We start from the raw sequence: 114,223 nt of genomic DNA, 5'->3' as shown, positions 1-114,223 counted from the left end.
TGATGAGGAAGCGGTCGACAAGGCCCTGCCCGGCGCCAAGATCTTCTACATGGAAAGCCCGACCAGTTGGGTGATGGAAGCCCATGACGTCGGCGCTCTGGCGGCCCTTGCGAAGAAGCACGGTGCCGTCTCGATGATCGACAACAGCTGGGCAAGCCCGATCTTCCAGCAGCCGATCACACTCGGCGTCGACCTCGTCATCCATTCTGCCTCGAAATATCTCGGCGGTCACAGCGACGTCGTCGCCGGCATCGTTGCCGGTTCGAAGGACATGATCGCCCGCCTCAAGGCCGAGGCCTATCCCTATCTCGGCGCCAAGCTTTCGCCCTTCGACGCCTGGCTGCTGATCCGCGGCCTGCGCACCCTACCGATCCGCATGAAGGCGCATGAAGCCTCGGCGCTTGCCATCGCCCAGCGCCTGCAGGACCTCGACATCGTCGAGCAGGTCTGCCACCCCGGCTTGTCGAACCGCCTTCCTGCCGGCCTCCACGGCACGTCCGGCCTGTTTTCGCTGATCTTTCGCGAGGGCATCGATATCCGCGCCTTCAGCGACAATCTCAAGCTCTTCAGGCTCGGTGTGAGCTGGGGAGGCCATGAAAGCCTGGTCGTACCGGGCGAAGTCGTGCTGCAGCAAAAAGCGCAGCCAAATTCCGCGCAGGAATTCGGAATACACGCGCGGTCCGTACGCCTCCATGTGGGCCTCGAGGGAACCGAGGCTTTGTGGAGCGATCTCCAGGATGCGATCGCCGTCGCGTCCTGAACCAACAAAAAACTGGGAGAATAGCAATGAGGACATTGATCGCAACCGCGCTTCTGGCGTCGCTGATGGCGTCGAGTGCACTGGCAGATACGACACTCAAGCTGGTGGAAGTCATCACCAGCCCGGAACGCACGCAGACCCTGCAGTCGCTCGTCTCGAAATTCGAGGCGGCTAATCCCGGCACCAAGGTCGAGATCATCTCGCTGCCCTGGAACGAGGCCTTCCAGAAATTCGCCACCATGGTGTCGGCCGGCGATACGCCCGACGTCATGGAAATGCCCGATACCTGGCTGTCGCTCTACGCCAACAACGGCATGCTCGAGAGCCTCGAACCCTATCTGGCAAAATGGGAGAACACCAAGGAACTGACGCCCCGCGCGCTCGAACTCGGCCGCGACGTCAAGGACACGGCCTATATGCTGCCCTATGGCTTCTATCTGCGGGCGATGTTCTACAACAAGAAGCTGCTCTCAGAGGCCGGCGTCGCTGCGCCGCCAAAGACGATGGAGGAGTTCACCAAGGCCTCCGAAGCCGTTTCGAAACTTCCCGGCAAATACGGCTATTGCATGCGCGGCGGACCGGGTGGCCTGAACGGCTGGATGATCTTCGCCGCCTCGATGGCCGGCGACAACAAGTATTTCACGGAGGATGGCACCTCGACGATGAACACCCCGGGCTGGTCCAAGGGCATCGAGTGGATGGTCGATCTCTACAAGAAGGGCTACGCCCCGAAGGACAGCGTCAACTGGGGGTTCAACGAGGTCGTGGCCGGTTTCTACTCCGGCACCTGCGCCTTCCTCGACCAGGATCCGGATGCGCTCATCGCCGTTGCCGAACGCATGAAGAAGGAAGATTTTGGCGTTATCCCGCTGCCCAAGGGACCGGACGGCAAGTCCTATCCCACCATCGGCTATGCCGGCTGGTCCATGTTCGCCAAGAGCGAGAACAAGGATCTGTCCTGGAAGCTGATCGCCACCCTTCAGGGCCGCGAGGGCAATCTCGAATGGAACAAGAAGATCGGCGCCCTGCCCGCTTACACATCGGCTGAAAAGGACCCGTTCTATGCCGGCGACCAGTTCAAGGGCTGGTTCGAGGAACTGGCTGACCCCAACACGGTGCCGACGGTGATGCCGACCTATCTTCAGGAATTCGCCTTCTTCAAGGATTCGCTGGCCATCAAGTCGTCGCAGCAGGCGCTGCTCGGCGACATCTCGGCCGCCGACCTTGCCAACCAGTGGGCGGACTATCTCACCAAGGCGCAGCAGAAGCATCTGGCGAAGAAATAAGCCGCGCGCGGACCGGCAGCCCAGCGCTGCCGGTCCGTTTGACCGCGACGACGGCCATGATGCCGCCCACGGGGACTGTTCTGCCAATGACGACCGCAATCACTTCCAGCCATGGCCGCCGGGTGCAAAAACCCTTCCTGGCGCGGCTTGCCGATCATGCCGAACCCTATCTCTACAGCGCCCCGGCGCTGATCCTGATCATCACCGTCATGCTGGTGCCGCTGGTGCTCGGCATGTCCTACGCCTTTCGCGACATCCAGTTGCTCAATCCGTTTTCGGGCGGGTTCATCGGTCTCGTCCACTTTCGCGCGCTTGCGCAGGACAAGGCCTTTTTCGGCGCCCTGAAGAATACGCTGTGGTGGACCGGCGCCTCGGTGGTCCTGCAATTCACCTTTGGGCTGATCCTGGCGCTTCTGCTGGACAAGCCTTTCCACGGCCGCGGCATCGTGCAGGCGCTGGTCTTCCTGCCCTGGGCCGTGCCGTCCTTCCTCGCCGGCCTCAACTGGGCCTGGCTGTTCAACCCGGTCATCGGCCCTTTGCCCCACTGGCTGTTTGCGCTCGGGCTGATCGACCAGCCGGGCAATCTCCTGTCCGATCCGCATTACGCCATGTGGGGACCGATTATCGCCAATGTCTGGTGGGGCATTCCGTTCTTTGCGATCACGCTTTTGGCCGCCCTGCAGTCGATCCCGCGCGACCTCTATGAGGCCGCCTCCATCGACGGTGCCGGCTGGATGCAGCGTTTCCTGTCGATCACCCTGCCGTTTCTGGCACCGACCATCGCCATCACCGTGCTTCTGCGCACCGTCTGGGTCGCGAACTTCGCCGACCTGATCGTCGTCATGACCGGCGGCGGGCCGGCGGATCGCACCCAGATCGTTGCCAGCTACATCTTCACCCAGGCATTCAAGGCGCTCGACTTCGGTTACGCCTCGGCAATCGCGCTGGTGCTGCTGGTGCTGCTGCTCGCCTATTCGATGCTGATCATCCTGCTGCGGCAGACATTGTTGAACAAGGGGTGAGGCCATGAGACGCTCCATTCTTCCGGTCGTCGCGCACCGGCTGGCGATCCTCTGCTACATCGTCTTCGCGCTGTTTCCGCTGTTCTGGCTGTTGAAGGTGTCGCTGACGCCGAACGACCTTCTGTATTCCGAAGGCGTTCGGATGTGGCCAACACGCACGACATTCGAGCACTATGCCTTCGTGCTGCAGCACAGCGCCTTCCCGACATTCTTCAAGAACAGCCTGATCGTATCCGGCTCGACGGCGATCGTCGTCACGATCATCGCCTCCCTGTCCGGCTACGCGCTGTCGCGCTTCACCTTTCGCGCAAAATACTGGATCGTCGGGCTGATGCTTTTGACGCAGATGTTTCCGCTGGTCATGCTGGTGGCGCCGATCTTCAAGATCCTGACGCCGCTTGGCCTGACCAACAGCCTGACCGGCCTGGTCGTGGTCTACACAGCCTTCAATGTGCCGTTCGCCACCTTCCTGATGCAGTCCTTCTTCGACGGCATCCCGAAGGACCTGGAAGAGGCGGCGATGATCGACGGGGCGACCAAGTTCATCGCATTTCGCCAGATCATCCTGCCGCTGACGCTCCCCGGCATCGCCGCCACGCTCGGTTTCGTCTTCACGGCCGCCTGGAGCGAACTCCTGTTCGCGCTGATGCTGATCAACGGCAACAATGCCGCCACCTTCCCGGTCGGGCTTTTGACCTTCGTGTCGAAATTCTCGGTCGATTTCGGCCAGATGATGGCCGCCGGCGTCATGGCGCTGATCCCGGCAGCCCTCTTCTTCCTGCTCATCCAACGGTATCTCGTGCAGGGCCTGACGGCCGGCGCGGTCAAGGGGTAGTCACATGGCATCCATCACGATCGACAGCCTCGGAAAATCCTACGGCACCTACGGCGTCCTGCATGGCGTCGATCTCGAGATCAGGGACGGCGAGTTCATCGTGCTGGTCGGCCCCTCCGGCTGCGGCAAGTCCACCCTGCTGCGGATGATCGCCGGCCTGGAAGATGTCACCAGCGGCGAGATCCGCATCGACGGCAGCCGCGTCAACGAGCTGCATCCGAAGGATCGCGACATCGCCATGGTGTTCCAGTCCTACGCGCTCTACCCGCATATGAGCGTTGCCCGCAACATGAGCTACAGCATGCGGCTGCGGAAGGCGTCGAAGGAAAAGATCGAGGCGGCCGTCGCCGGTGCGGCCTCCAAGCTCGGGCTCGAGCCCTATCTGGAGCGTCGCCCCAAGGCACTGTCCGGCGGCCAGCGCCAGCGCGTCGCCATGGGTCGTGCCATCGTGCGCCAGCCCAGGGCCTTTTTGTTCGACGAGCCGCTGTCGAACCTCGATGCCCGGCTGCGCGAACAGATGCGCGCCGAGATCAAGAAAATGCATGGTGACCTCAAGGCCACCTCGATCTACGTCACCCATGACCAGATCGAGGCGATGACCCTGGCGGACCGGATCGTCGCCATGCATGGCGGGGTGGTGCAGCAGGTCGGCAGTCCGCTCGAACTGTACGACCGCCCCGCCAACCTGTTCGTCGCCGGCTTCATCGGCTCTCCGGGAATGAATTTTTTCGAAGGAACACGGGATCCGGACGGTGTGCGCCTGGCCGATGGGACGCTCTTGAAGATGCAGCTTCCGGCAGTGGCCAGCGACGAGAGCGGTATCACCATGGGCATCCGTCCCGAACATGTGGAACTGAGCGCCGATGGCCTTGCGGCGACGGTCGAACTGGTGGAGCCGACAGGCTTCGGCATCATCCTGCACCTGTCGCTGAACGGCCTGCCCTTCAAGGTCTTCACATCGGATCGCGCATTTCTGGCGCCGGGTCCGGACGTTTCGGTCCGCATGCCGTCGAAACATCTGCATTTCTTCGACGCCCAGGGTGACCGTATCCCCACCTGATCGTCTCGTCATGATGATGCCGTTCAGCCGGCCGGCGCCCAGTCCGGCCGGTTCTCGCCGACGCGGTTGAGCAGGATCGCGCGCATATCCGAGCGATACCGCAACCAGAGCCGCCCGAAAGCGATCTCAGTCCGCTTCGATCTCGAAGCTCAACCCGTCATAGGCCGGCTCGACATGCGCCGGTGTCTCGTCCATCAGCCGCTGGTAATCCAGCGGAATATGCATGTGCGTGAGGACGGCGCGCCGGGGTTTCAGCCGGTCGATCCAGCCAAGCGCCTGGTCCACCGAGAGATGGCTCGGATGCGTCGTGTATTGCAGCGCGTCTATGATCAGCGTGTCGAGACCCTGCAGCCGATCGACACTTTCCGGCGGGAAATCGCTGACATCGCTGCAATAGGCGACGTTGCCGATGCGGAAGCCGAGCGACATGATGTCGCCGTGCACCTGGGCATGCGCCGTGAACGACAGGCTTCCCCCCGGCCCGTTCACCGTGATCGGCCGGTCGAGGCTCTCGATCAGCAGCGGGTCGACGATCGGCGGATAATTGCCGCCGGGCGGCGTTTCGAGACAGTAACCGAAGCCCTGGCGGATCCTGTCCATGGTGAACGGGTCGGCAAAGATCGGGATCCGCCGACGCTGCGCATGGAAATAGCCGCGAATGTCGTCGATGCCGTGCAGGTGGTCCGCATGCGCGTGGGTGTAGAGCACGCCGTCGAGGCGACGCACGCCAGCCGATACCATCTGCTCGCGGAAATCCGGGCCGGTGTCGATGACGACGCTGGTGACAGCGCCGTCGGCGGCGATCTTCTGGACGAGCAGCGCGGCGCGACGCCGGCGGTTGCGCGGGTTCTCCGGATCGCAGGCGCCCCAGTCGCCATCGAGCTTCGGCACGCCGGGCGACGAGGCGCAGCCGAGGATGGTGAAGCGAAGCCGCTGACCGACCACCAGCCTAGACCCTCGTCATCTTCGAAAAGCAGCGGAAGGCGTTTTCCGTCGTGATGCGCGCCATCTCGTCCACGGAGACGCCTTTCACGTCGGCGAGCACCTCGGCCGTATTGACGACATAGGACGGCTCGTTGCGCTTGCCGCGCCAGCGCTTCGGCGCCAGGTAGGGAGCATCGGTCTCGACGAGCAGCCGGTCCATCGGCACGGTGGCGGCGATCGCCCGCAGTTCCTCGGATTTCGGAAAGGTCAGAATGCCGGAAAACGACACGTAGCCGCCAAGCTCGACGCCGGTATCGGCAAGCGCCTGGCCGGCGGAAAAGCAGTGCAGGATGAACGGGAAAGCGCCCTTCCCCGCCTCGTCGCGCAGGATCGCCATCATGTCGTCGTCGGCGCTACGGCTATGGATGACCAGCGGCAGCCGCGTGCGGCGGGCCGCCTCGATGTGCCGGCCAAGGCCGGTCTTCTGGTCTTGCGGCGTCTGCGTATCGTAGAAATAGTCGAGACCCGCCTCGCCGATCGCGACGATCTTGTCATGGCTTTCGGCAAGCCGCACCAGGTCGTCCGCCGACACGTCGAGTTCCTCGTTCGCATTGTTCGGATGCGTTCCGACGGAGCAGAACACCGAAGGATAGCGTTCGGTGAGCGCCACCAGCGTGTCGAGCTTCTTCACCCGCGTCGAGATCGTCACCATCTGGCTGACGCCGGCCGCATGGGCGCGCGCCACGAGGTCGTCGCGCTCGGCGTCGAACTCGGCAAAGTCGAGATGGCAATGCGTGTCGATCAGCATCGGGCCTACGCCTTGTCCACGTCGGGCGCGACGTAGCGCGGGAAGACCGGCGTCGGGGCTTCGAGAACGGTGCCGGGCGTCAGGCGACCGGATTCTCCGAGCTTGGCGAACACACGGTCGTCTTCGGCCACCGCCACCAGGTCGAGCAGCTTTGCCGCCGATGCCGGCATGATCGGCTGGAACAGGATGGCGATCTGGCGCACCACTTCGGCGGTGACATAGAGCACCGTCTCCATGCGCGGCACGTCGGTCTTGCGCAGCACCCAGGGTTCCTGGGCGGCGAAATAGCGGTCGGCCTCGTTGACGGTGCCGATGATCGCCGCCACCGCCTTGTGGATCTGCTGGCGGTTCATCTCCTCGCGGCAGGTGGCAAGCATCGCGTCGGCGGTCGAAAGCATCGCCCTGTCGGCATCGGTGAGCGGGCCGGGCGCCGGAATGCGGCCGTCGCAGTTCTTGACGATCATCGACAGCGAACGCGAGGCGAGGTTGCCGATGCCGTTGGCGAGGTCCGCGTTGATGCGGGTGGCGATCCCCTCTTCCGAATAGCTGCCGTCCTGGCCGAAGGAGACTTCGCGCAGGAAGAAATAGCGCACCTGGTCGAGGCCGAAATGGCCGACGAGATCGACCGGATCGACAACGTTGCCGACCGACTTCGACATCTTCTCGCCCTTGTTGAGCAGGAAGCCGTGGGCGTAGACGCGCTTGGGCAGCGGCAGGCCCGCCGACATCAGGAAGGCCGGCCAGTAGACGGCGTGGAAGCGGATGATGTCCTTGCCGATGATGTGCGCGTCGGCCGGCCAGTATTTGGCGCGCGGACCATTCTGGTCTTCCACATAGCCGGTGGCGGTGATGTAGTTGGTCAGCGCGTCGACCCACACATACATGACGTGCTTTGCGTCGTCGGGCACCGGAATGCCCCAATCGAACGTGGTGCGCGAAATCGACAGATCCTTGAGCCCCGACTTGACGAAGGACATCACTTCGTTGCGGCGCTCGTTGGGGCCGATGAAATCCGGCTCGTCCTCGTAGAGTTTCAGCAGCCGGTCTTCATAGGCCGAAAGCTTGAAGAAGTAGCTCTCCTCCTCGACCCACTCGACAGGCGTCCCCTGCGGGCCGTAGCGCACGCCGTCGGCGCGCAGCTCGGTTTCTTCTTCCTGGTAAAAAGCCTCGTCGCGCACCGAGTACCAGCCGGCGTAGCTATCCTTGTAGATGTCGCCGTTGGCCGCCATCCGCCGCCAGACTTCCTGCACGGTCGCATGGTGCCGGGCCTCCGTGGTGCGGATGAAATCATCGTTCGATGCATTCAAAAGTCGGCCCATCTCACGGAATTCATTGGAATTCCGTTCGGCGAGTTCCTCTGAAGTGATGCCTTGCGCCCGCGCCGTCTGCTGCATCTTCTGGCCGTGCTCGTCGGTCCCGGTGAGGAAGAAGACGTCCTTCCCGTCGAGCCGCTGGAAGCGGGCAAGCGCGTCCGTGGCGATCAGCTCGTAAGCGTGACCGATATGCGGCTTGCCGTTCGGATAGGAGATGGCAGTGGTGATGTAGTAGGGCGTCTTTGTCGACATTTCGGCCAGCATTACCGTTTCTGTTTCTTCTCTGGGCGCGTCTTAAACCAAGTTTCGCCGATGCGAAACAGCAAGTTTCCCGCTGCTCTGCCCGTCTCTCAGCGGGCAACGTCCTCCAGGAGCGAGATGATCGTCTGCTTGCGGTCGAGATTGTAGGCCTGCGACACGCTGATCCTGTCGGAGATCTCCGACGACAGCCGCGAAGCCCGGTCGGCTGCGGCGAGATCGCCGGCGACTGCGGCAGCCTTCGCCCGCTCGATCAGCCGGTCTCCCAGATAGTCGAGGAAGAAGCCGAAGATCACGTCGTTGTCCTTGCCCGACAGCACGTCCGCCAGCCGGTGCATTGCCTTGCGGGCTGTCGGACCGCTGGAGGCCATCAGTTCGTCGAAGGCGGTAATGATTTCGGTTCCGCCGTAGTTCAGCAGCTTCAGCGCCTGCGCAACGCTGCCATTGGCCATCGCCAGCACGTTTTCGGCATTCCGCCCGTCGTCCAGCGGCTGGCCGAGTGCCGACAGCGCGGCGGCGAGGTCGTGATCGCCGAGCGGCGACAGTTTCAGCGGCAGGCAGCGCGAGCGGATGGTCGGCAGCAGCTTGCCCGGCGCGTGGCTGAGCACCAGGAACAGCGATCGCTTCGGCGGCTCCTCGAGGATCTTCAGGATGGCGTTGGCGGCGTTGCGGTTGAGGTCGTCGGCCGGATCGATGATGACGATCCGCCAGTTGCCGGTGCCGGAGGTCTGGGCGAAGAAGTGCCCTGCCCGCCGCACTTCGTCCACGGTGATCGCCGTCTTTGCCCGTCCGGTCTTCTCGTCCACCGGCCGCGTCAGGTGCAGCAGGTTATGCGAGGCGCCGGAGGCGATCTGCCGGCTGACGGAGGCTTCCGGATCGGGGTCGGAAATCTGCTCCGGCGCCTGCTCCGGGTCGGGATGGCTGAGCACATGGTTGGCGAACCGGAAGGCCAGCGTTGCCTTGCCGATGCCTTCCGGCCCTTCGATCAGGATCGCGTGGTGGCTGCGGCCGGAACGATAAAAGCGCGCCAGGAAGGCCTCGGCTTCGTCGTGCCCGAACAGATGCGGATTGGTCTGCGGCGGCATGGCGCCATCGAGGACGCCGTAGGGCTGGTCGCTCATTCTGCGGCTTCCGGCGCATGCGAAGGAAGAAGCGTCTCCACCTGCGACAGGATATCGGCGGCCACCAGATCCTCGCTGCGGTCGGCATCGATCACCCGGCAGCGGGACGCATCCGCCGCGGCGATGTCGAGAAACGCCTGCCGGCGCTTCTCGTGAACCTCGATGCGCTCCTTCTCGAAGCGGTCAGGCTCGCTGGGCGCGGCACTGTCTTCGCTGCGGCGGCGCGCGCGCGCCAGTCCCTTGTCCGCCGGAAGGTCGAGGATCAGTGTCAGGTCGGGCCGCAGCCCGTCGATCGCGACCCGCTCAAGCGCGTCGACGAGCTCGCCCTCCAGATTGCCGGTAATGCCCTGGTAGACGCGCGAGGAATCGATGAACCGGTCGCAGAGCACGATCGAACGGCGCGACAGCGCCGGCCGGATGACCTCTTCGACATGGTCGTTGCGGGCAGCGGCAAACAGCAGCGCCTCCATGCGCACGCCATAGTCTTCCGCAGCACCCGACAGCAGCACATGGCGCACGGCTTCGGCGCCCGGCGATCCGCCGGGCTCGCGCGTCACCAGCACCGTATGGCCGCGCTCCTGCAGCGTTTCGGCCAGCCGGCGGATCTGCGTCGACTTGCCCGCTCCCTCGCCGCCCTCGAAGCTGATGAAAATGCCGGATGATGGTGCCCCGGATGAGTTGACCAAGGTGCTGCCGCTCTCTCGCTGTCTGTGATTTCCCTGTCTAGCGCATCGAAGGACGATGCGAAACCGCGAACGCTTGTCCGGCCACAGGCGAAGCTGGGACTACAGCCAGAACAGCATCAGTTCGAGCACCGCGTCGGTGGCCTTGGAGAACAGCGATCCGGCGGCGATGTCGTCGGCCGCGTGCAGCGGAACGACCTTCAATTGCCGGTCACCCTCGAAGATCTGCAGGCTGCCGACCGCCTGCCCTTTTGTGACCGGCGCTCGCAGCGGCCACTGGTAGACGATCCGGCCGCTCAGCCGTTCACCGTTGCGGCTCGGCACGTAGACGTCGACGGTCTCGCCGGCGAGCAGGTTCACGTGCGAGCGCGTGCCGCCATAGACCGCCGCCTCGCCGATTGTCGCTCCTGTCTCGAATACCGTCCGGGTCTCGAAGGACGACAGCGCCCATTCGAGGACGCGACGCGATTCCTCCTGCCGTTCCTTGTCGCTGGCAAGCCCTGCCATGGCGAGGAACAGCCGCGTGCCGTTGCGCTCGACAGACGAGACCGCAGCGAACCCCTGACCCTCGGCAAAGCCAGCACCCAGGCCGTCGATACCGATGCCGAGCGACAGCAGCGGGTTCTTGTTGCGCTGGAAAATCTTGTTCCAGGTATAATCCGGCTGCGCGTAGAGCGGATAATACTCGGGAAACTTCTGGTGGAGATGCTTGGCCAGCAGCACGAGGTCGTGGGCCGTGGTCGTGCTTGGCTGTTCGGGAAGACCGGTCGCGTTGCCGAAGCTTGAGCGCATCATGCCGAGATCGCGGGCCCTCGCCGTCATCCGCGCGGCAAACTCCGCTTCGGAGCCGGCCATCCCCTCGGCGATGATGATACAGGCGTCGTTGGCGTTCTGGACGATGACGCCACGGATCAGGTCGTCCATCGGCACTTCGGATTTGAGCGCCGCAAACATCGTCGTCGTGCCGGAGGGTGCGCCACCGGTACGCCAGGCGTTCTCCGAGACACGGTAGCTGGTGGTACCGGAGATTTCGCCGCGACGGATCGCCTCGAACACCAGGTCCATGGTCATCAGCTTGGCAAGCGATGCGGGCGCAAAGGCCTGGTTCTCGTTTTCGGCGAGCAGCACCGTGCCGGTCTTCGCCTCGACCAGATAGATCTGCTTGGCCTTGAGATCGGCAAGCCGCGTCTCGGCCGGTGCAGCCTTGAGGGACGCTGTCGCCGCGAGCACGGTGAGCGCGGCAAAACTGCAATGGAGGAGCCGGTGGCGCATCGAGACACTCGTCAAGCTGATGCGCCATTGCCTAGCAAGCGCCTCTGGAAGGCGCAACCGTGCAGCCTCACCGTCTGGCGGTTTTTTGCGTGCCGCCGGCCGGTGTCTGTTCCATCATGCCGTCGTCGCGCAGCACGACGTTGCCGAACATGACGACCGGTGCCTGTGCACGCGGCGCCGGCTGGGCATAGGCGGTCTGGGCCGAGGGTTGGGCGACCTGGATCGGCTGCGGCCGCTGCTGCGCAAGCTGCGGAGCCGGCGCGCTGCGGACCGTCGAGGCGCCGGGGCGCTTCTGCTGCTCGAAGGATGGCTGGACGGGTTTGGCAGAGGCCACGGCAACCGGCGCCGGCTGGCGAACCGGAGCGGCTGCGGGCAGTGCCCGCACCGCCTGCGTCGCGGACGGACGAGCCGCCGGCTGTGGCGCGGCCACGGGAGCCTTGCGGGTCGGAGCGGCAAGCTCTGCGGTCTGGGCTGCGGCGGCAAACGCCCGCGCCGTCGACGGCTTGTCGCTGCGACCGCTCGGCGTGCGGCCGGCATAGGCGGTCGGTGTCGGCACGCCGTCCCCATAGCTCTGCAACTGATCGCCGAACGACTGGTTGGAGGCAACCATCACGCCGCTTGCGATCTGTCCTTCCGGACGGATGCCCGGCATGCGATCGCCCTTGCGGACATAGGAGGCCATCAGGAACGGCATGTCGCGGCCGTCCATCTGCGCACGACCGACATACTGGACGTTGACGTGCGCCGTGCCGATGCGCTTGAAGTCGAGCAGTTCGGCGGCCTTGCTCGACACGTCGATGATGCGGCCTTCGTGGAACGGGCCGCGATCATTGACGCGCACGATGACCGAGGTTCCGGTATCGGTATTGGTGACCCGCGCATAGCTCGGCAGCGGGAAGGTCGGATGCGCGGCCGACAGGTGGTCGCTGTCGTAGACTTCGCCATTGGCGGTCACGCGGCCGTGGAAGGCCGAACCATACCAGGAGGCAAGGCCGGACTTGTTGTAACGGGGATCTTCCTTCGGGACGTAGGTCTTGCCTTTGACCTCGTAAGGGTTGCCGACCATGAAGCGGCCGCCGCCCTTGGGAACAGGACGGCCATCGGCGACAACCCGCGGGCTCGCCTTCACGCCGTATTCGCTCTCGGCGAAATATTCCTTGCTCTTCGACTTCGGCTTGCTGGTCGACGCCGTCTGCGTCGACGCGCAGGAGGCCATCCCGGCACACATGAAGGCTACGCCCAGCCACTTCGCCCCGATAACGAGCTTACCCTGTTCTGAACTCAAACTCTCTGTCCCACGCCGCTCTGACTGCACCGGAATGCGTCACGTCCCGTAACGCTGCTGCCCGGTCGATATGGTTAACCGGTTCGCCTGTGCTTATTTGCCTCCATCGTGGCCGAAATGCGATCCAAAATGGTGGATAAGTAAAATTAGTCCTTGTTATGGTTAGCGAATTGCTAACGCGAGCAGCGCGAGGGCCTTGCCACAAAGGCGCTTGATCGCTCGGATGAACCGCGGTCCTGGTCCATCTTCCCCCACCTCAGCGGCGCACCAGTTCGCGCACCAGCCGGCGCTGCGTCAGGCCGATCAGCAGCAGATAGACGACACCGCCGACCGCAGCGCCGACACCGAGCTGCAGGAGCGCGCCATCCACCGGCACCCATCGCTCGACAAGCACCAGGCGCACGGCAACTGCCATGGCGCCGGCGAGCCCAAGCGGCAGCAGCGTATCGCGAAGGCCCTGCCCGAGCGGCAGGCCGGCGATCTTCAGCACCACCGCCAGATAGGCGAACAGCACGCCGACATTGGCGATGCAAAGCCCGATGCAAAGTCCTTCGAGATCGCCCCAAGCGGCGCCGAGCACCATGGCGCCGATGGTGGTGATGGCTCGGCCGAGCCCGAACCACCAGAGGACGGAGGCGTGTCCGGTGGCCTTCAGATAGGGAATGAAGCTGCCGCAGGGCGACATGATGCCCTTGGCGACCGCCAGCAGGCCGAGCACCGGCGCCGCGAACGCCCACTTCTCGCCGAAGACGACGGTCATCGCCGGTTCCGACACCGCCCAGATGCCGAACAGCATGGGTGCCAGCAGCAGTGTCGTCGCCCGCGTCGTGCGCGACAGCACGTCCGCCTGCCGCGCGGTGTCTTCGTTCATCCGGCTGAACGAGGGAAACAGCACGCTCATCAGGCCGGTGAGAACGATCTGGTTGGGCAGGTCGGACAGCCGGTTGGTGAGGTTGAAGGTGCCGGCCTGCGGCAGGCCGAGCATGCGGGTGATGATGACGATCGGCGACTGGAAGGACAGGAAGCCGACGAAATCTGCGCCCACCAGCCGCACGCCGTAATGCATGTGGCGCTTCAACTCGTGGAGCGAAAAATGCCTGCCGGGCCGGTAGCCGGCAGCCAGAAACAGGCCGATGAAGCGCAGCACGGCGCTGACATAGAGTTGGGCGATCAGCGCCCAGATGCCGTAGCCGGCGAGCACCACCGCGATTGCCGCAAGCGCGCCGAGCGCCTCGGCAATGACGGTGACAAACGCCTCGCGGTCGAAAGCCATCCGCCGGGCGAGCTTCGAACTTGCGACGTCCGGCGCGAGATAGAGCACGAAGAGCGGCGAGAATACCTGCAGCAGCCAGCTTGCCTCCGGCGCCCCGAGCAGGGCCGCGAGCGGATCGGCGAACCCGTAGACGGCAAGCCCCAGCACGATCGACACGCCAAGATTGGTCCAGAACACCGTGTCGTCGCTGACCGGATCCTCGGTCGCGTCGCGGATCAGCCCGGCGGTCAGCCCGGCGCCGGCAAACATCAGCAGGAAGGTGATGACGATCATGCCGCTCGCCACCATGCCGAGCTCGGCCGGCTCCAGATAGCGGGCGAGGATCGGCACGCTGACGAATTTGAGGGTGAAGATGGCGATCTTCGAAGAAATGCTCCAGACGACGCTGGTGATCGTCTTACGCTGCTGCGCCATGCACGACACTCCGTTGCCGCTTTTCAATCGTCGGAAGGACACCCAAAGCGGCGGCCGGTTGCGCGGCAATCGAACCCGTCCACCATGGCCGATCTAGGGCAATCGTGCTGCAGTGCCAGATAAAATGCTGCAACCGCTCAGAAATCAGCGGCTTCCAGCCTTGCTACGGACCTAGGATCTGGCTCTAGAACGTCTGCCGAGTGTTGACGGGCACGGCGTTCCTGCTGTAACCCAGCCACACGCGGCGCATCGGCGTATCGCTGCCGGAAGAGTGTCCGAGTGGTTTAAGGAACCGGTCTTGAAAACCGGCGTGCGGGAGACCGTACCGTGGGTTCGAATCCCACCTCTTCCGCCATTTTCTTCTGTCCCTGTCTCATACAGCGGCATGGCGCATCACGGCGCAAAAACATGCGCGGTGCCGGTAATTGCCAGCCGCACCCGATCGCCGGCGCGCGGAAGATCAAGGCTCGATGTGCGGATGACGATCGGCTCGGCGTCGGTCTCATCCAGTTCGACAACGACAGTCGAGAAGGCACCACCGAATTCCACCTCGGTCACCCGCCCGCTTGCCTGGGTCTCAGCCCCTGCCCCCGAGGCATCATCGCCCAAGATCATGCGGATCTGCTCGGGCCTGAGGAGGATCTCGAGAACCTCTGTTCGCGCTCGACCTGCCAGGTTCTCGGCGTCGACCGGTATCCGCCCCAGCACGCACTGCGCCAAACCGCCCTCCATCCGTGCCGACAGCAGCACTGCGTCGCCGAGAAAAACCGCCGTTTCACGGTCGCAGGGCTGCCGGTAGAGCCGTTGCGGCGGGCCGGCCTGAACCAGCCGGCCCTGGCGCAGCACGGCGACCTGGTCGGCGAATGACAGTGCCTCGCTCTGGTCGTGGGTGACGAGGATGGCGGTGATGCCTGCCGTCTGCAGCACGCGCGCCACCGCCTTGCGCATGGTTTCGCGCAAGCCCGTATCGAGCGCCGAGAATGGTTCGTCGAGCAGCATCAGTTGCGGCTTGCGGGCCAGCGCCCGTGCCAGTGCGACCCGCTGCTGCTGGCCACCGGAAAGCTCGTGCGGACGGCGCGCCAGCATCGCCCGGTCCAGTTCCACCATGTCGAGAAGTTCGCCGATCAACTGTTCGCGCAGAACACCGCCACCGTCCCTACCCCGCTCGATGCCGAAGCCGATATTCTCGGCGACGCTCAGATGCGGAAACAACGCCCCATCCTGCGACACGATGCCGATGCCGCGTTTGTGTGCCGGCACCGCATCCGGTCCGTCTGCCAGCGTATCGCCATGAAGCGTGATCGTGCCGGCATCCGGCCGCTCGAACCCGGCGATCAGCCGCAGCAGCGTCGTCTTGCCTGATCCCGACGGCCCGACGATTGCCGTGCGGCTTCCCCGGGGCACACTCAACGAGATGCGGTCCACCGCCCTCACCGGCCCGTATTGCTTGACGAGATCCTGAAGCACGAGCAACGTCATTGGCCGGCGGTCCGTTTCGATTGGCTGTAGAGAATGAGCGTGAGCGGCAGCGACAGGACGATCATCATCACCGCGTAAGGGGCCGCGGCCACATAGTCGATCTCGCTGGTCAGCGACCAGAAGCGCGTCGCAAGCGTCTGCACGCCGTTCGGCGACAGCATCAGTGTCGCCGTCAGCTCGTTGGTAATGCCGAGTGCCACCAGCGCCACGCTTGCGGCAAAGCCTGGGGCCGCCAGCCGCATGGTCACTTGGCGGACCGCCTGGCCCGGCGTGCGGCCGAGCGCCATTGCCGCCCGTTCCAGCTCCACCGGCGCCTGGGCGATGCTGGCGCGCAGGCCGACCATGGCGCGCGGCAGGAACAGCAGCACATAGGCGACGGTCAGCGTCGCAAAGGTCTGGTAGAGCGGCAGCGCCAGGCGCACGGTGATGGTGACCAGCGCCAGCGCCACGACGACGCCCGGCAGCGAGCCGACATAGTAGTGGCAGGCTTCGAGGATGCGCTGCAGTCGCCCCGGCGCGCGGATCGACAGCCATGCCATCGGCACGGCGGCAAGCGTCGTCACCAGCCCTCCGGCAACCGCGAGCACCACCGTCTGGGCAAACGCCGTGCCAACGGCATCGAGCCGCCAGATCGCCGCCCCGCCGATCGTCAGCCAGCGACCGAGCGTCACCAGCGGTACGCCGAGCGTTAGCGCTGCGAGCAGGACCGGCAGCAGGATGGCGAGCGGAGCGAGCTTTCCCAGCCGGCGGCGGTCGACCGGTCGCGCCGATCCGGCGCCGACCCGTGCATAGCGCTCGCTGCCCCGCACAAGGATCTCGAAGCCGAGCAGGAACAGGCAGCAGCCGACCAGCACGCCGCCCAGCATGTTGGCGGCCGGGCTGTTATAGGCCGACTGGAACTGGTCGACGATGGCGGTGGCGAAGGTGTCGAAGCGGATCATCACGTAGAGACCGTATTCCGACAGAAGATGCAGGCCGATCAGCAGCGATCCGCCGCAGATCGCCAGGCGCAACTGCGGCAGTACCGCGCGCAGGAACACCTGAAAGGGATTGAGGCCGAGTGACGCGGCGGCATCCTCGATGGCCGGATCGAGACGCCGCAGCGCTGCGGCAACCGGCAGATAGAGGAAAGGATAGTAGGCAAGCACCGAGACGAAGACGCCGCTCTGCAGGCCGCGCATGCCGGGGATCAGGCTCACCCAGGCATAGCTGTGGACGAAGGCCGGTACGGCAAGCGGCGCCACCGCAAGCCACGACCAGAGACGCGCGCCGGGAATATCCGTCCGCTCTGTCAGCCAGGCGAGCGTTACCGCGAGTACGATGGACAGCGGAACCGTGAGAACCTCGAGCAGGACGGTGTTGACCAGCAGCTCTCCGACGCGCGGCCGGAAGACCAGGCTTTCCACCGTCTGCCAGCCGACATCCCAGGTGATCCAGGCGATGAAACCGAGCGGCACGAGGCTGATCAGGGCGACAAACGTGGCGAGCGCTGTCACCCCCGCATGCGGCATGCGAGGACGCGGAAACCTTGTACGGCCCGCGGTCGTCGATATGGGTCTGGCAAGTGGGCCGGTCACGGGAGATCTGTTGTCCTGCAGCAAGGCGGACGCCTTTTCATCGCGGAGAAGAACACGAAGCGCCGCGATGGGCGGCGCCTGTCTCCGTCATCCCCTAGGATTTTCCCGCAGACGGCGCAAGCGTCCCGAGGCGGCGAACCGCGTGCGTCCGCAAGCCGTCCCTCAGATCAAGCCGGCAGCGGTCATCAGCTCGACGACCTTCTTGCTGTTCAGCTGCGAAGCGTCGACTTTCGGTGCGTCGAGATCCTCGAGCGGTACGAGCTTCGGGTTGGAACCGCCATTCACCGCGTATTCGAAGGAGGTGCCGTTCTTCAGGATGTCCTGGCCACCCTTGCCGGCAATGAACTTCAGGAAGGCCTGCGCCTCCTTCATGTGCTGGGTCGCCTTCAGCACGCCGCCACCGGAAATGCTGACGAAGGCGCCTGGATCCTGGTTCCTGAAGTAGTGCAGGCCGACATTCTTGCTGTTCTCGCCGGTCTTCGCCTGATCGCCGAACCAGTAGTAGTGGTAGATGATCGCGCCTTCGATCTCGCCGGCATTGACCGCTTTCATGGCGATGCTGTTGCCCTTGTAGCCGGTGGCGTTGTCCTTCAGGCCCTTCAGCCAGCTGGCTGTCGCCTCCTCGCCCTTCAACTGCAGCAGGGCACTGACGATCGCCTGGAAATCGGCGCCGGCCGGTGCTGCACCCCAGCGGCCCTTCCAGGCCGGATCGGCAAGATCGACCATCGATTTCGGCAGCTTGTCTTCGGTCAGCTTGCGCTTGTCATAGGCAAACACCGTGGTGCGCGCCGCGATGCCGGTCCACATGCCGTCGGCCGGGCGGTATTCGGCGGGCACCAAATCAAGCGTCTCCTTGTCCACCGGCGCGAACAGGCCGGCGCGGTCGACGAGCGTCATGGCCGGCGAATTTTCGGTGAGGAAGACGTCAGCCGGAGAGGCTTCGGCTTCCTGGACGATCTGGTTTGCGAACTGCATGTCGCTGCCCTGGCGCAAGGTGACCTTGATGCCGGTCTCCTTGGTGAAAGCCTCGATCCATTCGCGCGTCAGGCTTTCATGCTGCGCATTATAGACGACGATGCCTTCGGCATCCTGCGCGCTGGCCGGACCGGCGAGTGTCGTGGCGGCAAGCAGCGATGCGGCAAGACCGAGCGTAACGCGGCGGGTGATCAGATTGGTCATCGGGAGCCCTCCTTGGCACGTCGCGCGCCTGTCCCGGCGGCTGACGGAGGAGACGCTAGCTTTTCCTGATGAACGTATTCAAGTTATTCGAAGCGTAGCGCGATCACAAACGCTTGAATGGGTCCCGGCGCTCCGCGCAAGACTCGTCAGGCGCGGCGAAGCGTCTGCCCGTCGCGTTCCGCCAGCCAATCCATCAGTGCCGGTGCCCGCATGGGTCGCGAAAGCCAGAAGCCCTGGATCTCGTCGCAGCCCTGCGCCTGCAGCAGATCCGCCATTTCCAGCGACTCGACCCCTTCCGCCACCACCCGGTAGCCGAGGCTGTGCGACAGGTTGATCATCGAGCGCACGAGGACCCGCTCCCGATCGCCGTTGACCATGTCGCTGATGAACGATCGGTCGATCTTCACCACGTCCGCCGGCAGCTTCTGCATGTAGGCAAGGCTGCTGTAGCCGGTGCCAAAATCGTCGATGGCAAGCCTTGTGCCTGTGCCGGTGATCTGCCGCAGCAAATCAAAACTGCGCTCGGTCTCCTTCATCACCGCCGTCTCCGTCAGCTCCAGCTCGATGTCGGTCGGGACGATCGCGTAGCGTTCGAACTTCGCCAACAGGCGCTCGAAAAAGTCTTTCTCCTGAAGGTTCAAGGCGGAAATGTTGATGGAGAGGTTGAGGTCGATGCCCCGCTTGCGCCAGGCGCTCAGGTGACGGAAAGACTCGCGCAGCACCCAGTCGGTCAATTGCCGGGCAAGGGTCGATGCCTCGACGATCGGGATGAATTCCGCCGGCGAGATCAATCCGAGCGTCGGATGCTGCCAGCGCAGCAGCACTTCGGCGACCCTGACCGCGCCCGTCTCGACCTCCATGCGCGGCTGGAAGACCAGGAACAGCTGGTCGTCGGCTTCCAGCGCCGCAGGCAGGTCCTGCAGGAGACGGAAATCGCGGCGGTGGCGAAGATCGGTGGTGGCGGAAAACAGCCCGATTCCGTTGTCGGCGTCACGGGCATCCTGGAGGGCGCTCTGCAGCGACCGCAGCACGTCCTCCCCCTGCATTGCGCGCGGATCGAACTCCATGACGCCGATCGACGGCGTCATGGTCATGTGGAAATCGTTGCGGTTCTCGATCTCGCGCAGACGCCGGTCGAGCTGTTTTGCATAGGTGTTAAGCGCCACCGGCTTGGGTGCCATGAACACGAACTGCGTCGGTCCGATATGGTAGGCCGCTCCGTCCGGTCCGACGTGTTTTGCCAGGATTCGGGTGACGCTGAGGATCGTCTCATCCATGTGGCTTGGGCCAAGCACGCGTGACAGACGGTCGAACTGTGCCGTTTGCGCCAGATCGAGCAGACTGATGATCTGCGGCGAACCGTCCGCGTGCTTCATCAGGTCGGCCAGGTCGTTGAGCAGCTGGAAGCGATTGGGCAGCCCACTCGACGCTTCGATGCGGCCCACCGCATGATGCAGCTCGATCTGGTCCATCACCATTGCCGCAAGGTCGACCAGCGCGTTCACCTCCTGATCGGAGATCTCGCGCGGCTCCTCACCGAGAATGCACAGAGCTCCCAGTCCAAAGCCGTCGCGCGTGACGAGCGGCGCGCCGGCATAGAAGCGAATGCCTGCTTCACCGAGGGGGCTGTCGCGGAAATGCGCGTCCTCTTGAAAATCGGGGATGACCAGCAGCTGGCCCGTTTCCGCCACCATGGCGCACGGCGCCTTGAAACGCGGTATCTCGTTGTGCTCGACGCCGACCTTCGACTTGAACCACTGGCGGTCCGCATCTGTCAGCGAGATTGCCGAGATCGGCAGCCCAAAGACCCGGGCCACCATGCGGGTTATCCGGTCGAAACTCTCACTCGGCATCGTGTCGAGAAGCTTCAGGTTCCGCAAGGCGGCAAGGCGCGCAACTTCGTCCTGCATGATCATGTGCATTGCTCCTGCCGCCGAGGATCCTGATCCGCGAACGCCGATGGTCGATAATGATAAAATTGTGGAGTGCAGCCCGACCCGTCCCAGTGGATGCGTCGATGCGGATGCAGTCCCGAGGCATCATGCCGTCGGCAAGCTTACAAATCCCTTATGGGGGTTAATATGCTGCCCCGCTTTGAAACGCCAAGGGTGGATTGACGCTCTTGCCAACGATCATCGCAGATAGGGTTAGGAACATGTGAAGCAAAACTACCGATGCGGGCAGCTTTCAGCCTTTCGGCGAAAATTGCGCACTATGGGCGAGAATTGCGCGTGGCGAGAGACAGCAGTGAAAGCGCCTCCCCCTGCGAAACAGGGAGAGGCGTCAGGCAAAACGTGGAAGACTTACGGCTGCGACGGGGTGGCCGTCGACGGCTGCGTCGTGCCGTTACCGGTCTGCGGCGCCATGTTGTTCTGAGGAGCCGCAGGGACTGCCGGCGTCGTGGTGTCGGTCGTCGAGGACGTCGTCGTCGGATCGGTCGGCGAGGTGCCGGCCTGCATCCAGACAAAACCACCGATCAGCAGGAGAGCAGCAAGACCAACCCAGAGTCCGGTTGAACGCGTGCGGCCTCGGGTCGGCGGGATGTCCGGACCACGATCATTGGGGCTGTAGCTCATGTTCATTCCTCCTTCTTGTCTAGACGGTTAATGCTGGTGTGATGGATTTGGTTCCGCATCGTGACTATCAGAGCGAGAATCAGCGCGCCATCCACACGCGAAGAGGCCCGGGTCTCGGAGCCACGCAGTAGTGCATCGACCTGAAACGGGTTCTGACGTCGAACGGCGTTACGCAAAGCGGGATGTCCCAGATCGGCGCATCCAGTACCGCCGTTAACCGTTCTTTAATCATCTTCTTGATCCACGAAAAACATGTGGCATGCTCACGTCTATTCGAGGAGCACAGGCTCATGGCGCAACGCTATATTGCAGCAGACGACGCAGCTGAACCCAGCATCCGCTGCCGCTTCAAGGTCGAGGCGGCAATGCTGGAAATGATCGAGGGCTTGCGGAGGCAGGGTCTCGGGTCGGCGGAAATCGCCCTGTCCCTGGCCGATGCCGCCGAGGACTATGTTCTTCGCCTGGCAAAGACCGAGGAAGACCAGCAGTTCGAGGACGTGCCGCACGGGCTCGGCCACTGACGCTTAGCTGCCGGTCGGCGCCAAAGGCCCGCGGCTTGGAAATTGAGGAACACTTTCCGTCTCTTGGTGGTTTGAATTGCGAGCCCGGGCCGTGTCAAGCGGACGCGATAGGGATGGAGAACATGGGCATTTTTCCGCTTTCTGCCCATGGCCGACGAATTGGCAGGCGAGCTTCCCACCTATCCGGCCCGGGGTCATCCCGAACCTTCCCCAGTCAAACGATGTCTATTCGGCAGCCTTCGGCGTCTCGAGATCAAGCTCGTAGGAATAGCCTTCAAGCATCGTATAGGCCTGCTCGATGATCTCGATCTCGGCCTCGGCCTTGCCGATGGCGTCGGCGATCGCATTGCAGCGTGCCGACAGCATCCGCCCCAGGACATCGCTGTCCGGACGTCTGCCCATACGGTCCATATGGTTGCGGATACGGCCGCGATGGCGCTCCAGCTCGAGAATGTGAAAGCGCGTGTTGACGACCTGGTCGGTCAGCTTGCGGCGCATCGCGGCGACCGGATCGAAACTGCCGGGCTGCCGCTCGTCGAGAATGATCTCGTTTACCAGCGCATCGAGCACCAGCATCCCTTCAAGATCCTTGGCGTCGGTCAGCTGCGGGTCATAGCCGGTGTCGTCGTAGATCTTGCGCCGAACGGGATCGAGCAGCAGCTCGTAGCAGGCTGTCAGCTTGGAGAACGCGTCGACGTCGCCGCCGGCATCGGGATGGGACGTCTTGGCACGTGTGCGGTAGGCCGACTTGATGGCGGCTCCATCCGCTTCACGCGCCACGCCCAGCGTCTTGTAGGGGTCGATCACGGTTCCACCTGGTTTCAAACTGTCCAAGGTCACCCTCTCGTAGTCTCTGATGCGGCAAGCCTCAACCCCTCGCCACTTCTTGTGGCGAAACCGGGGCCGAAACGTCGTTTTCCCCATTCGCCGCGGTCGCGTCGGCGACGTGCCGCGGCTGCCCGCCACGCGCCTTCGTTGCCATGAGAAACCGCGGAATGCGCCCCTGCGCAACAGGCGCCATGATGAAGCTCAGCCCGAGGAACGGCAAGAGGACCGCAAAGCTGATCGACAGGCTCGCATGCTCGGCAACGAAGCCGAGCAGCGGCGGAACGCCGATATTGGCAAGCAGCAGGGTCAGCGCCAGGGCGGCGAGATTGTCGGCGACCGACCCCTGCCCGCGCTCGATCGTCGTGGCGACCGCGAGCGGAAAGCCGAGCGCCACGCCGCAGCCGATGGCGAACAGAGCCAGCGCAGCGATGGCAAGATTGCCGGCGAGCAGCAGCAGGATGATCCCGAGAGCGACGCAGGCGGCGGAACCGCGCACCAGCGCAGCCGCGCTGAACATCTCGCGCAATCTGTCGCCAACCAGTCGCGTGGCGCCCATGCCGACAGTGAACCCGGCATAGAGGACGCCGGCGGTTGCCGCATCGGCCTGCAGCACCTCGCGCAGGTAGAAGATGCCCCAGTCGTAGATCGCCCCTTCGCTGATGCCGATGCCGAACACCATGAGGCAGATCAGGATGATCATTCGGTCCGGCATGACGAACACCTGGCGGCGGGTGCCCGCCTGATCCGCCGTCCGCGGCTCGACGGGCGCGATCCGGAGCACCACGAGGCAGGCGACGACGACCACCAGCGCCGCGCCCAACTGGTGCTGGAACGGTGATACGCCGCGCGCGGCCAGGAAACCGGAGACGAGCGAGCCGACCAGCAGGCCGATCGACCAGAAGCCGTGGCTGCGCGACAGCACCTTGCGGCCGGTGCGGCTCTCGATGCCGGTGGCGATCATGTTTGCCGAGACGTCGAGTATGGTGCGAAAGAAGCCGAACAGCAGGAAGCACAGGAAGAATGCCCAGGCCGGCACGATCGTCAGGATCGGCGTGATCAGCGCGGCGATCGCCAGCATCAGCGGAGCCGTAACCCGCGGCGTGAGTGCAGTCGTCACGCGGCCGGCGATCGGCAGTGCCAGAAAAGTGCCTGCAGGTGCGCCAAGCAGCGCAAGTCCCAGCATTGCCTTGTCGATGCCCATGCCGTCCTGGATGGCCGGCAGGCGGGTGAACAGCGAAACGAAAAGCAGCGCATTGCAGAAGAACAGCAACGCAGGCGGTGCGAGGATGGGCATCGGGATTGTCCGGGAACTGGTGCGCCTTCTCCTCGCATTGCACTGCAACAAGAACAAGGGCGCATGCCGCCGGTGCGCGGTGATCGGCATTCCGAAATCGCGCGTAGTGGCAGACAGGAAACACTCGAGGACCTGCCGTCTGCGGCCGCTCCGTTTCGAGGCCCTTCACCGGCGGCGGATATTCGCTATCCTGCCGCCTCAAAGAGGAGAATGCGAATGCCCGCCCGATTCGCCTTTGCCGCTCGCCGTCTGGCGGCTCATCTCTTGTTCGTCTTGTCAGGCATCATCTTCGTGATGCCGGCGCCCTTCGCACACGCCGAGGATCCGGTTGAGGACGCGCAGGCCATCATCACCCGGCAGATCGATGCGCTGCGCAGCGGCGACGCCGCGGCGGCCTACGGCTTTGCCTCGCCGGACATCCGCAGCCTGTTTCCCGATCAGACGACCTTTCTCGACATGGTGAAGAAGCGCTATGCGCCGTTGTCGCGTGCCGACCGCTATGCCTTTGGCCGGTCGAAGCTGGTCGGTGGCGGCGAGATCGTCCTGCAGGAGGTGACCGGCACCGGCAGCGACGCCAAGGACTGGACGGCGATCTACGACATGCGCCTGCAAAACGACGGAAGCTACAAGATCAACGGCGTGCGGATGCTCGCAAAGTCCGCCAGCACCGGCATCTGAACGCCTCGTCAAACATCCCTGGCTCGAAAATCAATCGTCGCCGCGCGCCCAAGCTTCCTGCGTCTCCGCCATGAAGTCCTCGTAGCGGCCCTCGGCAATCGCCGTTCGGATGCCCTGCATCAGGTCCTGGTAGTAAGAAATATTGTTCCAGGTCAGCAGCATACCGCCTAGCGCTTCGTTGGCGCGCACCAGATGGTGCAGGTAGGCGCGCGAATAGTCCCGCGCCGCCGGGCAGCTCGACTGGTCGTCGAGCGGCCGCTTGTCTTCGGCGTGCTTGGCGTTGCGGATGTTGACCTTGCCCTTGCGGGTAAAGGCGAGCCCGTGGCGACCAGCACGTGTCGGCATGACGCAGTCGAACATGTCGATGCCGCGCGCCACCGACTTGATGATGTCGTCCGGCGTGCCGACGCCCATCAGGTAGCGCGGCTTTTCAGTCGGCAGCACCGGTAGCGTAATGCCGAGCATCTCCAGCATTACCGCCTGCGGCTCGCCGACCGCAAGGCCCCCGACCGCATAGCCCTTGAGGTCGAGCTGGGTCAGGCCTTGCGCCGAACGCACGCGCAGATCCGGCTGGTCGCCCCCCTGGACGATGCCGAACATCGCCTTGCCCGGCTGCTCGCCGAAGGCGACCCGGCAGCGCTCCGCCCAGCGCAGCGACAGTTCCATCGCCCGCTCGATTTCCTTCGGCTCGGCCGGAAGCGCGACGCACTCGTCGAGCTGCATCTGGATATCGCTGTCCAGCAGGCCCTGGATCTCGATCGACCGCTCCGGCGACATGTGGTGCAGGCTGCCGTCGATATGGCTCTTGAAGGTGACGCCCTTCTCGTCGAGCTTGCGCAAGCCCGACAGCGACATCACCTGGAACCCGCCCGAATCGGTGAGGATCGGATAGGGCCAGCGGATCAGTTCGTGCAGCCCGCCCAGGCGCGCCACGCGTTCGGCGCCCGGTCGCAGCATCAGGTGGTAGGTGTTGCCGAGAATGATGTCGGCGCCGGTCTCGCGCACCTGGTCGAGATACATCGCCTTGACGGTTCCGACGGTGCCGACCGGCATGAAGGCCGGCGTGCGGATCGTCCCGCGCGGCATGGAGATCTCGCCGAGCCGGGCGTTTCCGTCCGTCGTCTTCAGGGTGAACTGGAAGTTTTCGGTCATGGTGCGGTGGTCCGGAACAACAGGCTGGAATCGCCGTAGGAATAGAAACGATAGCCGGTGGCGATCGCGTGGTCGTAGGCTGCGCGCATCGGTTCGATACCGGCGAACGCCGAGACGAGCATGAACAGCGTCGAGCGCGGCAGGTGGAAGTTGGTCATCAGCACGTCGACGGCGCGAAACCGGTAGCCGGGCGTGATGAAGATGTCTGTAGCGCCCGACCAGGCTTCGATCGTTCCGTCTTCGGCCGCGGCGCTCTCCAGCAGCCGCAGCGATGTCGTGCCGACGCAGACGATGCGCCCTCCCCGGGCGCGCACTGCATTCAGCCGCTCGGCCGTCTCGCGGCTGACATGGCCGATTTCGGAATGCATCTTGTGGTCGGCGGTGTCTTCCACCTTCACCGGCAGAAACGTGCCGGCACCCACATGCAGGGTGACGAAATGCCGTTCCACACCCGCCGCGTCGAGCGCCGCAAAGAGCTCCGGCGTAAAATGCAGGCCGGCGGTCGGCGCCGCCACGGCACCATCCTCGCGCGCATAGATGGTCTGGTAGTCCCTGCTGTCCTGAGCGTCTTCGGGACGCTTGGCAGCAATGTACGGCGGCAGCGGAATATGCCCGACCGCCATGATCGCCTCGTCGAGTGCCGGTCCGGACAGGTCGAAGCGCAGCGTCACTTCGCCACCCTCGCCTTTCGCCTCCAGAACCGCGTCCAGCTGGCCGATGGCGCAGCTTTCCCCGGAATGGCCAAAGCGGATGCGGTCACCGGTCTTCAGCCGTTTTCCGGGTCGGGCGAAGGCCTTCCAGCGATCGGCTGCCACACGCATATGCAGCGTCGCCGAGACGGCAAGATCGGGCGCGCCGTCGCGCGAGCGAACGCCCTCAAGCTGCGCCGGAATGACCTTGGTGTCGTTGAACACCAGAGCGTCACCGGCCCGCAGCAGCGACGGCAGGTCGCGAACGATCCGGTTTTCCAGCAGCAGCTCTTGCTCCGGGCGCACGACCAGCAGGCGCGCCGCATCCCGCGGGTTCGCCGGCCGCAGCGCGATGTTGTCGTCCGGGAGATCGAAGTCGAAGTCGTCTACACGCATGGGTTCGAACGGTCTGGCGCCTGGTGATGGATAAAGGGTTGCTCTCCTGCCCGCAGATAGCGACAGCAGACGCAAAAGAAAAGCGCCCCGGACGAGCCGGAGCGCTTGTCGTCACAAGCCTGCGGCCCGGATCAGGCGGCGATGTCGGCCGCGACCTTCATCGAGACGATCGAATCCGGCGTCTTCGGCGGTTCGCCCTTGGTGATCGAATCGACATTCTCCATGCCTTCTACGACCTGGCCCCAGACGGTGTACTGCTTGTCCAAGAAGGTGGCGTCGTCGAAGACGATGAAGAACTGCGAGTTGGCGGAGTTCGGATCGCTGGAGCGAGCCATGGAGCAGACGCCGCGCAGATGCTTGACGGCGGAGAATTCGGCCTTCAGGTTCGGCTTGTCGGAACCGCCCATGCCGGCGCGGTCGAGGCCGCCACCCTGCTTGCCGAACTTCACGTCGCCGGTCTGCGCCATGAAACCGGAAATGACGCGGTGGAAGACAACGCCGTCATAGGCGCCTTCGCGGGCCAGTTCCTTGATGCGCGCGACGTGGCCGGGAGCCAGATCAGGCATCAGGGCGATGACGACCTTGCCCTTGGTGGTTTCCATGACGATCGTGTTTTCCGGATCTTTGATCTCGGCCATGTTCTTCTCCTTGGATGTTGGGGCGTTGCCCCGTGACGCGGTGCATGAAGCCCGCCTGAATTTCTGGTGATATCCCGGGAGGATTACTTCCCGAGGGTAACCTTGATCATCCGGTCCGGATCGGCAACTTCACCGTTGCCGCCCTTGCCGCGCTTGATTTTGTCGACGTTCTCCATGCCGGAGACCACCTTGCCGATGACGGTATACTGGCCGTTGAGGAAGGAGCCCTGGTCGAACATGATGAAGAACTGCGAGTTCGCCGAGTTCGGATCCTGCGAGCGCGCCATGCCGACGGTGCCGCGTTCGAACGGAACCTTGGAAAATTCGGCCGGCAGGTTCGGCAGGTCCGAGGCGCCGGTGCCGGCGCGGCGGGCATCAAAGCCCTTCGTCGTATTGCCATACTGCACGTCGCCGGTCTGCGCCATGAAGCCCTGGATCACCCGGTGGAAGGCGACGTTGTCGTACTTGCCGTCGGCGACCAAATTCTTCACCTGCGCTACGTGCTTTGGTGCCACCTCCGGCATCAGCTGCACGACGACCGGACCGTCCTTCAGCTGGATCTTCAGGAAGTCGTCTGCAGCCGCATAGGCCTGCGCGGTGAACGAGGCGGCGGCGATGACGCCGGCGAGAGCGAGGGAAACGAGTTTCATCAAAAGGCTCCGTGTTGAAAGGCGTGTCAGCGTTTCGGCGTCGACTGCAGCTTCCGGCGAAGCGCATCGAGGACCGGAGGCGGCACGAAGGCTTCGACATTGCCGCCCATCATGGCGATCTGGCGAACCAATGTGGCGGTAATGGGCCGCGATGCGGTGCCGGCCGGCAGGAACACAGTCTGGATATCGGGCGCCATGGCACCGTTCATCCCGGCCATCTGCATCTCGTAATCGAGATCCGTTCCGTCGCGCAGTCCGCGGATGAGGATCCGTGCCCCATGCTTGCGCGCCGCTTCGACCACCAGTCCGTCGAACGAAGTCACCTCCACCGCATCGACCCGCTCCGGCAGAGCGGCTGACAGCGAGGCTCGGATCAGGTCGGCCCGCTCCTCGAAGGAAAACATCGGCACTTTGCCGGGATGGATGCCGATCGCCACCATTACCCGGTCGGCGACGTTCAGCGCCTGGATCAGGACGTCCAGGTGGCCGTTCGTCATCGGATCGAAGGATCCCGGATAGAAGGCGATCGTCATGGAACCTCGTCTGGCGATTTCCCGCCTTTTGTCATGGACCGGCGGGCTTCGCAAGCGGCAGCACCCGCTGAACGGCGGATGAACGCTTCATTCAAGGCCGTTTCAGGCATGGACTGCTCTAATCCACATCGTCGGTTGGTGATGCACAAGACGTGGCACGCAGCCGGCTCAAGGGAACCGACAATGCTCGTGGTGCTTATGCTTGGTGCAGCTCTCCTGTCTCTCATCATCGAGGTGGGCGTACAGCATGCGCGAGACGCCTATGCGCTCCATTCGAGCTCCCTTGAGCAAAGATTAACGAAACCTGAACGCCAGATGAACGGCGCCTTCAGCATGGCTTCACCGGCCGAAGGTTAAGTTTCTCTCATACTCGTGCGGAACTCGTGCGCACCCAGCGCGTTGGGCAAATGAAAAGGAAGTTGGAGATGTTCGCCAAGAGGAAAACGGTCATGCCTGATACGATTACGATGATCAATCTGGTATGGACCGCGGTGATTGCCGTGATGATGACGGCGACCTTCACGCTCTACGAAGGAAAGTCCAACACACCGAACTTCAACTATACACAGTTGACCGGTCAATACGTCGGACACCCCTACTACTAGGGGCGGTTCGAGGAAACCTCGAAAGGAAGACGCCATGTACGTAACGATGATTGTGCTCGCTGGATTGATCAGCACGATGTTCGTGGCGACGGTGGCGTCGACCATTACAGAACTGCGGCGCGAGCGGGAAAACCTTCGCGACTTCGCACGCCGCCACAGCGCATTCTGAGCGCCGCCTCCCGGGTTTTCTCACCCCCTCTTCGCCACCACAGACATGAAAAAAGCCGGGCATCGACCCGGCTTTTTCTATGCGTGACTTTAACGGGAAGGCGCGACCTATTCGGTCGCACCCTCTTCGCCGGATGTATCCTCTGCGGATCGCGGGGCTTCGCCGCCCTCTTCCGGTGCGGCAGCACCCAGGTCGCCGGTTTCCGAGACGATCTCGCCCGGAAGTGCGCCATCCTCGTCGTCGCCTTCCGGCTCGCTGATGCGCTCCACCGACACGACCTTTTCGTCCTTGGCGGTCGAGAAGATCGTCACGCCCTTGGTGGCGCGGCTGGCGATGCGGATACCATCGACCGGCACGCGGATGAGCTGCCCGCCGTTCGACACCAGCATCAGCTGATCCTTGTCCTCGCACGGGAAGGCCGCCACGAGTTCGCCGATCTCCGCCGTCTTCGACGTGTCGGTGGCACGGATACCCTTGCCGCCGCGTCCGGAAATCCGGAAGTCGTAGGACGAGGAGCGCTTTCCATATCCCTTCTGGGAGACGGTGAGCACGAACTGCTCGCGTTCCTTCATCATCTGGTAGACGTCTTCCGGCAGATCGCCCTCCTCGGTGACCTCCTCGCCGACCAGTGCGATATCCTCCTCGTCGACACCCATGGCACGACGTTCGACAGCCGAGCGCTTGAGATAGGCCGCACGCTGCCAAGGCTCGACATCCACGTGTCCGAGAATGGTCATCGAGATGATCCGGTCGCCTGCCGCCAGCGTGATGCCGCGCACACCGATCGAGTTGCGGCCGGCAAAGACGCGCACGTCATCGACCGGGAAGCGGATCGCCTGGCCGAGCGCCGTCGTCATCAGCACGTCGTCGCCCGGCAAGCCAAGCTCGTCATTCGGCGGCTGGCAGGTCTCGACCGAGAGGATTTCGTCACCCTCTTCCTCGAGCTTCATGGCGATCTTGCCGTTGCGGTTCACCTGGATGAAGTCCGAGAGCTTGTTGCGACGCACGGTTCCGCGCGTCGTGCAGAACATCACGTCGAGATTTTCCCAGCTCGTCTCGTCCTCGGGAAGCGGCATGATGGTCGTGATGCGTTCGCCGGGCTCCAGCGGCAGCATGTTGATCAGTGCCTTGCCGCGCGATTGCGGCGTGCCGATCGGCAGGCGCCAGACCTTTTCCTTGTAGACGATGCCGCGCGACGAGAAGAACAGCACCGGTGCATGGGTGCTGGCGACGAACAGCCGCGCGACGAAATCCTCGTCGCGGGTTGCCATGCCGGAGCGACCCTTGCCGCCGCGACGCTGCGCCCGGTAAGTGGTCAGCGGTACGCGCTTGATGTAACCGAGATGCGAAACGGTGACGACCATGTCCTCGCGGGCAATCAGGTCCTCGTCGTCCATGTCCGGGCCGCCGTCCATGATGACGCTGCGGCGCGGCGTGCCGAATTCGTCGCGAACCGCGATCAGCTCGTCCTTGACGATCGTCTGGATGCGCAGCCGCGACGAAAGGATGTCCAGATAGTCGCTGATCTCGGCGCCGATCTTGTTCAGCTCGTCGCCGATTTCGTCGCGTCCGAGCGCCGTCAGGCGGGCCAGACGCAGTTCGAGGATGGCGCGCGCCTGCTCTTCCGAGAGGTTGTAGGTGCCGTCCTCGTTGATGCGGTGACGCGGATCGTCGATCAGCCGGATCAGCGCTTCGACATCCATGGCCGGCCAGCGGCGTGTCATCAGCTGCTCGCGCGCCGTCTGCGGATCGGGCGCACGGCGGATGAGCGCGATTACTTCGTCGATATTGGCAACCGAGATGGCAAGGCCGACCAACACATGCGCGCGGTCGCGGGCCTTGCGCAGGAGGTACTTGGTGCGACGGCTGACGACTTCTTCGCGGAACGAGACGAATGCGCGCAGCATGTCGAGCAGCGTCAGCTGCTCCGGCTTGCCGCCGTTGAGTGCCACCATGTTGCAGCCGAACGAGGTCTGCAGCGGTGTGTAGCGGTACAGCTGGTTGAGGATCACGTCGGCATTCGCATCGCGCTTCAGCTCGATGACCACCCGGTAACCCTGGCGGTCGCTTTCGTCGCGCAGGTCGGAAATGCCTTCGACGCGCTTTTCACGCACGAGCTCGGCGATCTTTTCGATCATCGTCGCCTTGTTCACCTGGTAGGGAACTTCGTCGATGATGATCTGCTCGCGGTCGCCGCGCATCGGCTCGACGCGGGCACGACCGCGCATGATGACAGAACCGCGGCCGGTCTCGTAGGCCGAGCGGATGCCCGAGCGGCCGAGGATCAGCGCGCCGGTCGGAAAATCGGGACCCGGAATGATCTGCATCAATTCCGGCAGCTCGATCGCCGGATTGTCGATCAGCGCCACGCAACCGTCAATGACCTCGGCCAAGTTGTGGGGCGGGATGTTGGTCGCCATGCCGACAGCGATGCCGCCTGCGCCATTGACCAGCAGGTTGGGGAATTTTGCCGGAACGACGACGGGCTCCGACATGGTGCCGTCGTAGTTGTCGCGAAAATCGACGGTCTCCTTGTCGAGGTCGTCGAGCAGCGAATGCGCCACCTTCTGCAGCCGGCACTCGGTATAGCGCTGGGCTGCCGGCGGATCGCCGTCGATCGAACCGAAATTGCCCTGACCGTCGATCAGCGGCATGCGCAGCGACCAGTCCTGCGCCATGCGGGCAAGCGCGTCGTAGATCGCCGAGTCGCCGTGCGGATGGTACTTACCCATCACGTCACCGGTAACGCGGGCGCTCTTGACGTATTTCTTGTTCCAGTCCAGGCCGAGTTCGTTCATCCCGTAAAGGATGCGACGATGAACCGGCTTCAAACCATCGCGCACATCGGGCAGCGCGCGGCTCACGATTACGCTCATCGCGTAGTCGAGATAGGAGCGCTGCATCTCCTCCATGATGGAAATAGGTTCGATGCCGGGAGGCAGCTTTCCGCCGCCAGGTGTGCTCTGCTCAGTCAAATCGGGTACGATCTCTGTTCGGAATCAGTTGTTTCAGTATAGCGGAACAGCCGTTCGAACACCATTTTTGCGGCGGGTTTTGAACAGGCTTTTACGTCTTGCCGGGTGGCGAAATGAAACAAGCTGCCGTTTGGGAACTTTTCTCGGCCGCCGGTGTGTCCTAACAATGTTGCAGGGCCGCCGCAAGCGGAGACACTGGAAGGACAATCGGGCATGGCGACCGGCGAAATCATCATGAGCGCGTTCACCACGCTGCTGGTCACGCTCGACCCGCCGGGACTGGCGCCGATCTTCCTCGGACTGACCGCCGGTCTCGACCGGGCGACGCGCCGCCAGGTCGCATGGCGCGGCTCGCTGATCGCCTTCGGCATCCTCACCGCCTTCGCCCTGTTCGGCGCCGGCATCCTGTCGCTGCTCGGCATCTCGATGGGCGCCTTCCGCATTGCCGGTGGGCTGCTGCTATTCTGGATCGCCTTCGAGATGATCTTCGAGAAGCGCAACGACCGCAAGGAGGAGACGTCGAAGGCGGCCATCACCATCGACCACATCCAGAACATCGCCGTCTTCCCGCTGGCTCTGCCGCTGATCGCCGGGCCTGGCGCCATCTCGGCCACCGTGCTGCTCGCCGGTTCGTTCGCCGAACCCTTCGACCGTGCGCTGCTGATCGTCATGCTCGCCTGCGCCATGGCAACCGTTCTCGCGGCGCTGATGGTCGCCGACCGGCTGGACCGGTTTCTCGGCGTCACCGGCCGTGCGCTTCTGACGCGCCTGCTCGGCGTGCTGCTGGCAGCCCTCTCGGTCCAGTTCGTCATCGACGGCACGCGCTCGGCCTTCGGCCTCTAGCCCCAGTCCTTTATCCTCCCACCTCCTGCAACCTGCTTCCCGGACGCCTCATGCCCTCGCCCGACCGCCGCCCCGCCCCTGCCCGACTGCTGCAGAATCTCAGGCAGATCCTGCCGAACGCCATGCCGCTCAGCCTCCGCGAACGCATCCGCGCGCCGTCTGGTGCAGCGATTGGCATCCTGCTGACCGGGCTTGCCGGCCTGTTTCTGGCGGCACGCGCCGCCGACGCGCAGTTCATCGTGCCCGCCCTGATCGCACCGATGGGTGCCTCCGCCGTGCTGTTGTTTGCCGTGCCAGCCAGTCCACTGGCGCGTCCCTGGTCGATTGTCGGCGGCAATACCGTCTCCGCGCTCGTCGGCGTCATCGTCGCGTCGCTGGTAGCGGATCCGGTAACGGCTGCGGCCTTGGCGATCGGCTTTGCGATCGCCGCCATGTCGGCCTGCCGCTGCCTCCACCCACCCGGCGGCGCGATCGCCCTGACGGCGGTACTCGGCGGCCAGGCGATCCACGATATGGGCTTCTGGTTTGCGCTCTGGCCGGTGGCCGGCAACTCGGCCCTGCTGCTGGCGTCTGCCATCTGCTTCCACAGACTGATGCGTCACCCCTATCCCAAGGCAGTGACGCCGCCGGGACCCGAGCATCTGACGGCCGATCCGAAACCGCTGCAGCGGATCGGCTTCACCTCTGCCGATCTCGACGCGGTGCTGCGGGACTACGACATGCTGTTCGACATCGACCGGGAGGATCTGGAGACGATCCTGCGGCGCACCGAACTGCGCTCCTACCGGCGTCGTGCGGTGCATCTGGACTGCGCCAGCGTCATGTCGCGGGACGTGGTGGCCCTCACCCGCGGGACAAGCATTACCACGGCGAACGCGCTGATGCGCCATCACCGGTTCCATGCGATGCCGGTCACTGACGAGCAGGCGAAAGTCGTCGGCATTGTCACCCAGAGCGATCTGCTCGACCACCCGGACTGGATCGCCGCCACCCCGAAAACAGGCATGTTCGGGCGGCTTCAACGTGCTGGCACCGGCACCGGCGCTGCCGGCGGCACTGTGACCGACATCATGACGACGCAGGTGAGGACGGTGCGACCGGAGACGCCCCTCGGCGACGCGATCGTGGTCTTTGCCGAACAGGGACTGCACCATCTTCCTGTCGTCGATGCCGATGGCCGGCTGGCCGGCATCCTGTCTCAGTCGGATGCGCTCGTGGCGATGCTGGCCGACCGGCCGGAGACAGAGACCGCGCAGCCGGTGCTCGACGACGGCCCATGACCGCTTCGCTTCAGCCGTTCCTGACAGGAGCGCTCTGAGAGGCAACCTCTTCAAATGCAGACGGCCGGACGCAAAGCGCCCGGCCGTTCGAGATATCGTATGTTAAGCCGGGCTCAGAACGGGATGTCGTCGTCCAGGTCGCGCGAGAAACCGCCACCGGCATTGCCGCCGCCGGCCGGGCCAGCGCCGCCACGTCCCGATGCTGCCGGCGGACGATCGTAGTCGTCACCGTAGCCGCCGCCGAAATCGCCGCCGGATGAGGCACCGCCACGCGCGCCGCCGCCGAAGCCAGCACCGCCACCCTGGCCGTCGCCGCGTCCGCCGAGCATGGTCAGCGTCGAGTTGAAGCCCTGCAGCACCACTTCCGTGGAATAGCGATCATTGCCGGTCTGGTCCTGCCACTTGCGCGTCTGCAAGGCGCCCTCGATGTAAACCGTCGAGCCCTTCTTCAGGTACTGTTCGGCGACCTTGCACAGGCCTTCGTTAAAGATGACGACCGTGTGCCACTCGGTCTTTTCCTTGCGCTCGCCGCTGTTCTTGTCCCGCCAGCTTTCCGACGTTGCGATGCGAAGGTTGGCGATCGGCCGACCGTCCTGGGTGCGCCGGATTTCCGGATCTGCCCCGAGATTGCCGATCAGAATAACCTTGTTGACGCTTCCAGCCATTGTCTCACCTTGTCTGCCGCCGCACGCGGCGTCTGAAATTTCCGTGTCCCACCACAGTAAACCATTGGCGCCCCGCTCAGGTCGCGGAGCGTGAACAATCCACAGGCAAATTTGTTCTTTATTTGTTCTAGTGTTCGCCTATGATCCTGTCAACACCCCGGTGCGTGGTCGTGAGTCGGCTGCCGGACGAAGCCTCAAGCTTCGCCTCGACAGCGGCGGTCGAATGACTACATAAGGGGCTTGTCCTCCCGAAGAGCTTTTATCAGATGAGCGAACTCAAGACGATTTCCATTCGCGGCGCACGCGAGCATAATCTCAAAGGCATAGACCTCGACCTGCCCCGCAACAGCCTGATCGTCATGACCGGGCTGTCAGGGTCCGGAAAATCGTCGCTCGCCTTCGATACGATCTATGCGGAAGGCCAGCGCCGCTACGTGGAAAGCCTGTCGGCCTATGCCCGGCAGTTCCTGGAAATGATGCAGAAGCCGGACGTCGACCAGATCGACGGCCTGTCTCCGGCAATCTCGATCGAACAGAAGACGACCTCGAAGAACCCGCGCTCGACGGTCGGCACGGTCACCGAGATCTACGACTACATGCGCCTGCTGTTTGCCCGCGTCGGCGTTCCCTACTCTCCGGCCACCGGGCTTCCGATCGAGAGCCAGACGGTCAGCCAGATGGTCGACCGGGTGCTGGCGCTTGGCGAGGGTACCCGCCTCTACATCCTCGCGCCGATGGTGCGTGGCCGCAAGGGCGAGTACAAGAAGGAACTCGCCGACCTGATGAAGAAGGGCTTTCAGCGGGTCAAGGTCGACGGCCAGTTCTACGAGATCGCCGAGGTGCCGGCGCTCGACAAGAAGTACAAGCACGACATCGACGTGGTGGTCGACCGCGTCGTGGTGCGCGACGATATCGGCGCCCGGCTTGCCGACAGCCTGGAGACGTGCCTGAAGCTCGCCGACGGACTGGCGGTCGCCGAGTTCGCCGACAAGCCGCTTCCGGCGGAAGAAACCGCGGCCGGCGGTTCTGCCAACAAGTCGCTGAACGAGACCCACGAGCGGGTGCTGTTTTCCGAAAAGTTCGCCTGCCCCGTATCGGGCTTCACCATTCCGGAGATCGAGCCGCGCCTGTTCTCCTTCAACAACCCGTTTGGTGCCTGCCCGACCTGCGATGGTCTGGGCGCCCAGCAGAAGGTTGACCAGGCGCTGATCGTTCCCGAACCGGAGCGGACACTGAAGGACGGCGCGCTGGCGCCCTGGGCGAAATCCACCTCGCCCTACTACAACCAGACGCTCGACGGGCTCGGTAAGGTCTACGGCTTCAAGCTCACCGACCGCTGGTCAAAACTGTCCAAGGCGGCGCAGGACGCAATCCTGCATGGCACCGAGGACAAGATCGAGTTCCACTACGCCGACGGCGCGCGCTCCTACAAGACGACGAAGACCTTCGAAGGCATCGTCCCGAACCTCGAGCGTCGCTGGAAGGAAACCGACAGCGCCTGGGCGCGCGAGGAAATCGAGCGCTACATGTCGGCGGCGCCCTGCCCGGCCTGCAACGGCTATCGCCTGAAGCCGGAAGCCCTCGCCGTCAAGATCGACAAACTGCACATCGGCAACGTCACCGAGATGTCGATCAGGATGGCGCGCGACTGGTTCGAAAACCTGCCGGAGCGGCTGAACGCCAAGCAGAACGAGATCGCCGTGCGCATCCTGAAGGAGATCCGCGACCGGCTGCGGTTCCTCAACGATGTCGGGCTCGACTATCTCAGCCTGTCGCGCAGCTCCGGCACGCTGTCCGGCGGCGAGAGCCAGCGCATCCGGCTGGCCTCGCAGATCGGCTCGGGCCTGACGGGCGTGCTCTACGTGCTCGACGAGCCGTCGATCGGCCTCCACCAGCGCGACAATGCCCGCCTGCTCGATACGCTGAAGCATCTGCGCGACATCGGCAACACGGTGCTGGTCGTCGAGCATGACGAGGATGCCATCCTGACGGCCGACTATGTCGTCGACATCGGGCCGGCAGCCGGCATCCACGGCGGTGAAGTGATCGCCGAAGGCACGCCGCAGCAGGTCATGGCCAACCCGAAATCTCTGACCGGCAAGTATCTCTCCGGCGAGCTGGGCGTTGCCGTTCCGGCGGAGCGGCGCAAGCCCCAGAAGGGCAAGGAGATCAAGGTCGTCGGTGCCCGCGGCAACAATCTGCGGAACGTCACGGCGGCCGTACCGCTCGGCGTCTTCACGGCCGTCACCGGCGTCTCCGGCGGCGGCAAGTCGACCTTCCTCATCGAAACGCTCTACAAGGCGGCCGCCCGGCGCGTCATGGGTGCGCGCGAGATCCCCGCCCCGCACGATCGCATCGACGGCTTCGAGTTCATCGACAAGGTCATCGACATCGACCAGTCGCCGATCGGCCGCACGCCGCGCTCCAACCCGGCGACCTATACCGGCGCCTTCACCCCGATCCGCGACTGGTTTTCCGGACTGCCGGAAGCCAAGGCGCGCGGCTACCAGCCGGGCCGCTTCTCGTTCAACGTCAAGGGCGGCCGTTGCGAGGCCTGCCAGGGCGACGGCGTGATCAAGATCGAGATGCACTTCCTGCCGGACGTCTACGTGACCTGTGACGTCTGCCACGGCAAGCGCTACAACCGCGAGACGCTCGACGTTACCTTCAAGGGCAAGTCGATCGCCGACGTGCTGGACATGACGGTCGAGGAAGGTGTCGAGTTCTTCTCGGCGGTTCCGGCCGTGCGCGACAAGCTGCAGGCGCTGTTCGAGGTCGGCCTCGGCTACATCAAGGTCGGCCAGCAGGCCAACACGCTGTCGGGCGGCGAGGCGCAGCGTGTCAAGCTGGCCAAGGAACTGTCGAAACGTTCGACGGGCCGGACGCTCTACATCCTCGACGAGCCGACCACCGGCCTGCACTTCCACGACGTCGCCAAACTGTTGGAAATGCTGCACGAACTGGTCAGCCAGGGCAATTCGGTGGTGGTCATCGAGCACAATCTCGAAGTCATCAAGACCGCCGACTACATCATCGACATCGGTCCCGAGGGCGGCACCGGCGGCGGCGAGATCGTCGCGGCCGGAACGCCGGAGCAGGTGGTCAAGGAAAAGCGGTCCTATACCGGGCAGTTTCTCAAGGAACTGCTGGAGCGGCGGCCGCTGAAGAAGGTTCAGGCGGCGGAGTAATCCGCCGTCACCAGACGACAGTGACATCAAAGCCCTGGAAAGCCGCGTCTGTGGTGACGAGGGTCATACCTTCGAGTCGGCTCTGTGCTGCGATGATCCGGTCAAAAGGGTCCTTGTGGCTCAGCGGAAACCGCCCGGCGAGGAGCGCGTGCGCATGATCCACCGGGAGGATACGAAAATCTTCTGCAGCGACCAAAGCCGCAAAGTCGCTCGCAATGGCCTCGACTTCGGGCCATTTGCCGATCCGGTGTTTGGTAGCGATCTCGAAGGCGGAGATCGTGCTGACCGCAACCTCGTTGCTTCGGTCACCGATCAGCTCGCGGCTTCGCGAGCCGAGGCGTCGATCGTTGAAAAGCCACCATACCAGGGCGTGCGTGTCGAGCAGCAGCTTCATTCGCCGTTGTCGCCGGGGAATGAATACTTGCCCTCCCAGGCATCAAGCTCGTCTTGCGACATCGGCTCGAGAAAAAGGTTGGCGGGAAGTTTGTCCCGCAGATGCGCCAGAGCACCGGGGCGTCGTACGTCGCGCGGTGTCGCCTGTTCGGTTTCGACCGGCACCAGTCTGGCAACCGGCGCATCGCCGCGCACAAGCACGATCTCCTCGCCGGCTTCCACCCGGTCGAGAAGCTTGGACAGTTCGGTATCGGCTTCGGGAATGCGGATCACGGTCATCGGCGGCGCTCCGGCTCTGCTGATCACTCTACAGATTTCATCGGTTCATCTCAACGGGAGGCTTTCATGATCAAATCCGGCACCATCCGCACCGGCATCGGCGGCTGGACGTTCGATGCCTGGGAGGGCTCGTTCTATCCCGACAAGCTGCCGAAGCGGCACCAGCTGGAATTTGCCAGCCGCGAACTGACGGCAATCGAGGTCAACGGCACCTATTATTCAAGCCAGAAGCCGGCGACCTTCGCCAAGTGGGCCGCCGAGGTGCCGGAGGATTTCGTCTTTTCGCTGAAGGCCAGCCGCTACTGCACCAATCGCAAGATCCTCGCCGAAGCCGGGCCGTCGATCGACAAGTTTCTCGACCAGGGCATTGCCGAACTGGGGCCGCATCTCGGACCGATCCTCTGGCAGTTCATGGGCACCAAGAAATTCGAGCCCGATGATTTCGAGGCCTTTCTCGACCTGTTGCCGACGACGCTGAACGGCCAGCCGCTCCGCCACGTGGTGGAGCCGCGCCACGAGAGCTTCTGCACACCGGATTTCGTCGAGATGCTGGCCAAGCGCGGCATCGCCGCCGTCTGCGCCGATCACCCGGATTATCCGATGTTCGCCGACGTCACGTCGGATTTCGTCTACGCGCGGCTGCAGAAGGGGGCGGACGACACGCCGACCTGCTATCCGGAAGCCGACATCGAGGCCTGGTCGAAGCGCTTCGAGACCTATGCGGCCGGCGGTGCGCCGAAGGACCTGCCGCTCCTTGCGCCGGACCGCAAGGTCGAGGCAAAGCCGCGCGATGTGTTCGCCTTCTTCATTCACGGCGGCAAGGTCAATGCACCGAACGGCGCGCGGCTGTTGAAGGCAAAGCTGGACGGCTAGAGAGCCGTCGGCGGCGCGATGTGCCTCACGAGATCCTCCGCCGTCATGCCGAGCCCTGCCCGGCCGGCCGCAGCACCATGCAGATAGACCCCTGCGGCGGCGGCCTCGAAGGCCGGCACGCCCTGCGCCAGCAACGCGCCGATGATGCCGGCCAGCACGTCGCCCGACCCGGCGGTCGCAAGCCAGGGCGGCGCGTTCTCGTTGATCAGCACCCGTCCGTCCGGCGCCGAGATCACCGTATCTGCCCCCTTGTATACGACCGCCGCATGGGCGCGTTTCGCCGCGGCCGCAGCCTTCTCCACCTTGCCCAGCGTCTCGTCTCCGGCAAGGTCCGGGAACAGGCGCCCGAACTCGCCTTCGTGCGGCGTGAGCACCAGCCGCGTCGGGCCTTGCGTGAATAGTCCAAACAACGCCTCGGGCGCCTCAGAAAATGAGGTGATCGCATCGGCATCGACGACGACCGGCTTGACGGCCACCGCCTCCACATAGCGCCGCGCCTTCTCGCCGATGCCAAAGCCCGGGCCGATAACGAAAGCCGAGAGCTTGCCGGCGCTCATCCAGTCGACAAGTTGGTCTGCGTCGTCCACCTGCCGCAGCATCACTGCGGTCAGGGCTGCCGCCTGCACCGGCATGGCATCGGCGGGCGCTGCAACGGTCACCAGACCGGCCCCGGCACTGAGCCCGGCTGCCGCCGACAGTCGCGCCGCACCGGTGTGCGAGGCGCTGCCGCTGAACACGACGAGATGTCCGCGCCGGAACTTGTGGGTTTCGCTGCCGAGAACCGGCAGCGCCGGCTGCCAGATGGCCGGGTCGTTCACCCGGATATCTCCGGCTGCGGCCGTCAGGATGCGCGCCGGTATGCCGATGTCGAAGACCTCTACATCTCCGGCAAGCGTCCGCCCCGGCATTAGCAGGTGACCGGGCTTGCGGGCCATGAAGGTAATCGTCCGGCTGGCCTGGAACGCGGCCCCGAGAACCTGCCCACGACGTCCGCAGACGCCGGATGGCAGGTCGATCGCCAGCACCGGCAGGCCGGCCTTGGCAACCGCGTCGATCACCTCCGCCACCACCGGCGGCACGGACCGCGACAGCCCGGCGCCGAACAGCCCGTCGATGACCAGATCTCCCGGTTGCGGCTGGTAGTCTCCGATAGGCTGGACGGTGACCGGGCAAAGATCGAACGCCTGCCGCGCATCGTCCTTCAGCGCCGCCGGATCGCCGAGCGTAAAGACGGCAACCGTTGCTCCGGCATCGGCAAGCGCCCGGGCGGCCACGTAGCCGTCGCCGCCATTGTTTCCCGGGCCGCAGAGCACCGCATAGCGGATGGCCCCGGGCCAGTGGGCAAGGGCGCTGGCCGCCACTGCCTGACCGGCCTGCAGCATCAGTCCGAACGACGAAAGGCCGGAGGCTGCGGCAGCCTTGTCGGCGGCAGCCATCTCGTCCGGAGTGAGCAGAATTGTCGCATTTGCTGGCATGGAATTCATTCACCCTTCACAGCCGCCGTCCACTTGAAGAAACAGAACGACATCAATGCCTAAGCATATGGCATCTGCTCAAATAAAGTGCCCATCACGAACCGCTCACAAAAATGCGGAGGAGCTTCCGCCACCCCTGTCCTTTTGCTTGCCACCCGGCTGCGGAAACCATAGCCTGCAATCCGGGGCGAGGATCAAGTCCGAAGACGGTCGGCGCGCTGAAATGTTGATGGCCGGACCGTTTCCGGGTCTGGCACGATACCTGCATAATGACGGCCAGCGGGCGGAACGCCTGCTGCCAAGGGAGAAGCGGAGAAATATTTTCTCATGAAAAAGATCGAAGCGATCATCAAGCCTTTCAAGCTGGACGAAGTGAAGGAAGCGCTTCAAGAGGTCGGACTGCAGGGTATCACGGTCACCGAAGCCAAGGGTTTCGGTCGCCAGAAGGGTCACACTGAACTCTATCGCGGCGCCGAATACGTCGTCGATTTCCTACCGAAGGTGAAGGTCGAAGTCGTCCTCGCCGACGAGAACGTCGATGCCGTCATCGACGCGATCCGCAATGCCGCCCAGACTGGACGCATCGGAGACGGCAAGATATTCGTATCGAACGTCGAGGAAGTCGTCCGCATCCGGACCGGCGAGACGGGCGTAGACGCCGTCTGACCAACTAAGCCCGGCTGCATAGAACCGGGCGCCAAACCTCAGTTTCAATACCAAGGGAGAACCCATGACGACCGCAAGCGACATCATGAAACAGATCAAGGAGAACGACGTAAAGTTCGTCGATCTGCGCTTCACCGACCCCAAGGGCAAGCTCCAGCACGTCACCATGGACGTCGTGGCTGTCGATGAAGACATGTTCGCCGACGGCGTCATGTTCGACGGCTCGTCGATCGGTGGCTGGAAGGCCATCAACGAGTCCGACATGGTGCTGATGCCGGATCCGGCAACAGTTCACATGGACCCGTTCTTTGCCCAGTCGACCATGGTCGTCATGTGCGACATCCTCGACCCGATCTCCGGCGAGGCCTACAACCGCGATCCGCGCGGCACCGCCAAGAAGGCCGAAGCCTATCTGAAGGCATCCGGTATCGGCGACACCGTGTTCGTCGGCCCCGAGCCGGAATTCTTCGTCTTCGACGACGTCAAGTACAAGGCCGATCCCTACAACACCGGCTTCAAGCTGGATTCGTCCGAGCTGCCGTCGAACGACGACACCGATTACGAAACCGGCAATCTCGGCCACCGTCCGCGCGTCAAGGGCGGCTATTTCCCGGTTCCGCCGGTCGACAGCCTGCAGGACATGCGCTCGGAAATGCTGACCGTGCTCACCGAAATGGGCGTCGTCGTCGAAAAGCATCACCACGAGGTGGCCTCGGCCCAGCATGAGCTCGGCGTCAAGTTCGATACGCTGGTGCGCAACGCCGACAAGATCCAGATCTACAAATACGTCGTCCACCAGGTCGCCAACGCCTACGGCAAGACGGCGACCTTCATGCCGAAGCCGATCTATGGCGACAACGGCTCGGGCATGCATGTCCACCAGTCGATCTGGAAGGACGGCAAGCCGACCTTTGCCGGCGACGAATATGCCGGTCTGTCGGAAAGCTGCCTCTACTATATCGGCGGCATCATCAAGCACGCCAAGGCGATCAACGCCTTCACCAACCCGACGACCAATTCCTACAAGCGCCTCGTCCCGGGCTACGAAGCACCCGTGCTGCTCGCCTATTCGGCCCGCAACCGGTCTGCCTCCTGCCGTATCCCGTTCGGCACCGGCCCGAAGTCGAAGCGCGTCGAAGTCCGTTTCCCGGATCCGACGGCCAATCCCTACCTCGCCTTCGCCGCCATGCTGATGGCCGGCCTCGACGGCATCAAGAACAAGATCCATCCCGGCAAGGCCATGGACAAGGATCTCTACGACCTGCCGCCGAAGGAGCTGAAGAAGATCCCGACCGTCTGCGGCTCGCTGCGCGAGGCGCTGGAAAATCTGGATCGCGACCGGAAGTTCCTGACCGCCGGCGGCGTGTTCGACGACGACCAGATCGACGCCTACATCGAACTGAAGATGCAGGAAGTCATGCGCTACGAGATGACCCCGCATCCGGTCGAGTTCGACATGTACTACTCGACCTGATCAGGTCCGCAGCACAGCAATCACTTCGCACCGGCAGGCTCGTCCTGCCGGTGTTTTCGTTCCGGGCTCGCGTCCACCATGGCCGCAGCTCAAGCGTTCGCCTCCACCTGCCGCATCCGCGGCCGGTCGCACAGTTGGTTCCTTGCATGACAGACAAATCCGGTGCTCCGCGTCCGCTCGACTGGCTGCTTTTCCTCGGCGCGCCGGTGTTCTTCTCCTCCAACCTCGTCTTCGGCCGCGGCATCACCGGCGATATCGGCCCTTTCATCACGGCGTTTCTGCGCTGGGCCGGCGCGACGCTGATCATCCTGCCGTTCATCTGGGGTGATCGCCGCGCCTGCTATGCCTTTGTGCGCCATCACCCGGTCCTCTGGCTGTCGCTCGGCATCCTCGGCATGGGCATCTGCGGCGGCTTCGTCTACTGGGCCCTGACGCTCACCACCGCGTCGAACGCCACGCTGATCTACACCACGTCGTCGCTGTTCATCATCCTCTTCCAGTGGCTGTTCCAGGGGCGGTCGCTGGTCATGCGGGAAATCCTCGGCATGCTCGTCGCGTTCGCCGGTGTCACGGCGATCGTCCTGAAGGGCGACCCGGACGCGTTGCGTCACCTCACCTTCAGCATCGGCGATTTCGGCATCCTCATCGCCGCCATTGCCTTCGCTCTCTATTCCATGCTGCTGCGCAATCCGGCTGCCCGGGATCTGGCGCCCCTGTCGCTGTTCGGACTGCTGGCCGCCTCCGGCGCCATCGTCCTGTTTCCACCGGCCGTCATCGAGTTCTTCGCCGGTGCACCGCTGCCCGACAGCACCAGCGACTGGATGAAGCTTGCCGGTATCATCGTCTTTGCCTCGCTGGCGGCGTTCTACTGCTTCCAGCACGCGGTGCGCGTCTTCGGGCCGGCCAAGGCCGGCGTCACCCTCTATCTCATGCCGCCCGTGTCGATCGTCCTTGCCGTCGTCTTCCTCGGCGAGACATTCGAGCCCTATCACGCTGCCGGCATCCTGCTGGTCACCGGCGGGGTGGTGCTCGCCACCGCGCCGGTCCGTCGGCCGGCAAAGACGGCCTGAAGCGGCGCTCCGGCCGCGGGCCCGACCGGACGCAACCACTGCCTCTTGATGTCGGTTTGATGAATTCCCACATGGAAATGCGAAAGGAAGTTCGCTCCATGAAACAACGAAACGCAAAATTCACGATCGGCGAAGTCGTCCGCCACAAGGTCTTTCCGTTCCGGGGAATCGTGTTCGACGTGGACCCCGAGTTCGCCAATACCGAGGAATGGTGGAACGCGATCCCGGCCGAAATCCGCCCCAGCAAGGATCAGCCCTTCTACCACCTGCTGGCCGAGAACGACGACACCTCCTATGTCGCCTACGTCTCGGAGCAGAACCTCGTGCATGACGAAAGCGGCGAGCCGCTGAAGAGCCCGCACGTCTTCCAGATCTTCGACAAGCAGCCTTCGGGCCAGCTGAAGCCGAAGGCAATCCTCGCCCACTGAGGCGTCATGCCGCCAGTGTCTTCGTAAGATCCACCGCCGAATCAAAAAGGACGCCGTCGCCGGCGTCCTTTTCTTATGAGTTCCGTCGAAAGAGACGAAGCGATTACGGATTGGCCTTGGCGGCGTTCTGCGCGTCTTCGAGCTTCTTGCGTGCCTCTTCAGCCTTCTTCTGCATGCTTTCCTGCAGGCTGCGCTGGCTTTCCGCGAGCTGCGACTGCGAGATCGGCTGGCCGTCGAAGACGCCGGTGAAGCCGTTCAGCGAAACCTTGATCGGGTTCGGCGCGCGGCGGAAGTTGACGGAGGTGAAGATCACCTCGCCACCCTTCTTGAGGCTGGCGATCATCGGGTCGGTGAGCGGCAGTTCAGCCGTGCAGCGATCCGGAATGCAGAGCACGTAGTCGAGCTTCTGGCCCTTGCCGCCGTCGATCTGCATCATGATGCCCGGCGGGATCAGGCGTGCGGAAGGCACGGAAACCTGCATGATCTTGCGGTTGACCTTGCCCTCGACGGTGATCAGGCCGACGGCCGTGATCAGCTGGCCGTTCTGCGACAGAAGCACGTTCTGGACAGCACAGACGTCGCTTTCGTCCTGCTTGTCGCAGGTCTTGAACCAGCCGAGCGGCGGTGCGCCAGGCGTTGCGCCGGCACCCTGCGGCGGCTGCTGCTGCTGCTGTGCCAGAGCGGCCACAGGCGCTGCGCCGATCGAGAGTGCGAGGGCGGACAGGGCCGTCCGCAGAACCTTGTTTGCCGTAAGCATCATACCGAAAATCCGTCTCCTGAAAGCGGTGGGAAGAAGCGGTATCTACCGCTCCGTACCGGGGGTCGTGTCGAACCACCTGTCGTTCAAATGAGGCAATTGAATGACCCGCCCGTCCGGCCAACCTGTTACATCGCGGTGTCCGCGATAGCCAGCACTAGTTTGGCATTTTCGGCGCTGCGGCTCAAGTTTCGTTCGACTATATTGGTCTTGGCCGGCCCTATGCGTTAGGTTCGGCCGAATCATGAAGCGTTCCAAGACGAGGTGACGATGCGCCGCCTGACCGCCCTATCGCTGGTCTTTCTGTCGTGGATGGGCGTGGCCGCGGCTGCGCCGGTCAACGGCATTGCCATGCATGGCGCGCCTGCCCTACCCGCCGATTTTGCGCATCTTCCCTATGCCGATCCGGCTGCCAGAAAAGGCGGCCGCATCGCCTATGGCGTCGTCGGCACCTTCGATAGCCTCAACCCCTTCAACCTGAAGAGCATCCGCACCACGGCGCGCGGCGTCTGGGACAACATCTTCGGCAACATGATCTACGAGACGCTGATGGTGCGCTCGTCCGACGAGCCGTTCACGCTCTATGGCCTGCTCGCCGAAAGCGTCGAGACGGACGACGACCGCAGCTTCATCCAGTTCAACCTCAATCCGAAGGCCCGGTGGTCGGACGGCGTGCCGGTCACCCCGGAAGACGTGATGTTCTCCTTCGAGGTGCTGCGCGACAAGGGCCGAACGCCGTTCAACAACCGCCTGAAACCGGTCGAGAAGATGGAAAAGGTCGGCGATCACAGCGTCCGCTTCACCTTCAATAGCCAGGCCGATCGTGAATTCCCGCTGATTCTCGCCGTCTCGACGCCGATTCTGCCGAAGCATGCGATAGACGCCAAGACATTCGACCAGTCGACCCTGCAGGTTCCGGTCGGTTCCGGCCCCTACCGCATCCAGTCCGTCAGCCCCGGCCAGAAGATCGTCTACCGCCGCAACCCGGACTACTGGGGCAAGGACATCCCGACCAAGATCGGCTTCGACAATTACGACGAGATCTCCATCGAGTATTTCCTACAGGAGAATACCCTGTTCGAAGCCTTCAAGAAGGGTGTCATCGACATATACCTCGAAGGCAATCCCACTCACTGGGCGCGCGGCTACAATTTTCCTGCGGTCACCGATGGCAGTGTCATCAAGGATGTCTTCAAGCCCAAGCTGCCGACCGGCATGCTCGGCTTCGTCTTTAATCTGCGCCGGCAAACATTCCAGAACACCGAGGTCCGCGAGGCGCTGGTGCGCGCTTTCGACTTCGAGTGGGCAAACCGCAACCTGTTCGACGGCGCCTATACCCGCACCGAAAGCTACTGGCAGAACTCCGACCTGTCGTCGCTCGGACATCCGGCGGACGCAGCCGAACTGGCGCTGCTCGGCGCCGCGAAGGATCGCATCCCGCAGGACATCCTTGCCGGAAAGTCGACGATCGTCCCGTCCGATGGCTCAGGCGCCGATCGCAAGGTGCTGCGCGATGTCGTCGACATCCTCAAACGTGGCGGCTACACGATCCGCAACGGTCGGATGACGAACGCCTCCGGCCGCCCGCTCGCCTTCGAGATCATGACCCAGAACGCCGACCAGGAGAAGGTGGCGATCGCCTACCAGCGGACGCTGCGGATGATCGGCGTCGAGGTTGGCATCCGCACCGTCGATGATGCACAGTACCAGAGCCGGTCCGGCAGCTTCGACTACGACGTGATCATGAAGTCCTACCCCTCGTCGCTGTCGCCCGGCATCGAGCAGGTCGGGCGCTGGGGGAGCGATTCGCGCGATCGTCCCGGCAGCTTCAACTTCGCCGGCCTCGGTGACCCGGATGTCGACCGGATCATCCAGGCGATGCTGGCCGCGCGCAGCCGCGAGGAATTCACGACGGCGGTTAGGGCCTACGACCGGCTGCTGATGGCCGGCCACTATGTCGTGCCGCTCTACCATATTCCGGATCAGTGGATTGCGCGCTGGAAGCATATCGTTCATCCGGACGCGGTGCCGCTCTACGGCTATCAGCTGCCAACCTGGTGGGATGCGCGGGTCCAGTGACCCCGCCCGCCGAAGCAAAGGACAAGATGTGATGCAAAGACTGACGATCGACCTCGTCTCGGATGTGGTCTGCCCCTGGTGCTATCTCGGCAAGGCGCGCCTGGAACTGGCGATCGCCGAGGTGCAGGACGAGGTCGGCATCGACATCAACTGGCGCCCCTACCGGCTCAACCCGGATTACCCGGCGGAAGGCGTCGATCAGCGCCAGGCGCTGGAGGCCAAGCTCGGCGGCGCAGAGGCCGTCGCCCGCGGCCACGAAATGCTGACCGGCCTTGGTCGCGAAGTCGGCATCGCCTTCGATTTCGATGCCATCCGCATCGGCCCGAATACGCTGGACGCGCACCGGCTGATCCACTGGGCGGTGACCGAGAGTCGCGAGATCCAGGACCGGGTGGTGACGCTGCTGTTCAAGGCGAATTTCGAAGAAGGTCGGAATGTCGGCGATCACGCCGTGCTGCTCGACATCGCCGAACAGGCCGGGCTCGACCGCGCGGTCATCGGCGCCTTGCTTGCCTCGGATGCCGACAAGGACACGATGCTCGCCGAGATCGACGCGGCGCAGAACATGGGCGTCAACGGCGTGCCGTTCTTCATCATCGACCAGCAATATGCGCTGAGCGGTGCCCAGACTCCGGACGTGCTGGCGAACGCCTTTCGCGATATCGCCCGGATGAAGGCCGAAGCGATGGCTGGGCTGAACTGACCAGGGCAGCGGGAGCCTGCGAACTTCCGAATTGACGGATGCCCGGTCGGGATCTATCCCGGACGGATCATCCCTCCCGTCGGGACAGCTCGCGTGAACGCCTCAGACAACACCTTGAAGGGCGCTTTCCTCGCCTTTCTCTGCTTTGCCGCCTACTCCTTCAGCGACGCCTCGGTGAAACTGGTCGAGGGTCGCGTGCCGCCATTCGAGGCGGGCTTCATCGGCACGCTGGTCGGCATCTTCGCCATCCCCTTCCTGATCAAGCCCGGCGACCGCTGGACCGACATGGTGCGCACGCGAAACCGGCCGCTCTGGCTGCTGCGCTTCGTCTGTGCCGCCGTCAGCACCGTCTGCAGCATCATCGCCTTCACCGAATTGTCGATGGCCGAAGCCTTCTGCCTGATCTTCCTGCTGCCATCGTTCGCCACCATCATGTCGGTGATCTTCCTCAAGGAGCAGGTCGGCCTGAAACGCTGGACGGCGGTTGGAGTCGGATTTCTGGGCGTGCTGGTGGTGCTGCGGCCCGGTTTCCGCGAGCTCTCCTACGGCCATCTGGCGGCATTGACGGCCGGTTTCACAGGTGCCGTTTCCGTCATCATCTACCGGGCGCTCGGGCCGAGCGAGAAGAATATCTCGATGTACGGCGCCGGTCTTCTCGGCAGCCTGTCGATCTGCTCGCTGGCGATGCTGCCCAACCTCGTGCTGCCGTCGGTATCCGACCTGCTGCTGCTGGCCTCCTTCGGCCTGCTGGCGGCCGCCGGCACCGTGCTGCTGATGATCGCCACCTTCTATGCGCCCGCCGCCATCGTCACGCCGATCCAGTATACCCAGATGCTGTGGGCGATCCTGCTCGGCTACCTGCTGTTCGGCGACGGCGTCGACGGCTGGATGCTGGTCGGCATCGCGCTCATCGTCGGCTCGGGTCTGCTGACGCTGATCCGCGAGCGCAAGCGCCAGACGCCGCTGCCGCCACCGGTCGCCGGTGCCAGCGATACGGCGATCGCGGTAAAGCCCGAGAACGGCAGCTGACGCTTACGCCTGCTTGGCGAGATCGGCCATCTGCACCATCACCTGGGCCGCCGCCGACAGACGCTTCTCGGGCGTCGGCAGGTCGCGGGTCAGGAAGATGCTGTGGTCCGGGCGGATCTTCGCCATCGAACCCTGCTTGGCGATGTAGCCGACCAGGGCCGCCGGGTTGGGGAACTGCCGATCGCGGAACTGCAGCACGATACCCTTCGGGCCCGCATCGACCTTTTCGACATTCGCCGTGCGGCAGAGCGACTTGATGAACACCACCTTCAAGAGGTTCTGCACCTCGACCGGCATCGGGCCGAAGCGGTCGATCATCTCGGCGCCGAAGCCGTCGATCTCCGACAGATCGGTCAGTTCGCCAAGCCGGCGGTAGAGCCCCATGCGCAGGTGCAGGTCGGGCACGTATGTTTCCGGGATCATCACGGTGATGCCGACGGAGATCTGCGGCGACCAGCCGGTGTCCAGAACCTGGTCGTCGCCCTTCACCTCGGCCACCGCCTCCTCCAGCATCTGCTGGTAGAGCTCGAAGCCGACCTCCTTGATGTGGCCCGACTGCTCCTCTCCGAGCAGGTTGCCGGCGCCGCGGATGTCGAGGTCGTGGCTGGCCAGCTGGAAGCCGGCACCCAGCGTATCGAGCGACTGCAGCACCTTGAGGCGGCGTTCGGCAGTCGTCGTTAGCGTCTTGTTGACCGGCAGCGTAAACAGCGCGAACGCCCGCACCTTCGAACGACCGACGCGGCCGCGCAGCTGGTAGAGCTGCGCCAGGCCGAACATGTCGGCGCGGTGCACGATCAGCGTGTTGGCGGTCGGCACGTCCAGCCCCGATTCGACGATCGTCGTCGACAACAGCACGTCGTACTTGCCGTCGTAGAAGGCATTCATGATGTCTTCCAGCTCGCTCGCCGGCATCTGCCCGTGCGCCACCGCCACCCGCAGCTCCGGCACGTCGGATTGCAGGAAGGCCTGGATCTCCGGCAGGTCGGCCAGCCGCGGACAGACGAAGAAGCTCTGACCGCCGCGATATTGCTCGCGCATCAGCGTCTCGCGGATTACCAGCGGATCGAAGGGCGAGATGAAGGTGCGCACCGCCATGCGGTCGACCGGCGGCGTGGTAATGAGCGACAGCTCGCGCACCCCGGTCATCGCCAGCTGCAGCGTGCGCGGGATCGGCGTCGCAGACAGCGTCAGCACGTGCACGTCGCTCTTCAGCTCCTTCAGCTTCTCCTTGTGCTTGACCCCGAAGTGCTGCTCCTCGTCGATGATCAGCAGTCCGAGATTGGCAAACGTGATGCTGGAACCGAGTAGTGCATGCGTGCCGACGACGATGTCGACCTTGCCTTCGGCAAGATCTTTCTTTGTCTGGTTCAGCTCCCTGGCGGTGACCAGACGCGAGGCCTGCTCGACGCGGATCGGCAGCCCGCGGAAACGGTCGCGGAACGTCTTGAAGTGCTGGCGGGCAAGCAGCGTGGTCGGGACGACCACGGCCACCTGGGCGCCGTTCATGGCGGCGAAGAACGCAGCCCTCAGCGCCACCTCCGTCTTGCCGAAGCCGACGTCACCGCACACGAGCCGGTCCATGGGACGGCCGGCCGCCAGATCGTCGCGGACGGAATCGATGGCGTTCGCCTGGTCTTCCGTTTCGTCGTAGGGGAAGCGCGCGGCAAACTCGTCGTAAAGCCCTTCCGGCGTCTCAAGCACCGGCGCCCGGCGGGTGATGCGGGTCGCGGCAAGCTTGATCAGCCCGTCGGCCATGTCCAGCAGGCGCTTCTTCAGCTTGGCCTTGCGGGCCTGCCAGGCGCCGCCGCCGAGCTTGTCCAGATGGGCTTCAGCCGCATCCGAACCGTAGCGCGACAACAGGTCGATGTTTTCCACCGGCAGGAACAGCTTTGCCTCGTCGGCATAGTGCAGTTCCAGGCAGGCACGCGGCGCGCCGGCCGCCTCGATGGTCTTCAGGCCGACGAAGCGGCCGATGCCGTGCTCGGCATGCACGACCAGCGATCCCTCGTCGAGACCCGCCACTTCCGAGATGAAGTCGGCGCCCCGCTTGCGGCGCTTGGAGCGGCGGACCATGCGGTCGCCGAGAATGTCCTGCTCGCCGATGATGACAAGATCGCCCGTCTCGAACCCGCCCTCGAGGCTGAGGACGGCGGATGCCGCCTCGCCCTTGTCAAGCTTGCGGATGTCACCGAGGCTGTCGATCTGCTTGATACGTTTCAGGCCATGCTCGTCGAGCACCTGCAGCAGCCGGTCGAGCGAGCCGGCCGACCAGCCGGTGACCAGCACCTTGGCGCCGGCGGCACGCTTGTCGGCGATGTGTTTGACGACGAGGTCGAAGACGTTGACCCGCTCGTCGCGGTTCTGCTGCTCGGCGTCGGCTTGCGCCCGTGCCCAGCGCGGGCCGGAGCGGGCGTCGAGCGTCACGACGCGGCGCGCCTCGCCTTCATGCTCGTTGAACGGCGTCAGGCGCACCGCCGAGACCGCATCGAGCGCAGCGCCGAAAGCCTTGCCGCTGAGATAGAGGTCGTTCGGCGCCAGCGGCTTGTAGGGCGCGGCCTGCGCGGCTCCGACCTTTGACGTCGAGCCGGAATTCTTGCGTGCCTCGTAATAGTCGAGGATCAGCCGCGACCGTTCCTCGGCCGCCTCGCGGGCCGTGTGGTCGGTGACGATGCGGAAGCCCTTGAGGTAATCGAAAGCGGTGTCGAGACCCTCGTAGAACAGCGGCAGCCAGTGCTCCATGCCCGCATAGCGCCGTCCTTCCGAGACCGCCTGGTAGAGCGAATCGTCGCGGGTCGCCGCGCCGAAGGTCGAAAGGTAGGATCTGCGGAAGTGGCTGATCGTCTCCGGCGTCAGCGTCACCTCGCTCATCGGGCTGAGATCCAGCGACCGCGCCTGGCCGGTCGTCCGCTGGCTTGCCGGATCGAAGCTGCGGATGGTTTCCAACGTGTCGCCGAAGAAATCCAGCCGCACCGGCTCCTCGCTGCCGGGCACGAAGACGTCGAGAATGCCGCCGCGTACGGCGAATTCGCCGACTTCGCGCACGGTTGCGACGCGGTCGAAACCGTTGCGCTCCAGCCGCGCGGCGATGTCGTCCATGCGCACGATATTGCCGGGCTTGGCCGAGAACGCCAGGTTCTCGATGACGCCGGCCGGGGCGATCTTCTGCATCATCGCGTTGACCGTCACCAGCACGATGGCCGGATGCGGTTTCTTGGCATGGGCGATGAGACCGGCAAGCGCCGCGAGCCTACGGGCCGAGACATCGGTGCTAGGCGAGACGCGGTCGTAGGGAAGGCAGTCCCAGGCCGGCAGCGACAAGACGGGGATCTCAGGCGCGACGAAGGACAGCATCTGCTCTAGGTCGGCCATCCGGTGGCCGTCTGACATCACGAAGGCGACCGACTGGCCGGCCCGCGCCATCTCGGCCAAGATCAGCGGCTCGATGCCGGTCTGCACATTGGCAATGGTCAGTCCCGCCGCCGAGGCAGCGATCGTCTTCGCGTCGAAACCTGCGATCATTCGCCCTGTCCGTATTTTTCTGCGAGGCTGGCCTTCGTCACGATGTCGAAGTCGGGGCGGTAGGCTGCAATCCGCGCGAACATTTCAGTTTGCATGTGTTCGGGCAGCGGCTCGGCACCGGTGATCCAGCTGTTGAGGTCCTGATCCTCTTCCGCCATCACCGTCTCCAGCGCGTCGAGTTCCGCCTCGGACAGCAAAGCGATCTCGTTTTCAGCGAACTGGCCGAAGACCAGATCCATCTCGCGGATGCCACGATGCCAGCAGCGGTAGAGGATCCTCCGGCGGCGGGGGTCGAGATCGGCGCTGCTGCGCGACAGTCCTGTCATGGCGTAAACCTTCGTTGCGGGGCTGATATAGGACGAAATCTTCACCTTGTCAGCCTTGCCAAGCAGCCATTATCCGGCGCATTTTGCCGGCCATGCGTCCTGCCCTCCTAGACCCTCTCTTCGCCTCCGTCGCAAGCCTGCCAGGCATCGGCCCGAAACTCGCCGATCTGATCGCCCGCGTCACCAGCCGCGAGGATGCCGACGACTGCCGGGTGGTCGACGTCCTCTTCCACGCGCCGTCGTCGATCATCGATCGTCGCAACCGGCCGGGCATCGCACTTGCCCCGCAAGGCGCCATCGTCACCATCGAAGGTCGCGTCGACCGCCACCTGCCGCCGCCGCCCGGCAAGTCGAACATGCCCTACCGGGTGATCCTCCACGACGAGACAGGCGAACTGGCGCTGACCTTCTTCCGGGCCAAGGGCAACTGGCTGGAAAAGACCCTGCCGGTCGACGAACAGGTTCTGGTCAGCGGCAAGGTCGACTGGTTCAACGGCCGCGCCTCGATGGTGCACCCCGACCTGATGATGAAGGTTTCCGAAGCCAGCGACATGCCGCTGGTCGAGCCCGTCTATCCGATGACCGCAGGCCTCGTGCCGAAGGTCATCCGGCGGGCCGTCGAAGGCTCGCTTGCCCGACTGCCGGACCTGCCCGAATGGATGGACCTGCATTTCCAGCAGAAGCAGGGGCTGCCGTCGGTCGCCGATGCCTTCCGGGGCCTGCACGATCCGCGCGATGCGCAGGATCTCGACCCCCAGACGCCAGCCCGCCGCAGGCTGGCCTATGACGAATTCCTCGCCGGCCAGGTGTCGCTGGCGCTGGTGCGCCAACGGCTGCGCAAGGTCGCCGGCCGGCCGATCCGGGTCGATGGCCGGATCGGCGCCGAGATCGGTGCGTCGCTGCCGTTCTCGCTGACCGCCAGCCAGCAGGCGGCCATCGCCGATGTCCGCTCGGACATGGCCAAGGACGAGCGGATGCTGCGCCTGCTGCAGGGCGATGTCGGCGCCGGCAAGACGCTGGTGGCGCTGATGGCGATGGCCGATGCCGTGGAGGCCGGCGGCCAGGCGGTGCTGATGGCGCCGACCGAAATCCTCGCCCGCCAGCATTTTGCAACAATCAGCCGGTCCGCCGCTGCCGTCGGCCTGAAGGTGGAAGTGCTGACCGGCCGGGTGAAGGGCCGCGAGCGCGACGAGGTGCTGGCACGCATTGCGTCCGGCGAAGCGCAGATCATCATCGGCACCCACGCGCTGTTCCAGGATGCCATCGTCTACAAGGACCTGATGCTGGCCGTCGTTGACGAGCAGCACCGCTTCGGCGTCCACCAGCGGCTTCGGCTGACCGCCAAGGGCCTGTCGCCGCACATGCTGGTGATGACCGCGACGCCCATTCCGCGCACGCTGGTGCTTGCCGCCTTCGGCGACATGGATGTCTCGAAGCTCACCGAGAAACCGGCTGGCCGCAAGCCGATCCAGACCGTCACCGTCCCGACGGAGCGGGTCGACGAGATCGTCGCGCGGCTCCGGTCGGCGCTTGCCGAGGGCAAGAAGGCCTACTGGATCTGCCCGCTCGTCGAGGAGTCGGATGTCTCCGACCTGATGTCGGCGGAAGAGCGGCATGCCGGTCTGTCGAAAGCGCTGGGCCCCAAGGTCGGCCTCGTCCACGGCCGCATGACCGGGCCGGAAAAGGATGCCGTCATGGCCGCCTTCAAGTCCGGCGAGCTTCGCCTGCTGGTCGCCACCACCGTTGTCGAGGTCGGCGTCGACGTGCCGGACGCGACGATCATGGTCATCGAGCATGCCGAGCGGTTCGGCCTGGCGCAGTTGCACCAGTTGCGCGGCCGCGTCGGTCGCGGCGATGAGGCCTCCACCTGCATCCTCCTCTACAAGGGACCGCTCAGCGAGACCGGTCGGGCTCGGCTGTCGATCCTGCGCGACAGCGAGGACGGCTTCCTGATCGCCGAGGAGGACCTGAAACTGCGCGGCGAAGGCGAGCTGCTCGGCACCCGTCAGTCTGGCACGCCGGGGTTCCGGATCGCCAGTCTGGAGGCCCATGCCGACCTTCTGGAGACGGCCCGCAAGGATGCCGCCTATCTGCTGGAAAAGGATCCGGATCTGACCGGTGAGCGCGGTCAGGCGCTGCGCGTCCTTCTCTACCTGCACCGCCGCGACGAGGCGATCCGCTTCCTGCGCGCCGGCTGACGGAACGCTCGGTCCGGGCAACAGTCGATTGTTCAAAAGCGTACGTCGTTTTGCCAAGACATCGAAGGCCGGATGATCCAAGTGACAGATGTCAAGTTTTCCACATTCGGGGTATGACCTGACTCGACATTGACGGAGAACATCATGGCAGCCAAACGACCATCTGGGATCAAGGAATATGATGCGCCGGCCGGCGGATGGGGTGCCTTGCGCGCAGTCGCCAAGACGCTTGCGCAGCAGCAGATCGTCGCCCAGGGCAGCGCAACGCTGATGAAGGCCAACCAGCCGGACGGCTTCGATTGTCCCGGCTGCGCCTGGCCCGATCCGCGGCACGCCTCTTCCTTCGAGTTCTGCGAGAACGGCGCCAAGGCGATCACCTGGGAATCGACCGCCAAGCGCGTCGGCCCGGAATTCTTCCAGCTGCACTCGGTGAGCGAACTCTGGGGCTGGACGGATCACCAGCTGGAGGATCAGGGTCGCCTCACCCATCCGATGATCTACGATCGCGAGACCGACCGCTATCAGACGATTGGCTGGGACGAGGCGTTCGCGCTGATCGGTCAGGGTCTGAACGCGCTGGACAGCCCGCACGAGGCGGAGTTCTACACCTCCGGCCGGGCTTCCAACGAGGCTGCCTTCCTTTTCCAGCTGCTGGTGCGTGCCTATGGCACCAACAACTTTCCCGACTGCTCGAACATGTGCCACGAGGCAACCAGCGTCGGCCTGCCGAAATCGATCGGCGTCGGCAAGGGCACGGTGCTGCTTGAGGATTTCGACCATTGCGACGCGATCTTCAGCTTCGGCCACAATCCCGGCACCAACCATCCGCGGATGATGGCGACGCTGCATGACGCCGCCCGCCGTGGCGTGCCGATCATCGTCTTCAATCCGCTGAAGGAACGGGCGCTGCAGAAATTCGCCTCGCCGCAGAACCCGGTGGAGATGGCGACCATGTCGTCGACGCCGATCGCGTCCGCCTATCACCAGGTAAAGGCCGGCGGCGACCTGGCGGCCCTCAAGGGGCTGATGAAGGCGGTGTTCGAGCGCGACGACGAGAGCCTCGCCGCCGACGGCAAGGGCGTTCTCGACCGGGCCTTCATCGCCGAGCACACGCTGGGACTTGAAACGCTGCGCGAGGATATCGACGCAACCTCCTGGGAAACCATCATGACTGCGTCCGGGCTCACGCAGGCGGCACTGCGCAGCGCCGCCGATGTCTACATCAACGCCAAGAAGGTTATAGCCTGCTATGGCATGGGCATCACACAGCATGCGCATGGCACCGACAACGTCCAGCAGCTTGCCAACTTCCTGCTCCTGCGCGGCAATATGGGCCGCGAGGGCGCCGGCATCTGCCCGCTGCGCGGTCACTCGAACGTCCAGGGCGACCGCACGGTCGGCATCACCGAGATCCCGACGGACGCGCTGCTCGACGGCATGCAGCGCGCCTTCGGCTTCCGTCCGCCGGCGGAGAAGGGCCACAATGCCGTCGAGACCATCGAGGCGATGATGGACGGCCGCTCGAAGGCGCTCATCTGCCTCGGCGGCAATCTGCCGGTCGCCATGCCGGACACCGAGACCTGTTTCGCCGCCATGCGCAAGCTCGACCTCTCGGTCCACATCGCCACCAAGCTCAATCGCTCGCATCTGCTGACGGGAAAGACGACCATCGTCCTGCCCTGCTTCGGGCGCACCGACCTCGACGTGCAGGCCTCCGGCCCGCAATCGGTGACGGTCGAGGATTCCATGTCGATGGTGCACGCCTCGCGCGGCTTCCTCAACCCGCCCGGCGAGCAGCTTCGCTCCGAGCCGGCGATCGTCGTCGGCATGGCCAAGGCGACGCTCGGCGACCGCTACGGCATCGACTGGGACGGCATGCTTGCCGACTATGACCGCATCCGCGACAAGATCGAAATCGTGTTCCCCGACTTTGCCGATTACAACCGCCGGGTTCGCGTCAAGGGCGGCTTCCGCCTCACCGTCGGCGCATCGGACAGGATCTGGAACACGGCGACCGGCAAGGCGATGTTCCTCGTCGCCCGCGGCGTGGAAGAGGACGAGCGGCAGACCGCCGGCGATGCCCTGGTGCTGACGACACTGCGCGCCCACGACCAGTACAACACCACCATCTACGGCATGGACGACCGCTACCGTGGCGTCTTCGGCCGGCGCGACGTGATCTTCATGAACGCCGAGGATCTGGCCGCTCGCGGCCTTGCGGAAGGTGATCGGATCGACATCCAGTCGCTGTGGACGGGCGACGGGCGCCAGCGCGGCGTCGAGGGTTTCACCGCCATCGCCTACGACATCCCCAAGGGCACCATCGCCGGCTATTATCCAGAGATGAACGCGGTGATCGCGCTTGGCGACCACGATGTGCGCTCCGGCACCCCGGCCTACAAGGGCGTCCCCGTCCGGGTCGTCGGCTCTGCCGCGGCCTGATGACGACAAGCTGACATGAGAAAGGGCCCGGCGGAGTGATCCGCCGGGCCCTTTTGGTTGGAGACAGGTGGCTTACTTGGCGGCCATGCCCGGCAGCGTGACGCGGAACACCTGGAACATGGTGTCGACGTCGGCGCCGCCCTCGGCCTTGTAAGCCGCACCCACCTGGAAGCCGTCCTGCGTCAGGAAATCGTTGTCGTTGGCGACAAACAGGAAGTAGTCGTTCGGTGCTGCCGGATCGAGAACGCTGGCAATCGACATCGCCTCCCACTTTTCAGACAGGTTGTTGCGGTCGTTCGGCGCGCCGTTGTGCAGGCCGAAGCGAGAGAGCTCCTTGCTGTCGTTGAGGTCGATGAAGCTCTTCAGCGTCGCAGGCTTCACCGCGGCATCGACGACGCCCTTGGGCGCCAACGGCTTCATCGCATCGAAGTCGCCATTGGCGATATCCGTCGCGCCTGACAGGTCGACGAGTTCGATCTTCCGGTAGACGGAGGTGTCGCCCTTCAGTCCCTGACCGTTGTTGCTGTCGCGGGCGAGCATCAGGAACGCTTTGTCCGACAGCGCCAGGATCTCGCTCTGCGCAGCAACGGCCACCTTGCCCTTGTTGTCGAAGGTCGGCAGCGGCACGACATATTCGTGAACGAGCTTCAGCGCATCGATATCGGTCGCATCGTAGACGAGCGCCCGGGTGTTCATCCGGGTGGAACCCGAATCGCCGCCATCCTGGCGAGCCGCCGATTGCAGGACGGCGATGACGAACTTGCCGTCCGGCGTCATCGACATGCCTTCGAGGCCCTGGTTGTTCTGGCGCCCGGTTTCGGGATCCTTCGGCTCCGGCTTCTTTCCTTCGGCATCGACGTTGTTGGACGAGAAGTTGGTCTCGCCGTTGCGCATCGGCAGCAGTGCCTTCGGCGGCTGGGTCGCCGAGACAAGCCGGCCATTGGCCGTAAAGCGGTAGATGTAGGGACCGTACTCGTCGCTGATCAGGAACGAGCCGTCGGCGAGACGGACGATCGCTTCCGGGTCGAGCGCCACCTTGCCGGTGCGGGCCTGCGGCAGGACGGGCAGCTTGCCCGATGCCGGACGGGTGCCGGCTTCCGGATCGAGCCCGGTCATGTTCTTGCCCTCACCGTCGGTCAGCAGGATGGTCTCGGCGAGCTTCGCCTCGAGACCCTTTTGCTGCGCCTCGGTGGACAGGTCGCCGGCGGCCGGCGTCAGGCGCAGGTCGATGCGGTTCAGGCGGTCGTTGTAGTCGGTCGTTCCCTCGACATTGTAGCCGCGGTCGGGCAGCAGCCACAGCGAACCGGCATAGGCGTCGCCATCCTTCTTCCAGCTCGTCGGATCGATTGCCATCCCCGAACCGGAGCCGAAGGTTTCGCCGAATTTGTCGCGCTGGCTGGCGGGAATGCGGCCGACGGCGACGAGGCCCTTGTTGGCGATGGTGACGCTGCCCACCGATACCGTGGCATCGGCCATGGCTGCGAGCGGCGACAGGAAGACCGAAGCAGCCAGGGCTGCGGAAAGCGCAAATGTGCGGCGCGGGTGCGTCATGATGATTGTCCCTTGATCAAACCGAAAGGTCACCGCCAGCGCCTGACGCAACGTCTGCGAACGGACGTGGCGTGGCCGGCGGTGATTGTCCCTGGCGATGTCTCTAGGCGCCCAACATGACGGCTACATGAAGGTCGCAGGGCTCAGGCGACCGGCAGTCTCGGCTTCCAGTCGGGCGAGATCAGGCCGCCGGAGATCAGCAGCTTGGCGGCCTCCTCGGGCGTCATGTCGAGCATCATGATCTTGTCCTTCGGCACGAAGATCAGGAAGCCGGCGGTCGGCACCGGCGTCGGCGGCAGGAAGACGGCCATCATCTCCTGGCCAAGCTCGTTGAATCGGGCCGCAAGCTCGCCCTGCGCTTCGGTCGCGATGAACACCAGCGCCCAGGTGCCGGGACCGGGAAACTCGATCATGCCGACCTTCTTGAACGAGGTCGACTGGTCCTTCAGCACCGTCTCAAAGATCTGCTTGATGCTCCTGTAGAGCGTCCGCACCAGCGGCGTGCGGTGGACGATCGATTCGCCGAAGCCGACGACCGAGCGACCGATCAGGTTCTTGCCGAGAAAGCCGATGGCCGTGATGAACACGACGGCGATCACCAGGCCTGTGCCGGGAATGGCGATATCGAAGTAATACTGAGGATTGTAGCGCTGCGGAATATAGGGCGTCACCCAGCTGTCGGCCCAGTCGATGAAGGCGAAGGTCAGCCATACGGTGATGGCGATCGGTGCGCAGATGATCAGACCGGTCAGAAAATTGTTCCGCAACCGGCCGGCCACCGTTATTCGTTCCGGTTTATCCGTCATGCCCGTCCGTCATTCTCATGCTGCATTGCCGTCGAAGGCCGGTGAATGCGGACAATGCCGCAGGCCTTCCCGCCTCGCAAGTGCGCCAACGGGAAATTGTGAGACAGACCAGCGGCGCGCGATCGGCGTGCCGCAGGCCCCCGTCACTCTACCGTGACCGATTTCGCCAGGTTGCGCGGCTGGTCGACGTCGGTGCCCATGAACACGGCCGTATGGTAGGCCAAGAGCTGGATCGGCAGCGCGTAGATCATCGGCGAGATGACCTCGTCGACATTTGGCAGCACGATCGTCGCCATGGTCTCGAGCCTGGAGGCGGCCGCACCCTTTTCGTCGGTGATGAAGATGATCCTGCCGCCGCGGGCCGCCACTTCCTGCATGTTGGAGACCGTCTTTTCGAAGAACCGGTCATGCGGGGCGATGACGATCACCGGCATGTTCTCGTCGATCAGCGCGATCGGCCCGTGCTTCAGCTCGCCCGCCGCATAGCCTTCGGCGTGGATATAGGAGATTTCCTTGAGCTTCAGCGCGCCTTCCAGGGCCAACGGATAGCTGGTGCCACGGCCGAGATAAAGCACGTCCTTGAACCGCGACAGCTCGCGAGACAGGCTTTCCACCTGCGGCTGGACGAGGTTGAGCACGCTGCTCATGATACGCGGCATCTCGATGAGGTGGCGGACCATCTCCTTTTCCTGCTCGGCGCTCAAAGTCCCGCGCGCGCGCGCCGCCTGGATGGCGAGTGCCGCCAGCACCGCCAGCTGGCAGGTGAAGGCCTTGGTCGACGCGACGCCGATTTCCGGACCGGCAAGGATCGGAAACACCGCGTCAGCCTCGCGGGCAATCGTCGATTCGCGCACGTTGACGACGGCGCCGATCGGCAGGCCCTGCTCCTTGCAATAGCGCAGCGAGGCAAGCGTGTCGGCCGTCTCGCCGGACTGCGAGATGAACAGCGCTGCCTGGGTCTTCGACAGCGGCATTTCGCGGTAGCGGAATTCCGACGCCACATCGATTTCGACCGGCAGCCGCGCGTAACGCTCGAACCAGTATTTTCCGACGAGGCCGGAGAGATAGGCCGTGCCGCAGGCCGAGATCGCCAGGCTCGTGACCTTGGAAAAATCGATCGCCTCGCCCTGCACCTTCACCGTGCCTGTCGAAAAATCTACGTAGTGGCTGAGCGCATGCGAGATGATCTCCGGCTGCTCGTAGATCTCCTTCTCCATGAAGTGACGATGGTTGCCCTTGTCGACCATCAGCGCCGCCGCCTGCGAAATCTGCATCTGACGGGAGACAGGCTTCCCGGAAAAGTCGGTGATCTCCACGCCACGCGATGTCATCACCGCGCAGTCGCCGTCCACCAGATAGGTGATCCGGTTTGTGAAGGGTGCAAGCGCAATCGCGTCCGAACCCAGGAACATCTCTCCCTGGCCGTGACCGATCGCCAAAGGCGGGCCTGAGCGCGCGCACATCAGCGTGTCCGGATCGTTCTTGAACATCACCACCAGCGCATAGGCGCCGGTCACGCGGTTCAGCGTGGCAAGCATCGCCTGGTGGTTGTCCATGCCGTCGCGCAGATATTTCGCCAGCAGATGCGCGACCACCTCGGTATCCGTCTGGCTGACGAATAGCGCGCCTTCAGCGGACAGCACGTCGCGCAGCTCGGAAAAGTTCTCGATGATGCCGTTGTGGACAATGGCGACGCCGTCGACGAAATGCGGATGGGCGTTGGTCTCGTTCGGCACGCCATGCGTTGCCCAGCGCGTGTGGGCAATGCCGATCGTTCCCGGCAGCGGCTCGGCGGCCAGCACCCGTTCGAGGTTGAACAGCTTGCCCTCTGCCCGGCGACGCTCCATCAGCCCATCATGGATGGTGGCAACGCCGGCCGAATCATATCCGCGATATTCGAGCCGCCGCAGCGCATCGACCAGACGTTCCGCCACCGGCGCCTTGCCGACGATGCCAACGATACCGCACATAGGATCCTCTTTCTGTCGATTTCACCGCGCGCACTCGTAGCGCAGCGGGCGCGCCGTGCAACATCGGCGGCGGTCAATTTGAATGTCGCATCGTAATGCGGATGGGTTAATGACCGGCTTTCTTCGCAGCCTTCACCGCAAGCGCCCGCTCGCGGATCGCAGTGGCGCGCCCGGGCTTCACCTCCTGGCGCGCACGACCGAATGCCAGGGCATTCTCCGGCACGTCGGTGGTGATGACGCTGCCCGATGCCACATAGGCGCCGTCGCCGATGGAAACTGGCGCCACGAGCGAGGAGTTCGAGCCGATGAAGGCGTTTTCGCCGATCCGCGTCTCGTGCTTGTTCACCCCGTCGTAATTGCAGGTCACGGTGCCCGCGCCGATATTGGAACCGGCACCGACGACCGCATCGCCGATATAGGTGAGGTGGTTGACCTTGGCGCCAGCGCCGATCTCGGCCTTCTTCACCTCGCAGAAATTGCCGACCTTGGACCCCTCGCCGAGATTGGCGCCCGGACGCAGCCGCGCGAACGGACCGACGGTGGCGCCTGCCGCGACCTGCGCGCCTTCCAGATGCGAAAAGGCATGGATGACCGCGCCGCTTCGGACGGTGACGCCCGGTCCGAACACGACATTCGGTTCGACCAGCACATCCTGTTCGAGCACCGTGTCGTGGGCGAGGAACACGGTTTCCGGTGCGATCATCGAAACGCCGGAGAGCATCAGCGCATGCCGCTGGCGCTGTTGCCAGCTTGCCTCCAGCAGCGCCAGTTCGGCCCGCGTGTTGCAGCCGGCGAGTTCCGCTTCCGGCGCATCGACGGCGACCACCCTGCCGCCGGCCGCGCGAGCGATCTCGACGAGATCGGTCAGGTAGTACTCGCCCTTGGCGTTCTTGTTGTCGATCTTCTCCAGCCATTCCACGGCCCGCGCGCCGCTGATCGCCATCAGCCCGCTGTTGCACCAGGTGACCTTGCGCTCCTCGTCGCTGGCGTCCTTTTCCTCGCGGATCGCCACCAGCTCGCCGTTCTCGACCAGCAGCCGTCCATAGCCGGTGGGATGTGCGGTGCGAAAACCGATGACGACGATGTCGGCACCCTCGGCAAGCTTCGCCCGGGCAGCAAGGAAGGTCTCCGGCCTCACCAGCGGCACGTCGCCATAGGTCACCAGCAGGTCGTCGTAGCCGCGGGCAATCGCCTCGCGCGCCATCAGCACCGCATGGCCGGTGCCGCGCCGCTCGGTCTGCAGCACGGAGGAGACCGCCATGCCATCCACCGAACCCGCCTGCGTCACCCGCTCGGCGTCACGGCCGACCACCAGTACCGCATCGCTCATCTCGGCGCCGCGCACGGCCTGCATCACGTGCGCGATCATCGGCAGGCCGGCGATCGGGTGCAGCACTTTCGACATCGACGACTTCATCCGGGTGCTGTCGCCGGCGGCGAGGATCACGGCGAGGCAGGTGCGGGTCATGCGGTTCTCCATCCAGTCTTCGGCCGCTTCTTATCAGCAGTCCCGGGCCCGCGCCAAGCGCCCGTGACGGGTCTTCACCATTCGCATCGGCCACCGAACGAAAAAGGGCGCCACACGGGCGCCCTTCGCTTGATGGACAGACAGACCGGCTTACTGCGGCAGCTTGTCGTCGACGCCTTCTACGTAGAAGTTCATGCCGAGCAGCGTGCCGTCCTCGGCTTTTTCGCCGGCCTTCAGCCAGGCGGAACCGTCCTGCTTGTTGATCGGGCCGGTGAACGGATGCAGTTCGCCCGACTTGATCTTGGCTTCGGTTTCCTCGGCCATCGCCTTCACGTCGTCCGGCATGTTGGTATAGGGCGCCATCGTCAGGATGCCGTCCTTCAGTCCGTCCCAGATCTGCTCCGACTTCCAGGTGCCGTCGAGCAGCGCCTTGGTGCGCTTGACGTAGTAGGCGCCCCAGGTGTCGACGATCGCCGTCAGCTGTGTCTTCGGGCCGGCAGCGATCATGTCGGAGGCCTGGCCGAAGGCGAGGATGCCACGCTCGGCGGCAACCTGCATCGGGGCGGTCGTGTCGGTGTGCTGTGTCAGGATGTCGACGCCCTGGTCGATCAGCGCCTTGGCGGCATCAGCTTCCTTGCCCGGGTCGAACCAGGTGTTGGCCCAGACGACCTTCAGCTTGAATTCCGGGTTGATGGACTTCGCGCCGAGCTCGAATGCATTGATGCCCATCACCACTTCCGGGATCGGGAACGATGCGATGTAGCCGGCGATGCCCTTCTTCGACATCTTCGCGGCGATCTGGCCCTGGATGTAGCGGCCTTCGTAGAAGCGCGCATTGTAGGTGGAGAGGTTTTCGGCAGCCTTGAAGCCGGTCGCATGCTCGAACTTCACCTTCGGGAACTTTTCCGCCACCTTCACCGTCGCGTCCATGAAGCCGAACGAGGTGGTGTAGATCAGCGCGCAGCCGGAGCGGGCCATGCGCTCGATGGCGCGTTCGGCATCCGGACCTTCCGGAACGCTTTCGAGGAACGGCGTCTCGACCTTTTCGCCAAACGTCTTGTCGACCTGCTGGCGGCCGAGTTCGTGCGCCTGTGTCCAGCCGCCGTCGGTGCGTGTCCCGACATAGACGAAGCAGACCTTGGTCTTTTCCTGAGCCTGTGCGCTGCCCGAAAAGCCGCTGATGGCGGCAGCCGTGGCGGCAAGTGCGATGATCAGCTTCTTCATTGTGTACCCCTGTTTGGCATGAAGCTTGGTGATGGTGGATGCCGCATTAGCGGTCGGGCACGAACGGTTTCCCGAGCGCGGCCGGCGTGTTGATGAGCGTCGTGCGGCGATTATGCGAGATGATGATGAGAACGACAATAGTGACGGCGTAAGGCAGCATCGACAGGAACTGCGACGGGATGCCGATGCCGAAGGCCTGCGCATGCAGCTGCAGGATACCGACGGCGCCGAAGATGTAGCCGCCGGCCAGCACCCGCCACGGCCGCCAGGAGGCAAACACCACCAGCGCCAGCGCGATCCAGCCGCGGCCGGCGGACATGTTCTCCACCCATTGCGGCGTGTAGACGAGCGACAGCTGAGCTCCGGCAAGGCCTGCGCAGGCACCGCCGAACATCACCGCCAGATAGCGGGTGCGCACCACATGGATGCCCAGCGCATGGGCGGATGCGTGATTGTCGCCGATCGCCCGCATCTTCAGCCCGGTGCGGCTCTTGAACAGGAACCAGTTGACGCCGACGATCAGCGCGATCGACAGGTAGAAGGTGATGTCCTGACGAAACAGCAGTCGACCGACGAACGGGATGTCGGAGAGCAGCGGCACGACGATCGGCTGCAGCTTGACGCCCGGAATGCCGACAAAACTTTCGCCCAGCTGGCCGGAAAGGCCAAGCCCGAGGATGGTCAGCGCCAGCCCCGTCGCCACCTGGTTGGTCACCAGCGTCAGCGTCAGGAAGCCGAACAGCAGCGAAAACAGCGCGCCGCCGAGAATGCCGCAGGCAACGCCGATCAGCGGCACCCCGGTCAGGTAGGAGCCGGCAAAGGCGCAGACGGCGCCCATGATCATCATCCCCTCGACGCCGAGGTTGAGCACGCCGGCGCGCTCCGTCACCAGTTCGCCGATGGCGGCAATGACAAGCGGCGTGGCGGCGGTGATGATGGTCAGCAGGATGGCTTCCAGCATGGTCAGCTCCTCGCCTCGGCCGGCACGCGGCCACGGCCGGAAATGAAGCGCACGCGGTAGAGGATCAGCGTGTCGCAGGAGAGCACGAAGAACAGCAGCAGTCCCTGGAAGACGCGCGTGACCTTTTCCGAGACGCCGATCGACAGCTGTGCCGCCTCGCCGCCGAGATAGGTGAGCGCCAGCACGAAGCCCGAGGCGATGATGCCGAGCGGGTTCAGGCGTCCGAGGAAGGCGACGATGATCGCCGTGAAGCCGTAGCCCGGCGAGATGCTCGGCTGCAGATGGCCGATCGAGCCGGAGACTTCCGAGATGCCTGCAAGACCGGCAAGCGCGCCCGACAGCATCAGCGAGAACCACACCATCCGGCGCGCAGAAAAGCCCGCAAACCGCCCTGCCCGTTCCGAGCGGCCGAGCACCGAGACTTCGAAGCCCTTCAGCATGAAGCGCATCATGAACCAGACGCCGACGGCGGCAACGATGGCAAACACGATCGACCAGTGGGCACGGCCCGATTCCAGCAGTTCGGGCAGTACCGCCTCCGACGAAAAGCTGAGCGTGCGCGGAAAGTTGAAGCCCTTCGGATCGCGCCAGGGTCCACGCACCAGCCAGTCGAGGAAGAACTGAGCGATATAGACGAGCATCAGGCTGACGAGGATTTCATTGGTGTTGAAGCGCGTCTTCAGCAGCGCCGGGATGGCGGCAAACAGAGCCCCGCCGATCGCTCCCATCACCAGCATCAGCGGCAGCACCAGCGGCGAGTGCCATTGCGGCATCAGCACCGGCAGGATCGATCCGGTGATCGCACCGATGGTGAACTGCCCCTCGGCGCCGATATTCCAGTTGTTGGACCGGTAGCAGACGGAAAGCCCGACGGCGATCAGGATCAGCGGCCCGGCCTTGATCGCCAGTTCGTGCAGCGACCACACTTCCAGCAGCGGATCGATGAAGAAGCTGTAGAGGGCCGACAGCGGATCCTTGCCGAGCATCCAGAACATCAGCGCCCCGAAGGCGAGCGTCAGGAAAAGCGCCAGCAGCGGCGAGACGATCGAGAAAAGGCCGGAAGCGCTGGCGCGCCGCTCGAGCTCAATGCGCATGGGCGACCTCCGCCTGGCCGGTCGAATCGTGGATACCGCCCATCATCAGGCCGATCCGTTCCAGCGACAGGCTGCCGGCCGGATAAGGCTGCGACAGCAGCCCCTCCGAGATGACTGCGATCGTCGTTGCCACCTCGAAGATCTCGTCGAGATCCTGGCTGATGACAACAACCGCCGAGCCGGCGGCGGCAAGGTCGATGAGCGCCTGGCGGATGCGGCTGGCGGCGCCGGCATCGACACCCCAGGTCGGCTGGTTGACGACCAGCACCGACGGCTGGCGGTCGAGTTCGCGGCCGATGATGAATTTCTGCAGGTTGCCGCCGGAAAGCGAGCCGGCGGCAGGATCATCTCCGCTCTTGCGCACATCCATGACCGCGCAGATGCGCCGGGCGGCGCTGCGGATCGCCTCGTGGCGGATCACCGAGGCAAAGCCGCCCGACAGGAAGGCTCTGGCATCGGAGCGACAGCGCGACAGGAGAAGGTTGTCGGAAAGCGGCATGTCGGACACCGCCGCATGGCCGTGCCTTTCCTCCGGCACGAAGCCGGCGCCGAGCAGCCGGCGGCCGTTGATCCCGGCGCGGCCGACGGCCTTCCCGCGGATGCGGATCGCTGCGTCCTCGGCGACCGGATATTCACCGGACAGGGCATCGAAGAGTTCGCCCTGGCCGTTGCCGGCGACGCCCGCAATGGCGAGGATCTCGCCGGCCCGCACGTGCATGGAAATGTCGCGCAGGCTGATGGCAAATGGGGTGCGGGCCGGAACCGTGAGGCCGCTGACCTCGATCAGAGCCGCGCCGCCCTCAGCCAGCGTCGCCCGCGTCACGCCTGCGACGTCGGAACCGACCATCATCCGCGCCAGCGATGCCGGCGTCTCGCGCTTCGGATCGCAGGCGCCGGTCACCTTGCCGTGGCGCAACACCGTTGCCCGGTCGCAGATCCGCTGCACCTCTTCCAGCCGATGGCTGATGTAGAGCACCGACCGACCTTCCGCCTTCAGCTTGAACAGCGTCTCGAACAGCCGGTCGGCCTCCTGCGGCGTCAGCACCGAGGTCGGTTCGTCGAGGATGATCAGTTTCGGGTTCTGCAGCAGCGCCCGGACGATCTCGATGCGCTGGCGCTCGCCGACCGACAGATCGGCGACATGCGCGTAAGGATCGAGCGGCAGGCCGTAGGCGGCAGACAGGCTGGCGGCCTGTTCGGCGATCTTCGCAAGCGGGATCTTCGGGTCGAGCGACAGGGCGATGTTTTCCGCCACTGTCAGCGCTTCGAACAGCGAGAAATGCTGGAACACCATGCCGATGCCGAGCTCGCGTGCGGCACCCGGCGAAGCGATGGAAACTGGATTGCCGGACCAGACGATCTCGCCGGCGCTCGGCTGCAGAACCCCGAACAGCATCTTGACGAGCGTCGATTTGCCGGCGCCGTTCTCCCCGAGCAGCGCATGGATCTCGCCCCCGGCAATCGACAGGTCGATGCCGCTGCAGGCGGCGAACGAGCCGAAATACTTGGTCAGGCCCCGAACCTGAAGAAGCGGCGCGGCTTCCGGATGCTGCGCGTCAGTCACTCAAATCCCCTCATTCACCTCGTGCCTGCCTTCTCCGAGGCTTGTCTGGCGACGATGTGCCGTGTGTTGGCCGGCACACGCCGGCACGGCCAGGAATTGATACTCCTTTTGCTGCTGCGCACAACAGAAAAGACGAGCCGTGGCCGCGCTTTAACGGCTTTTCCCAAGGCTCGGAAACAGCTGCAGCACGCCGCCGATGCAAAACAGGTACAGTCCCGTGACGACGACGCTCCACACCAGCCATGCCGGCGAATCGAAGTGCAGCAGCAGCGAGTAGGCGCAGAGCGCGCACCAGAGCAGGAAAATGCCGAGATTGAGCGTCCGCAGCCGCCTGACGCGCACCGGATGCAGGAAGTTGATCGGCAGGAAGGTGAGGAACACCGCCAGCACCACCAGCAGCATCGCCGTCGTCTCGGTCGGCTTGATGACGAAGAAGGTGAGGATCAGCATGTTCCAGACGACCGGGAAGCCGGAGAAGAAGTACTCGTCGGTCTTCATACCCATGTCGGCATAGTAGATGGCGCTCGACACGACGATCATGCCGGCCGCGACAAACGACCAGGTCTCGCCGATCATGCCGCTCTGGTAGAGCGCAAAGGCCGGCAGCAGCACATAGGTCACGTAGTCGATGATGTTGTCGAGCGTATCGCCCGACCAGTTCGGCAGGACTTCCTTGACGCGCACCTTGCGGGCGATCGGCCCGTCGATCCCGTCGATCAGCAGCGCCAGCCCCAGCCACCACCACATGTCGACAAACCGATGCTCTGCGGCGGCCACGACGCCGAGGAAGGCGAGGAAAGAGCCGGACGCCGTCAGCACGTGCACGGAGAATGCGCGGATCTCGGCATAGGGCACTTTACGGTAATTGAAGATTCGCCTGATCACGCCCTGCTCCGGATGTCCCACGTTGAACTGGCAGGATATGCGGCCATTCGGCGCGCTTTGCAACGCCTTCGGCGCTCTGCCATGCAAGCCCATGGATAACTGTCGCAAGTTTGCCTACATAGTCTGGACGAGGGATTAAAGAAGAAGACGCACATGCACGACATCGAGATCGCGGTTGTGGGAGAAGGTCTGGCCGGTTCGATCGCCGCTCTGGCGCTGGCGCGGGCGGGTCGAAAAGTCGCGTTGGTCGCTCCGAACCAGCCGCGCCGGGACGAGCGGACGACGGCACTGATGGACCAGTCCATCCGCTTCGTCGACAGCCTGGGGATCTGGGACAGGATCGCGCCGGCCTCTGCCGCGCTCTCCACCATGCAGATCCTCGATGGCACGAGCCGGCTTTTTCGCGCCCCACCCGCCCAGTTCCGCGCCGCCGATGTCGGCCTGACGGCCTTCGGCTACAACATTCCCAACAAGGCGCTATTGTCGGTGCTGTCCGAGGCGATCTCGGGCGAGGCCAATATCAGCCGCATCGAGGGATCGGTGGAGCGGCTTGATCTCTCCGGCGATCGTCCGAACCTCATTCTTGCCAATGGAGAAACCCTGACGACGGATTTCGTCGTCGGCGCCGACGGCCGCAATTCCCGCATCCGCGAGCAGGCAGGCATCGGCCTTCGCCGCTGGTCCTATCCGCAGACGGCCGTCGTCCTCAACTTCTCCCACAGCCAGCCGCACGGCAACGTGTCGACCGAGTTCCACACCGAGACCGGTCCGGCGACGCAGGTGCCGCTGCCCGGCATGCGCTCCAGCCTCGTCTGGGTGGTGTCGCCGGAAGAGGCCTCGCGGCTGCTGTCGCTGGATACCGCAGGCCTGTCACGGGCCGTCGAGACGCGGCTGCAGTCGATGCTCGGCAAGGTGACGGTCGAGGACGGGCCGGAAAGCTGGCCTCTGTCGAGCCTGATGGCGGAACGCTTCGGCAAGGGTCGCGTCGCTCTGGTCGGCGAGGCCGCGCATGCCTTCCCGCCGATCGGCGCGCAAGGCCTGAACCTCTCCCTGCGCGACGTGATGGAGCTCGCTGACCTCTTGCAGACCAGCGGCGGCCAGCCGATCGCTGATGATGCCGGCGACCGCTTCAACCGCAAGCGGCGTCCGGACATCATGACCCGCACCGCCGGCGTCGATCTCCTCAACCGCTCGCTGCTGTCGGATTTCCTGCCGGTTCAGGTCGCCCGCGCGGCGGGCCTGCATCTGCTCACCTCGGTCGGCCCGCTGCGCAACATCCTGATGCGCGAAGGCATCGAACCCGGCCGCAGCCTGCGCGACCTGATCGGCGTGCTACGGCATCCCTTCGACCGGCCGAAAACCGGCTGACATCAGGTAGAGCACAAGCGGCAGCGTGGCGATCGACAGGACGGTGGTGATCAGCACGGTCGCCGATGCCCTCTCCTGCCAGGCACCATAGTGCTGGCTGATGACGAAGACGTTGGTCGCCGTCGGCAGTGCCGCCAGCAGCACGGCCGCATGCACCCATGTCTGGTCCATGCCGCCGACGAGGCGTAGCGCCCCGTAGACGACCGCCGGCAGAACCAGAAGCTTGACCGCCGCGATCGCGCCGATCTCCACCGGCACCCGTTTGAGGGGTCTGAGCGCCAGCGTCACGCCCATAGCAAACAGCGCGCAGGGTGCTGCCGCCTGCGCCAGGTAGTCGACGAGCCGCATGGCTGCGACCGGCGGCTGCCAGCCGGAGGCCGCCACCGCAAACCCGGCCGCCGTCGACAGGATGAACGGGTGGAGTGCGACGCGGCGCAGCACCTCGATCGCCACCTCGCCGGCCGGCCGGCGGTCGCCGCCCGCCAGCGCCATCATCGCCGGCGCAACGACGAAATGCGCGGCATTCTCGAAGCAGACGATGAGCGCCACCGGAACCGCCGCGGCGTCGCCGAGCACCAGTATCGCCAGTCCCGGCCCCATGTAGCCGATATTGCCGTAAGCCCCGCCGAAGGCCTGGATGGTGCTGTCTGCAAGGTTCGCACGCCGCAGGAAGAAGGCCCCGGCAAACAGCAGCCCGAAGACGAGATAGACCGCCGCGAGCTGGGTGAGGATGAAATCGATCCGCGTCAGATCCTCGATCGGGGTGCGCGAGACGAGCTTGAAGAACAGCGCCGGCAGCGCCGCATAGACGATGAAGGTGTTCATCCAGCCAAGCGCCTCGGCGCCCTGCCGGCTGGCCTTTGCCGCGACGACGCCGATCAGGATGAGGCCGAAGAACGGAAGCAGCAGTGCGAGGATGGCAGCCATGAACCTTGCTTCGCTCCTGGCGGGCGCGAGCGGGTTCGGCGCCTCTGACGGATCTGGTTTGCCTTTGGCTCTAGCCGATTTGCATCAGGATTGGAAAGCTCTGCTGGAACCAGATCGCCATGTCGCTGACGAAACCGAAGATGAAGGCGAGCCCGGTTGCCACCAGCAGCGCTCCCATCGCCTTTTCCACCAGCCCCAGATGCCGGCGGAACCGCGTCAGGAAGCGCATGAAGGCGCCGGAAAACCCGGCCGCGATCCAGAACGGCACCGCAAGTCCCAGCGAATAGATGGCCAGCAGCAGCGCTCCATCGCCGACCGTCTGCCGCGATGCGGCAACACCGAGGATGGCGCCGAGAACCGGCCCGATGCACGGCGTCCAGCCGAAGGCGAAGGCAAGCCCCATGACATAGGCGCCCGTCACCGTCGCCGGCTTGCCGCCGGACTGGAAGCGCGCCTCGCGCGACAGAAGCCCGATGCGGAACAGGCCGAGGAAGTTCAGCCCCATGATGATGATGATCACGCCGCCGATCTTCGACAGGAGATCGATGTGCTGGCGAAGTACGACGCCGATGGTCGTTGCCCCGGCACCGAGCGCGATGAAGACGGTCGAGAAGCCGAGTGTGAAGAACAGCGCCGACAGCAGCACCGCCCGCCGCGCTGCGCGATTCTCCGACAATTTGGTCGCCGACCGTTCCTCGCGGAACTGATCGACTGAAATGCCTGCCATGTAACAGAGATAGGGCGGCACGAGCGGCAACACGCAGGGCGACAGGAAGGACAGCGCTCCGGCGAGCAGCGCGCTGAACAGCGAGATTTCGGCGATCGACAAGGGGCATGCTCCGCTGGCAGACAGATCTCCATAGGCGCCCGGGGCACCCTCTGCCAATCACCTTTTCATGTGCGTCGGTCGAACGGGGATCGACATCCATGCACGGACGCGTTGCCGGCGCCATCGAGGGCCGTGACAACCGGCGCGAACCGCGACGATCTGCTCAAGCGCTTCTGCCACCCGGCAAATCTATTCGCACGCCCTGAGGGACGGAGGCCGCCGCTTGCCGCGGCGGTCAGGCGCTGCCGCTCAGTGACGGCTCCCACTCGCGCGGCTCACGTCCATCGGCGGGCCGGACGCCAGCACCTCCTCGATGGCAATCAGGATCCGGTCTGCCACTCCCTGGAAGGCGGGGTGCGTCGGGTCATCGGCAAACTCGCCGACGAACGTCACGACGTTGTCGATGGTCAGCGGCCTGCCGGCGATGGTGCACTTGAGAATGGCCTGGTTGGCGATGGCGACCGCTGCTACTCGTTCGAGAAGATCGGCACGTTCCCTGTCTGTATAAGCTTGGATCATGATGTTTCTCCGATCGGGGGCAACGTCAGGCCGATCGGATGGTTGCGCCGGGCGCCGAAAAACTGCCGGGCGGTACGGGTCGATGATTGCGGTGCCGAGCGGGAGGACGCGAAGTCGAGCCGCCTACTGCGCCTGGATCCCGCCGTAGATCACGATCACCCCGATGAAGATGCCGAGAATCGCAGCGGCCACGCAGCCGCCGATGAGGATCATGGTGCCGGCGCCGAACTTTCGCGTCCGTCGCTCGCTGTTGCGGGTGGTGCTCCGGTTTTCCATGGCGTCTCCAATCCTGTGCCGACTGAACCCGCCGAACCGCAGCACGGCGGCGGTAGTTCCAACACCGGAGGTCGAAGATGTGGAGGCCGTCGGAGACATCAGCCGACGCTATGCCGCCGATCCCGACATCGGCGGGCACATCTGCACAGAGATGGGAATTTTTGTCGCAGGAGGATGTGCGACGATCCACCCTTGAGGTGGTGAGAGCGCAGGGGTTCGAACCCTGGACCTACTGATTAAAAGTCAGTTGCTCTACCGGCTGAGCTACGCTCTCCCGAGATGCGCTGGGTGCGCCCTTCGAAAGTGCGCGGAACATAGGCAGATGGCCTTTCGCGGTCAACCCGCGAAAGGCGAAAATCTGGGGTCTTTCCAAACTTGTTCATAGACGGGCCGAAGCCGATCGACGACCGTCCGAAACTGGTCATCGAACGGTGGCGGGCGGCCGTCAATGGGTCTGGCGACCGCCTTCTTCTTCCTCGAAGGTCACGGCCGTGTCGGCGTTGGCCGACAGACGCACCTTGCCGCCTTCGATGTCTGCCACCAGCGACAGCGGGATGAAGTGGTGATGGCCTTCGTGGCTGCCCTCGCCGCTGTCCTTCTTGGTCAGCTTGATGCGGCTGCCCTCGACGCGATCGACCGTGCCGATGTGGACGCCATCCGCACCGATGACTTCGGCATGTTCCTGAATGCTTGCTGCATCGACCATGATTGTCTCCTTGGCTTTGTTGCGACAGGGAAACGCCAGCGGCCGCAAAAGGATGCATGCGCAGCGTGCGATATCGTCCGCCTCGCGCGCCGTGCCGAGCCCGGCGCGAGGTTACGGTTTTTTCATTAGGTTGGCCGGGCCAACCATGGCATGTGCAGGATCCGGCAGGCACGCTGATGCAAGGCGCCACCGGGCCGATGACACCGAACGCAGATCCGAGAAGACCGCAAGACCATGGCCGACCGATCCCCCGATGACACCCGCAAAGACGGCGCCGCCCCGGCGCCGGATCTCGCCGCCATTCTCGCCGGCTCGCGCGGAAAACGTCGCCGGTCGCGGTGGGTGGTCTGGCCGGTCGTGCTGCTGGTGGCGGCCGCACTCGGCGGCGGTGCCTATCTCTATTCCAGCCAGGAAGGCCCGGCCTACACCTATACGACCCAGCCGGCCAAGCGCGGCGACCTGTCGGTGATCGTCACCGCCACCGGCTCCGTCCAGCCGACCGACCAGGTGGATATTTCGAGCGAGCTGTCCGGCACGGTCCGCAAGGTCAATGTCAGCTACAATAGCCCGGTCAAGGCCGGCGAGGTGCTGGCGGAACTCGATACCAACAAGCTGCAGGCCGATGTCCAGAGCGCCCGCGCCAAGCTTGCCTCGGCCCGCGCCAACGTGGTGAAGGCGGAAGCCGAACTGGGCTCCGCCCGCAGCCAGCTCGACCGGCTGAAATCGCTGGTTACCAACCGCATCTCCAGCCAGCAGGAGCTGGATACGGCGCAATATGCCTATGATTCGGCGGCCGCCACCCGCGAGATCAACCAGAGCACGGTGCTCTCCTCCGAGGCGGACCTGCGGCTCGCGGAGGTCAACCTTGCCAAGGCCAAGATCGTCTCGCCGATCGAGGGCGTCGTGCTGACCCGCGATGTCGATCCGGGCCAGACGGTTGCCTCGTCGCTGTCGGCACCGATCCTGTTCACCATTGCCGGAGACCTGAAGCGCATGGAGCTGCAGGTGTCCGTCGACGAGGCGGATGTCGGCCAGGTGCAGCAGGGGCAGAGCGCCACCTTCTCCGTCGACGCCTATCCGGACCGCAGTTTCCCGGCCCGCATCGAGACCGTCCGCTTCGCCTCGGAAACCGTCTCCAACGTCGTCACCTACAAGGCGATCCTCTCCGTCGACAACAAGGATCTGCTGCTGCGCCCCGGCATGACGGCGACGGCCGATGTCACCGTGCAGTCGGTGAAGGATGCGCTGCTGGTGCCGAACGCTGCACTGCGCTTCTCGCCGCCGGCCGAAGCCTCGGCGCGCGGTGGCAGCATTTTGGGCCGGCTGTTCCGTACGCCGCGGCCGCCGGGCGCCGGACGTGGCCGCAACAACGCGCCGGAAACCCAGGCGGACCGCTCCCGCCGGCCGGTCTACGTCCTGCGCAACGGCGCGCCCCAGCGCGTGCTTGTCGAGACCGGTGCAACCGACGGACAGTTCACCATCGTCACATCCGATGCGCTCAAGGCCGACGATCCGCTGGTCACCGCCGCCGCGCCGCGCCGCAACTGACGAGGCAAGCGCCGATGACCGACCGCCCCCTCATCGAATTCCGTTCCGTCGGAAAAACCTATGGACGCGGCGAAGCGACGATCCGGGCGCTCGACGGCGTCGACCTGACGATCGAGGCCGGCCAGTTCGTGTCGATCATGGGTCCGTCGGGATCGGGAAAGTCGACGGCGATGAACATCCTCGGCTGCCTCGACGTGCCGTCCTCCGGCGAATACCTGTTTCAGGGCATCCCGACCGCCGGCTTCGACCGCCAGCAGCTGACGCTTCTGCGCCGCCACATGCTGGGCTTCGTCTTCCAGGGTTTCAACCTGCTTGCCCGCACCTCGGCGGTGGAGAATGTCGAGCTGCCGCTCGTCTACCGCGGCATGGAACCGCGCGAGCGGCGCAAGCTGGCACTGCTGGCGCTCGAACAGGTGGGCCTCAAGGGCCGCGAACACCATACCACCCAGGAACTCTCCGGCGGCCAGCAGCAGCGCGTCGCCATCGCCCGCGCCATCGTCACCAGCCCCGCCGTCCTGCTTGCCGATGAACCGACCGGCAACCTCGATACGAAAACCAGCGTCGAGATCATGCAGCTGATCACCGGGCTCAACCGGGAGCGCGGCATCACCGTCATCATGGTTACCCATGAAGAAGACATCGCCGCCCATGCCAGCCGCCAGCTGCGCTTTGTCGACGGCCGGCTTGCCGCGGACAGTCTGGCGACGGAGGACATGCATCATGCTGTTTGAGACGATCCGGCTTGCCTGGCGCGCCATCAGCCGCAACCTCCTGCGCTCCTTCCTCACCGTGCTCGGCGTGGTCATCGGCGTCGCCGCCGTCATCGCCATGGTCACCGTCGGCAATGGCACGACCGCGCAGGTCCGCCAGGAACTGTCGCGGCTCGGCACCAACACGCTGTTCGTCCGTCCCGGTCAGTGGGGACCCGGCCGCGCCAGCACCGAAGCCAAGCGCTTTGCCGATGCCGACGTGACCGCCATCCGCGATCAGGTCGGCGGGCTGCGCGCCGTCGCCCCGATCAACCGCGGGACGGCGACCGTCATCTCCGGCGGCCAGAACCGCTCGACGAGCGTCATCGGCACCACCAACGACTATCTGGTGGCGCAGGACTGGGATCTGGCCCTTGGCCGCGAATTTCTGCCCTCGGAAGAGCGCGGCACCGCCGCCTGCATCATCGGCCAGACGGTGCGCCGCGAACTGTTCGGCGATGCCGATCCCGTCGGGTTGACACTGCGCGTCAGCAATATCGCCTGCCCGGTCGTCGGTGTCCTCCAGGCCAAGGGCCAGTCCGGCATGGGCGACGATCAGGACGATACAGTCATCATGCCGCTCAAGCTGCACCAGCGCCGCATCGGCGGCACCACGACGATCTCCAGCATCCTCCTGTCGGCCGAAGAAGGCGCATCGACCGCCAAGGTCCAGGCGGACGTCGAAAGCCTGCTGCGCGAGCGCCGCCGCATCGCCATCGGCAAGGACGACGACTTTTCCGTCAACGACATGACGCAGATCGCCTCGGCGCTGACCGGCACGACGACGCTGCTCACCGGCCTCCTCGGTGCCGTCGCCGCCGTCAGCCTGCTCGTCGGTGGCATCGGCATCATGAACATCATGCTCGTCTCGGTGACCGAGCGCACCCGCGAGATCGGCATTCGGCTGGCGATCGGCGCGCTGGAGGGCCAGGTGCTGACGCAGTTCCTGGTCGAGGCGGTGCTGCTGTCGGTGTTCGGTGGCGTCACCGGCATCCTGGCCGGGCTCGGGCTCGCCTATGGGGTCGTCAGCCTCTTGAACGTGCCGTTCGTCACCAGTCCGGTAATCATCGCCATTGCCTTCGCCTTCTCGGCGCTGATCGGCATGGTGTTCGGCTATTTCCCGGCCCGGCGCGCGGCCCAGCTGAACCCGATCGAGGCGCTGCGCCACGAATAGACGCGAGCCGGGACAATAGCCGCTTCACGTCGAGCAGCCATCACCATCCGGAATGCAAAACGCCGCCCTGCGGCGGCGTTCAAGGGTTTGATGAAGAGATCCGACGCAGAGCTCAGGCGGTGCTGCCTGCGCCTGCCCGCTCGCGGGCCAGCGCTGCAAGATCGGCGGGCTTCAACTCGACCGATTCGCCGCAGCCGCAGGCCGACGTCTGGTTGGGGTTGTTGAAGGTGAAGCCGGAGCGCATCTTGGTCACTTCAAAATCCATCTGCGTGCCGAGCAGGTAGAGCACGGCGGCAGGTTCGATCCAGACATTGGCGCCTGCATGCTGGATCAGGTCGTCCTTGGCCGAGGGCTCGGTCACCAGGTCGATGGTGTATTCCATGCCGGCACAGCCGCCCTTCTTGATGCCGACGCGGATGCCCCTGGCTTCCGCACCCGAATTGCCGACGATCGCCTTCACCCGGTCGGCGGCGGCATCGGTCATGGTCATCACTGCAAAGCCCATGGGCTCATTCTCCTTCACGCAACCGGATTGAAGGTCCGGCGGTCTTGAACATCAATGTAAGCGCTGCGTCGCCGCGGATCAATGACGAAGCGTCATCGCACCAGCTTCGGCCAGTCGCGCGCGGCGTGCAGGACACGGAGGATCTCGACATCTGCATTCCGCCGCTTGAAGAAGATCAGATGCTTGTTCTTGCTGAACAACCGCACCCCGTCCAGTGAGCCTGTCGACACATTGGGTTCGAGCGCGTGTCCCATAAGCGGCATCTGCGATAGCAGTCTGCAGGTCTCAAGAATCTCTCGTCGCCAGCTCCGCGCGGCAACGGGATTGAAATTAGAAATGTAGAGGACGGTTTCCAGCATGTCTGCCTTGGCGCGCGGCGTGATGATGAACGCCATTAGGCAGACTTCGAGGCGATATGGCGCTCCAACTGCCTTTCGATATCTGCGAAGGCCTCTTCACCATCGATCGGTTCGCCGCTGTCCAGTGCTTCCTGGATCAGCGCGTCGATCTCGCCGGGTGCGAAATTCGCCAGCAGCCGGTTGACCTTCCACTCGGTCAGGGCGGCAGAAACGACATCGTCCGGCGAGGCGAATTCGCCTGCCTCGACAGCGCTTTCGACGATCTCGCTCATGTGTTCGTTCAATTCGATGCGAATGGGCGTGGCGCGTGTCATCGAAGAAGCCTCCGCGTGGGGACCACCACAGATTACCGCATCGGCGGCGTCAGTACCAGCCGACGGCGACCTGCGCCTCTTCCGACATCCGTTCCGGCGTCCATGGCGGATCGAAGGTCATCTCCACCTCGACGCCCGACACGCCTTCGACGGCGCCGATGGCATTTTCCACCCAGCCCGGCATCTCGCCGGCGACCGGGCAGCCCGGGGCGGTCAGCGTCATCATGATCTTGACCATGCGGTCGTCTTCGATGTCGATCTTGTAGATCAGCCCGAGCTCGAAGATGTCGGCCGGGATTTCCGGATCGTAGACGGTTTTCAGCGCCGAGACGATGTCGTCCGACAGCCGGGCCAGCTCGTCGGCCGGAATGGCGGACTGGATCAACCCTTCACGGGCATCCCACTTCAGTTCTGGTTCGTCGATAGCCATGATCAGATCCTCGGGCCGATGGGGCCCTCAAGCGAAGAAGTTGCGCGCATAGTCCAGCGCATCAGCCAGCGCGTCCACCTCGGCGCGCGTGTTGTACATCGCAAACGATGCCCGGCAGGTGGAGGTGACGCCGAAACGTTTCAAGAGCGGCATGGCACAATGTGTGCCGGCCCGTACCGCGACGCCCTTGCGGTCGATCACCATCGAGACGTCGTGCGCGTGGATGCCGGCAAGCTCGAAGGAGAAGATCGCGCCCTTGCCCGGCGCATCGCCGATGATCCGCAGCGAATTGATCGCCTTCAGCCGTTCCGTCGCATAGGCCGTCAGATCTGCCTCATGCGCGGCGATCGCATCGCGCCCGACGCTGTCCATGTAGTCCAGCGCATGACCGAGCCCGATGGCCTGGACGATCGGCGGCGTGCCGGCCTCGAAACGATGCGGCGGATCATTGTAGGTGATCGTCTCCTCGCCCACGTCGAGGATCATCTCGCCGCCGCCCTGGAACGGCCGCATCTCGTAGAGCCGCTCGCGCTTGCCGTAGAGCACGCCGATGCCCGAGGGACCATACAATTTATGGCCGGTCATCACGAACCAGTCGCAGTCGATGTCGCGGACATCGATCGGCATGTGCACGGCAGACTGGCTGCCGTCGACCAGCACCGGAATATCCCGCTCATGGGCAATCCGGCAGACGTCCTTCACCGGCACGATCGTTCCCAGCGCATTGGACATATGGGTGATCGCCACCAGCCGCGTTTTGTCGGTCAGGCACTTCTCGAAGTCTTCGAGGTGGAAGGCGCCGTCCTCGTCCACCGGCACCCAGACCAGCTTGACGCCCTGCCGCTCGCGCAGGAAATGCCAGGGCACGATGTTGGAGTGGTGCTCCATGATGGTGATGACGATCTCGTCGCCTTCCTTCAGGTGCGGCATCGCCCAGCCGTAGGCGACGGTGTTGATCGCCTCGGTGGAGTTCTTGGTGAAGACGATGTCGTCGACGGACGGCGCGTTGAGAAAGCGCCGCACCTTTTCGCGTGACGCTTCATAGGCTTCCGTCGCGGCGTTCGACAGGTAGTGGAGGCCGCGATGGACATTGGCGTATTCGCTCGAATACGCGTGGGCGATCGCATCGATCACCGCCTGCGGCTTCTGCGCCGAAGCTCCGTTGTCCAGGTAGACCAGCGGCTTGCCGTGCACCGTGGTGGACAGGATCGGGAAATCCCTGCGGATCGCTTCGACGTCATAAGTCATAGGCGGTAATCCTGTTCTTACCCTTAGGCGTGCTTTTCGAGCCAGGTCGAGATGATGCCTTCCAGCGCCTCGACCAGCTGCTCGTCGTCGAGTTCCTCGATGATCTCGGCGACGAAGGCGCGCACCAGCATGGCTCGTGCCTTGTTGCGCGGAATGCCGCGCGCCATCAGGTAGTAGAGGTGGTTGCTGTCGATATCGGCGACCGTCGCACCATGGCCGCACTGCACGTCGTCGGCAAAGATCTCGAGCTCGGGCTTGGAGGAGAACTCCGCCTCGTCCGACATCAGCAGCGTGTTGCAGGCCATCTTCGCATCGGTCTTCTGCGCGTCGAGTGCCACCTTGATCATCCCCTGGAAGATGCCGCGGGCACGGTCGAACACGACGCTGCGGAAGATTTCCGTCGAGGTGGTGTTCGGCACGTTGTGGCCGAGCACCAGCGTCACGTCGGTGTGCGTGTCGCCGCCCAGCAGGTTGACGCCGCGCAGCTGCAGGTCGGCACCCTCGCCGGCAACGTCGATCCGCAGCTCCTGGCGGACCAGCTTTCCGCCGGCATTGATGACGTAGAGACGCAGCTTGACGTTCGAGCCGACGCGCACCCGCATCTGCCCGAGATGCGTGTCCGATGCGCCCTGCTCCTGCAGCACGATCCAGGTCACCTCGGCGCCGTCCTCAAGCGAGATGTCGCTCACCGACGAGACCAGCGCCTCGCCGTCGGTGGTCGCCATGTGCCGCTCGATCACGGTCGCCTTGCAGCCCGCGCCGAAGCTGACCGGGAAGCGCGTATGCGCCTGGCCGGCGCCGTGCAGCGCCTGGATCTCGATCGGCCGGTCGATGGTGGTTCCGGCCGGGAATTCCAGCACCAGACCGTCGCGGACAAAGGCTCCGTTGATCTTGCCGATCGCGTCGTCGCCATCCAGCAGCGACAGGCCGGGTGCCGCCGTTCCCTCGCGCAGCATGTCGGCGAAGGAACCGACCAGCACACCGTCGATCGAATTGCGGTTGTCGACCAGGCCCTGGTGCGTGGCGATCACCAGCGCCCCTTCGACGAGCGGCTGGGGGGCTGCGACGACCGCCGCCGGAACCTGGGCCGGAACCGACCGCAGCAGCGTCTTGAGGTCCGTGTAGTGCCAGGCTTCCACCCGGCGGTTGGGCAGGCCGTTGGTCTTCAGGTCTTCCAGCAACCGGTCGCGCGCACTGATTACCGCCCCGTTGCCCGGCAGGTCTCCCACCTGGGCATTGTAGGCGTCAATCAGCGCAGATTCAGCGGCGGTCTGCCGGCTTGTGCTCTGCATGTTCATGCCAAATATCCTTCTGCCCAGGTCTCAGGCCGCTGCGCCGATGATGTCGGCATAGCCGTTGGCTTCCAGCTGATGCGCCAGCGCCTTGTCGCCCGAGCGGATGATCTGGCCCTTGTAGAGAACGTGGACGGTATCCGGCACAATGTAGTCGAGCAGGCGCTGGTAATGGGTGATGACGATCACCGCACGATCCGGCGAGCGCAGCGCATTGACGCCGTCGGCGACGATCTTCAGCGCATCGATGTCGAGGCCGCTGTCAGTCTCGTCGAGAACGCAGAGCTTCGGCTCCAGCAGCGCCATCTGCAGGATCTCGGCGCGCTTCTTCTCGCCGCCGGAGAAGCCGACATTGAGCGGACGCTTCAGCATGTCCATGTTGATCTTAAGCTCGGCAGCCGACTCCTTGACGCGGCGGATGAAGTCCGGCGTCGTCAGTTCAGGCTCGCCGCGTGCCTTGCGCTGCTCGTTCATCGCCACCTTGAGGAACTGCATCGTGGCAACGCCGGGGATCTCCACCGGATACTGGAAGGCGAGGAAGATGCCCTTCGAGGCACGCTCGGCCGGATCGAGCTCCAGGATGCTTTCACCGTTGTAAAGGATCTCGCCCTCGGTCACCTCGTAGTCGTCGCGACCCGACAGGATGTACGAGAGCGTCGACTTGCCGGAACCGTTCGGACCCATGATGGCGGCGACTTCGCCGGCCTTCACGGTCAGGTTCAGGCCGCGGATGATCTCGGTGCCGTCTTCGGCGATGCGGGCGTGCAGGTTCTTGATCTCGAGCATTTTTGTCTTCCTGTCCATTGGGCGGTTCAAGGGCCGCCTCTTCATCCTTGACGCCGAATGGCGCCCCAATCTTCAGCGCCGCCTCGGCGCCCATTTCTCAGCGCCGCCTCGGCGCCCATTTCTCAGCGCCGCCTCGGCGCCCATCTCTCGTCGCCGCCTCGGCGCCCAATTCTCGTCATCCTCGGGCTTGTCCCGAGGATCTGCCGACCTCAGTTATAGTCGGACCACTGCCTCGTATGTGCATGCGGAACATAGACGTTGTCGATCTCGTCGATCTTCTCGAACAGGTCCAGCCATGTTGGGTTCAAACCCTCGATCAGCCTGATCTTCCAGTCTCTCAGGTACCGCTTCAACGATTTCTCCCGCCGAATGGCCAGAACAATGTTGGGATGCCTCTCGAACCAGACGAGGAGGGTCGCGTGGTACTTTGCCGTGAAACCCTCACCAATCTGATTCCTGTGCTCCCAGGCCCGCCCGTGGAGATCGCTCGTCACGCCGACGTAGATAACCCCGCGTGGCTTGTCCGACATTATGTAGACAAACCCTGTCACTCCGCGTCACTTCCAGCAGATCCCCGGGACAAGCCCGAGGATGACGGCCAGAAGGACCGGCGCGACGGACAGGGTTCGCATGATCACCCCACCGAGCCTTCCAGCGAGATGCCGATCAGCTTCTGTGCTTCCACGGCAAATTCCATCGGCAGTTCCTGGATGACCTCCTTGACGAAGCCGTTGACGATCAGCGCGATCGCCGCCTCCGTCGGGATGCCGCGCTGCAGGCAGTAGAACAGCTGGTCTTCGGAGATCTTCGACGTCGTCGCCTCATGCTCGAACTGCGCCGAGGAATTCTTCGCCTCGATGTAGGGCACCGTGTGGGCGCCGCACCGGTCGCCGATCAGCAGACTGTCGCACTGCGTGAAGTTGCGGGCATTGCTCGCCTTGCGATGCGCCGTCACCTGGCCGCGATAGGTGTTCTGCGAGAACCCGGCGGCAATCCCCTTCGAGACGATGCGGCTCGACGTGTTCTTGCCGAGATGGATCATCTTGGTGCCGCTGTCGATCTGCTGATAGCCGTTCGATACAGCGATCGAGTAGAACTCGCCGCGGCTGTCGTCACCGCGCAGGATGCAGCTTGGATACTTCCAGGTGATCGCCGAGCCGGTTTCGACCTGCGTCCACGAGATCTTCGACCGATGACCGCGGCAATCGCCGCGCTTGGTGACGAAGTTGTAGATGCCGCCCTTGCCCTGGGCATCGCCCGGGTACCAGTTCTGCACCGTCGAATACTTGATCTCGGCATCGTCGAGAGCCACCAACTCGACGACCGCCGCATGCAGCTGGTTTTCGTCGCGCTGCGGCGCCGTGCAGCCTTCGAGGTAGGACACGTAGGCGCCTTCCTCGGCGATGATCAGCGTCCGTTCGAACTGACCGGTGTTCTTCTCGTTGATGCGGAAGTAGGTCGACAGCTCCATCGGGCAGCGTACGCCCTTTGGCACGAAGACGAAGGACCCATCGGTGAAGACGGCAGCGTTCAGCGTCGCGTAGTAGTTGTCGGTGGTCGACACGACCGTGCCAAGATACTGCTTGATCAGCTCCGGATATTCGCGGATGGCCTCGGAGATCGACATGAAGATCACGCCGGCCTTGGCCAGTTCCTTCTTGAAGGTCGTGACGACGGATACCGAATCGAACACCGCATCGACGGCAACGCGCGGCTTCTCGACGCCGGCGAGCAACTCCTGCTCCCTCAGCGGGATGCCCAGCCTCTCGTAGACCTTCAGCAGTTCAGGATCGACCTCTTCAAGCGACTTCGGACCCGACGTGGTCTTCGGCGCGGCGTAGTAATAGAGGTCGTTGAAATCGATCTTCGGATAGTCGACGCGGGCCCAGGTCGGCTCCTCCATGGTCAGCCAGCGACGATAGGCGTCGAGGCGCCATGCCAGCATCCATTCCGGCTCGTCCTTCTTCGCCGAGATGAAGCGGATGATCTCTTCGGAAAGGCCTTTCGGGGCCTTGTCGACTTCGATTACGGTCTCGAAGCCATACTTGTACTGGTCAACATCGATCTGGCGGACCTGATCGATCGTTTCCTGCACAGCAGCCATGGTCAGTCTCCAATCTTGCCGGAATCAAGGGTCCGGCAGCTTGTCATCATTTGGCGGATGTCCGCCTGTATGTAGTGGCCAGAAGGCGGTTTTCACACCATTTGGCAAGCAGATTCTTGCGTTTTCGCAAGAGCCTTGGCGGTCACGCCGCCTGCCCGGCCGGCTTGCGCCGCCCGGCAATCCTGACGAAGGCGGCAAGCGCCCTGTCGATATCATCGGCAGTCGTCGCCGGTCCGAGAGAGATGCGCAGCGCACCAAGATCCGGATCACATCCCATCGCCGTCAGCACGTGGCTCTGCCCCACCTTGCCCGACGAACAGGCCGCTCCCGCCGACAGCGCGACGCCTTCGAGGTCGAAGGCGATCTGGCCGGTCTCGGATTTCAGCCCCGGCAGCGTGAAGAAGGTGGTGTTGGCCACCCGCTCGACCGCCGCACCATGGATGATCACGTCGCCCGCGGCACGGCGCATGCCGTCCTCCAGGCGATCGCGGAGCGCGGCAAGCGTCGACACGGTGCTCGTGAGGTTTTCCACCGCCGCGTCCGCTGCAGCGCCGAACCCGACGATGCCCGGAAAATTCTCGGTGCCGGAGCGATGACCCTTTTCCTGGCCGCCGCCGTGGATCAGCGCTTTTGGCGCCATGACCTCGCCGCGCGACACCAGGACGCCGACGCCCTTCGGTCCACCGATCTTGTGCGACGACAGGACCATGAAATCTGCGTCGAGCGCTTCGATGTCGAGCGGGATCCGCCCGGCAGCCTGAACCGCATCGACGACCAGCAGGCCACCCTTCTGATGCACCAGCCGGGCCGCCTCGGCGACCGGCTGGATGATGCCGGTCTCGTTGTTGACGAGCATCACCGCCACCATCGGCAGTCCGCTCGAACCGTCATGGCCGGCGAGTGCGCCGCCAAGCGCCTCGAGATCGATGACGCCCGCAGGCGTGACAGCGATCTCGCTTACCTGCGCCCGGTCGAAGCGTCCGCCCTCGCGAATGGCTGGATGCTCGATCGCCGACACGTAGAGATGGCCGATCGCCAGCGGCGCGCGTCCCATGCGAAACTCGGGCGTCAGAACCAGGTTGGCTGATTCCGTCGCACCACTGGTGAAGATCACGTGCTGCGGCTGGGCGCCGGCAAGCGCTGCCACCTGTCGTCGGGCACGGTCGAGCGCCACCCGCGCGGCGCGTCCTTCCGCATGCACGGACGAGGCATTGCCCGGCAGAGCGTAGGCATCCAGCATGGCGCTGCGGGCCGCATCGGAGAGCGGCGCCGTCGCGTTCCAGTCCAGATATGCACGCGGAGTGGCCATTGCCTGTCCCGGTTCCCGATCTAGATGTTCGGATGCGGCGCATTTCCCTTGAAATTTTCGCCACGCATGCCGTAAGAGACGACCAACTGGGCGGCACGAGCCGGCCCAACTTTCGAATGGTTCTAAACTGTTTCTAGAAAAGATGAGCGGCTTCGTCAAGTCAAAGCCCCTCCGAAACGGTTGGAAACCACAAAAAGCTGACCGGAGTTACGATGCCCGAAGTCATTTTCAACGGCCCCGCTGGCCGCCTCGAAGGACGCTACCAGCCGTCGAAGGAAAAGAGCGCGCCGATCGCCATCATCCTGCACCCGCACCCGCAGTTCGGTGGCACGATGAACAACCAGATCGTCTACCAGCTGTTCTACATGTTCCAGAAGCGCGGCTTCACGACGCTGCGCTTCAACTTCCGCGGCATCGGCCGCAGCCAGGGCGAGTTCGACCACGGCGCCGGCGAACTGTCCGACGCCGCCTCGGCGCTCGACTGGGTGCAGAGCCTGCATCCCGATTCGAAGAGCTGCTGGGTCGCCGGCTACTCGTTCGGGTCCTGGATCGGCATGCAGCTGCTGATGCGCCGCCCGGAGATCGAAGGCTTCCTGTCGATCGCCCCGCAGCCCAACACCTATGACTTCTCGTTCCTGGCGCCCTGCCCGTCTTCCGGCCTGATCATCAACGGCGATGCCGACAAGGTGGCTCCGGAGAAGGACGTCAACGGCCTCGTCGAAAAGCTGAAGACCCAGAAGGGCATCCTCATCACCCACCACACGATCGAGGGTGCAAACCACTTCTTCAACGGCAAGGTGGATGAGCTGATGGGCGAATGCGAGGACTATCTCGACCGCCGCCTGAACGGCGAACTGGTGCCGGAACCGGCCGCCAAGCGCATCCGCTAAGGCGCCTGCCCGAACTGGACTTCGAAAAAACGGCCTTCGGGCCGTTTTTTTATGCCTTCAGCCGGCCGCCATCGCGATCGGCATGACGCTCTGGTGCTGGCGAACGCAGTTGCGGCCGGCAGCCTTGGCCTCATAGAGCGCGTTGTCGGCAAACCGCATGGCGGCCGACATGTCGGCGCTCGACTTGAAGATGGAAACGCCGAAGCTTGCGGTGACCCTGAACGTCTGCGGCAGGCCGGCGATCGGCTGCATCGCCATCGAGCCGCGCAGCGCCTGGGCAAACAGCATCGCCGCATTCAGCGATACGCCCGGCAGCATGACGCAGAACTCCTCGCCGCCGAGCCGTCCGACGACCGCATCCTCCGGCGCGCTGTTGCTGAGCAGGTCGGCGAAGGTGCGGATCACGCGGTCGCCGCTATAGTGGCCAAACGTGTCGTTGACCCGCTTGAAGTGATCGATGTCGCAGAGGATCAGCGCATGCGGACCCACCGGCTGCCGGCGCAGCACGCGCTCGCATCCGGCATCGAAGCCACGCCGGTTGAACACCGAGGACAGCGCATCGACCTCCGAATCGCTGCGCGCCTCCTCCATGATCTCCAGCACGAAGACCGACAGCAGCATCAGTCCCACAAGCACGACGAACACGCCGGTCATGCTCTGCGACACGAGCGCATACGGAGAATGCACGTAATCCTTGGCCGTCGGGCCGGCGCCGACCAGCACCGCGATGACGGCTTTCACCGGAAACTGCAGGGTTGCGACGGAGAGCAGCACCACCATGGCCCGGTCGATCGGTTCGCGCCGCGACGAACGGATGACGGCGATGGCGCTGAACAGCATCGCCAGGGCGAACGGAGTCTGGTAGCTCAGCGCATGCAGCCAGGTGCCGCGCGGCAGGTCGTAGATGAAGACGTCGAGCACCACCGCGGCGCAGAAGAAGCCTGCAAGCGCTGTAAGATGGGCCGGCACGCCGTAGAGGCGCGCCACGCCGACGCGGATCAGCAGCAGCCCGGCAAGCACGCTCATGAAGGCGGCGATCGCGAAGACTTTTGGGAAATCGGTGTAGGCGACCAGCAGTTCGGCGATCGCCGACAGCGACGCGACGGCGTAGGCGACGGCGATCCAGCGGGCGGCGATCCGCGAGCGGCTGCGCGTCGAAACGATCAGGAACACGGTGCAGAAGGAAATCCCGACCAGGAAATTGACGATCAGAAAGTAGTTGGCGCCATTCATCCTGGATCGCGGGTTCGTCCCGCCCTCAAATTGTATCGAAAAGAACCTAATGGCCGGGCGGTAACGACAGGTTAACGTTCTGCCGCAACTTCGCGATGCCCCGATGGAACCCTCTACGACAAGGCTTCCAACTTTTGAAGTGATTCATCGCTGAAACAGTGTTAGACGCCCGGCTTCACATCCCAGCCAACATCTGCCGAGATAGGTCAATGTCCAGGTTCAAGTCCGACTTCCTCCGCACGCTCGACGAGCGCGGCTTCATTCACCAGATCTCCGACGAGGCGGGTCTCGACGAACTGTTCGCCAAGGAAACCGTGACCGGCTATATCGGCTTCGATCCGACGGCGCCGAGCCTGCACGTCGGCAGCCTGATCCAGATCATGATGCTGCACTGGATGCAGCAGACCGGCCACCGGCCGATCTCGCTCATGGGCGGCGGCACCGGCATGGTCGGCGATCCTTCGTTCAAGGACGATGCACGCCAGCTGATGACCGTCGATACGATCGAGAGCAACATCGCCTCCATCAAGCGCGTCTTCTCCCACTACCTGAGCTACGGCCAGGGGCAGAAGGACGCCATGATGATCAACAACGGCGACTGGCTGCGCGATCTCAACTACCTCGAATTCCTGCGCGATGTCGGCCGCCACTTCTCGGTCAACCGCATGCTGTCCTTCGAGAGCGTCAAGTCGCGCCTGGATCGCGAGCAGTCGCTGTCCTTCCTCGAATTCAACTACATGATCCTGCAGGCCTACGATTTCGTCGAGCTGAACAAGCGCTACGACTGCCGGCTGCAGATGGGTGGCTCCGACCAGTGGGGCAACATCGTCAACGGCATCGATCTCGGCCACCGCATGGGCACGCCGCAGCTCTACGCACTCACCTCGCCGCTCTTGACCACGTCGTCCGGCGCCAAGATGGGCAAGTCGCTGAACGGCGCCGTCTGGCTCAACCCGGACATGCTGTCGGCCTATGATTTCTGGCAGTACTGGCGCAACACCGAGGATGCCGACGTATCGCGCTTCCTCAAGCTCTACACGACGCTGCCGATGGACGAGATCGCCCGCCTGTCGGCACTCGGCGGCGCGGAGATCAACGAGGTCAAGAAGATCCTCGCGACCGAAGTGACGGCGATGCTGCACGGCCGCGACGCCGCCGTACAGGCGGCCGAGACCGCCCGCAAGACGTTCGAGGAAGGCGCGCTTGCCGACAACCTGCCGTCGATCGACGTGGCTGCCGGCGAACTCGATGCCGGCATCGGCCTGCTCGCCCTGATCGTCAAGGCCGGGCTTGCTGCATCGAACGGCGAAGCGCGACGTCACGTCCAGGGTGGCGCGGTGCGCATCAACGACGTTGCCGTCTCCGACGAGCGCAAGCTGATCGGCACTGGCGAGGTCACCTCCGACGGCGTCATCAAGCTGTCGCTCGGCAAGAAGAAGCACATCCTGGTGCGGCCGGCCTGAAACCAGCCCGATCTACCAGCCAATCCTTGAGAAGGGCCCGGTTTTCCACCGGGCCTTTTCTCATTGGAACTCGAAGATCTGCCGGAACACGCCGGGCGCGATGATCGACAGCGGATTGACGGTGAGCTTCGGCTGGGCCATCGAGCCGGCAACCTTGAAGGTGATCCCTAGCAGGCCGCGATCCCGGCCGTTGCCGAGGATGGTGCCGATGATCGGCAGTTCGGCGAACAGCCGGTTGAGGCCGTAGGCCGGCATGAAGGTGCCGGTCAGGTCCATGTTGCCGGCCGCGTCGCGCACCATGCCCTGGAAGGTGGCACCGATCTGCTCGCCGCGCACCACGCCGTTCTGCAGCGACAGCGCCCCCTGCCGGTAGACGACCCTGGCAAAGCCGCGCTGGAATTTCGCCGAGCTGACGTCGATGTCGCGTTTCACTGCCGAATTGAGGCTGCGGCCGTCCTCGCCGACCGGCGTCGAGACGATCGACTGCAGCCGGCTCTCGTTGACCAGCGAGAAGCTGCGGATGTCGATCGAACCGCTCCAGTCGTCGCCCTCCTCGTTGTCCAGGCGGATATTGAGGAGGCCGCCGCGCAGATGGTCGTAGAGGTCGGCGAAGCGGGCAACCGCGCCGGCATCGCCGCTGGTCAGCGTGATGGTTTCCGCGGCACTGCCGGAGGCGGTCTTTGCCACCACCGCCTGGCCGCTGGCGGTGACGCCGGAAAATTCGACGCGGTGCATGTCGCCGTCCCTGACGGTGATCGACAGGTTGGCGTTGCGGATGCTCTCGTCGTTGAAGCCGACGATGCGGTCGAGTTTCGCCTTCACCCGGGCCGCATCGCTGCCCTTGCCGCTGCCCTGCTTGCCGCCCTCGCCGCTGCCGTTCTTGAATTTCGACAGCACCGGCCGCAGATCGGCAGCCGACCCGGTGAGCGAGACGTCGTAGATCCCCTTGCCGCGGCGGATGGAGGCGGCAAAATCATCGGCCGGCGACAGCTGCACGTGGCTGAAATCCGCCGAACTCAGTCCGCCCTTGTCGAGCGCCACCTTGCCGTTGATGCCGAACCCGTCGCCGGACAGGTCGAGCTTCTGGATCGTCGTGTTGCCATCCTTGCTCTGCACCTCGGCGCTCGCCTTGGCGGCGATGCCGCTGCCCTTCGTCCAGCCCACCCACGGAACCGACAGAGTTGCCTTGCCGAGATCGAGCTTGACCAGCTGGCGTTCGGCGTCGATCCGCGACAGCTCCAGGCCGATCTGCCCCTTGATGATGTCGGAGAGGCCGGGCGCCAGCTTTTCACGCTGCGCATCGTTCAGCGTCGCGCTCAGCGACAACTCGCGCGCCACGTTCGACTGCGAACCGATCGGCTCGACCAGCGTGACTTCGGCAGGCACCGTGTCGATGCTGGCCTTGGCGTTCAGACGCACGGCCTTGTCGTCGATGTCGAGCGTCCCGTCGACGTCGGTGACGGTGCGCCCCTCCATCGGCTTGGCCAGATCGACGCCATCCAGCGCGACGCTCGCCTTGAAGGTCGGCGCCGGCGGCTGCTGGTCGTTGATCAGCCCGAACCGTGCATGGACGGTCGCCTTTGCTTTCCCGGAAAAATCCTCCGGCTTGAAATCGGTGCCTTTCAGGCCGTTGATCGGCTTGAAGGTGGCAAGCTCGGCCACCGCATCGGCGGCTCCGGAAACAGTCATCTCCAGATCCGCCATCAGCGGCTTGCTGTAGGTCGAGCCGATGGTGAACGATCCGCCCTCGGCGTTGACGGTGCGGCCAGACGGGAAATAGGCGTTGGCGCTCTTGAGGTCGACGCGCAGCCGCTCGCCCTTCAGGTCGAAGTGGCCGGCAACGTCGCGCAGCGGCGGCAGTTCGCCGGGCAGCGTCAGGCGGTTGTCGGCGATGTCGAAGGCGACGCGCAACTCATCGGCGTTGAGCTCCATCGGCTGGCCCGGGCCCTTCATGCGCCCGGCCGGGATGAACACCGAGATCGAGCCGTTGGTCACGGTTCCGCCGAACAGGCTCGACGTCACCCAGTCGCGTGGCTTGTGCGCCATCCAGAACGGCCACAGCTGCTTGACCGCCGCGACATCCATGCGCGGCAGCTGCGCTCCGAAGCTGATCTCCGGCGACTGGTTGCCCGGAAAGTGGATCTTTAGCGCGCCGGCCATCTGCCCCATCGGGCTCGATACCTGCATCTCGTCGAATTCCAGCTGACGATCGCGCGACAGGTAGCGGCCGCCGGCCTTCATGTCGAACAGCACCGGTTCCTCTCCGCCGGCCGAGCCTTGTGCCTTGCCGCCACTGACCAGCAGGTCGAGGCCGAAGCCTGGCCGCTGCTCGGCCGCGTCGATGCGGTTGAGATCGATCAGCGCGCCGCTGAGCGGCAGCACGGTCGGCCCGAAGCGCAGCTCCGACGGCATGATCTGGATCGAGTTGCGGGTGAAGTCGTAGGCCGCGCGGATCTCGGCGCCCGACAGTTCTTGGCCGATCCCGTCGAAATAGAACCTCCCGCGGTCGTGGTGGATCTCGGCCTTGATCGCCGGCTCCGTCTCGGCCGTGTCGCGTTGGGCGTTGAGGTCCAGCGCGATCGAGCCCTCAAGACCTTCGCGCGGCGAACCGTCTTCCATCCGCTGCAGCAGGAACGGCGTCAGGTCGAGGCCGACGATCCGCGCCGTCAGCATGCGCGTCACGCCATTGACGGCAGTCGCATCGACCGTCAGGTCGGCTGGCCGGCCATTGAGTTCGACGCGGCCCTTGAGGGCGATCTGCCCGGCATCGGTCATGGTGAAGTTGAGATCGGAGACAACCAGCGTCGAGACCTTGCCGGACGCGTCCGGCGGGAACTGGATGTTGATGCCCGAGATCCGCACCGATCCGGTGCCGGTGCGCTCGATCAGGCCGCGCGCCTCGTCGAGCCGCTGAAACGCCTGCTCCAGCGATGCCGGCAGGCGGTCGACGCGCACGGTCGACAGGTCCATCGGGTCGCCGGCCGGCAGCAGCGCCGTATCGAGGCTGATGTTTTCGGCCTCCATGTGGCGGATCGACACGCGGCCGCTCGCCAGCGCCAGCGGATCGATGGCAAGACGCACCGCGCCGGTGCGAGTCAGGTGTTCTCCCGTCGCCACTTCGACGATGTCGACATCGCGGGCAACCAGCGCCAGCCGGAAATCCGAATCGAATCGAATGGCCGTCGAACCGACGGTCGCCCGGTAGCGGTTGCCGATCGCGCCGTTGAGCGCCGCCTGCGCCCGGGCGTTCAGCGCGCCGTCGACGGCGCCGGTCTCGATGGCAAAGAAGGCGCTCGCGACGGCCGCCGCGATCAGCACCGCAAGCCAGGTCACATAGCGGGCAAAGCTGTGGATGCGCCGCCGCCGTGGCGGGCAATGGACGATGACGGGATCGTGCGCCTGGGCCGAAGGCAGCGCATGCAGCGGGATCATGTCCTTGCGGCGGAACCTGACTTTTTCGCCTCGTATTTCCGCCATGGTTCTCCGGTTCTCATCACGCGCCCGTTCCCGGGTGATCTGGACCCGCGGCGCGCCAGTATATAACGAATGCGGCAGCAATTCCCCTAGATACTGGCGAAAGAAAGGAAAACAATGTCGGATCTCGCACAGGGCGCACCCGCCCCCGATTTCACGCTTCCCCGCGACGGCGGCACCACCATCCAGCTTTCCGCTCACAAGGGCAAGACGGTCGTCCTCTACTTCTACCCGAAGGACGACACCAGCGGCTGCACCGCCGAGGCCATCGACTTTACCGCCAAGGCTCAAGACTTCGATGCGGCGGACGCTATCGTCATCGGCATCTCGCCTGATTCGGCTGCCAGGCACGACAAGTTCGTCCGCAAGTACGCCCTGACCGTCGCGCTCGCCGCCGATGAGGATCATGCGGTCTGCGAGGCCTATGGCGTGTGGAAGGAAAAGAGCATGTACGGCAAGAAGTACATGGGCGTCGAGCGCACGACCTTCCTCGTCGCGCCCGACGGAACGATCGCCCGAGTCTGGCCGAAGGTGAAGGTCGAGGGTCATGCGCAGGACGTGCTCGATGCGGCGAAGGCCTTGAAGCCGTGACGGGCCTGTGACACTCAGACACCCATGACCGAGGCTCAGACAGACGATCTCCCTGCCATCCCGTCGCTGCGCGGCGGGGCGATCCTGGCGATCGCCTCCGCCGATCTCGACCGCAAGACGGCACTCGCCCAGCATGCGGCGACCCGCTGGTTCGCCCGCCGCCTGTCCCTGCGCTCGCCGCTCGATCCGCCGCTCCCGGACCGGCCCGGCCGCCCGGATCGTCCGCAGCTCGTTCCGCCGCGGGCCGTCGAGAAGCGCTCGCTGCACACCCTCAGGGGGCGCATCGCGCTCCTGCATTCGATCGCTCATATCGAACTCAACGCCGTCGACCTGGCGCTCGACATCGTCGCCCGCTACGCCACCGAGCCGGTGCCGAACTCGTTCTTCGACGGCTGGATGCAGGTCGCCTTCGAGGAGGCCAAGCACTTCAAGATGGTGCGCGCCCGGCTGCAGGATCTCGGTGCCGATTACGGCGACATGCCCGCCCATGACGGCCTCTGGCAGGCCGCCCACTCGACCCGCAACGACCTGACGGCGCGGCTCGCCGTCGTGCCGCTGATCCTCGAGGCGCGCGGGCTCGATGTCACCCCGTCGCTGCAGGCGAAGATGCGCGATACCGGCGACATGGAAACTGCTGCCGTCCTCGATGTCATCTACAACGACGAGAAGGGCCATGTGGCGATCGGCGCCAAATGGTTCCGCTTCCTCTGCGCCCGCGAGAAGCGCGATCCGGCGGCCACCTTCAAGGAGCTGGTGCGGGCCAATTTCCGCGGCTCGCTGAAGCCGCCCTTCAACGATGTGGCACGCGCCGAAGCCGGCCTGACGCCGTCCTTCTACCGCTCGCTGACGGCGACCAGCAGCGCCTGACAGAAGCGGCGTTCACTTCGCCGGCAAAGCACCCGAAGGCGTCCCGAAAGGCCCGGAGTTAACCCGGGATTAACCTTAACGATGTGTAGTCGCATTGACGGATCGGGGCGATGAAGGGTGCGGGGGACGAGCGTGGCAGGGGCAAGCGACAACCGCGTTTTCAGCAGACGGAGCGCACCGCCCGTGCTGATCCTCGCCTCGGGCGAGCGCATCCGCCACATGACCATCCGCCCCTGGATGACCGCCGCCGCCGTCTGTTTCGTCGGCCTCTTCACCATCGGCTATCTGGCTGCCACCACCTATCTCGTGCTGCGCGACGACCTGATCGGCGCCGCCATGGCCCGCCAGGCGCGCATCCAGCACGATTACGAGGACCGCATCTCGGCCCTGCGTGCGCAGCTCGACCGCATCACGTCACGCCAGCTGCTCGACCAGCAGGTCGTCGAGGAGAAGGTCGAAAAGCTGCTGGAGCAGCAGGACGCGCTGTTTTCCCGCCACGGTCGGCTCGGCTCGCTGGTCGAGCGGGCCGAGGAATCCGGGCTGACTACGGCTCCTGCGCCTAAGGCCAACGCCTTCCAGCCCGTCGTCAAGGACAACCAGGCAAACGCCAGCTCGGGGCTGAAGGCGATCGACCGGCTCCTGGCGCTGGACCCGTCCCTGCCCGCCGGCCGCTCGGCTGCGTCCGCCTTTGCGCCGACGCACGAAAGCGTCGCCGATCGCGCCGACCGTGTCTTCTCCCGCGTCACCCGCTCGCTGCGAACCGTCGAGCAGGAGCAGTTCGCCCGCATCCGCGGCCTCACCGACGATGCCGACAAGACGGTGTCCGCGATGACCCGGATCATGCGGCGCACCGGCATCGACCTTGCAACGGCCGACCTGGCTGCCCCCGCTCCGAACGGCATCGGCGGACCTTTCGTCGAGCCGGCGGCCGTCAACGCCTTCGACACCTCGCTTGATCGGCTCGATGCCGCACTCAACCGCCTGGAGACGGTGCGCGATACCGCCCGCAAGCTGCCCTTCGGTAATCCGGCGCCCGGTCGCGACATCACCAGCCCGTTCGGCAACCGCGTCGACCCGTTCATCGGCCGCCTCGCCCTGCACGCCGGTGTCGATTTCCAGGCCGAGAGCGGCAACGGCATCCGCGCCACCGGCAACGGCCGCGTGGCCGCTGCCGGCTACATGAACGGCTACGGCAACATGGTGGAGATCGACCACGGCCAGGGCGTGTCGACGCGCTACGGCCACATGTCGAGCATCCTGGTCTCCGTCGGCGACACGATCGCGGCCGGCGAGGTCATCGGCAAGGCTGGATCGACGGGCCGCTCCACCGGCCCCCATATTCATTACGAAGTGCGCAGGAACGGCGAGGCAACCGACCCGATGCACTTCCTCAACGCCGGGATGAAGCTGACAAGCTACTTGAAATAAACCGCAGATAGACCCAGTATTATCCTTAACGGCGGCGGAATCGACATTCCTGCCGCCTCTCGGCGTGGTTTTCTTGACTTTGCCGGCCATTGCGCCTATGTCGCGCCCATCGTCGGACACAGCACTGATCCGACTCACAGCGTTCTTAGTGAACCGGAACGGAAACAGTTTTTTCTTTGACCACATTTGCTGACCTTGGCCTGAGCCAAAAAGTCCTCTCCGCCGTGACCGACGCGGGTTACACGATACCCACGCCGATCCAGCTTGGCGCGATTCCTCCCGCACTTCAGCGGCGCGACATCTGCGGCATTGCGCAGACCGGTACCGGCAAGACCGCCTCCTTCGTATTGCCGATGCTCACCCTTCTCGAGAACGGCCGAGCGCGGGCCCGCATGCCGCGCACGCTGATCCTCGAGCCGACCCGCGAACTGGCAGCCCAGGTTGCGGAAAACTTCGAAAAATACGGCAAGAACCACAAGCTCAACGTCGCGCTGCTGATCGGCGGCGTCTCGTTCGAAGAGCAGAACCGCAAGCTCGAGCGCGGCGCCGACGTGCTGATCTGCACCCCCGGCCGCCTGCTCGACCACTGCGAACGCGGCAAGCTGCTGATGACCGGCGTCGAGATCCTGGTCATCGACGAAGCCGACCGCATGCTCGACATGGGCTTCATCCCGGACATCGAACGCATCGCCAAGATGATCCCGTTCACCCGCCAGACGCTGTTCTTCTCGGCCACCATGCCGCCGGAGATCCAGAAGCTGGCCGATCGCTTCCTGCAGAACCCGGAACGCATCGAGGTTGCCAAGCCCTCCTCGACTGCCAAGACCGTCACGCAGCGCCTCGTCGCAGCGCACGCCAAGGATTACGAGAAGCGCGCCGTTCTGCGTGATCTCATCAAGGCGCAGGACGAACTGAAGAACGCCATCATCTTCTGCAACCGCAAGAAGGATGTCGCCGACCTGTTCCGCTCGCTGGAACGCCACGGCTTCTCCGTCGGCGCCCTGCATGGCGACATGGACCAGCGCTCGCGCACCGAGATGCTGGCAGGCTTCAAGGCCAACGCGATTACCCTGCTCGTCGCATCCGACGTTGCGGCCCGCGGCCTCGATATCCCTGACGTCAGCCACGTCTTCAACTTCGATGTGCCGATTCATGCAGAAGACTACGTCCACCGCATCGGCCGTACCGGTCGTGCCGGTCGTTCGGGTCAGGCCTTCACGCTGGTGACCAAGTCGGACGCCAAGTATCTCGACGCCATCGAAAAGCTGATCGGCGAGAAGATCGAATGGGAGAACGGCGATCTGTCCGCGCTTCCGGCACCGATGGAAAGCCAGGAAAGCAATCGTCCGCGCGGCAAGGGTCGCGAGCGCGACAAGGATCGTGATCGCGAGGGCACGCGCGAGCGTGGCCGCGGCAAGCGCGCCGGTCGCGACGAGGATCGCAGCCCGCCTCCGGTCGTCGTCGAGGCGGCAGCAGTGGCGGAAGCGCCAAGCATTGAACCCATCAGGCCAGCAAGGACGGAAAACGTGGCAGCAGAGCACCAGAAAGCGGACCATCGCAGGCAGCAGCAGCACGGTGGACGCAACAGTGGTCGGCCCAATCCGGCCAATGACGATCATCGCGAACGTCGTGCCCGCCAGCACCGCGACCATGACGACGGCCCGACCCCGGTCGGCTTCGGCGACGACATCCCGGCATTCATGCTGATTGTCGCCGGCGCCAAGGCCTGACACCTCCATGTCTGCGGAAATCTCCATGCCCGCACAGCCGGGCATTGATTTCCCGGGTTTCGGAACCGGTCTCGTCGTGCTTCGCGACGACGGCAGGATCCTCCTCTACCGGCGCGTCAAGGCGCCGGAGGCCGGACACTGGAACATTCCAGGCGGCAAGGTCGACCACATGGAGCGATCGGCGGATGCGGCACGCCGCGAGGCCGAGGAAGAAAGCGGCCTGACGATCGGCGCCGTCAGCCTGCTCTGCGTCTCCGAACAAGTGATCGAGAGCGACCGTCAGCACTGGATTTCCGTCATTTATCTGACGCAGGACTTTTCCGGCGAAGCAACGATCACCGAACCCGACAAGCTGTCCGACATGGGCTGGTTCCTGCCGACGGAACTGCCGGAGCCGCTCTCGGCCTTCACCCGTGACGCCGTTCAAAAGCTCGCCCTGCGCCCCCGCGCCTGACCCTCTACTACTGCCTACTGCCTACTGCCTATTGCCTACTGCCTACTTACCGCCTACGCGCTCCCCTTGCGCGGCTTGGCGCCCCGCCTGCCGGCTTCCGCCGCGAGCCTCACCCATTTCGTCATCAGATCCGGATCGTCGAGCGCCTCGTCGGGGATCGACCAGTAGGGCATCAGCACCGGCTTGCCGGCCTTGCCCTCATACGCCCACTGGCGAGAACCGGCGGCGCGGAAATCCTCGCTTGTCTCGGCATCGGCCTTCAGCAGGATCTCGCCCGACACTTCCAGCGCGCAGATCGCGCCATCGTGGTAGATGCCCTTGCCGCCGAACATCCGGCGGATGCTGACCGGGCCGAGGCTCTCGAACAGCTCTTCAATCGCTGCATTGTCCACTGCCGTCCCTCCGCTTGTCCCCTGGCCGCAATGGCCGCCTTTTGCCGAAGACGTCGCCTAGCCTTTCAGGATGCCGCCCGCTGCTTCCACCGCCTGCGGCGTGTCCACGTCCACATGCGCCGCCTGGCCGATCTCCACGTCGATGATCGGCAGGCCGCAGGTCTCGATGACATGCCGGGCGCCGACATCCCCCTCCAGCTGCATCAGGTCGCCGAACGTGGCGCGCGGCAGGATGACCGGATTGCCGCGCTTGCCGCCGGCCACCGCCCGCACGATCGCCCGTCCGTCCGCCTTGCGAAAGGCGTCCGCAAGCGCACCGATATCGGCCTGTGAAAGGCCGGGCATGTCGGCGAGCAGAACCATCACGCCCGCGACTGCGGCGAGCGCCGGTGAACCCAGCCCAGTCTTCAGCGAGCTTGCCATGCCGCTTGCATAGTCACGGTTTTCGGCGATCGTGAGGGACAGGCCCTGGAGCGCTGCGGAAACCTCCGGTGCGCGGTAGCCGGTGACGGCCACCAGCGGTCCGCCAAGCGCGGCGATCGCCCGCTCGGCGACCCGCCGCACCAATGGCATGCCGTCGAACTCCGCCAGCAGCTTGTGGCCCGCCTCGCCCATGCGGCTTGCCCGGCCTGCCGCCAGCAGCACGCCGCCGATGAGCAGCGGCCCGTCCCTGCGCATGCCGAGCTCGCGCGGCTGCGGGCGGTTCGGAATTTCCATCAGCAGGCCTCCCACGCCCAGTCCCGTCAGATCCTCCACCGTCGGCGCCTCGCCGGCAAGCAGCCGGTTCAGGACCCAGTCGAAACCATTTTCCTTCGGCGAGCGGGCGCAGCCGGGTGCCGCAACGAGAGGCATGTCATTGAGCCCTCCGAGAACCAGCAGGTTTCCGGGATCCACCGGCAGGCCCACATGTTCGACCGAGCCGCCGGCAAGCCGCATCGCCTGCGGCAGCACGTCCTCGGCATCGCAGACCGCCGAGGCGCCGAACAGCACGATCATCTTCGGGCCGCTGCCGTTGTCGATCTCCGCTGCGGCGCGGATCGCCTCTGCCACCGCGCCAGCCTCGTGGGCTACGCGCCGCTCCGAGACGACGACGCTGCCGGAGGGCGCCAGCCGCCGGCCGAGCAGGTCGGCGGTCTTGTCGAGCACCGACGGCTTGGTGAGCGGCAACACGGTCTGGATCAGCGCCACCGAATGCGGGCGGTAGAACTGCAGGCCGATCGCCTCACCGGCCGCAAGAATGGCGCGCGCCGCCTCCACCGGCTGCGAAGCAACGGCAAGCGGAATGATCTTGATGGTCGCCACCATCGCGCCGGCCGAAACGCTGCTGCGGTCGGCAAGGCAGGCAAGCGTGATCGCCGGATCGATACGGTTGAAGCGGTCGATCGTCTCGCGGTCGGCACGAAACAGCCCGGCAGCGGTCGCATGGATGTTCACCCGTCCGGTCGCGGCCTCGGAAAGTTCGAGACCGGCAGCGGCCAGCGCCGAGGCAAGCCGGGCGGCGGCCACGTCCTCCGTCAGATCGCCGGGCTCCAGACACGCCGCCACGATCTCCGTCAGGCCTTCCGCCGCAAGCCGGTCGACATCGCTCCGCGCCAGGCGGGTGCCTTTCGAGATCCGGCCATCAGCCGTCTGCACAGCATGGGCGAGGATCGTCCCTTCCGCCTCGGCGAGCGGCACTGTTCCGAAGATCATGCAGAGGCTCCGCCGATGTCGCGCCGGCGATAGGCCTCGACGATCTGCGCCAGCACGGCAAGCGCGATCTCCTCGGGGCTCGCGGCGCCGATATCGAGACCGATCGGCGCGCGGATACGGGCGATGTCGGCCTCGGTGATACCCACCTGCTGCAACCGCTCGGCTCGCTTGGCATGCGTCTTCCGGCTGCCGAGCGCGCCGACATAGAAACAGCCGCGGCGCAGCGCTTCCGCGAGCGCGAAATCGTCGATCTTCGGATCGTGGGTGACGGCGGCCAGCGCCGTATAGCCGTCGAGCGGCCGTGCCTGCAGCACGTCCTCCGGCCAGTCCGCCACCAGGTCGACGCCGGCAAACCGCTCGGGCGTCGCAAACGCCGTGCGCGGATCGATGATCGTCAGGTCGAAGCCGATCACCGGCGCCAGCCGGGCCAGCGCCTGGGTGATGTGGACGGCGCCGATGGCGACGATCCGCGGCGGCGGCAGATGGACGTTGAGAAACACCGACCGGCCGGCGATCTCGACGAGGCCGGACTTGCCGCTCAGTAAAACCTTGCCCGCCGCTTCCCGCAGCGTTTCAGGCCAGGCCTCTCCCTCGACCAGAACCGTCGAGGCGCCGCCCTCCACCTCTGTCGCGAGAACCACCGCCCGGCGCGACTGGCGCGCGGCGTTCAGCCGGATGAGTGTGTCCAGTTCCATCAGCCGAGCCTCTCGACATAGACCCGGATGCGGCCGCCGCAGGAGAGACCAACCCGCCAGGCCGTCTCGTCGGCAACGCCGAAGTCGAGCATTTTTGCCGCGCCGGCCTCGATCACGTCGAGCGCCTCGGTGATCACCGCCCCCTCGACGCAGCCGCCGGAGACGGAGCCTTCGAAATTGCCCTCGCCGTCGACGACAAGGTGGCTGCCGGCCGGGCGCGGCGCCGAGCCCCAGGTCTCGACGACGGTCGCGACGGCAACCGCCCGGCCCTCGCGTTTCCAGGCTTCGGCGGTCGCCAAAGGATCCAGTTGATCGTTCATATCGGTCTCCTTGTCTCGGTCCGCTGCAGGTACCGTCGCGGATCGGATGTGCCGGATGTGGAACCGGAGAGCGCCGCGGCAAGCTCGCCGAGCGACGCCAGATTGTGCATGGGGCGGAATTCGTCCACGTGCGGAAGCATGGTCTTTACGCCGCGGGCCAGCGCCTCGAAGCCCTCGAAGCGCAACAGCGGGTTGAGCCAGACGAGCCGCCGGCAGCTGCGGTGCAGGCGGTCGATCTCGCGCTCCAGATCCTCGACGCCGTCGCGCTCCAGACCGTCGGTGATCAGCAGCACGACGGCACCGCCGCCGAGCACGCGGCGCCCCCACACGCGGTTGAAGGCGGCAAGCGTTCCGCCGATCCGCGTGCCGCCGGACCAGTCGGCGACGGTGGCACTGCAGGCGGCCAGCGCCTCGTCCGGGTCGCGCGCTCGCAAATTGCGTGTGACATTGGTCAGCCGCGTTCCGAACAGGAAGACGTGGACGCGCCGCCGCCGTTCCATGATCGCGTGGCAGAACTGCAGGAAGATGCGGCTATAGGCGCTCATCGAGCCGGAGATGTCGACAAGCACGACAAGCGGCGGCGGTTCGCGCCGCACCGTCCGGAACACCGGCAGCATCAGGTCGCCGCCGCTGCGCATCGATTTTCGCAGCGTCGCCCGCCGATCGATCCGCGCCGGCCGTGGCGACGCCTCGAAACGCCGGGTCGCAACGCTCTGAAGCGGCAGCGCCAGCCTGGCAATCTCGTGCCGCGCCTGCGCCAGCTCGGCCGCCGTCATCTGCGCAAAATCCGTCCGCCGCAGCACTTCGGACGCCGAAGCCGTCTCCCGCGAATCGATCTCCAGCTCCGGCTGTGCAGGGCTCTTGGATGGCCGCTGCCGTTCGGCCACCAGTGCCTCGTCGACGCGCGCCGCCCCGGGCTTCGGCTTTTCGGGCGGACGGTTGTCGGCGATCTTCGGCGACATCATCTGGATCATCTTCTCGACGAGGTCGCGCTTGCGCCAGAACAGCCGGAACGCCTCGTCGAAGACCGCCATTTCCTCGCGCCGCTTGACGAAGATCGCCGCCAGCACTGCCCGGAATTCGTCGCGTGCGCCGATACCCACGGCCTCGACCGCCGCCACCGCATCCAGCGTCGATTGCGGCGAGGTCTTTAGCCCGGCGCGCCGCAGCAGGCGGGAAAAGTAGAGGATGTTGTCGGCAAGCCGCCCGCCGTGATCGACAACGGGTGCAAGATCGGTCGTTCCGGCAGAATGTGCGCTCGCCATCATCTCACCCGGCCGCCAGCAGCTCGGCCTTTACGTCGGAGAGGATCCGCGCGCCCTCGCCGCCGCCGATGCGGGCAATGTCGTCCTGGTATTTGAGCAGCGTCCCGAGCGTGTCGGTGATCGTTTCGGGATCGAGCGCCATGCGGTCGAGTTCGGTGAGCGCGGTCGCCCAGTCGATGGTCTCGGCAATCCCCGGGTTCTTGAAAAGGTCGATCGCCCGCAGCCGCTGGACATAGGCGACGACCTGCCGCGACAGGGTCTCGGATGCCTGCGGCACCTTTCGCCGCAGGATCGCAAGTTCCTGCTCGGCTTGCGGATAATCCACCCAGTGATAGAGACACCGCCGCTTCAGCGCATCGTGGATCTCGCGGGTCCGGTTGCTGGTGATGACGACGATCGGTGGTTCCGCCGCCCGGATGGTCCCGAGCTCGGGAATGGTCACCTGGAAGTCCGACAGCACTTCGAGCAGAAACGCCTCGAACGCCTCGTCGGTACGATCCAGTTCGTCGATGAGGAACACCGGCGCCGTCTCGCCGGCCTCAGCCAGCGCCTGCAGCACCGGTCGGCGGATCAGGTGACGCTCGTCGTAAAGATTGGCCTGCAGCTGTCGGCGATCATCGACCCCGGAGGCTTCCGAGAGGCGGATGTCGAGCATCTGTGCCGGATAGTTCCATTCGTAGACGGCCGACGAGACATCCAGTCCCTCGTAGCACTGCAGCCGGATCAGCGGGCGGTCGAGCCCCTTGGACAGCGCCTTGGCGATCTCGGTCTTGCCGACGCCCGCCTCGCCTTCGAGGAACAGCGGCCGCTTCATCCGCAGCGCCAGGAAGATCACCGTCGCCAGCCCGCGCCCGGCGAGGTAATCCTGTCCTTCGAGCAGACGGAGCGTATCGTCGATCGATGTCGGCGTCGTACCTGCCTCAAATCGTTCCATGGCGCCTCCAGCGACCCAAGGTTACAGCGGGTGAAATGCGCGGTCCAGATAAATGAGCGCCGGGTTTTCCGGGCCGAAATGCATCTCTGCGACGCGGCCGAACAGCACCAGATGCGTGGACATGCGGCGCACGTCGATCAGCCGGCAGTCGAAGGCGACCAGCGCATCCGACAGCACCGGCGCACCCGTTTCCAGCCGCCGCCAGTCACCCAGCGCGAAGCGCTCGTCCGACGGCAGCTGGCCGAAACCCGCCAGCGCCTTGGCGAGCGGCTGGTGATGGGCGGCAAGCGCATTGAGCGCGAAACGGCCGCTAGCCTCAAAGATCGCGTTGCCGGGGTTTTCGGCATTGACGCAGACCAGCACGGTCGCCGGATCGTCGGAAACCGAGCAGGCGGCGGTCACCGTCACCCCGCGTCGCACGCCCTCCCATTCCGTCGTCACCAGCTGAACGTGGCCCGCATAGCGCGCCATGCCGTTGCGGTAGATCGCCGGATCGACGAGGCTGGCCGCAGGTTTCTGCGATATCGTCACACATTTCCTCCCGGGTACCGGCGCTGCCGGTCCTCACGAACAATATGGGTCGCCAGGCAGAAATTTTCCACGCCGATGCATCGCCCGGCGGCTGCGTGTCTCGCCGCCAACCATCGCATGTCCTCTCGCGGCAGCGGGTCATCGGCATGCGGCGCGGATTTCCTTTGACGCCGCCGTCGCTCAGGCTAAATGTGGCGTCATGACAGGACCTCTCTCCATCCCGGCTCTTCTGCGCCATTGCGCCGCCGTTTCCATCGCCCTTGCCGCGGCCGGCACGGCACAGGCGGCGACGATCGCCGTGGTCGCGCCGCAACAGGGTCCCTATGCCCTTCTCGGCGCGCAGATCCTGCGCGGCGCCCAGGCGGCGGCAGAGCCGGGCGACAGCATCGTTGCCATCGACGAAAGCTGCGAACGCAAGGACGGGGCGGCGATCGCCGACCGCGCCATCGGCGCCGGCGCCTCGGCCGTCGTCGGCTTCCTCTGCGTCGAGACGCTCACCGATGCTTTGCCGCGACTGAAGGACAAGGCGATCCCGGCGATCTCCGTCTCGGTGCGGTCAAAAATCCTCATGGAAGATGCGCATCGCTACGGCTGGCCGTTCTTCCGTCTCGGCCCGGCCGATGGCGACGAAGCCGAGAAACTTGCCGACACGATCCTGTCGCGCTTCCAGAACCAGCCGATCGCGCTCGTCGATGACGGCACCATCTACGGCCGCGAACTGGTGAGCGCCGTGCGCCAGCGCCTCGAAGCCGGCGGCATCAAGCCGGTGTTTGCCGATACCTATCGCCCGGGGCAGGACCAGCAGCTAGCGCTGGTGCGCCGTCTTGCCAAGGCCGGTGCCGCGCAGGTTCTGGTCGGCGGTGATCGCGCCGACGTGGCGGTGATGGCCCGCGATGCGGCAGCCGAAGGCGCAGCCATGGCCTTCCTTGGTGGCGACGTGATGCGCGCCGCCAACCGGCCTCTGCGGCTGGCCGATGGCGTGCAGGCGGTGGCGCTGCCCGATTATCCGGCGCTTCCGGAAGCAACCGAGGCCGCCGGCCTGCTGCGCTCGTCGGGTTTCGAGCCGGAAGGCTACACGCTTCCCGCCTATGCTGCCGTCCAGGTCGCGCGTGCGGCACTGGCGAAGGCGCAGGCCGATGGCACGCCGCTTCCCGTCGCGGCGACCGGCCTGCCGGTGCAGACGGTAATCGGCGAGCTTTCCTTCGGCACCGATCATGAACTGGCAGAAAACCCGTTCCGCCTGCAGGAATGGCGCGACGACGCCTTCCGCCTCGTCGGGCCGGAAACCGAATAGGGTTCGCGAGATCGGTCGGCGGTGCACGGCGATTGTGCCGCAGCACCGCCGGTGATAAGCGCAGCCGGACATCATCAGCCCCAGGAGATCCCTGATGCCTCTGCCCATCCGTATCGCTCCCTCCATCCTCGCCGCTGATTTCTCCAGGCTTGGCGACGAGGTGCGCGGCATCGTCGACGCGGGCGCCGATTGGGTGCATCTCGATGTCATGGACGGCCATTTCGTCCCCAACATCTCCTTCGGGCCCGATATCATAAAGGCGCTGCGGCCGCACACCGAAGCCTATTTCGACTGCCACCTGATGATCGCCCCGGCCGATCCCTATCTCGAAGCCTTCGCCAAGGCCGGCTGCGACAGCATCACCGTACACGCCGAGGCAGGCCCCCACCTGCACCGCTCGTTGCAGACCATCCGCGGCCTCGGCAAGAAGGTTGGCGTCACGCTGAACCCGGCCACGCCGCTGTCGGTGCTCGAAAACGTGCTGGACGATATCGACCTGATCCTCGTCATGAGCGTCAATCCCGGCTTCGGCGGGCAGAAATTCATTCCGGCCATGCTCGACAAGATCCGTGCCGCGAAGGCGCTGATCGGTGACCGGCCGATCGAGCTGGAAGTCGATGGCGGGATCACGCCGGAAACGATCGGCGCTGCTGCCGCGGCCGGTGCCAACGTCTTCGTCGCCGGCTCGGCCGTCTTCAAGGGCGATGGGGTCGAGGCCTACCGCGCCAACATCGCCGCGCTCCGGCAGGCCGCCGAAAGCGCTGCCGCTTGAGCGCCCCGGCCGACGCCCGCGCAAGTGCTGGCATCGGCCTCGTCGCTCTGTCTGCCGGCGCCATCGGCTGGAGCTTCTGCTGCGCCGGCCTCGCATTGGCCGGTCTCTGGCGCACCGAGCGGCTGGGCACCTTCCACCTGTCGCCGCTGCTGATGGTGTTTGCCGGGGGCGCGGCACTGGCGTGGCTCGCGTCGGCCGCGGTCCTTCTTCTGCTTCGTCGGCGGGTCGTGCGCCTTCGGCTGCGCCTGCCGCTGGCCTTCGTCATACTCGGCGCCACGACGCTCGCCTTTACCGCGTTGCTGTTTGCGCTCGATTACCGCGCCTTCTATGCCCGCTGGCATGCCGATGCCTTCACGCTCGACTGGACCCTGCAGCAGATGTTCACCACGGCGTCGGCCACCTACCAGTTCCTGGTCATCGGTCTTCGCCTCTATCTGCCGCTCGGCCCGCTGCTGCTGGCTGCGGCAACCCCGGTCCTTCTGCGCGCTACGCGTTGAGCTTGGCTGCTCTTCTTGCTAAAGCGGGCCAGCTTTCTGAAAACACCGCAAGGAAACCCCGATGATCCCGCGCTACTCCCGGCCCGACATGGTCGCCATCTGGTCGCCCGAAACCAAATTCCGCATCTGGTTCGAGATCGAGGCCTATGCCTGCGATGCGCTGGCCGACCTTGGCGTCATCCCGCGGGAAGCCGCCCGGACGATCTGGGAAAAGGGCAATGCGGCACAGTTCGACGTGGCCCGCATCGACGAGATCGAAGCCGTCACCAAGCATGACGTCATCGCCTTCCTCACCCATCTTGCCGAATTCGTCGGGCCGGACTCGCGCTTCGTCCACCAGGGCATGACCTCGTCGGACGTGCTCGACACAACCTTCAACATCCAGTTGGTGCGTGCCGCCGACATCCTGATCGCCGGCATGGACCGCGTGCTGGCGGCGCTGAAGACCCGCGCCTTCGAGCACAAGGACACGATCCGCATCGGCCGCAGCCACGGCATCCATGCCGAACCGACGACGATGGGGCTGACCTTTGCCCGCTTCTACGCCGAAATGCACCGCAACCGGGCCCGCCTGGTTGCGGCCCGCGCCGAGATCGCCACCGGCGCCATCTCCGGTGCGGTCGGCACGTTTGCCAACATCGATCCGCACGTCGAGGAATATGTCTGCGCAAAGCTCGGCCTGCAGCCGGAGCCGGTCTCGACCCAGGTCATCCCGCGTGACCGCCACGCGATGTTCTTTGCCACCCTCGGCGTCATCGCCTCGTCGATCGAAAACGTCGCGATCGAGATCCGCCACATGCAGCGCACCGAAGTCCTGGAGGCGGAGGAGTTCTTCTCGCCCGGCCAGAAGGGTTCGTCCGCCATGCCGCACAAGCGCAATCCGGTGCTCACCGAAAACCTGACGGGTCTCGCCCGCCTGGTGCGCATGTCTGTCGTCCCGGCAATGGAGAACGTCGCGCTCTGGCACGAGCGTGACATCTCGCATTCGAGCGTCGAGCGCGCCATCGGCCCGGATACCACGGTCACCCTCGACTTCGCCCTCCACCGGCTGGCCGGCGTGGTCGAGAAGCTGGTCATCTACCCGGACAACATGATGAACAATCTGAACAAGTTCCGCGGACTTGTTCATTCGCAGCGTGTGCTTCTGGCGCTGACCCAGGCCGGCACGTCGCGCGAGGATGCCTATCGCCTCGTGCAGCGCAACGCCATGAAGGTCTGGGAACAGGGCAAGGATTTCCTCGAGGAACTGCTGGCCGATCCGGAGGTCCGGGCGGCGCTTTCCGAGGACCAGCTGCGCGAAAAATTCGACCTTGGCTATCACACCAAGCACGTCGACACGATCTTCCGTCGCGTCTTCGGCTGATCTTGCGAAGCGGCCCGACGCTCACCCGCCGGGCCGCCTCCACGTCGATACGTGTCCGCGGCGAGCCGCGCAGGGGATGCGAGCCAAGCTCAAAATCCGTCCGGTGGATCGGCATTGCGGTCTTGACCTCCACCGGTGTCAATCGCAGATAAGGCGCATGAAAGCTTCCGACGCAGATATCCTGATCATCCCCGGCTATACCAATTCCGGCCCCACCCACTGGCAGTCCCGCTGGGAGGCCAAGCTGCAGACAGCGCGCCGCGTCGAGCAGGCCGAATGGTCGAAACCCGTGCGTGACGACTGGGTGGCGCGCGTCGCCGAAGAGGTGAACGCCTCCACACGGCCGGTCGTGCTTGTCGCGCATTCGCTGGGCATCCCGGCGGCGATCCACGCCGTCCCGCAGTTTCGCCAGAAGGTCGTCGGTGCCTTCTTCGTCGCGCCGCCGGACGTCGCCAATTCCGACATCCGACCAAAACACCTGATGACCTTCGGCCCCTACCCGCGCGACCCGCTGCCGTTCCCGTCGCTGACCGTCGCCAGCCGCAACGATCCGTTCGGCAGCTACGATCACGCCGACGACATCACCAATGCCTGGGGATCGGCCCTCATCGATGCCGGCGAGGCTGGCCACATCAATGTCGAGTCCGGCCATGGCCCCTGGCCGGAGGGCACGATGGTGTTTGCCCGCTTCCTCTCGGGGCTGAAGCCTTAGCGGCCGGCCGGGCATCATCCTCCGTCGGGTGTCCGGACATTTCGCACCTGCGGGGCATTCCGTGCTAGTCATGGTCGGGCCCGCCCCGCAACAGGGCGGATGGAAGCGCCGGCAGCCGCTCCGCTATCGCATCGCGGCAAAGCCACATTGTAGAGCGTCCCGTTTTCCTTTATGGGACCGCTCAAGCACTTCAAACGGCGTCTCCTGGCGCCAGAACAACGAGACCAATGATCATGAACCGTCGCCGCCGGATTTACGAAGGCAAGGCCAAGATCCTGTACGAGGGCCCCGAGCCGGGTACGCTGATCCAGTTCTTCAAGGATGATGCCACCGCTTTCAACAAGAAGAAGCATGACATCATCGACGGGAAGGGCGTGCTCAACAACCGCATTTCCGAATACATCTTCACGCATCTGAACAAGATCGGCATCCCGACGCATTTCATCCGCCGGCTGAACATGCGCGAGCAGCTGATCCGCGAAGTCGAGATGATCCCGCTCGAAATCGTCGTGCGCAATGTTGCCGCCGGCTCGCTGTCGGAACGTCTCGGTATCGAGGAAGGCACTGTCCTGCCGCGCTCGATCATCGAATTCTACTACAAGTCGGACCAGCTTGCCGATCCGATGGTCTCCGAAGAGCACATCACCGCTTTCGGCTGGGCAAACCCCGCCGAGCTCGACGACGTGATGGCACTGGCCATCCGCGTCAACGACTTCCTCTCCGGTCTCTTCCTCGGCGTCGGCATCCAGCTCATCGATTTCAAGATCGAGTGCGGCCGGCTGTTCGAGGGCGACATGATGCGCATCATCCTGGCCGACGAGATCTCGCCCGACAGCTGCCGGCTGTGGGACATCGAGACCAAGGAAAAGATGGACAAGGACCGCTTCCGCCGCGACATGGGCGGCCTGGTCGAAGCCTATTCGGAAGTCGCCCGCCGTCTGGGCATCATCAACGAGAATGAACCGATCCGCGGCACCGGCCCGGTTCTGGTCAAGTAATCCGTCAGGGAGCAGTCAGTGATCAAGGCACGCGTAACCGTCACGTTGAAGAACGGCGTTCTGGACCCCCAGGGCAAGGCAATCGAGGGTGCGCTGGGCAGCCTCGGCTTCGATGGCGTCCACCAGGTTCGCCAGGGCAAGGTCTTCGACCTGGAGGTCGATACCGCCGACCGGGCTGCAGCTGAAGAGCAGCTCAAGGCCATGTGCGACAAGCTTCTGGCAAACACGGTGATCGAGAACTATACTATCGTAATCGACTGAAGGTTGCGGAGATCGTGATGGCCGACATCAGGAATGAGGTGCTTTACGAAGAGCTCCTGAAGCTTGACGAACGGATGGCGGAGAGTGAGGCTGTGATGGCCGATCTTGTTGCCTTCATGAAGGACATGAACCGGGAGCTTGCCGAAGGTCAGGCCAGAACCGAAGCCTTGAAGCGCAAGCTCTTCAAGGATCGATTTGACGCCCAAGGACTGTTCGTTGGCTGAGGTGTCGCAAGAGTTCCTGACTGAATTACTGCGACGTCTGCATCATCGCGTGGAAAAGTCTGAGCACGCCGCACGAGAGTTCCGCAACGAGTTGGCGTCGGTACGCCTGATCCTTCATGCGAACCAAAGTGATATCAACAATCTCTATGCCGTCCACGGCCAGATGGACGAGCGTATGGACAGAATCGAACACCGCCTGGAACTGCGCGAGTTCCAAGAAGCCCAAGCAAGGTTTGAACCACAGCCATGAAGTCAGCCGTAGTCCAGCTCCCAGGTCTCAACCGCGACCGCGACATGATCGCCGCCCTCACCCGCATCTCCGGCCAGGCGCCGATCACCGTCTGGCAGACGGAAACCGAGATCCCGGACGTCGACCTCATCGTCATTCCCGGCGGCTTCTCCTACGGCGACTACCTGCGCTGCGGCGCGATTGCCGCTCGCATGCCGGTCATGCAGGCGATCCGCGACAGGGCAGAACAGGGCGTCAAGGTCCTGGGCGTCTGCAACGGCTTCCAGATCCTCGTCGAGGCCGGAATGCTGCCGGGCGCCCTGATGCGCAATTCGTCGCTGAAATTCGTCTGCAAGGAAGTGAAGCTCGAGGTGGTCAACGCCGATACCGAGTTCACCCGCGCCTACGAGAGCGGCCAGATCATCCGCTGCCCCGTCGCCCATCATGACGGCAACTACTTCGTCGACGACGAGACGATGAAGCGCATGGATGACAACGGCCAGGTCGTCTTCCGCTATGCCGAGGGCACCAACCCGAACGGTTCGCTGCTCGACATCGCCGGCGTCGTCAACGAGCGCGGCAACGTGCTCGGCATGATGCCGCATCCGGAAAACCTGATCGAGGCCGCCCACGGCGGAACCGACGGCCGCGGCATCTTTGCCTCGGCGCTCGACGTCATCGCCGCCTGAAGACGTCCCCCGCATAGCCAGCGCCAGGAAGACATAGCCGTCATGAACCGTTTGCCCCTCGCCGTCGCGGCTGCCGCCGTGGCAGCCCTGTCTGCCTGCCAGTCCAGCCGCAGCCCCGCCCCGGTCGCCGTCAATCGCGCCGCGCTGCCGACCATGGAGCGGGTGGCGATTGCCGCCAACGGCTGCTGGTTCAAGTCGGGCGACGCCGCCTTCCGCGACTACCGTCTGGCACCGGAACTGAATTCCTTCTCCGGCCGCCCGCGCATTCTCGCCGTGCCCCGCCACAGCCCCGAATCGCGACCGCTTCTGGTCGTCCAGGCGGAAGGAAGTCCGGCCCGCCTCGATGCCTTCGGGCCGATGATGGACGGACCGGCCGCGGCGCGCATCCGCACCGACATCAATCGCTGGGCAAATGGCGGCAAAGGCTGCTGAATTTGCTCCGGCAGCGTCCTCTTCCTGCAACACCTGCGCGCATTCGCATCGCGCCGGGGTCAATCGGTAATTTGACGCTTGCCAACCGCTGAACCTGCTGTCTAGTTTCTGCCACACTTGGTGCTTCGACGCGCGTCGCGGCATGCAGAAGCCAGACGGAGTCGATCCTCACATGCATCAGAATGCGGTCAAAAAGCTTGTAATGTCCGCGCTGTTCTCGCTCAGCGCAGCATTCGCCGCCACTTCGGCCTCGGCCGCCGATTTCGCCGCTCCGGCAGAAGCGCCCGCCGAAGCCTCGATTTTCGACGAAGCGCGATTCGGCGTTCTCACCGCTCTCGACAAGACCTACAGCAACGACGAGAAGGGCGCCTTCGTCACCGGCATCGTCTTCTTCGACCCGTGGGATCACGACAATGCGCCGGGCTGGGAGAAGTTTATCCGCCCGCGTATCCACGTCGGTGGCGACATCAGCACCGCTGGCGAAGCCCATCAGGTATTCGCTGGCTTCTCCTGGACGGCCAACATCACCGAGCGCTTCTTCCTCGAAGCCGGCTTCGGCGGCAGCCTCAACAACGGCAAGCAGGAGATGGACGGCGGTCGCGGTCCCTTCCTCGGATGCCACACGCTGTTCCACGAATACGTGGCCGCCGGTTTCAACATCGACAAGAACTGGCGCATCGTCGCCCAGGCCGAACACTCCTCGCATGCCAATCTCTGCGGCGAGCCGAACAACGGCCTGACCCGCGGCGGCATCATGGTCGGCTACAAGTTCTGATCACCGGCAGCCTGCCGGCGTGCACTGCAAAAACATCCGGGCGCGGCAGGAAATTCCTGTCGCGCCCTTTTGCCATCTAGGCTAAAGAGACGCCAGTTCGGACCGCTACCAGAGAAGACGATGACCATATCCAATACGATCGCGATCACGCCTGAACTCATTGCCGCCCACGGGCTGAAGCCGGACGAGTACCAGCGGATCCTCGATCTGATTGGCCGCGAGCCGAGCTTCACCGAGCTTGGCATCTTCTCCGCCATGTGGAACGAGCACTGCTCCTACAAATCCTCCAAGAAATGGCTGCGCACGCTGCCGACCAAGGGTCCGCGCGTCATCCAGGGTCCGGGCGAAAACGCCGGTGTCGTCGACATCGATGACGGTGACGTCGTGGTCTTCAAGATGGAGAGCCACAACCACCCGTCCTACATCGAGCCGTACCAGGGCGCAGCGACCGGCGTCGGCGGCATCCTGCGCGACGTCTTCACCATGGGCGCCCGGCCGGTCGCGGCGATGAACGCGCTGCGCTTCGGCGCGCCGGATCATCCGAAGACCCGCCACCTCGTCTCGGGCGTCGTCTCCGGCGTCGGCGGCTACGGCAACTCCTTCGGCGTGCCCACGGTCGGCGGCGAGGTCGAGTTCGATCCGCGCTACAACGGCAACATCCTCGTCAACGCGTTCGCCGCGGGTCTGGCAAAGTCCGACGGCATCTTCCTCTCGGAAGCCAAGGGCGTCGGCCTGCCGGTCGTCTATCTCGGTGCCAAGACCGGCCGTGACGGTGTCGGCGGCGCAACCATGGCGTCGGCCGAATTCGACGAGCAGATCGAAGAGAAGCGCCCAACCGTACAGGTCGGCGACCCGTTCACCGAAAAGTGCCTGCTGGAGGCCTGCCTGGAGCTGATGGCGACCGGCGCCGTCATCGCCATCCAGGACATGGGTGCCGCCGGCCTCACCTGCTCGGCCGTCGAGATGGGCGCCAAGGGCGACCTCGGCATCGAGCTCTATCTCGATCAGGTTCCGGTGCGCGAAGAGCGGATGACTGCCTACGAGATGATGCTGTCGGAAAGCCAGGAGCGCATGCTCATGGTGCTGCAGCCGGAAAAGGAAGAGCAGGCCAAGGCGATCTTCGTCAAATGGGGCCTCGACTTCGCCATCGTCGGCAAGACCACCGACGACCTGCGCTTCCGCGTCATTCACCAGGGCGAGGAAGTCGCCAACCTGCCGATCAAGCAGCTCGGTGACGAAGCGCCGGAATACGACCGCCCGTGGCAGGCGACCGCCAGCCGCCCGGCGATGCCGGCCGATCAGGTCGCAGCCCCCGCCGATTACAACGAGGCCCTGCTGCAGCTCGTCGGTTCGCCGAACCAGTCCAGCCGCCGCTGGGTCTACGAGCAGTATGATACGCTGATCCAGGGCAATTCGCTGCAGCATCCGGGCGGCGACGCCGGCGTGGTGCGCGTCGACGGCCACCCGACCAAGGCGCTCGCCTTTTCGTCCGACGTCACGCCACGCTATGTCGAGGCCGATCCCGTCGAAGGCGGCAAGCAGGCGGTCGCAGAATGCTGGCGCAACATCACCGCAACCGGCGCCGAGCCTTTGGCCGCCACCGACAACCTCAACTTCGGCAATCCTGAAAAGCCGGAGATCATGGGCCAGCTGGTCGGCGCGATCCAGGGCATCGGCGAAGCCTGCCGGGCGCTCGACTTCCCGATCGTCTCGGGCAACGTCTCGCTCTACAACGAGACCAATGGCGTCGCGATCCTGCCGACCCCGACCATCGCCGGCGTCGGGCTGCTGCCAGACTGGTCGAAGATGGCCCGCATCGGCACCGCAAAGACCGGCGACGTGCTGGTGATGATCGGTACCGACGGCAGCCATCTCGGCTCGAGCATCTACCTGCGCGACATCATCGGCTCGACGGGCGGTCCGGCACCCGTGGTCGATCTTGCCGCCGAACGCCGTCACGGCGATTTCGTCCGCGGCATCATCCGCAGCGGCCAGGTCACCGCCTGCCACGACATTTCCTCGGGCGGCCTCGGACTGGCACTTGCCGAAATGGCGATGGCCTCGCTGAAGGGCGCCACGCTGTCGCTGCGCGATTGCAGGGGCCAGCCGCAT

General features: G+C 64.7%; 107 protein-coding genes and 2 tRNA genes (2 of these 109 running past the window's edge). 47 read left to right on the top strand and 62 right to left on the bottom strand.

All coding sequences use genetic code 11. The annotated features are described in order from the left end of the window. The 5 genes from ACR65N_RS12485 to ACR65N_RS12465 all read left to right on the top strand — a co-directional run. Positions 1–760 carry the 3' portion of a PLP-dependent transferase gene (locus ACR65N_RS12485; protein ID WP_440457252.1) on the top strand. It extends 407 nt beyond the left edge of the window, so the window shows 760 of its 1,167 coding nt (coding positions 408–1,167); its start codon lies beyond the left edge, outside the window; it ends in the stop codon at positions 758–760. Between the two features lie 26 nt (positions 761–786). Continuing rightward, positions 787–2,046, top strand: a complete 1,260-nt coding sequence (locus tag ACR65N_RS12480) for an ABC transporter substrate-binding protein (protein ID WP_440457250.1) — start codon at positions 787–789, stop codon at positions 2,044–2,046. 86 nt (positions 2,047–2,132) lie between these two features. After that, the gene (locus tag ACR65N_RS12475) at positions 2,133–3,068 is read left to right on the top strand and encodes a carbohydrate ABC transporter permease (RefSeq protein WP_440457249.1); all 936 of its coding nucleotides are present in this window, start codon (positions 2,133–2,135) and stop codon (positions 3,066–3,068) included. A gap of 4 nt (positions 3,069–3,072) precedes the next feature. Continuing rightward, positions 3,073–3,903, top strand: coding sequence for a carbohydrate ABC transporter permease (locus tag ACR65N_RS12470; RefSeq protein ID WP_430303621.1), 831 nt, complete (start codon positions 3,073–3,075; stop codon positions 3,901–3,903). Positions 3,904–3,907: 4 nt separating this feature from the next. Then, complete coding sequence (locus ACR65N_RS12465; RefSeq protein ID WP_440457248.1) at positions 3,908–4,963, top strand: ABC transporter ATP-binding protein; 1,056 nt, start codon at positions 3,908–3,910, stop codon at positions 4,961–4,963. A gap of 126 nt (positions 4,964–5,089) precedes the next feature. On the opposite strand, the gene ACR65N_RS12460 is transcribed toward ACR65N_RS12465, so the two are convergent. From ACR65N_RS12460 to ACR65N_RS12425, 8 genes are all read right to left on the bottom strand, one after another. After that, positions 5,090–5,908: an MBL fold metallo-hydrolase gene (locus ACR65N_RS12460; RefSeq protein ID WP_440457247.1), complete on the bottom strand. Its 819-nt coding sequence runs from the start codon at positions 5,906–5,908 to the stop codon at positions 5,090–5,092. 4 nt (positions 5,909–5,912) lie between these two features. Then, positions 5,913–6,695: a TatD family hydrolase gene (locus ACR65N_RS12455; RefSeq protein WP_440457246.1), complete on the bottom strand. Its 783-nt coding sequence runs from the start codon at positions 6,693–6,695 to the stop codon at positions 5,913–5,915. A 5-nt stretch (positions 6,696–6,700) separates the two neighbouring features. After that, positions 6,701–8,260, bottom strand: a complete 1,560-nt coding sequence (gene metG / locus ACR65N_RS12450; RefSeq protein WP_440457339.1) for a methionine--tRNA ligase — start codon at positions 8,258–8,260, stop codon at positions 6,701–6,703. A 98-nt stretch (positions 8,261–8,358) separates the two neighbouring features. Next, positions 8,359–9,387 (bottom strand): DNA polymerase III subunit delta', encoded by a 1,029-nt coding sequence (locus tag ACR65N_RS12445; protein ID WP_440457245.1) that lies wholly within the window; start codon positions 9,385–9,387, stop codon positions 8,359–8,361. Beyond that, positions 9,384–10,073 carry a dTMP kinase gene (tmk, locus tag ACR65N_RS12440; protein ID WP_440457244.1) on the bottom strand — a complete coding sequence of 230 codons (690 nt, stop codon included), beginning with the start codon at positions 10,071–10,073 and terminating at the stop codon, positions 9,384–9,386. The genes ACR65N_RS12445 and tmk overlap by 4 nt, the downstream gene beginning before the upstream one ends. Positions 10,074–10,172: 99 nt before the next feature. Continuing rightward, positions 10,173–11,342 (bottom strand): D-alanyl-D-alanine carboxypeptidase family protein, encoded by a 1,170-nt coding sequence (locus ACR65N_RS12435; protein WP_440457243.1) that lies wholly within the window; start codon positions 11,340–11,342, stop codon positions 10,173–10,175. Between the two features lie 67 nt (positions 11,343–11,409). Continuing rightward, positions 11,410–12,570: a septal ring lytic transglycosylase RlpA family protein gene (locus ACR65N_RS12430; RefSeq protein WP_440457338.1), complete on the bottom strand. Its 1,161-nt coding sequence runs from the start codon at positions 12,568–12,570 to the stop codon at positions 11,410–11,412. Positions 12,571–12,883: 313 nt separating this feature from the next. Next, positions 12,884–14,314, bottom strand: coding sequence for a lipopolysaccharide biosynthesis protein (locus ACR65N_RS12425; protein ID WP_440457242.1), 1,431 nt, complete (start codon positions 14,312–14,314; stop codon positions 12,884–12,886). A gap of 265 nt (positions 14,315–14,579) precedes the next feature. Between ACR65N_RS12425 and ACR65N_RS12420 the strand changes: the two genes are divergently transcribed. After that, positions 14,580–14,669: transfer RNA gene (locus tag ACR65N_RS12420), tRNA-Ser, on the top strand. Between the two features lie 38 nt (positions 14,670–14,707). On the opposite strand, the gene ACR65N_RS12415 is transcribed toward ACR65N_RS12420, so the two are convergent. The 5 genes from ACR65N_RS12415 to ACR65N_RS12395 all read right to left on the bottom strand — a co-directional run bounded on the left by ACR65N_RS12415 (position 14,708) and on the right by ACR65N_RS12395 (position 21,125). Then, positions 14,708–15,793, bottom strand: coding sequence for an ABC transporter ATP-binding protein (locus ACR65N_RS12415; protein WP_440457241.1), 1,086 nt, complete (start codon positions 15,791–15,793; stop codon positions 14,708–14,710). After that, positions 15,790–17,304 (bottom strand): ABC transporter permease, encoded by a 1,515-nt coding sequence (locus ACR65N_RS12410; protein WP_440457240.1) that lies wholly within the window; start codon positions 17,302–17,304, stop codon positions 15,790–15,792. The genes ACR65N_RS12415 and ACR65N_RS12410 overlap by 4 nt, the downstream gene beginning before the upstream one ends. 228 nt (positions 17,305–17,532) lie before the next feature. Further along, positions 17,533–18,549 (bottom strand): iron ABC transporter substrate-binding protein, encoded by a 1,017-nt coding sequence (locus ACR65N_RS12405; RefSeq protein ID WP_430303663.1) that lies wholly within the window; start codon positions 18,547–18,549, stop codon positions 17,533–17,535. A gap of 146 nt (positions 18,550–18,695) precedes the next feature. Then, a complete protein-coding gene (locus ACR65N_RS12400; protein ID WP_440457239.1) occupies positions 18,696–20,465 on the bottom strand; it encodes a putative bifunctional diguanylate cyclase/phosphodiesterase in 1,770 nt (589 codons plus the stop codon). 387 nt (positions 20,466–20,852) lie between these two features. Then, a complete protein-coding gene (locus ACR65N_RS12395) occupies positions 20,853–21,125 on the bottom strand; it encodes a hypothetical protein (protein WP_430303665.1) in 273 nt (90 codons plus the stop codon). Between the two features lie 290 nt (positions 21,126–21,415). Between ACR65N_RS12395 and ACR65N_RS12390 the strand changes: the two genes are divergently transcribed. Continuing rightward, positions 21,416–21,646 carry a hypothetical protein gene (locus tag ACR65N_RS12390; RefSeq protein WP_440457238.1) on the top strand — a complete coding sequence of 77 codons (231 nt, stop codon included), beginning with the start codon at positions 21,416–21,418 and terminating at the stop codon, positions 21,644–21,646. 225 nt (positions 21,647–21,871) lie between these two features. Here the strand turns inward: ACR65N_RS12390 and ACR65N_RS12385 are convergent, their stop codons facing one another. After that, complete coding sequence (locus tag ACR65N_RS12385; RefSeq protein WP_440457237.1) at positions 21,872–22,453, bottom strand: J domain-containing protein; 582 nt, start codon at positions 22,451–22,453, stop codon at positions 21,872–21,874. 61 nt (positions 22,454–22,514) lie between these two features. Continuing rightward, positions 22,515–23,768, bottom strand: a complete 1,254-nt coding sequence (locus ACR65N_RS12380) for an MFS transporter (protein WP_440457236.1) — start codon at positions 23,766–23,768, stop codon at positions 22,515–22,517. Positions 23,769–23,984: 216 nt separating this feature from the next. Here ACR65N_RS12380 and ACR65N_RS12375 point away from each other — a divergent pair, with 216 nt between their 5' ends. Next, positions 23,985–24,446, top strand: a complete 462-nt coding sequence (locus ACR65N_RS12375) for a DUF4864 domain-containing protein (protein ID WP_440457235.1) — start codon at positions 23,985–23,987, stop codon at positions 24,444–24,446. Between the two features lie 30 nt (positions 24,447–24,476). Here the strand turns inward: ACR65N_RS12375 and tgt are convergent, their stop codons facing one another. From tgt to coaD, 5 genes are all read right to left on the bottom strand, one after another. Continuing rightward, positions 24,477–25,598 (bottom strand): tRNA guanosine(34) transglycosylase Tgt, encoded by a 1,122-nt coding sequence (gene tgt, locus ACR65N_RS12370; RefSeq protein WP_440457234.1) that lies wholly within the window; start codon positions 25,596–25,598, stop codon positions 24,477–24,479. Next, positions 25,595–26,683, bottom strand: coding sequence for a tRNA preQ1(34) S-adenosylmethionine ribosyltransferase-isomerase QueA (queA, locus tag ACR65N_RS12365; protein ID WP_440457233.1), 1,089 nt, complete (start codon positions 26,681–26,683; stop codon positions 25,595–25,597). Before queA ends, tgt begins: the two co-directional genes overlap by 4 nt. Positions 26,684–26,814: 131 nt before the next feature. Beyond that, a complete protein-coding gene (locus ACR65N_RS12360; RefSeq protein ID WP_430303673.1) occupies positions 26,815–27,321 on the bottom strand; it encodes a peptidylprolyl isomerase in 507 nt (168 codons plus the stop codon). A gap of 83 nt (positions 27,322–27,404) precedes the next feature. Then, complete coding sequence (locus ACR65N_RS12355) at positions 27,405–27,971, bottom strand: peptidylprolyl isomerase (protein ID WP_440457232.1); 567 nt, start codon at positions 27,969–27,971, stop codon at positions 27,405–27,407. A gap of 26 nt (positions 27,972–27,997) precedes the next feature. Then, positions 27,998–28,504 carry a pantetheine-phosphate adenylyltransferase gene (gene coaD, locus ACR65N_RS12350; RefSeq protein WP_440457231.1) on the bottom strand — a complete coding sequence of 169 codons (507 nt, stop codon included), beginning with the start codon at positions 28,502–28,504 and terminating at the stop codon, positions 27,998–28,000. Positions 28,505–28,953: 449 nt separating this feature from the next. On the opposite strand from coaD, the gene ACR65N_RS12345 reads away from it, so the two are divergent. Both ACR65N_RS12345 and ACR65N_RS12340 read left to right on the top strand, forming a co-directional pair. Next, the gene (locus tag ACR65N_RS12345) at positions 28,954–29,109 is read left to right on the top strand and encodes a hypothetical protein (RefSeq protein ID WP_440457230.1); all 156 of its coding nucleotides are present in this window, start codon (positions 28,954–28,956) and stop codon (positions 29,107–29,109) included. A 34-nt stretch (positions 29,110–29,143) separates the two neighbouring features. Then, positions 29,144–29,278, top strand: a complete 135-nt coding sequence (locus tag ACR65N_RS12340) for a hypothetical protein (RefSeq protein WP_430303678.1) — start codon at positions 29,144–29,146, stop codon at positions 29,276–29,278. Positions 29,279–29,385: 107 nt separating this feature from the next. Here ACR65N_RS12340 and gyrA read toward each other — a convergent pair whose 3' ends face one another. Continuing rightward, positions 29,386–32,253 carry a DNA gyrase subunit A gene (gyrA, locus tag ACR65N_RS12335; protein WP_440457229.1) on the bottom strand — a complete coding sequence of 956 codons (2,868 nt, stop codon included), beginning with the start codon at positions 32,251–32,253 and terminating at the stop codon, positions 29,386–29,388. Positions 32,254–32,466: 213 nt separating this feature from the next. Between gyrA and ACR65N_RS12330 the strand changes: the two genes are divergently transcribed. Further along, positions 32,467–33,096 (top strand): MarC family protein, encoded by a 630-nt coding sequence (locus ACR65N_RS12330; protein ID WP_430303680.1) that lies wholly within the window; start codon positions 32,467–32,469, stop codon positions 33,094–33,096. Positions 33,097–33,146: 50 nt separating this feature from the next. Continuing rightward, positions 33,147–34,376: an HPP family protein gene (locus ACR65N_RS12325; protein ID WP_440457228.1), complete on the top strand. Its 1,230-nt coding sequence runs from the start codon at positions 33,147–33,149 to the stop codon at positions 34,374–34,376. Between the two features lie 113 nt (positions 34,377–34,489). Here the strand turns inward: ACR65N_RS12325 and ACR65N_RS12320 are convergent, their stop codons facing one another. After that, the gene (locus tag ACR65N_RS12320; protein WP_430303682.1) at positions 34,490–35,041 is read right to left on the bottom strand and encodes a single-stranded DNA-binding protein; all 552 of its coding nucleotides are present in this window, start codon (positions 35,039–35,041) and stop codon (positions 34,490–34,492) included. Between the two features lie 266 nt (positions 35,042–35,307). On the opposite strand from ACR65N_RS12320, the gene uvrA reads away from it, so the two are divergent. Continuing rightward, on the top strand, positions 35,308–38,229 hold the full coding sequence (uvrA, locus tag ACR65N_RS12315; protein WP_440457227.1) for an excinuclease ABC subunit UvrA: 2,922 nt from the start codon (positions 35,308–35,310) through the stop codon (positions 38,227–38,229). A 7-nt stretch (positions 38,230–38,236) separates the two neighbouring features. Here uvrA and ACR65N_RS12310 read toward each other — a convergent pair whose 3' ends face one another. Next, complete coding sequence (locus ACR65N_RS12310) at positions 38,237–38,623, bottom strand: type II toxin-antitoxin system VapC family toxin (protein WP_440457226.1); 387 nt, start codon at positions 38,621–38,623, stop codon at positions 38,237–38,239. Further along, positions 38,620–38,901 carry a type II toxin-antitoxin system Phd/YefM family antitoxin gene (locus tag ACR65N_RS12305; RefSeq protein WP_440457225.1) on the bottom strand — a complete coding sequence of 94 codons (282 nt, stop codon included), beginning with the start codon at positions 38,899–38,901 and terminating at the stop codon, positions 38,620–38,622. Before ACR65N_RS12305 ends, ACR65N_RS12310 begins: the two co-directional genes overlap by 4 nt. A gap of 66 nt (positions 38,902–38,967) precedes the next feature. Between ACR65N_RS12305 and ACR65N_RS12300 the strand changes: the two genes are divergently transcribed. Then, a complete protein-coding gene (locus ACR65N_RS12300; RefSeq protein ID WP_440457224.1) occupies positions 38,968–39,774 on the top strand; it encodes a DUF72 domain-containing protein in 807 nt (268 codons plus the stop codon). Here the strand turns inward: ACR65N_RS12300 and ACR65N_RS12295 are convergent. Then, positions 39,771–41,249 carry an NAD(P)H-hydrate dehydratase gene (locus tag ACR65N_RS12295; protein ID WP_440457337.1) on the bottom strand — a complete coding sequence of 493 codons (1,479 nt, stop codon included), beginning with the start codon at positions 41,247–41,249 and terminating at the stop codon, positions 39,771–39,773. The genes ACR65N_RS12300 and ACR65N_RS12295 overlap by 4 nt on opposite strands. 327 nt (positions 41,250–41,576) lie before the next feature. Between ACR65N_RS12295 and ACR65N_RS12290 the strand changes: the two genes are divergently transcribed. The 4 genes from ACR65N_RS12290 (at position 41,577) to hspQ (ending at position 44,887) form a co-directional block, all read left to right on the top strand. Next, the gene (locus ACR65N_RS12290; RefSeq protein ID WP_430303687.1) at positions 41,577–41,915 is read left to right on the top strand and encodes a P-II family nitrogen regulator; all 339 of its coding nucleotides are present in this window, start codon (positions 41,577–41,579) and stop codon (positions 41,913–41,915) included. A 64-nt stretch (positions 41,916–41,979) separates the two neighbouring features. Then, complete coding sequence (gene glnA / locus ACR65N_RS12285; RefSeq protein WP_430303688.1) at positions 41,980–43,389, top strand: type I glutamate--ammonia ligase; 1,410 nt, start codon at positions 41,980–41,982, stop codon at positions 43,387–43,389. A gap of 146 nt (positions 43,390–43,535) precedes the next feature. Then, positions 43,536–44,459, top strand: a complete 924-nt coding sequence (locus ACR65N_RS12280; RefSeq protein WP_440457223.1) for a DMT family transporter — start codon at positions 43,536–43,538, stop codon at positions 44,457–44,459. 98 nt (positions 44,460–44,557) lie between these two features. Beyond that, positions 44,558–44,887, top strand: a complete 330-nt coding sequence (gene hspQ, locus ACR65N_RS12275; RefSeq protein WP_430303690.1) for a heat shock protein HspQ — start codon at positions 44,558–44,560, stop codon at positions 44,885–44,887. Positions 44,888–44,990: 103 nt separating this feature from the next. On the opposite strand, the gene ACR65N_RS12270 is transcribed toward hspQ, so the two are convergent. After that, positions 44,991–45,647 carry an invasion associated locus B family protein gene (locus ACR65N_RS12270; RefSeq protein ID WP_430303691.1) on the bottom strand — a complete coding sequence of 219 codons (657 nt, stop codon included), beginning with the start codon at positions 45,645–45,647 and terminating at the stop codon, positions 44,991–44,993. A 267-nt stretch (positions 45,648–45,914) separates the two neighbouring features. Between ACR65N_RS12270 and ACR65N_RS12265 the strand changes: the two genes are divergently transcribed. The 3 genes from ACR65N_RS12265 (at position 45,915) to ACR65N_RS12255 (ending at position 49,455) form a co-directional block, all read left to right on the top strand. After that, complete coding sequence (locus ACR65N_RS12265) at positions 45,915–47,723, top strand: extracellular solute-binding protein (RefSeq protein WP_440457222.1); 1,809 nt, start codon at positions 45,915–45,917, stop codon at positions 47,721–47,723. A gap of 31 nt (positions 47,724–47,754) precedes the next feature. After that, positions 47,755–48,426, top strand: coding sequence for a DsbA family oxidoreductase (locus tag ACR65N_RS12260; protein ID WP_440457221.1), 672 nt, complete (start codon positions 47,755–47,757; stop codon positions 48,424–48,426). Between the two features lie 93 nt (positions 48,427–48,519). Continuing rightward, on the top strand, positions 48,520–49,455 hold the full coding sequence (locus tag ACR65N_RS12255; RefSeq protein ID WP_440457220.1) for a DMT family transporter: 936 nt from the start codon (positions 48,520–48,522) through the stop codon (positions 49,453–49,455). A 3-nt stretch (positions 49,456–49,458) separates the two neighbouring features. Here the strand turns inward: ACR65N_RS12255 and mfd are convergent, their stop codons facing one another. Both mfd and ACR65N_RS12245 read right to left on the bottom strand, forming a co-directional pair. Then, positions 49,459–52,974 carry a transcription-repair coupling factor gene (mfd, locus tag ACR65N_RS12250; RefSeq protein ID WP_440457219.1) on the bottom strand — a complete coding sequence of 1,172 codons (3,516 nt, stop codon included), beginning with the start codon at positions 52,972–52,974 and terminating at the stop codon, positions 49,459–49,461. Beyond that, complete coding sequence (locus ACR65N_RS12245) at positions 52,971–53,300, bottom strand: FAD assembly factor SdhE (RefSeq protein ID WP_440457218.1); 330 nt, start codon at positions 53,298–53,300, stop codon at positions 52,971–52,973. Before ACR65N_RS12245 ends, mfd begins: the two co-directional genes overlap by 4 nt. A gap of 92 nt (positions 53,301–53,392) precedes the next feature. Here ACR65N_RS12245 and recG point away from each other — a divergent pair, with 92 nt between their 5' ends. Together recG and ACR65N_RS12235 are read left to right on the top strand one after the other, a co-directional pair. Continuing rightward, positions 53,393–55,498, top strand: coding sequence for an ATP-dependent DNA helicase RecG (gene recG, locus ACR65N_RS12240; protein WP_440457217.1), 2,106 nt, complete (start codon positions 53,393–53,395; stop codon positions 55,496–55,498). Between the two features lie 144 nt (positions 55,499–55,642). Further along, the gene (locus ACR65N_RS12235) at positions 55,643–57,940 is read left to right on the top strand and encodes an FdhF/YdeP family oxidoreductase (protein ID WP_440457216.1); all 2,298 of its coding nucleotides are present in this window, start codon (positions 55,643–55,645) and stop codon (positions 57,938–57,940) included. A 72-nt stretch (positions 57,941–58,012) separates the two neighbouring features. Here ACR65N_RS12235 and ACR65N_RS12230 read toward each other — a convergent pair whose 3' ends face one another. From ACR65N_RS12230 to pcsA, 9 genes are all read right to left on the bottom strand, one after another. Further along, complete coding sequence (locus tag ACR65N_RS12230) at positions 58,013–59,491, bottom strand: esterase-like activity of phytase family protein (protein WP_440457215.1); 1,479 nt, start codon at positions 59,489–59,491, stop codon at positions 58,013–58,015. Between the two features lie 143 nt (positions 59,492–59,634). Then, positions 59,635–60,297, bottom strand: a complete 663-nt coding sequence (locus tag ACR65N_RS12225; protein WP_430303701.1) for a DUF502 domain-containing protein — start codon at positions 60,295–60,297, stop codon at positions 59,635–59,637. Positions 60,298–60,440: 143 nt separating this feature from the next. Then, on the bottom strand, positions 60,441–62,267 hold the full coding sequence (glmS, locus tag ACR65N_RS12220) for a glutamine--fructose-6-phosphate transaminase (isomerizing) (protein WP_440457214.1): 1,827 nt from the start codon (positions 62,265–62,267) through the stop codon (positions 60,441–60,443). A gap of 106 nt (positions 62,268–62,373) precedes the next feature. Continuing rightward, positions 62,374–63,735: a bifunctional UDP-N-acetylglucosamine diphosphorylase/glucosamine-1-phosphate N-acetyltransferase GlmU gene (gene glmU, locus ACR65N_RS12215; protein WP_440457213.1), complete on the bottom strand. Its 1,362-nt coding sequence runs from the start codon at positions 63,733–63,735 to the stop codon at positions 62,374–62,376. A 150-nt stretch (positions 63,736–63,885) separates the two neighbouring features. Beyond that, the gene (locus tag ACR65N_RS12210; protein ID WP_440457212.1) at positions 63,886–64,959 is read right to left on the bottom strand and encodes a BMP family ABC transporter substrate-binding protein; all 1,074 of its coding nucleotides are present in this window, start codon (positions 64,957–64,959) and stop codon (positions 63,886–63,888) included. Between the two features lie 46 nt (positions 64,960–65,005). Further along, positions 65,006–65,926, bottom strand: coding sequence for an ABC transporter permease (locus ACR65N_RS12205; RefSeq protein WP_430304955.1), 921 nt, complete (start codon positions 65,924–65,926; stop codon positions 65,006–65,008). Next, positions 65,923–67,014 (bottom strand): ABC transporter permease, encoded by a 1,092-nt coding sequence (locus ACR65N_RS12200; protein ID WP_440457211.1) that lies wholly within the window; start codon positions 67,012–67,014, stop codon positions 65,923–65,925. The genes ACR65N_RS12205 and ACR65N_RS12200 overlap by 4 nt, the downstream gene beginning before the upstream one ends. After that, positions 67,004–68,578 (bottom strand): ABC transporter ATP-binding protein, encoded by a 1,575-nt coding sequence (locus ACR65N_RS12195; protein ID WP_440457209.1) that lies wholly within the window; start codon positions 68,576–68,578, stop codon positions 67,004–67,006. Before ACR65N_RS12195 ends, ACR65N_RS12200 begins: the two co-directional genes overlap by 11 nt. A 150-nt stretch (positions 68,579–68,728) precedes the next feature. Then, positions 68,729–69,463: a phosphatidylcholine synthase gene (gene pcsA / locus ACR65N_RS12190; RefSeq protein ID WP_430303707.1), complete on the bottom strand. Its 735-nt coding sequence runs from the start codon at positions 69,461–69,463 to the stop codon at positions 68,729–68,731. Positions 69,464–69,616: 153 nt separating this feature from the next. Between pcsA and ACR65N_RS12185 the strand changes: the two genes are divergently transcribed. Continuing rightward, positions 69,617–70,831, top strand: a complete 1,215-nt coding sequence (locus ACR65N_RS12185; RefSeq protein WP_440457208.1) for a UbiH/UbiF family hydroxylase — start codon at positions 69,617–69,619, stop codon at positions 70,829–70,831. On the opposite strand, the gene ACR65N_RS12180 is transcribed toward ACR65N_RS12185, so the two are convergent. The 6 genes from ACR65N_RS12180 to ACR65N_RS12155 form a co-directional block, all read right to left on the bottom strand. Then, the gene (locus tag ACR65N_RS12180) at positions 70,796–71,758 is read right to left on the bottom strand and encodes an AEC family transporter (RefSeq protein ID WP_440457207.1); all 963 of its coding nucleotides are present in this window, start codon (positions 71,756–71,758) and stop codon (positions 70,796–70,798) included. The genes ACR65N_RS12185 and ACR65N_RS12180 overlap by 36 nt on opposite strands. Before the next feature lie 70 nt (positions 71,759–71,828). Beyond that, positions 71,829–72,587: a cytochrome c biogenesis CcdA family protein gene (locus ACR65N_RS12175; protein WP_440457206.1), complete on the bottom strand. Its 759-nt coding sequence runs from the start codon at positions 72,585–72,587 to the stop codon at positions 71,829–71,831. A 249-nt stretch (positions 72,588–72,836) separates the two neighbouring features. Beyond that, complete coding sequence (locus ACR65N_RS12170) at positions 72,837–73,106, bottom strand: hypothetical protein (RefSeq protein ID WP_440457205.1); 270 nt, start codon at positions 73,104–73,106, stop codon at positions 72,837–72,839. A gap of 123 nt (positions 73,107–73,229) precedes the next feature. Next, entirely contained in the window at positions 73,230–73,382 is a 153-nt protein-coding gene (locus ACR65N_RS12165) for a hypothetical protein (RefSeq protein WP_440457204.1), read from the bottom strand. Positions 73,383–73,580: 198 nt separating this feature from the next. Further along, positions 73,581–73,656, bottom strand: a tRNA-Lys gene (locus ACR65N_RS12160). Positions 73,657–73,827: 171 nt separating this feature from the next. Then, on the bottom strand, positions 73,828–74,088 hold the full coding sequence (locus tag ACR65N_RS12155) for a DUF2171 domain-containing protein (RefSeq protein ID WP_440457203.1): 261 nt from the start codon (positions 74,086–74,088) through the stop codon (positions 73,828–73,830). 234 nt (positions 74,089–74,322) lie between these two features. Between ACR65N_RS12155 and ACR65N_RS12150 the strand changes: the two genes are divergently transcribed. The 3 genes from ACR65N_RS12150 to ACR65N_RS12140 are packed head-to-tail and all read left to right on the top strand — an operon-like array spanning position 74,323 to position 77,559. Further along, positions 74,323–75,636, top strand: coding sequence for an efflux RND transporter periplasmic adaptor subunit (locus tag ACR65N_RS12150; protein ID WP_440457202.1), 1,314 nt, complete (start codon positions 74,323–74,325; stop codon positions 75,634–75,636). A 14-nt stretch (positions 75,637–75,650) separates the two neighbouring features. After that, entirely contained in the window at positions 75,651–76,367 is a 717-nt protein-coding gene (locus ACR65N_RS12145) for an ABC transporter ATP-binding protein (RefSeq protein WP_440457201.1), read from the top strand. Further along, a complete protein-coding gene (locus ACR65N_RS12140; protein WP_440457200.1) occupies positions 76,357–77,559 on the top strand; it encodes an ABC transporter permease in 1,203 nt (400 codons plus the stop codon). The genes ACR65N_RS12145 and ACR65N_RS12140 overlap by 11 nt, the downstream gene beginning before the upstream one ends. Before the next feature lie 112 nt (positions 77,560–77,671). Here ACR65N_RS12140 and sufA read toward each other — a convergent pair whose 3' ends face one another. From sufA to ACR65N_RS12090, 10 genes are all read right to left on the bottom strand, one after another. After that, on the bottom strand, positions 77,672–78,064 hold the full coding sequence (sufA, locus tag ACR65N_RS12135; RefSeq protein ID WP_440457199.1) for a Fe-S cluster assembly scaffold SufA: 393 nt from the start codon (positions 78,062–78,064) through the stop codon (positions 77,672–77,674). Positions 78,065–78,156: 92 nt separating this feature from the next. After that, positions 78,157–78,459 (bottom strand): type II toxin-antitoxin system RelE/ParE family toxin, encoded by a 303-nt coding sequence (locus ACR65N_RS12130; protein WP_440457198.1) that lies wholly within the window; start codon positions 78,457–78,459, stop codon positions 78,157–78,159. Next, on the bottom strand, positions 78,459–78,737 hold the full coding sequence (locus tag ACR65N_RS12125) for a ribbon-helix-helix domain-containing protein (protein ID WP_440457197.1): 279 nt from the start codon (positions 78,735–78,737) through the stop codon (positions 78,459–78,461). The genes ACR65N_RS12130 and ACR65N_RS12125 overlap by 1 nt, the downstream gene beginning before the upstream one ends. A gap of 49 nt (positions 78,738–78,786) precedes the next feature. Next, entirely contained in the window at positions 78,787–79,167 is a 381-nt protein-coding gene (locus ACR65N_RS12120) for an SUF system Fe-S cluster assembly protein (RefSeq protein ID WP_430303722.1), read from the bottom strand. Between the two features lie 27 nt (positions 79,168–79,194). Next, complete coding sequence (locus ACR65N_RS12115; protein WP_440457196.1) at positions 79,195–80,415, bottom strand: cysteine desulfurase; 1,221 nt, start codon at positions 80,413–80,415, stop codon at positions 79,195–79,197. 23 nt (positions 80,416–80,438) lie between these two features. Next, positions 80,439–81,713 carry a Fe-S cluster assembly protein SufD gene (gene sufD / locus ACR65N_RS12110; protein ID WP_440457195.1) on the bottom strand — a complete coding sequence of 425 codons (1,275 nt, stop codon included), beginning with the start codon at positions 81,711–81,713 and terminating at the stop codon, positions 80,439–80,441. Positions 81,714–81,737: 24 nt separating this feature from the next. After that, positions 81,738–82,493, bottom strand: coding sequence for a Fe-S cluster assembly ATPase SufC (gene sufC, locus ACR65N_RS12105; protein WP_430303726.1), 756 nt, complete (start codon positions 82,491–82,493; stop codon positions 81,738–81,740). 209 nt (positions 82,494–82,702) lie between these two features. Continuing rightward, positions 82,703–83,044 carry a GIY-YIG nuclease family protein gene (locus tag ACR65N_RS12100; RefSeq protein ID WP_440457194.1) on the bottom strand — a complete coding sequence of 114 codons (342 nt, stop codon included), beginning with the start codon at positions 83,042–83,044 and terminating at the stop codon, positions 82,703–82,705. An 83-nt stretch (positions 83,045–83,127) separates the two neighbouring features. Continuing rightward, positions 83,128–84,597, bottom strand: coding sequence for a Fe-S cluster assembly protein SufB (sufB, locus tag ACR65N_RS12095; protein WP_440457193.1), 1,470 nt, complete (start codon positions 84,595–84,597; stop codon positions 83,128–83,130). Between the two features lie 142 nt (positions 84,598–84,739). Further along, entirely contained in the window at positions 84,740–85,906 is a 1,167-nt protein-coding gene (locus ACR65N_RS12090) for a cysteine desulfurase family protein (protein ID WP_440457192.1), read from the bottom strand. A 212-nt stretch (positions 85,907–86,118) separates the two neighbouring features. Between ACR65N_RS12090 and ACR65N_RS12085 the strand changes: the two genes are divergently transcribed. Then, on the top strand, positions 86,119–86,796 hold the full coding sequence (locus tag ACR65N_RS12085; protein WP_430303730.1) for an alpha/beta hydrolase: 678 nt from the start codon (positions 86,119–86,121) through the stop codon (positions 86,794–86,796). A gap of 57 nt (positions 86,797–86,853) precedes the next feature. Here the strand turns inward: ACR65N_RS12085 and ACR65N_RS12080 are convergent, their stop codons facing one another. Continuing rightward, on the bottom strand, positions 86,854–88,029 hold the full coding sequence (locus ACR65N_RS12080) for a GGDEF domain-containing protein (protein ID WP_440457191.1): 1,176 nt from the start codon (positions 88,027–88,029) through the stop codon (positions 86,854–86,856). A 209-nt stretch (positions 88,030–88,238) separates the two neighbouring features. On the opposite strand from ACR65N_RS12080, the gene tyrS reads away from it, so the two are divergent. Next, entirely contained in the window at positions 88,239–89,492 is a 1,254-nt protein-coding gene (tyrS, locus tag ACR65N_RS12075; RefSeq protein WP_430303733.1) for a tyrosine--tRNA ligase, read from the top strand. 60 nt (positions 89,493–89,552) lie between these two features. Here tyrS and ACR65N_RS12070 read toward each other — a convergent pair whose 3' ends face one another. Further along, the gene (locus ACR65N_RS12070) at positions 89,553–92,969 is read right to left on the bottom strand and encodes a YhdP family protein (protein WP_440457190.1); all 3,417 of its coding nucleotides are present in this window, start codon (positions 92,967–92,969) and stop codon (positions 89,553–89,555) included. Between the two features lie 114 nt (positions 92,970–93,083). On the opposite strand from ACR65N_RS12070, the gene bcp reads away from it, so the two are divergent. From bcp to ACR65N_RS12045, 5 genes are all read left to right on the top strand, one after another. Then, on the top strand, positions 93,084–93,557 hold the full coding sequence (gene bcp / locus ACR65N_RS12065) for a thioredoxin-dependent thiol peroxidase (RefSeq protein ID WP_440457189.1): 474 nt from the start codon (positions 93,084–93,086) through the stop codon (positions 93,555–93,557). 24 nt (positions 93,558–93,581) lie between these two features. Next, positions 93,582–94,424 (top strand): ferritin-like domain-containing protein, encoded by an 843-nt coding sequence (locus ACR65N_RS12060; protein ID WP_440457188.1) that lies wholly within the window; start codon positions 93,582–93,584, stop codon positions 94,422–94,424. A 132-nt stretch (positions 94,425–94,556) separates the two neighbouring features. Next, a complete protein-coding gene (locus tag ACR65N_RS12055; protein ID WP_440457187.1) occupies positions 94,557–95,852 on the top strand; it encodes a M23 family metallopeptidase in 1,296 nt (431 codons plus the stop codon). Positions 95,853–96,028: 176 nt separating this feature from the next. Further along, positions 96,029–97,582, top strand: coding sequence for a DEAD/DEAH box helicase (locus ACR65N_RS12050; protein ID WP_440457186.1), 1,554 nt, complete (start codon positions 96,029–96,031; stop codon positions 97,580–97,582). A 25-nt stretch (positions 97,583–97,607) separates the two neighbouring features. Continuing rightward, the gene (locus ACR65N_RS12045; protein ID WP_440457185.1) at positions 97,608–98,036 is read left to right on the top strand and encodes an NUDIX domain-containing protein; all 429 of its coding nucleotides are present in this window, start codon (positions 97,608–97,610) and stop codon (positions 98,034–98,036) included. 53 nt (positions 98,037–98,089) lie between these two features. Here ACR65N_RS12045 and ACR65N_RS12040 read toward each other — a convergent pair whose 3' ends face one another. The 7 genes from ACR65N_RS12040 to ACR65N_RS12010 are packed head-to-tail and all read right to left on the bottom strand — an operon-like array spanning position 98,090 to position 103,805. Then, positions 98,090–98,428, bottom strand: coding sequence for a TfoX/Sxy family protein (locus ACR65N_RS12040; RefSeq protein ID WP_440457184.1), 339 nt, complete (start codon positions 98,426–98,428; stop codon positions 98,090–98,092). Positions 98,429–98,485: 57 nt separating this feature from the next. Further along, positions 98,486–100,120, bottom strand: a complete 1,635-nt coding sequence (locus ACR65N_RS12035; RefSeq protein WP_440457183.1) for an NTP transferase domain-containing protein — start codon at positions 100,118–100,120, stop codon at positions 98,486–98,488. Further along, positions 100,117–100,815: an XdhC family protein gene (locus tag ACR65N_RS12030; RefSeq protein WP_440457182.1), complete on the bottom strand. Its 699-nt coding sequence runs from the start codon at positions 100,813–100,815 to the stop codon at positions 100,117–100,119. Before ACR65N_RS12030 ends, ACR65N_RS12035 begins: the two co-directional genes overlap by 4 nt. Beyond that, positions 100,815–101,135 carry an XdhC family protein gene (locus tag ACR65N_RS12025; RefSeq protein WP_430303745.1) on the bottom strand — a complete coding sequence of 107 codons (321 nt, stop codon included), beginning with the start codon at positions 101,133–101,135 and terminating at the stop codon, positions 100,815–100,817. The genes ACR65N_RS12030 and ACR65N_RS12025 overlap by 1 nt, the downstream gene beginning before the upstream one ends. Continuing rightward, a complete protein-coding gene (locus ACR65N_RS12020; RefSeq protein ID WP_440457181.1) occupies positions 101,132–102,400 on the bottom strand; it encodes a vWA domain-containing protein in 1,269 nt (422 codons plus the stop codon). The genes ACR65N_RS12025 and ACR65N_RS12020 overlap by 4 nt, the downstream gene beginning before the upstream one ends. Before the next feature lie 4 nt (positions 102,401–102,404). Continuing rightward, positions 102,405–103,334, bottom strand: coding sequence for an AAA family ATPase (locus ACR65N_RS12015; RefSeq protein WP_440457180.1), 930 nt, complete (start codon positions 103,332–103,334; stop codon positions 102,405–102,407). A gap of 21 nt (positions 103,335–103,355) precedes the next feature. Next, positions 103,356–103,805 (bottom strand): flavin reductase family protein, encoded by a 450-nt coding sequence (locus tag ACR65N_RS12010; protein ID WP_440457336.1) that lies wholly within the window; start codon positions 103,803–103,805, stop codon positions 103,356–103,358. Between the two features lie 259 nt (positions 103,806–104,064). On the opposite strand from ACR65N_RS12010, the gene ACR65N_RS12005 reads away from it, so the two are divergent. From ACR65N_RS12005 to purL, 13 genes are all read left to right on the top strand, one after another. Further along, complete coding sequence (locus ACR65N_RS12005) at positions 104,065–105,159, top strand: ABC transporter substrate-binding protein (protein ID WP_440457179.1); 1,095 nt, start codon at positions 104,065–104,067, stop codon at positions 105,157–105,159. Between the two features lie 94 nt (positions 105,160–105,253). Then, the gene (gene rpe, locus ACR65N_RS12000; RefSeq protein ID WP_440457178.1) at positions 105,254–105,931 is read left to right on the top strand and encodes a ribulose-phosphate 3-epimerase; all 678 of its coding nucleotides are present in this window, start codon (positions 105,254–105,256) and stop codon (positions 105,929–105,931) included. Then, positions 105,928–106,428 (top strand): hypothetical protein, encoded by a 501-nt coding sequence (locus tag ACR65N_RS11995; protein ID WP_440457177.1) that lies wholly within the window; start codon positions 105,928–105,930, stop codon positions 106,426–106,428. Before rpe ends, ACR65N_RS11995 begins: the two co-directional genes overlap by 4 nt. 61 nt (positions 106,429–106,489) lie before the next feature. Continuing rightward, on the top strand, positions 106,490–107,791 hold the full coding sequence (gene purB / locus ACR65N_RS11990) for an adenylosuccinate lyase (RefSeq protein ID WP_440457176.1): 1,302 nt from the start codon (positions 106,490–106,492) through the stop codon (positions 107,789–107,791). Between the two features lie 157 nt (positions 107,792–107,948). Then, complete coding sequence (locus tag ACR65N_RS11985; protein WP_440457175.1) at positions 107,949–108,503, top strand: RBBP9/YdeN family alpha/beta hydrolase; 555 nt, start codon at positions 107,949–107,951, stop codon at positions 108,501–108,503. Between the two features lie 233 nt (positions 108,504–108,736). Then, entirely contained in the window at positions 108,737–109,501 is a 765-nt protein-coding gene (gene purC, locus ACR65N_RS11980) for a phosphoribosylaminoimidazolesuccinocarboxamide synthase (RefSeq protein WP_430303754.1), read from the top strand. 18 nt (positions 109,502–109,519) lie between these two features. Further along, a complete protein-coding gene (purS, locus tag ACR65N_RS11975) occupies positions 109,520–109,762 on the top strand; it encodes a phosphoribosylformylglycinamidine synthase subunit PurS (RefSeq protein WP_440457174.1) in 243 nt (80 codons plus the stop codon). 17 nt (positions 109,763–109,779) lie between these two features. Beyond that, entirely contained in the window at positions 109,780–109,986 is a 207-nt protein-coding gene (locus tag ACR65N_RS11970; RefSeq protein ID WP_440457173.1) for a hypothetical protein, read from the top strand. A gap of 1 nt (position 109,987) precedes the next feature. Continuing rightward, complete coding sequence (locus ACR65N_RS11965) at positions 109,988–110,236, top strand: hypothetical protein (protein WP_440457335.1); 249 nt, start codon at positions 109,988–109,990, stop codon at positions 110,234–110,236. Beyond that, positions 110,233–110,904, top strand: a complete 672-nt coding sequence (gene purQ / locus ACR65N_RS11960; RefSeq protein WP_440457172.1) for a phosphoribosylformylglycinamidine synthase subunit PurQ — start codon at positions 110,233–110,235, stop codon at positions 110,902–110,904. The genes ACR65N_RS11965 and purQ overlap by 4 nt, the downstream gene beginning before the upstream one ends. Positions 110,905–110,946: 42 nt before the next feature. Further along, entirely contained in the window at positions 110,947–111,336 is a 390-nt protein-coding gene (locus tag ACR65N_RS11955; RefSeq protein ID WP_430303758.1) for a hypothetical protein, read from the top strand. Positions 111,337–111,538: 202 nt separating this feature from the next. Next, entirely contained in the window at positions 111,539–112,111 is a 573-nt protein-coding gene (locus ACR65N_RS11950) for an acyloxyacyl hydrolase (RefSeq protein ID WP_430303759.1), read from the top strand. Between the two features lie 120 nt (positions 112,112–112,231). Further along, positions 112,232–114,223: the 5' portion of a phosphoribosylformylglycinamidine synthase subunit PurL gene (gene purL / locus ACR65N_RS11945; RefSeq protein WP_440457171.1), read on the top strand. Its footprint extends 216 nt past the window's final position; only the first 1,992 of its 2,208 coding nucleotides appear in the window; its start codon is at positions 112,232–112,234; its stop codon lies off the right edge, out of view.

This window comes from Rhizobium sp. SAFR-030 (genome assembly GCF_059415005.1).
Note: the sequence above shows the minus strand (reverse complement) of the source record. Positions and strands in the feature narration are given on the sequence as shown.

Coding starts and splice junctions, on each gene's coding strand:
- ACR65N_RS12480 (WP_440457250.1), top strand. CDS start 787: ATGAGGACATTGATCGCAACCGCGCTTCTGGCGTCGCTGATGGCGTCG.
- ACR65N_RS12475 (WP_440457249.1), top strand. CDS start 2,133: ATGACGACCGCAATCACTTCCAGCCATGGCCGCCGGGTGCAAAAACCC.
- ACR65N_RS12470 (WP_430303621.1), top strand. CDS start 3,073: ATGAGACGCTCCATTCTTCCGGTCGTCGCGCACCGGCTGGCGATCCTC.
- ACR65N_RS12465 (WP_440457248.1), top strand. CDS start 3,908: ATGGCATCCATCACGATCGACAGCCTCGGAAAATCCTACGGCACCTAC.
- ACR65N_RS12455 (WP_440457246.1), bottom strand. CDS start 6,695: ATGCTGATCGACACGCATTGCCATCTCGACTTTGCCGAGTTCGACGCC.
- metG (WP_440457339.1), bottom strand. CDS start 8,260: ATGTCGACAAAGACGCCCTACTACATCACCACTGCCATCTCCTATCCG.
- ACR65N_RS12445 (WP_440457245.1), bottom strand. CDS start 9,387: ATGAGCGACCAGCCCTACGGCGTCCTCGATGGCGCCATGCCGCCGCAG.
- ACR65N_RS12435 (WP_440457243.1), bottom strand. CDS start 11,342: ATGCGCCACCGGCTCCTCCATTGCAGTTTTGCCGCGCTCACCGTGCTC.
- ACR65N_RS12430 (WP_440457338.1), bottom strand. CDS start 12,570: ATGTGTGCCGGGATGGCCTCCTGCGCGTCGACGCAGACGGCGTCGACC.
- ACR65N_RS12425 (WP_440457242.1), bottom strand. CDS start 14,314: ATGGCGCAGCAGCGTAAGACGATCACCAGCGTCGTCTGGAGCATTTCT.
- ACR65N_RS12415 (WP_440457241.1), bottom strand. CDS start 15,793: ATGACGTTGCTCGTGCTTCAGGATCTCGTCAAGCAATACGGGCCGGTG.
- ACR65N_RS12410 (WP_440457240.1), bottom strand. CDS start 17,304: ATGCCGCATGCGGGGGTGACAGCGCTCGCCACGTTTGTCGCCCTGATC.
- ACR65N_RS12405 (WP_430303663.1), bottom strand. CDS start 18,549: ATGACCAATCTGATCACCCGCCGCGTTACGCTCGGTCTTGCCGCATCG.
- ACR65N_RS12400 (WP_440457239.1), bottom strand. CDS start 20,465: ATGATCATGCAGGACGAAGTTGCGCGCCTTGCCGCCTTGCGGAACCTG.
- ACR65N_RS12395 (WP_430303665.1), bottom strand. CDS start 21,125: ATGAGCTACAGCCCCAATGATCGTGGTCCGGACATCCCGCCGACCCGA.
- ACR65N_RS12390 (WP_440457238.1), top strand. CDS start 21,416: ATGGCGCAACGCTATATTGCAGCAGACGACGCAGCTGAACCCAGCATC.
- ACR65N_RS12380 (WP_440457236.1), bottom strand. CDS start 23,768: ATGCCCATCCTCGCACCGCCTGCGTTGCTGTTCTTCTGCAATGCGCTG.
- ACR65N_RS12375 (WP_440457235.1), top strand. CDS start 23,985: ATGCCCGCCCGATTCGCCTTTGCCGCTCGCCGTCTGGCGGCTCATCTC.
- tgt (WP_440457234.1), bottom strand. CDS start 25,598: ATGACCGAAAACTTCCAGTTCACCCTGAAGACGACGGACGGAAACGCC.
- queA (WP_440457233.1), bottom strand. CDS start 26,683: ATGCGTGTAGACGACTTCGACTTCGATCTCCCGGACGACAACATCGCG.
- ACR65N_RS12360 (WP_430303673.1), bottom strand. CDS start 27,321: ATGGCCGAGATCAAAGATCCGGAAAACACGATCGTCATGGAAACCACC.
- ACR65N_RS12355 (WP_440457232.1), bottom strand. CDS start 27,971: ATGAAACTCGTTTCCCTCGCTCTCGCCGGCGTCATCGCCGCCGCCTCG.
- coaD (WP_440457231.1), bottom strand. CDS start 28,504: ATGACGATCGCCTTCTATCCGGGATCCTTCGATCCGATGACGAACGGC.
- ACR65N_RS12345 (WP_440457230.1), top strand. CDS start 28,954: ATGCCTGATACGATTACGATGATCAATCTGGTATGGACCGCGGTGATT.
- ACR65N_RS12340 (WP_430303678.1), top strand. CDS start 29,144: ATGTACGTAACGATGATTGTGCTCGCTGGATTGATCAGCACGATGTTC.
- ACR65N_RS12330 (WP_430303680.1), top strand. CDS start 32,467: ATGGCGACCGGCGAAATCATCATGAGCGCGTTCACCACGCTGCTGGTC.
- ACR65N_RS12325 (WP_440457228.1), top strand. CDS start 33,147: ATGCCCTCGCCCGACCGCCGCCCCGCCCCTGCCCGACTGCTGCAGAAT.
- ACR65N_RS12320 (WP_430303682.1), bottom strand. CDS start 35,041: ATGGCTGGAAGCGTCAACAAGGTTATTCTGATCGGCAATCTCGGGGCA.
- uvrA (WP_440457227.1), top strand. CDS start 35,308: ATGAGCGAACTCAAGACGATTTCCATTCGCGGCGCACGCGAGCATAAT.
- ACR65N_RS12310 (WP_440457226.1), bottom strand. CDS start 38,623: ATGAAGCTGCTGCTCGACACGCACGCCCTGGTATGGTGGCTTTTCAAC.
- ACR65N_RS12305 (WP_440457225.1), bottom strand. CDS start 38,901: ATGACCGTGATCCGCATTCCCGAAGCCGATACCGAACTGTCCAAGCTT.
- ACR65N_RS12300 (WP_440457224.1), top strand. CDS start 38,968: ATGATCAAATCCGGCACCATCCGCACCGGCATCGGCGGCTGGACGTTC.
- ACR65N_RS12295 (WP_440457337.1), bottom strand. CDS start 41,249: ATGCCAGCAAATGCGACAATTCTGCTCACTCCGGACGAGATGGCTGCC.
- ACR65N_RS12290 (WP_430303687.1), top strand. CDS start 41,577: ATGAAAAAGATCGAAGCGATCATCAAGCCTTTCAAGCTGGACGAAGTG.
- glnA (WP_430303688.1), top strand. CDS start 41,980: ATGACGACCGCAAGCGACATCATGAAACAGATCAAGGAGAACGACGTA.
- ACR65N_RS12280 (WP_440457223.1), top strand. CDS start 43,536: ATGACAGACAAATCCGGTGCTCCGCGTCCGCTCGACTGGCTGCTTTTC.
- hspQ (WP_430303690.1), top strand. CDS start 44,558: ATGAAACAACGAAACGCAAAATTCACGATCGGCGAAGTCGTCCGCCAC.
- ACR65N_RS12270 (WP_430303691.1), bottom strand. CDS start 45,647: ATGATGCTTACGGCAAACAAGGTTCTGCGGACGGCCCTGTCCGCCCTC.
- ACR65N_RS12265 (WP_440457222.1), top strand. CDS start 45,915: ATGCGCCGCCTGACCGCCCTATCGCTGGTCTTTCTGTCGTGGATGGGC.
- ACR65N_RS12260 (WP_440457221.1), top strand. CDS start 47,755: ATGCAAAGACTGACGATCGACCTCGTCTCGGATGTGGTCTGCCCCTGG.
- mfd (WP_440457219.1), bottom strand. CDS start 52,974: ATGATCGCAGGTTTCGACGCGAAGACGATCGCTGCCTCGGCGGCGGGA.
- ACR65N_RS12245 (WP_440457218.1), bottom strand. CDS start 53,300: ATGACAGGACTGTCGCGCAGCAGCGCCGATCTCGACCCCCGCCGCCGG.
- recG (WP_440457217.1), top strand. CDS start 53,393: ATGCGTCCTGCCCTCCTAGACCCTCTCTTCGCCTCCGTCGCAAGCCTG.
- ACR65N_RS12235 (WP_440457216.1), top strand. CDS start 55,643: ATGGCAGCCAAACGACCATCTGGGATCAAGGAATATGATGCGCCGGCC.
- ACR65N_RS12230 (WP_440457215.1), bottom strand. CDS start 59,491: ATGACGCACCCGCGCCGCACATTTGCGCTTTCCGCAGCCCTGGCTGCT.
- ACR65N_RS12225 (WP_430303701.1), bottom strand. CDS start 60,297: ATGACGGATAAACCGGAACGAATAACGGTGGCCGGCCGGTTGCGGAAC.
- glmS (WP_440457214.1), bottom strand. CDS start 62,267: ATGTGCGGTATCGTTGGCATCGTCGGCAAGGCGCCGGTGGCGGAACGT.
- glmU (WP_440457213.1), bottom strand. CDS start 63,735: ATGACCCGCACCTGCCTCGCCGTGATCCTCGCCGCCGGCGACAGCACC.
- ACR65N_RS12210 (WP_440457212.1), bottom strand. CDS start 64,959: ATGAAGAAGCTGATCATCGCACTTGCCGCCACGGCTGCCGCCATCAGC.
- ACR65N_RS12200 (WP_440457211.1), bottom strand. CDS start 67,014: ATGCGCATTGAGCTCGAGCGGCGCGCCAGCGCTTCCGGCCTTTTCTCG.
- ACR65N_RS12185 (WP_440457208.1), top strand. CDS start 69,617: ATGCACGACATCGAGATCGCGGTTGTGGGAGAAGGTCTGGCCGGTTCG.
- ACR65N_RS12180 (WP_440457207.1), bottom strand. CDS start 71,758: ATGGCTGCCATCCTCGCACTGCTGCTTCCGTTCTTCGGCCTCATCCTG.
- ACR65N_RS12170 (WP_440457205.1), bottom strand. CDS start 73,106: ATGATCCAAGCTTATACAGACAGGGAACGTGCCGATCTTCTCGAACGA.
- ACR65N_RS12165 (WP_440457204.1), bottom strand. CDS start 73,382: ATGGAAAACCGGAGCACCACCCGCAACAGCGAGCGACGGACGCGAAAG.
- ACR65N_RS12155 (WP_440457203.1), bottom strand. CDS start 74,088: ATGGTCGATGCAGCAAGCATTCAGGAACATGCCGAAGTCATCGGTGCG.
- ACR65N_RS12150 (WP_440457202.1), top strand. CDS start 74,323: ATGGCCGACCGATCCCCCGATGACACCCGCAAAGACGGCGCCGCCCCG.
- ACR65N_RS12145 (WP_440457201.1), top strand. CDS start 75,651: ATGACCGACCGCCCCCTCATCGAATTCCGTTCCGTCGGAAAAACCTAT.
- ACR65N_RS12140 (WP_440457200.1), top strand. CDS start 76,357: ATGCTGTTTGAGACGATCCGGCTTGCCTGGCGCGCCATCAGCCGCAAC.
- sufA (WP_440457199.1), bottom strand. CDS start 78,064: ATGGGCTTTGCAGTGATGACCATGACCGATGCCGCCGCCGACCGGGTG.
- ACR65N_RS12130 (WP_440457198.1), bottom strand. CDS start 78,459: ATGGCGTTCATCATCACGCCGCGCGCCAAGGCAGACATGCTGGAAACC.
- ACR65N_RS12125 (WP_440457197.1), bottom strand. CDS start 78,737: ATGACACGCGCCACGCCCATTCGCATCGAATTGAACGAACACATGAGC.
- ACR65N_RS12120 (WP_430303722.1), bottom strand. CDS start 79,167: ATGGCTATCGACGAACCAGAACTGAAGTGGGATGCCCGTGAAGGGTTG.
- ACR65N_RS12115 (WP_440457196.1), bottom strand. CDS start 80,415: ATGACTTATGACGTCGAAGCGATCCGCAGGGATTTCCCGATCCTGTCC.
- sufD (WP_440457195.1), bottom strand. CDS start 81,713: ATGAACATGCAGAGCACAAGCCGGCAGACCGCCGCTGAATCTGCGCTG.
- sufC (WP_430303726.1), bottom strand. CDS start 82,493: ATGCTCGAGATCAAGAACCTGCACGCCCGCATCGCCGAAGACGGCACC.
- sufB (WP_440457193.1), bottom strand. CDS start 84,597: ATGGCTGCTGTGCAGGAAACGATCGATCAGGTCCGCCAGATCGATGTT.
- ACR65N_RS12090 (WP_440457192.1), bottom strand. CDS start 85,906: ATGGCCACTCCGCGTGCATATCTGGACTGGAACGCGACGGCGCCGCTC.
- ACR65N_RS12085 (WP_430303730.1), top strand. CDS start 86,119: ATGCCCGAAGTCATTTTCAACGGCCCCGCTGGCCGCCTCGAAGGACGC.
- ACR65N_RS12080 (WP_440457191.1), bottom strand. CDS start 88,029: ATGAATGGCGCCAACTACTTTCTGATCGTCAATTTCCTGGTCGGGATT.
- tyrS (WP_430303733.1), top strand. CDS start 88,239: ATGTCCAGGTTCAAGTCCGACTTCCTCCGCACGCTCGACGAGCGCGGC.
- ACR65N_RS12070 (WP_440457190.1), bottom strand. CDS start 92,969: ATGGCGGAAATACGAGGCGAAAAAGTCAGGTTCCGCCGCAAGGACATG.
- bcp (WP_440457189.1), top strand. CDS start 93,084: ATGTCGGATCTCGCACAGGGCGCACCCGCCCCCGATTTCACGCTTCCC.
- ACR65N_RS12060 (WP_440457188.1), top strand. CDS start 93,582: ATGACCGAGGCTCAGACAGACGATCTCCCTGCCATCCCGTCGCTGCGC.
- ACR65N_RS12045 (WP_440457185.1), top strand. CDS start 97,608: ATGCCCGCACAGCCGGGCATTGATTTCCCGGGTTTCGGAACCGGTCTC.
- ACR65N_RS12035 (WP_440457183.1), bottom strand. CDS start 100,120: ATGATCTTCGGAACAGTGCCGCTCGCCGAGGCGGAAGGGACGATCCTC.
- ACR65N_RS12030 (WP_440457182.1), bottom strand. CDS start 100,815: ATGGAACTGGACACACTCATCCGGCTGAACGCCGCGCGCCAGTCGCGC.
- ACR65N_RS12025 (WP_430303745.1), bottom strand. CDS start 101,135: ATGAACGATCAACTGGATCCTTTGGCGACCGCCGAAGCCTGGAAACGC.
- ACR65N_RS12020 (WP_440457181.1), bottom strand. CDS start 102,400: ATGGCGAGCGCACATTCTGCCGGAACGACCGATCTTGCACCCGTTGTC.
- ACR65N_RS12015 (WP_440457180.1), bottom strand. CDS start 103,334: ATGGAACGATTTGAGGCAGGTACGACGCCGACATCGATCGACGATACG.
- ACR65N_RS12010 (WP_440457336.1), bottom strand. CDS start 103,805: ATGGCGCGCTATGCGGGCCACGTTCAGCTGGTGACGACGGAATGGGAG.
- ACR65N_RS12005 (WP_440457179.1), top strand. CDS start 104,065: ATGACAGGACCTCTCTCCATCCCGGCTCTTCTGCGCCATTGCGCCGCC.
- rpe (WP_440457178.1), top strand. CDS start 105,254: ATGCCTCTGCCCATCCGTATCGCTCCCTCCATCCTCGCCGCTGATTTC.
- purB (WP_440457176.1), top strand. CDS start 106,490: ATGATCCCGCGCTACTCCCGGCCCGACATGGTCGCCATCTGGTCGCCC.
- ACR65N_RS11985 (WP_440457175.1), top strand. CDS start 107,949: ATGAAAGCTTCCGACGCAGATATCCTGATCATCCCCGGCTATACCAAT.
- purC (WP_430303754.1), top strand. CDS start 108,737: ATGAACCGTCGCCGCCGGATTTACGAAGGCAAGGCCAAGATCCTGTAC.
- ACR65N_RS11970 (WP_440457173.1), top strand. CDS start 109,780: ATGGCCGACATCAGGAATGAGGTGCTTTACGAAGAGCTCCTGAAGCTT.
- purQ (WP_440457172.1), top strand. CDS start 110,233: ATGAAGTCAGCCGTAGTCCAGCTCCCAGGTCTCAACCGCGACCGCGAC.
- ACR65N_RS11955 (WP_430303758.1), top strand. CDS start 110,947: ATGAACCGTTTGCCCCTCGCCGTCGCGGCTGCCGCCGTGGCAGCCCTG.
- ACR65N_RS11950 (WP_430303759.1), top strand. CDS start 111,539: ATGTCCGCGCTGTTCTCGCTCAGCGCAGCATTCGCCGCCACTTCGGCC.